Source organism: Pseudomonas frederiksbergensis (genome assembly GCF_000802155.2).
Taxonomy (GTDB): Bacteria; Pseudomonadota; Gammaproteobacteria; order Pseudomonadales; family Pseudomonadaceae; genus Aquipseudomonas; species Aquipseudomonas frederiksbergensis_A.
Genome location: NZ_JQGJ02000002.1, coordinates 114,740 through 230,082 on the forward strand (window position 1 = coordinate 114,740; position 115,343 = coordinate 230,082).

98 protein-coding genes (2 of these 98 running past the window's edge) are annotated in these 115,343 nt (G+C 60.4%); 65 read left to right on the forward strand and 33 right to left on the reverse strand.

The genetic code is table 11. From position 1 onward, the window contains the following. The 3 genes in view from JZ00_RS03615 to JZ00_RS03625 are tightly spaced (each overlapping or abutting the next) and all read right to left on the reverse strand, a layout consistent with a single transcriptional unit that may run on beyond the window. A protein-coding gene (locus JZ00_RS03615) for an ATP-binding protein (protein WP_039588407.1) crosses the window boundary here: on the reverse strand, positions 1 to 167 show its beginning. 2,146 nt of this gene lie to the left of the window's left edge; only the first 167 of its 2,313 coding nucleotides appear in the window; the start codon lies at positions 165 to 167; the stop codon falls past the left edge of the window. Further along, positions 164 to 832: a response regulator gene (locus tag JZ00_RS03620; RefSeq protein ID WP_039588408.1), complete on the reverse strand. Its 669-nt coding sequence runs from the start codon at positions 830 to 832 to the stop codon at positions 164 to 166. Before JZ00_RS03620 ends, JZ00_RS03615 begins: the two co-directional genes overlap by 4 nt. Then, complete coding sequence (locus JZ00_RS03625) at positions 829 to 2,013, reverse strand: sensor histidine kinase (RefSeq protein WP_039588409.1); 1,185 nt, start codon at positions 2,011 to 2,013, stop codon at positions 829 to 831. The genes JZ00_RS03620 and JZ00_RS03625 overlap by 4 nt, the downstream gene beginning before the upstream one ends. A 175-nt stretch (positions 2,014 to 2,188) precedes the next feature. Between JZ00_RS03625 and JZ00_RS03630 the strand changes: the two genes are divergently transcribed. The 10 genes from JZ00_RS03630 to JZ00_RS03675 all read left to right on the forward strand — a co-directional run bounded on the left by JZ00_RS03630 (position 2,189) and on the right by JZ00_RS03675 (position 12,121). Beyond that, positions 2,189 to 2,710, forward strand: coding sequence for an SgcJ/EcaC family oxidoreductase (locus tag JZ00_RS03630; protein ID WP_039588410.1), 522 nt, complete (start codon positions 2,189 to 2,191; stop codon positions 2,708 to 2,710). Between the two features lie 138 nt (positions 2,711 to 2,848). Beyond that, the gene (locus JZ00_RS03635; protein WP_039588412.1) at positions 2,849 to 3,358 is read left to right on the forward strand and encodes a sigma-70 family RNA polymerase sigma factor; all 510 of its coding nucleotides are present in this window, start codon (positions 2,849 to 2,851) and stop codon (positions 3,356 to 3,358) included. Then, positions 3,355 to 4,302, forward strand: a complete 948-nt coding sequence (locus tag JZ00_RS03640) for a FecR domain-containing protein (RefSeq protein WP_039588413.1) — start codon at positions 3,355 to 3,357, stop codon at positions 4,300 to 4,302. The genes JZ00_RS03635 and JZ00_RS03640 overlap by 4 nt, the downstream gene beginning before the upstream one ends. 67 nt (positions 4,303 to 4,369) lie before the next feature. Further along, positions 4,370 to 6,808 (forward strand): TonB-dependent receptor, encoded by a 2,439-nt coding sequence (locus JZ00_RS03645; protein ID WP_039588414.1) that lies wholly within the window; start codon positions 4,370 to 4,372, stop codon positions 6,806 to 6,808. A gap of 172 nt (positions 6,809 to 6,980) precedes the next feature. Then, the gene (locus JZ00_RS03650) at positions 6,981 to 7,241 is read left to right on the forward strand and encodes a DUF2790 domain-containing protein (RefSeq protein ID WP_039588415.1); all 261 of its coding nucleotides are present in this window, start codon (positions 6,981 to 6,983) and stop codon (positions 7,239 to 7,241) included. Between the two features lie 87 nt (positions 7,242 to 7,328). After that, positions 7,329 to 8,339 carry an oxidoreductase gene (locus tag JZ00_RS03655; protein WP_412177659.1) on the forward strand — a complete coding sequence of 337 codons (1,011 nt, stop codon included), beginning with the start codon at positions 7,329 to 7,331 and terminating at the stop codon, positions 8,337 to 8,339. Between the two features lie 69 nt (positions 8,340 to 8,408). Beyond that, complete coding sequence (locus JZ00_RS03660; protein WP_039588417.1) at positions 8,409 to 9,731, forward strand: NTP/NDP exchange transporter; 1,323 nt, start codon at positions 8,409 to 8,411, stop codon at positions 9,729 to 9,731. A 119-nt stretch (positions 9,732 to 9,850) separates the two neighbouring features. Further along, positions 9,851 to 10,543 carry a type 1 glutamine amidotransferase domain-containing protein gene (locus tag JZ00_RS03665; protein ID WP_039588418.1) on the forward strand — a complete coding sequence of 231 codons (693 nt, stop codon included), beginning with the start codon at positions 9,851 to 9,853 and terminating at the stop codon, positions 10,541 to 10,543. A gap of 55 nt (positions 10,544 to 10,598) precedes the next feature. Further along, the gene (locus tag JZ00_RS03670; RefSeq protein WP_039588419.1) at positions 10,599 to 11,030 is read left to right on the forward strand and encodes a DUF1810 domain-containing protein; all 432 of its coding nucleotides are present in this window, start codon (positions 10,599 to 10,601) and stop codon (positions 11,028 to 11,030) included. A gap of 83 nt (positions 11,031 to 11,113) precedes the next feature. Next, positions 11,114 to 12,121, forward strand: coding sequence for a hypothetical protein (locus JZ00_RS03675; protein ID WP_039588420.1), 1,008 nt, complete (start codon positions 11,114 to 11,116; stop codon positions 12,119 to 12,121). A 79-nt stretch (positions 12,122 to 12,200) separates the two neighbouring features. Here JZ00_RS03675 and JZ00_RS03680 read toward each other — a convergent pair whose 3' ends face one another. The 8 genes from JZ00_RS03680 to JZ00_RS03715 all read right to left on the reverse strand — a co-directional run bounded on the left by JZ00_RS03680 (position 12,201) and on the right by JZ00_RS03715 (position 21,068). After that, a complete protein-coding gene (locus JZ00_RS03680) occupies positions 12,201 to 13,451 on the reverse strand; it encodes a TIGR02270 family protein (RefSeq protein ID WP_039588421.1) in 1,251 nt (416 codons plus the stop codon). A gap of 30 nt (positions 13,452 to 13,481) precedes the next feature. Next, complete coding sequence (locus tag JZ00_RS03685; RefSeq protein ID WP_039588422.1) at positions 13,482 to 14,408, reverse strand: hypothetical protein; 927 nt, start codon at positions 14,406 to 14,408, stop codon at positions 13,482 to 13,484. Positions 14,409 to 14,431: 23 nt separating this feature from the next. Further along, a complete protein-coding gene (locus JZ00_RS03690; protein ID WP_039588423.1) occupies positions 14,432 to 15,619 on the reverse strand; it encodes a PAAR-like domain-containing protein in 1,188 nt (395 codons plus the stop codon). Further along, positions 15,619 to 16,656, reverse strand: coding sequence for a beta-ketoacyl synthase N-terminal-like domain-containing protein (locus tag JZ00_RS03695; RefSeq protein ID WP_039588424.1), 1,038 nt, complete (start codon positions 16,654 to 16,656; stop codon positions 15,619 to 15,621). The genes JZ00_RS03690 and JZ00_RS03695 overlap by 1 nt, the downstream gene beginning before the upstream one ends. Further along, positions 16,656 to 17,768 (reverse strand): DUF2169 family type VI secretion system accessory protein, encoded by a 1,113-nt coding sequence (locus JZ00_RS03700; protein ID WP_039588425.1) that lies wholly within the window; start codon positions 17,766 to 17,768, stop codon positions 16,656 to 16,658. Before JZ00_RS03700 ends, JZ00_RS03695 begins: the two co-directional genes overlap by 1 nt. Before the next feature lie 14 nt (positions 17,769 to 17,782). Beyond that, positions 17,783 to 18,241: a DUF6484 domain-containing protein gene (locus JZ00_RS03705; RefSeq protein ID WP_039588426.1), complete on the reverse strand. Its 459-nt coding sequence runs from the start codon at positions 18,239 to 18,241 to the stop codon at positions 17,783 to 17,785. 16 nt (positions 18,242 to 18,257) lie between these two features. Further along, positions 18,258 to 20,435, reverse strand: coding sequence for a type VI secretion system Vgr family protein (locus JZ00_RS03710; protein WP_039588427.1), 2,178 nt, complete (start codon positions 20,433 to 20,435; stop codon positions 18,258 to 18,260). A 291-nt stretch (positions 20,436 to 20,726) separates the two neighbouring features. Beyond that, entirely contained in the window at positions 20,727 to 21,068 is a 342-nt protein-coding gene (locus JZ00_RS03715; RefSeq protein ID WP_039588428.1) for a hypothetical protein, read from the reverse strand. Positions 21,069 to 21,272: 204 nt separating this feature from the next. Here JZ00_RS03715 and JZ00_RS03720 point away from each other — a divergent pair, with 204 nt between their 5' ends. Genes JZ00_RS03720 through JZ00_RS03730 form a run of 3 tightly spaced genes read left to right on the forward strand, consistent with a single transcriptional unit; the run spans position 21,273 to position 23,426 of the window. Continuing rightward, positions 21,273 to 21,905 (forward strand): STN domain-containing protein, encoded by a 633-nt coding sequence (locus tag JZ00_RS03720; RefSeq protein ID WP_039588429.1) that lies wholly within the window; start codon positions 21,273 to 21,275, stop codon positions 21,903 to 21,905. Further along, positions 21,902 to 22,447: a sigma-70 family RNA polymerase sigma factor gene (locus JZ00_RS03725; RefSeq protein WP_039588430.1), complete on the forward strand. Its 546-nt coding sequence runs from the start codon at positions 21,902 to 21,904 to the stop codon at positions 22,445 to 22,447. Before JZ00_RS03720 ends, JZ00_RS03725 begins: the two co-directional genes overlap by 4 nt. A 37-nt stretch (positions 22,448 to 22,484) precedes the next feature. Continuing rightward, positions 22,485 to 23,426: a FecR family protein gene (locus tag JZ00_RS03730; protein ID WP_039588431.1), complete on the forward strand. Its 942-nt coding sequence runs from the start codon at positions 22,485 to 22,487 to the stop codon at positions 23,424 to 23,426. Between the two features lie 63 nt (positions 23,427 to 23,489). On the opposite strand, the gene JZ00_RS03735 is transcribed toward JZ00_RS03730, so the two are convergent. Both JZ00_RS03735 and gspH read right to left on the reverse strand, forming a co-directional pair. Beyond that, entirely contained in the window at positions 23,490 to 24,101 is a 612-nt protein-coding gene (locus JZ00_RS03735) for a type II secretion system protein GspJ (protein ID WP_039588432.1), read from the reverse strand. Continuing rightward, a complete protein-coding gene (gene gspH, locus JZ00_RS03740; protein WP_039588433.1) occupies positions 24,098 to 24,547 on the reverse strand; it encodes a type II secretion system minor pseudopilin GspH in 450 nt (149 codons plus the stop codon). The genes JZ00_RS03735 and gspH overlap by 4 nt, the downstream gene beginning before the upstream one ends. Positions 24,548 to 24,669: 122 nt before the next feature. On the opposite strand from gspH, the gene JZ00_RS03745 reads away from it, so the two are divergent. Beyond that, positions 24,670 to 25,098: a type II secretion system protein N gene (locus JZ00_RS03745; RefSeq protein WP_039588434.1), complete on the forward strand. Its 429-nt coding sequence runs from the start codon at positions 24,670 to 24,672 to the stop codon at positions 25,096 to 25,098. A gap of 148 nt (positions 25,099 to 25,246) precedes the next feature. On the opposite strand, the gene gspI is transcribed toward JZ00_RS03745, so the two are convergent. Beyond that, a complete protein-coding gene (gene gspI / locus JZ00_RS03750; RefSeq protein ID WP_039588435.1) occupies positions 25,247 to 25,621 on the reverse strand; it encodes a type II secretion system minor pseudopilin GspI in 375 nt (124 codons plus the stop codon). 147 nt (positions 25,622 to 25,768) lie between these two features. On the opposite strand from gspI, the gene gspG reads away from it, so the two are divergent. The 19 genes from gspG to JZ00_RS03845 all read left to right on the forward strand — a co-directional run bounded on the left by gspG (position 25,769) and on the right by JZ00_RS03845 (position 58,830). Further along, positions 25,769 to 26,218, forward strand: coding sequence for a type II secretion system major pseudopilin GspG (gene gspG / locus JZ00_RS03755; protein WP_039588437.1), 450 nt, complete (start codon positions 25,769 to 25,771; stop codon positions 26,216 to 26,218). Positions 26,219 to 26,226: 8 nt separating this feature from the next. Beyond that, on the forward strand, positions 26,227 to 27,213 hold the full coding sequence (gene gspK / locus JZ00_RS03760) for a type II secretion system minor pseudopilin GspK (RefSeq protein ID WP_039588438.1): 987 nt from the start codon (positions 26,227 to 26,229) through the stop codon (positions 27,211 to 27,213). After that, on the forward strand, positions 27,210 to 28,388 hold the full coding sequence (gene gspL, locus JZ00_RS03765) for a type II secretion system protein GspL (RefSeq protein WP_039588439.1): 1,179 nt from the start codon (positions 27,210 to 27,212) through the stop codon (positions 28,386 to 28,388). The genes gspK and gspL overlap by 4 nt, the downstream gene beginning before the upstream one ends. Next, positions 28,381 to 28,938, forward strand: coding sequence for a type II secretion system protein GspM (gene gspM / locus JZ00_RS03770; RefSeq protein ID WP_039588440.1), 558 nt, complete (start codon positions 28,381 to 28,383; stop codon positions 28,936 to 28,938). Before gspL ends, gspM begins: the two co-directional genes overlap by 8 nt. Then, positions 28,935 to 31,289: a type II secretion system secretin GspD gene (gene gspD, locus JZ00_RS03775; RefSeq protein WP_039588441.1), complete on the forward strand. Its 2,355-nt coding sequence runs from the start codon at positions 28,935 to 28,937 to the stop codon at positions 31,287 to 31,289. Before gspM ends, gspD begins: the two co-directional genes overlap by 4 nt. 25 nt (positions 31,290 to 31,314) lie before the next feature. Continuing rightward, positions 31,315 to 32,733, forward strand: a complete 1,419-nt coding sequence (gene gspE / locus JZ00_RS03780; protein ID WP_039588442.1) for a type II secretion system ATPase GspE — start codon at positions 31,315 to 31,317, stop codon at positions 32,731 to 32,733. Continuing rightward, on the forward strand, positions 32,733 to 33,944 hold the full coding sequence (gene gspF, locus JZ00_RS03785; protein ID WP_039588443.1) for a type II secretion system inner membrane protein GspF: 1,212 nt from the start codon (positions 32,733 to 32,735) through the stop codon (positions 33,942 to 33,944). The genes gspE and gspF overlap by 1 nt, the downstream gene beginning before the upstream one ends. 374 nt (positions 33,945 to 34,318) lie before the next feature. After that, complete coding sequence (locus tag JZ00_RS03790) at positions 34,319 to 35,485, forward strand: substrate-binding domain-containing protein (protein ID WP_039588444.1); 1,167 nt, start codon at positions 34,319 to 34,321, stop codon at positions 35,483 to 35,485. 216 nt (positions 35,486 to 35,701) lie between these two features. Beyond that, positions 35,702 to 48,337: a filamentous hemagglutinin family protein gene (locus JZ00_RS03795; RefSeq protein WP_039588445.1), complete on the forward strand. Its 12,636-nt coding sequence runs from the start codon at positions 35,702 to 35,704 to the stop codon at positions 48,335 to 48,337. 379 nt (positions 48,338 to 48,716) lie between these two features. Further along, positions 48,717 to 49,319, forward strand: coding sequence for a transposase (locus JZ00_RS03800; RefSeq protein WP_039588446.1), 603 nt, complete (start codon positions 48,717 to 48,719; stop codon positions 49,317 to 49,319). Between the two features lie 26 nt (positions 49,320 to 49,345). Continuing rightward, complete coding sequence (locus JZ00_RS03805) at positions 49,346 to 50,950, forward strand: ShlB/FhaC/HecB family hemolysin secretion/activation protein (RefSeq protein WP_039588447.1); 1,605 nt, start codon at positions 49,346 to 49,348, stop codon at positions 50,948 to 50,950. A 17-nt stretch (positions 50,951 to 50,967) separates the two neighbouring features. Then, complete coding sequence (locus JZ00_RS03810; protein ID WP_039588448.1) at positions 50,968 to 52,767, forward strand: DUF2341 domain-containing protein; 1,800 nt, start codon at positions 50,968 to 50,970, stop codon at positions 52,765 to 52,767. A gap of 11 nt (positions 52,768 to 52,778) precedes the next feature. Further along, positions 52,779 to 53,204, forward strand: coding sequence for an ExbD/TolR family protein (locus JZ00_RS03815; protein ID WP_003201710.1), 426 nt, complete (start codon positions 52,779 to 52,781; stop codon positions 53,202 to 53,204). A gap of 2 nt (positions 53,205 to 53,206) precedes the next feature. Next, complete coding sequence (locus tag JZ00_RS03820; RefSeq protein ID WP_039588450.1) at positions 53,207 to 53,911, forward strand: energy transducer TonB family protein; 705 nt, start codon at positions 53,207 to 53,209, stop codon at positions 53,909 to 53,911. Between the two features lie 40 nt (positions 53,912 to 53,951). Then, entirely contained in the window at positions 53,952 to 55,643 is a 1,692-nt protein-coding gene (locus tag JZ00_RS03825; protein WP_039588451.1) for a putative porin, read from the forward strand. Positions 55,644 to 55,658: 15 nt separating this feature from the next. Continuing rightward, on the forward strand, positions 55,659 to 56,315 hold the full coding sequence (locus tag JZ00_RS03830) for a hypothetical protein (protein WP_039588452.1): 657 nt from the start codon (positions 55,659 to 55,661) through the stop codon (positions 56,313 to 56,315). Positions 56,316 to 56,335: 20 nt separating this feature from the next. Continuing rightward, complete coding sequence (locus tag JZ00_RS03835; protein ID WP_039588453.1) at positions 56,336 to 56,815, forward strand: YbjN domain-containing protein; 480 nt, start codon at positions 56,336 to 56,338, stop codon at positions 56,813 to 56,815. Continuing rightward, positions 56,812 to 57,756, forward strand: a complete 945-nt coding sequence (locus tag JZ00_RS03840) for a peptidylprolyl isomerase (protein ID WP_039588454.1) — start codon at positions 56,812 to 56,814, stop codon at positions 57,754 to 57,756. The genes JZ00_RS03835 and JZ00_RS03840 overlap by 4 nt, the downstream gene beginning before the upstream one ends. An 87-nt stretch (positions 57,757 to 57,843) precedes the next feature. Continuing rightward, entirely contained in the window at positions 57,844 to 58,830 is a 987-nt protein-coding gene (locus tag JZ00_RS03845) for a LysR family transcriptional regulator (RefSeq protein ID WP_039588456.1), read from the forward strand. Positions 58,831 to 58,860: 30 nt separating this feature from the next. Here JZ00_RS03845 and JZ00_RS03850 read toward each other — a convergent pair whose 3' ends face one another. Next, positions 58,861 to 59,619, reverse strand: coding sequence for a hypothetical protein (locus JZ00_RS03850; RefSeq protein WP_200900468.1), 759 nt, complete (start codon positions 59,617 to 59,619; stop codon positions 58,861 to 58,863). 286 nt (positions 59,620 to 59,905) lie between these two features. On the opposite strand from JZ00_RS03850, the gene arsN2 reads away from it, so the two are divergent. Next, positions 59,906 to 60,355: an arsenic resistance N-acetyltransferase ArsN2 gene (gene arsN2 / locus JZ00_RS03855; RefSeq protein ID WP_039588457.1), complete on the forward strand. Its 450-nt coding sequence runs from the start codon at positions 59,906 to 59,908 to the stop codon at positions 60,353 to 60,355. Between the two features lie 69 nt (positions 60,356 to 60,424). Here arsN2 and ppk2 read toward each other — a convergent pair whose 3' ends face one another. Then, entirely contained in the window at positions 60,425 to 61,342 is a 918-nt protein-coding gene (ppk2, locus tag JZ00_RS03860; protein ID WP_039588459.1) for a polyphosphate kinase 2, read from the reverse strand. Positions 61,343 to 61,525: 183 nt separating this feature from the next. Between ppk2 and pstS the strand changes: the two genes are divergently transcribed. The 7 genes from pstS (at position 61,526) to JZ00_RS03895 (ending at position 67,803) form a co-directional block, all read left to right on the forward strand. Further along, entirely contained in the window at positions 61,526 to 62,557 is a 1,032-nt protein-coding gene (gene pstS / locus JZ00_RS03865; protein WP_039588460.1) for a phosphate ABC transporter substrate-binding protein PstS, read from the forward strand. A 71-nt stretch (positions 62,558 to 62,628) separates the two neighbouring features. Next, positions 62,629 to 63,594: a phosphate ABC transporter permease subunit PstC gene (gene pstC, locus JZ00_RS03870; protein WP_039588461.1), complete on the forward strand. Its 966-nt coding sequence runs from the start codon at positions 62,629 to 62,631 to the stop codon at positions 63,592 to 63,594. Continuing rightward, positions 63,594 to 64,505 carry a phosphate ABC transporter permease PstA gene (pstA, locus tag JZ00_RS03875; RefSeq protein ID WP_039588462.1) on the forward strand — a complete coding sequence of 304 codons (912 nt, stop codon included), beginning with the start codon at positions 63,594 to 63,596 and terminating at the stop codon, positions 64,503 to 64,505. The genes pstC and pstA overlap by 1 nt, the downstream gene beginning before the upstream one ends. Before the next feature lie 75 nt (positions 64,506 to 64,580). Further along, the gene (pstB, locus tag JZ00_RS03880; protein ID WP_025214260.1) at positions 64,581 to 65,342 is read left to right on the forward strand and encodes a phosphate ABC transporter ATP-binding protein PstB; all 762 of its coding nucleotides are present in this window, start codon (positions 64,581 to 64,583) and stop codon (positions 65,340 to 65,342) included. Positions 65,343 to 65,436: 94 nt separating this feature from the next. Continuing rightward, positions 65,437 to 66,135, forward strand: a complete 699-nt coding sequence (locus tag JZ00_RS03885; RefSeq protein WP_039588463.1) for a hypothetical protein — start codon at positions 65,437 to 65,439, stop codon at positions 66,133 to 66,135. Positions 66,136 to 66,212: 77 nt separating this feature from the next. Beyond that, positions 66,213 to 66,761 carry a hypothetical protein gene (locus JZ00_RS03890; RefSeq protein WP_039588796.1) on the forward strand — a complete coding sequence of 183 codons (549 nt, stop codon included), beginning with the start codon at positions 66,213 to 66,215 and terminating at the stop codon, positions 66,759 to 66,761. A 118-nt stretch (positions 66,762 to 66,879) separates the two neighbouring features. After that, on the forward strand, positions 66,880 to 67,803 hold the full coding sequence (locus tag JZ00_RS03895) for an NADP-dependent oxidoreductase (RefSeq protein WP_039588464.1): 924 nt from the start codon (positions 66,880 to 66,882) through the stop codon (positions 67,801 to 67,803). A gap of 3 nt (positions 67,804 to 67,806) precedes the next feature. On the opposite strand, the gene JZ00_RS03900 is transcribed toward JZ00_RS03895, so the two are convergent. From JZ00_RS03900 to JZ00_RS03915, 4 genes are all read right to left on the reverse strand, one after another. Then, positions 67,807 to 68,736: a helix-turn-helix domain-containing protein gene (locus JZ00_RS03900; protein WP_152668398.1), complete on the reverse strand. Its 930-nt coding sequence runs from the start codon at positions 68,734 to 68,736 to the stop codon at positions 67,807 to 67,809. Beyond that, positions 68,723 to 69,646, reverse strand: coding sequence for a LysR family transcriptional regulator (locus tag JZ00_RS03905; RefSeq protein WP_039588467.1), 924 nt, complete (start codon positions 69,644 to 69,646; stop codon positions 68,723 to 68,725). The genes JZ00_RS03900 and JZ00_RS03905 overlap by 14 nt, the downstream gene beginning before the upstream one ends. Before the next feature lie 73 nt (positions 69,647 to 69,719). Then, a complete protein-coding gene (locus JZ00_RS03910; protein ID WP_080942535.1) occupies positions 69,720 to 70,493 on the reverse strand; it encodes an NADPH-dependent F420 reductase in 774 nt (257 codons plus the stop codon). Further along, on the reverse strand, positions 70,493 to 71,251 hold the full coding sequence (locus JZ00_RS03915) for an SDR family oxidoreductase (RefSeq protein WP_039588468.1): 759 nt from the start codon (positions 71,249 to 71,251) through the stop codon (positions 70,493 to 70,495). Before JZ00_RS03915 ends, JZ00_RS03910 begins: the two co-directional genes overlap by 1 nt. A 99-nt stretch (positions 71,252 to 71,350) precedes the next feature. Between JZ00_RS03915 and JZ00_RS03920 the strand changes: the two genes are divergently transcribed. From JZ00_RS03920 to JZ00_RS03940, 5 genes are all read left to right on the forward strand, one after another. Beyond that, positions 71,351 to 71,941: a TetR/AcrR family transcriptional regulator gene (locus JZ00_RS03920; protein ID WP_039588469.1), complete on the forward strand. Its 591-nt coding sequence runs from the start codon at positions 71,351 to 71,353 to the stop codon at positions 71,939 to 71,941. 124 nt (positions 71,942 to 72,065) lie between these two features. Continuing rightward, the gene (locus tag JZ00_RS03925; protein WP_039588470.1) at positions 72,066 to 72,368 is read left to right on the forward strand and encodes an ArsR/SmtB family transcription factor; all 303 of its coding nucleotides are present in this window, start codon (positions 72,066 to 72,068) and stop codon (positions 72,366 to 72,368) included. Positions 72,369 to 72,431: 63 nt separating this feature from the next. Beyond that, entirely contained in the window at positions 72,432 to 73,406 is a 975-nt protein-coding gene (locus JZ00_RS03930; protein WP_039588471.1) for a zinc-dependent alcohol dehydrogenase family protein, read from the forward strand. Between the two features lie 42 nt (positions 73,407 to 73,448). After that, positions 73,449 to 73,775 carry an antibiotic biosynthesis monooxygenase family protein gene (locus JZ00_RS03935; protein WP_039588473.1) on the forward strand — a complete coding sequence of 109 codons (327 nt, stop codon included), beginning with the start codon at positions 73,449 to 73,451 and terminating at the stop codon, positions 73,773 to 73,775. 86 nt (positions 73,776 to 73,861) lie between these two features. Then, the gene (locus JZ00_RS03940) at positions 73,862 to 75,715 is read left to right on the forward strand and encodes an ABC transporter ATP-binding protein (protein WP_039588474.1); all 1,854 of its coding nucleotides are present in this window, start codon (positions 73,862 to 73,864) and stop codon (positions 75,713 to 75,715) included. 47 nt (positions 75,716 to 75,762) lie between these two features. Here JZ00_RS03940 and JZ00_RS03945 read toward each other — a convergent pair whose 3' ends face one another. The 8 genes from JZ00_RS03945 to argH all read right to left on the reverse strand — a co-directional run bounded on the left by JZ00_RS03945 (position 75,763) and on the right by argH (position 84,289). Beyond that, positions 75,763 to 76,935 carry an MFS transporter gene (locus JZ00_RS03945; protein ID WP_039588798.1) on the reverse strand — a complete coding sequence of 391 codons (1,173 nt, stop codon included), beginning with the start codon at positions 76,933 to 76,935 and terminating at the stop codon, positions 75,763 to 75,765. A gap of 16 nt (positions 76,936 to 76,951) precedes the next feature. Beyond that, positions 76,952 to 78,328, reverse strand: a complete 1,377-nt coding sequence (locus tag JZ00_RS03950) for an MmgE/PrpD family protein (protein ID WP_039588475.1) — start codon at positions 78,326 to 78,328, stop codon at positions 76,952 to 76,954. After that, a complete protein-coding gene (locus JZ00_RS03955) occupies positions 78,325 to 79,227 on the reverse strand; it encodes a polysaccharide deacetylase family protein (RefSeq protein WP_039588476.1) in 903 nt (300 codons plus the stop codon). The genes JZ00_RS03950 and JZ00_RS03955 overlap by 4 nt, the downstream gene beginning before the upstream one ends. Continuing rightward, a complete protein-coding gene (locus JZ00_RS03960) occupies positions 79,220 to 80,062 on the reverse strand; it encodes a polysaccharide deacetylase family protein (RefSeq protein ID WP_039588477.1) in 843 nt (280 codons plus the stop codon). The genes JZ00_RS03955 and JZ00_RS03960 overlap by 8 nt, the downstream gene beginning before the upstream one ends. Before the next feature lie 145 nt (positions 80,063 to 80,207). Then, positions 80,208 to 81,032 (reverse strand): ABC transporter substrate-binding protein, encoded by an 825-nt coding sequence (locus JZ00_RS03965; RefSeq protein WP_039588478.1) that lies wholly within the window; start codon positions 81,030 to 81,032, stop codon positions 80,208 to 80,210. A gap of 39 nt (positions 81,033 to 81,071) precedes the next feature. After that, positions 81,072 to 81,836 carry an amino acid ABC transporter ATP-binding protein gene (locus JZ00_RS03970; RefSeq protein ID WP_039588479.1) on the reverse strand — a complete coding sequence of 255 codons (765 nt, stop codon included), beginning with the start codon at positions 81,834 to 81,836 and terminating at the stop codon, positions 81,072 to 81,074. A gap of 10 nt (positions 81,837 to 81,846) precedes the next feature. Next, positions 81,847 to 82,725, reverse strand: a complete 879-nt coding sequence (locus JZ00_RS03975) for an amino acid ABC transporter permease (RefSeq protein WP_030138893.1) — start codon at positions 82,723 to 82,725, stop codon at positions 81,847 to 81,849. 136 nt (positions 82,726 to 82,861) lie between these two features. Further along, entirely contained in the window at positions 82,862 to 84,289 is a 1,428-nt protein-coding gene (argH, locus tag JZ00_RS03980; RefSeq protein ID WP_039588481.1) for an argininosuccinate lyase, read from the reverse strand. A gap of 294 nt (positions 84,290 to 84,583) precedes the next feature. On the opposite strand from argH, the gene JZ00_RS03985 reads away from it, so the two are divergent. Further along, complete coding sequence (locus tag JZ00_RS03985; protein WP_039588483.1) at positions 84,584 to 85,549, forward strand: LysR family transcriptional regulator; 966 nt, start codon at positions 84,584 to 84,586, stop codon at positions 85,547 to 85,549. Positions 85,550 to 85,609: 60 nt separating this feature from the next. On the opposite strand, the gene rtcR is transcribed toward JZ00_RS03985, so the two are convergent. Continuing rightward, positions 85,610 to 87,229, reverse strand: coding sequence for an RNA repair transcriptional activator RtcR (rtcR, locus tag JZ00_RS03990; protein WP_039588484.1), 1,620 nt, complete (start codon positions 87,227 to 87,229; stop codon positions 85,610 to 85,612). A 204-nt stretch (positions 87,230 to 87,433) separates the two neighbouring features. Here rtcR and JZ00_RS03995 point away from each other — a divergent pair, with 204 nt between their 5' ends. The 5 genes from JZ00_RS03995 to JZ00_RS04015 all read left to right on the forward strand — a co-directional run bounded on the left by JZ00_RS03995 (position 87,434) and on the right by JZ00_RS04015 (position 94,028). Continuing rightward, the gene (locus JZ00_RS03995) at positions 87,434 to 88,660 is read left to right on the forward strand and encodes an RtcB family protein (RefSeq protein ID WP_039588485.1); all 1,227 of its coding nucleotides are present in this window, start codon (positions 87,434 to 87,436) and stop codon (positions 88,658 to 88,660) included. Between the two features lie 3 nt (positions 88,661 to 88,663). After that, positions 88,664 to 89,695 (forward strand): RNA 3'-terminal phosphate cyclase, encoded by a 1,032-nt coding sequence (rtcA, locus tag JZ00_RS04000; RefSeq protein ID WP_039588486.1) that lies wholly within the window; start codon positions 88,664 to 88,666, stop codon positions 89,693 to 89,695. Positions 89,696 to 89,803: 108 nt separating this feature from the next. Next, positions 89,804 to 91,177, forward strand: coding sequence for a sigma-54 interaction domain-containing protein (locus JZ00_RS04005; protein ID WP_039588487.1), 1,374 nt, complete (start codon positions 89,804 to 89,806; stop codon positions 91,175 to 91,177). Between the two features lie 182 nt (positions 91,178 to 91,359). Continuing rightward, entirely contained in the window at positions 91,360 to 92,508 is a 1,149-nt protein-coding gene (locus tag JZ00_RS04010) for an iron-containing alcohol dehydrogenase (RefSeq protein WP_039588489.1), read from the forward strand. A 74-nt stretch (positions 92,509 to 92,582) separates the two neighbouring features. Then, positions 92,583 to 94,028, forward strand: coding sequence for a hypothetical protein (locus JZ00_RS04015; protein WP_039588490.1), 1,446 nt, complete (start codon positions 92,583 to 92,585; stop codon positions 94,026 to 94,028). 52 nt (positions 94,029 to 94,080) lie between these two features. On the opposite strand, the gene JZ00_RS04020 is transcribed toward JZ00_RS04015, so the two are convergent. Beyond that, entirely contained in the window at positions 94,081 to 94,785 is a 705-nt protein-coding gene (locus tag JZ00_RS04020; protein ID WP_039588491.1) for a hypothetical protein, read from the reverse strand. Between the two features lie 863 nt (positions 94,786 to 95,648). Here JZ00_RS04020 and JZ00_RS04030 point away from each other — a divergent pair. From JZ00_RS04030 to JZ00_RS04065, 7 genes are all read left to right on the forward strand, one after another. Then, the gene (locus JZ00_RS04030; RefSeq protein ID WP_039588493.1) at positions 95,649 to 97,487 is read left to right on the forward strand and encodes an integrase; all 1,839 of its coding nucleotides are present in this window, start codon (positions 95,649 to 95,651) and stop codon (positions 97,485 to 97,487) included. Between the two features lie 65 nt (positions 97,488 to 97,552). Beyond that, positions 97,553 to 98,440: a TniB family NTP-binding protein gene (locus JZ00_RS04035; RefSeq protein ID WP_039588494.1), complete on the forward strand. Its 888-nt coding sequence runs from the start codon at positions 97,553 to 97,555 to the stop codon at positions 98,438 to 98,440. A gap of 360 nt (positions 98,441 to 98,800) precedes the next feature. Then, positions 98,801 to 100,702, forward strand: a complete 1,902-nt coding sequence (locus JZ00_RS04040) for a TniQ family protein (protein WP_039588495.1) — start codon at positions 98,801 to 98,803, stop codon at positions 100,700 to 100,702. Positions 100,703 to 102,112: 1,410 nt separating this feature from the next. Then, the gene (locus JZ00_RS04050) at positions 102,113 to 102,583 is read left to right on the forward strand and encodes a hypothetical protein (protein ID WP_039588497.1); all 471 of its coding nucleotides are present in this window, start codon (positions 102,113 to 102,115) and stop codon (positions 102,581 to 102,583) included. Continuing rightward, a complete protein-coding gene (locus JZ00_RS04055) occupies positions 102,576 to 102,833 on the forward strand; it encodes a hypothetical protein (RefSeq protein ID WP_039588498.1) in 258 nt (85 codons plus the stop codon). The genes JZ00_RS04050 and JZ00_RS04055 overlap by 8 nt, the downstream gene beginning before the upstream one ends. Before the next feature lie 230 nt (positions 102,834 to 103,063). Next, complete coding sequence (locus JZ00_RS04060; protein ID WP_039588499.1) at positions 103,064 to 103,846, forward strand: hypothetical protein; 783 nt, start codon at positions 103,064 to 103,066, stop codon at positions 103,844 to 103,846. A gap of 99 nt (positions 103,847 to 103,945) precedes the next feature. After that, positions 103,946 to 105,667: a hypothetical protein gene (locus tag JZ00_RS04065; protein WP_039588500.1), complete on the forward strand. Its 1,722-nt coding sequence runs from the start codon at positions 103,946 to 103,948 to the stop codon at positions 105,665 to 105,667. Positions 105,668 to 105,859: 192 nt separating this feature from the next. On the opposite strand, the gene JZ00_RS04070 is transcribed toward JZ00_RS04065, so the two are convergent. Next, entirely contained in the window at positions 105,860 to 106,318 is a 459-nt protein-coding gene (locus JZ00_RS04070) for a helix-turn-helix domain-containing protein (protein WP_039588501.1), read from the reverse strand. Between the two features lie 205 nt (positions 106,319 to 106,523). Here JZ00_RS04070 and JZ00_RS04075 point away from each other — a divergent pair, with 205 nt between their 5' ends. The 6 genes from JZ00_RS04075 to JZ00_RS04100 all read left to right on the forward strand — a co-directional run bounded on the left by JZ00_RS04075 (position 106,524) and on the right by JZ00_RS04100 (position 113,845). Then, positions 106,524 to 107,252 carry a metallophosphoesterase gene (locus tag JZ00_RS04075; RefSeq protein WP_039588502.1) on the forward strand — a complete coding sequence of 243 codons (729 nt, stop codon included), beginning with the start codon at positions 106,524 to 106,526 and terminating at the stop codon, positions 107,250 to 107,252. A gap of 1,023 nt (positions 107,253 to 108,275) precedes the next feature. Further along, positions 108,276 to 108,650 (forward strand): antitoxin Xre/MbcA/ParS toxin-binding domain-containing protein, encoded by a 375-nt coding sequence (locus tag JZ00_RS31875; RefSeq protein WP_160300868.1) that lies wholly within the window; start codon positions 108,276 to 108,278, stop codon positions 108,648 to 108,650. A gap of 57 nt (positions 108,651 to 108,707) precedes the next feature. Then, complete coding sequence (locus JZ00_RS04085) at positions 108,708 to 109,427, forward strand: MFS transporter (RefSeq protein ID WP_235433044.1); 720 nt, start codon at positions 108,708 to 108,710, stop codon at positions 109,425 to 109,427. A gap of 200 nt (positions 109,428 to 109,627) precedes the next feature. Further along, entirely contained in the window at positions 109,628 to 111,124 is a 1,497-nt protein-coding gene (locus JZ00_RS30710; RefSeq protein WP_152668399.1) for an ApeA N-terminal domain 1-containing protein, read from the forward strand. Between the two features lie 193 nt (positions 111,125 to 111,317). Next, positions 111,318 to 111,938 carry a hypothetical protein gene (locus JZ00_RS04095; protein WP_039588504.1) on the forward strand — a complete coding sequence of 207 codons (621 nt, stop codon included), beginning with the start codon at positions 111,318 to 111,320 and terminating at the stop codon, positions 111,936 to 111,938. After that, complete coding sequence (locus JZ00_RS04100; protein ID WP_039588505.1) at positions 111,938 to 113,845, forward strand: caspase family protein; 1,908 nt, start codon at positions 111,938 to 111,940, stop codon at positions 113,843 to 113,845. Before JZ00_RS04095 ends, JZ00_RS04100 begins: the two co-directional genes overlap by 1 nt. Positions 113,846 to 113,906: 61 nt before the next feature. Here the strand turns inward: JZ00_RS04100 and JZ00_RS29700 are convergent, their stop codons facing one another. Both JZ00_RS29700 and JZ00_RS04110 read right to left on the reverse strand, forming a co-directional pair. Beyond that, entirely contained in the window at positions 113,907 to 114,386 is a 480-nt protein-coding gene (locus JZ00_RS29700) for a hypothetical protein (protein ID WP_152668400.1), read from the reverse strand. Positions 114,387 to 114,757: 371 nt separating this feature from the next. Further along, on the reverse strand, positions 114,758 to 115,343 hold the 3' portion of the coding sequence (locus JZ00_RS04110; RefSeq protein WP_039588506.1) for a UvrD-helicase domain-containing protein. 578 nt of this gene lie beyond the right edge of the window; only the last 586 of its 1,164 coding nucleotides appear in the window; its start codon lies off the right edge, out of view; the stop codon is at positions 114,758 to 114,760.

Genomic DNA, 115,343 nt, shown 5'->3' on the forward strand with positions numbered 1-115,343 from the left:
ACCAGCAGGACACGGCGGACATCTTCCTCGGCGCGGGCGGTCTGGCGCTCAGTGATATAGATCAGCACCAAGGACAGCAACAGGACCACCAATGGCAGGGAGATCACCACCAATGCCTTGCCGCGCAAGGGCAGGTTGGCCCAACGTCGGGCGGCGAGAAACCTCATGGCCATTGTCCGGAAGGTTGCGCGACCAGCCCCAGGGCAACACCGCGCACGGCGGCCTGGGTTCGGTCGGCGGCGCCAAGCTTGCCGATGACCCGTTCCACGTGGGCCTTCGCGGTGCCGGGGGCGATGCCGAGCTTTTCGCCGATCTCACGGTTGCTGAACCCGCTCGCCACCAGACCGAGCACCTGGCGCTCGCGAGTTGTCAGCGCCTGGACCTGCGGCGCACCGCTTGCGCCGCGCTCGGCCATGCGCCGTAAGAGGCGGGCGCTGACCGCGCTGTTGAGGGCTTCTTCGCCCTGGGCGACCCGTTTCAGCGCATCGAGCATCTCGGCACGGCTGGCATCCTTGAGCAAATAACCGACGGCACCTGCCCCAATGGCGGCTTCGAGGTGGTCGGGACTGTCGTCCATGGTGAAGACCATCACCTTGATCTGTGGCTGGCGCTGCTTGAGGATGCGCGCCGCACCAAGGCCGTTGAGCACCGGCATGCGGATATCGAGGATGGCGATGTCGGGCTGCAACCGCTCACACAGATCGAGTGCCTCCTGGCCGTCGCACGCCTGGCCGACCACTTCGAACCCTTCAATGCCGGCGAGCATGGAAATGAAACCGGTACGGGTGACTTCGTGATCGTCGGCCAGCAGTAGGCGCACGGGACGGTTCATGGATGTTCTCCTTGGATTGGCAGCGGCACGCTGGCCAACAAGTGGGTGCCACCACCGGGTTCGCTGCGACAGTCCAGGTGGCCACCGAGCAGGCTTGCGCGTTCCTGCATGGCCGCCAGGCCCAGGTGGCTGGAGCCATGGCTTTCAATGGGTGGCTCGAGGGCAAATCCACGGCCATCGTCCTCGACCCGCAACGTGGCCAGCCCGTCACCCACCGTCAAGCCCAGGCACACGTGCCGGGCCTGGGCATGCTTGAGGATATTGTTGATGCCTTCCTGGGCGATGCGGAACAGGGCAATCTCGGCGTTTGCCGACAGCCGCGCGGTACTGTGCCTGGTCCAGTCCACCACCAGTCCGGCTTCGCGCAGGCGATCGGCTTCCTTGTCGATGGCGCTGTACAAGCCAAAATCATCCAGCACATGGGGGCGAAGGCCGCCAATCAATTGCCGACTCTCGCCGACGCAGCGCTGGGCCAGGTCGAGGATGGCCTGGAGTTCATTGTCCAGTGTCGACGCCATTGGCGAGCAGCGTCCGGCAAACCCTTGCAGGCGCTGGTGCAGCCCCGCGAGGTTCTGCGCCAGGCCATCATGCAGGTCATAGGCCACGCGCTTGCGTTCGTCTTCCTGGGCAGTGAACAGTCGATGGACCAGCTCGGACATCGTCCGCTCCCGTGCTTGCAACGCCTGGAGCAGTCGGCTGTTTTCCATGTGCGCCGCCAGCAGCGTCGCGAGCAATTGCAGTGACTCGATGTCTTCGTTGTCGGGGGCGCCCAAGGGCACGCTGTTGCCCAGCAGCAGGGCGCCGAACACGATGCCGTCCGCACCTCGCAACGGCATGCGCAACACCTGCGCCAGGGCTTTGCCCGGGCAGTCCAACCATTGCGGCTCCGGCGCCGAAGGCTGCGCGAGACTGGCCAGCAGGTCGAGTCCATCGCCGCTGCCGTGGCTGGCAACGGTCTGCAGCGTGGTGTCCGGCGTCCACTCCAGCAACAGGCCATGGTCCATGGCGACGAAGGCGCACGCTCGCTGCACCGCACGCTGGCGCATCTGCGCCAACGGCAGCCGGGTCAGCTCATGGCCGGTACCCAGCAAAAGACCCAGGCGTGCCGCCCGGCTTTGCGACTGGCGATATTGGCTGCGCATCGCCAGGGCGCTGCCTGGGTCATGGGGTGGGCTTTGCAATGGGGGAACTCCAGCGTGGAAGGGCATCGGCCCGTAAGTGATTGGCTTCATTAGACCTTGCGATCGGCACCCAGCCTATCTGCCGAATGGCATAGGCGATCGGCACCGGTTGGCCGATGGCGGGCACCGCGTGGACCGGCAAAGTGGGGCCATTGAAACCCAAAGGAACGCAACGATGAAAATGAAAACCTGTGCCATTGCCGCTTTTTTCCTGCTGGCCGCGCCATTTGTCCAGGCCGTGGAAACCGTGCCGTTCGTATACCGCACCGTCGCCGAGCTACCGCAAAAGCAAACCGACCGGGAAATTGCGGGGCTGTTCGACCGTTGGAACGTGGCACTGCAAACCGGCAGCGCCAGCGCCGTGACCGCCCTCTACGCCCCGGATGCGATATTGCAACCGACTGTTTCCAACAAGGTGCGCAGCACTCCAGAACAGATCCAGGACTACTTTGTGCACTTCCTGGCAGGCAAGCCGGTCGGCGTGATCAACTACCGGGAGATCCGTCACCTGGGCGCCGACGCGGCGATGGACAGTGGCGTCTACACCTTCACGCTGACCCAGGCCGACGGTTCCAAACGCGAGGTGCAGGCGCGCTACACCTTCCTTTACGAGCGACTCGACGGGCAGTGGAAGATCATCAACCATCACTCGTCGGCCATGCCCGAAGTGCCCAAGACCCTGCACGCAAGCCACTGAGACGGACGGCGCCCTTGTGGTCCAGGGCGCTGATTCATCGACCATCTTCTACTGCCTTGTATTAAAGCCTTGGAATAGCCTGCGGATATTAATTAGAATCAGTCTCATTAGCGACATTCTTGCCCAGGGCTTCTTCACATGCTTGATGCAGCAAAGCCGGCGGAGCACGCCCTCCATGCGTTATACCGCGACCACGGCGGTTGGCTGGAAGGTTGGCTGAGGCGTCGCATGGGCAACGCCTGGGATGCCGCCGACCTGCGCCAGGATACGTTTCTACGGGTGTTGTCCAGCGCCCAACCGCTGGCTGATCTGCAAGAACCGCGCGCTTATCTGCTGACGGTAGGGAAGCGGCTGTTGAGCAATTTCTATACCCGCCGCAACCTGGAACAAGCCTATCTCGACGCATTGGCGAACCTGCCTGAAGCCTGTGTACCGTCTCCCGAGCAACGCTGGTTGCTGCTGGAAACCCTCCACGCCTTGGATGAGTTGCTCGATGGCCTGCCGCCGCTGGTGCGCAGGGCATTCTTGTGGAGTCAGCTCGAAGGGCTGGGCTACCGGGAGATCGCCGAGCGCTTGCAGGTGGCCGAGCGCACCGTCAAGCGCTACATGGCCCAGGCTTATGAGCATTGCCTGTTGGTGGACTTTTGACTCGCCAGGCGCTGACGCCCGAGGCCCGCGAAGTGGCCCGGGCAGCGGCCCGGTGGCTGGCGATGATCGAGTCCGGCGAGGAGGGGGTCGACCACGCTGCGCTGCAACGCTGGCGTGACAGCCACGCCGAGCACGAAGCCGCGTGGCAGAAAGCCCAGCTGTTACGCGAGCGATTTGCCGGGGTGCCGCCTTCATTGGGCATGGCCACGCTCGATCGTCCGGCACTGTCCCGTCGCGCCGTGCTCAAGCGCGCGTTGGGCGTCGCCGCCCTCGTGCCCACGGCCTGGCTGCTCGGGCGTGAATTGCCGCTGGACGTCTGGCGCGCCGACCTGCACACCGCCACCGGCGAGCAACGCCGCTGGACGTTGGCCGATGGCAGCACCCTGCAATTGAACACCGATAGCGCCGTGGACCTGGATCTCAAGGCCCGCCGCTTGGTGCTGGTGCGCGGTGAGATATCCCTCAAGGCCGCTGGTACCGTGCCTTTGACAGTGCAAGGCCCGTACGGCGTCATCACGATCAATCGAGGCGAAGCGTGCATCCGCCTGGATGAACGCACCTGCCATGCTTCGGTGCTCAGCGGCGAGCTGCAGCTAACACCGTTGCGCGGTCCGTTGGTGACCTTGGAAGCCGGGCAGCAAATCGATCTGCACGCCACGGGCGCGGGGCCGGTCAGCGGCTTCGACGTCGCGCAATTGGGCTGGCGTGACGGCGTGCTCGTGGCACAGAACCAACGCCTGGGGGACTTCCTGCGTGAGCTGGACCGTTATCGCCCGGGCGTGTTGCGCTGGGACCCGGCACTGGAATCGCTTCGCGTCACCGGTAGCTTCCGCCTGGACAATACCGATCGCATCCTTGCGCTGCTCTCGGCCAGCCTGCCCTTGGAGGTGCAGATGCGTACTCGCTATTGGGTCACGTTGACGCCACGCAAAAATATCGCCTGAAGCCTGTCCCTTTTTTTGTCTCGCTTGTCATTCCTGGCAACTGAACAAAAAACGAGAGCGTTCTCCAATGTCCGCAGTCACACCGTTGCACCTACGCCCGGCCATCGCCGGTCGGCGTCCGCTGTTGCGCCACCCTTTGTTGAAGCTGGGCTTGCTGCTGAGCCTGAGCGCCAGTGCGTTGTTGGTAACGCCCAGCCAGGCAGAAGAAAGCGCCCGGCGCAGCTATCAAGTGCCCGCCGGCAGCCTGGGGTCGGCACTGACCCGCTTCGCTGGACAGGCGGGGGTCAATCTGTCGGTGGACCCGGCCCTGGTCAGCGGTCGCGACAGCGCCGGCCTCTCCGGTGAGTACGGTGTGCAGGACGGCTTTGCGCGGTTGCTGCAAGGGTCCGGCCTGCAATTGCAAGCCGTCGGGGAGCAGGCGTACATCCTGGTCCCGGCACCCGAAGGCAGCAGCCTGCAATTGGCCCCTACCTCGATCCTCGGCACCACCGGTTCGGCGGGTGGGGAACCCTATGCGGGTGGCCAGGTCGCCCGGCGTGGTTCCCAGGGGTTGCTCGGTTCGCGGGACTTCATGGACACCCAGTTCAGCATGACGACCTACACCGGCGAGACGGTAAAGAACCTGCAGGCACGGACCTTGGGCGACTTGATCGCCAGCGACCCTTCGGTGCGCGCCACCAACCCGGCGGGCGGTCGCTATGAACAATTCACCATCCGAGGGTTGAGCCTGTTCAACAGCGACGTTGCCTATAACGGCCTCTACGGCCTCTTGCCGACCTACACGATCGATATGGAAATGGCCGATCGCGTCGACATCCTCAAGGGGCCGACCCAGCTCATCAACGGGATTTCGCCGCGTGGCAGCGTCGGCGGGGGGATCAACGTGGTGCCCAAGCGCGCCACCGACCAGCCGATCACCTCCATCACGGGCAGCTACGCCTCCGACAGCCAACCCGGCGCTGCCGTGGATGTGGGCCGCCGTTTCGGCGAAGACAACCAGTTCGGTGTCCGTTTCAACGGGGTGAAACAGTCCGGCGACACGGATTGGGATCATCAAAGCGTGGACCGCGAGATGGCGGTGCTGGGCCTGGACTTTCGTGGCGAGCGCCTGCGCCTTTCCACCGACATCGGCCACACCGAGCGTGATACCGATGCGCCCCAGGAGCGCGTCCAGGTGGCGGCCGCGGCGCCGATTCCCCACGCCAGCGACGTGCGTCGCAACTACGCGCAGCATTGGAGCAAGGCGCGTACCGAGGACACCTTCGGCGCGGTGAACGCCGAGTACGATGTCAACGATTCCGTGATGCTTTATGGCGGGGCGGGAGCCCGCAAGAGTCATCACGATTTCCTGCGGCACAACGTTTCGGTCAGCAACGCCGCGGGCGACTTCACCGTGTCGCCCCGGGACTTCACGCGTGATGAAGATGTCCGCACCGCCAACGCCGGCGTACGCAACTGGTTCCATACCGGGCCGGTGAGCCACGAGGTCAACCTGGCCGCCAGTTATTTCTACATGGATTTCGAAAACGGCGGCGCCCGATACGCCAACGGCCGCAGCAACCTGTACGACGCGGTGCAGACACCCACGCCGAACGTGCCCACGCGCCCGGATCCGAAGGTCTACACGGAGAACCACTTCAGCGGCGTCGCCCTGTCCGACACCCTGGGATTGTTCGATGACCGGTTGCTGTTGACCCTCGGCGCCCGCTGGCAGCGCGTGGAGGTGGACGATTGGTCCGATGGCGTCAAGGGCCCCACGGCCTATGACGAAGAAAAGGTCTCGCCGTCGGGCGGCATCCTGTTCAAGGCGACCGACAGGCTGTCCCTTTATGCCAATTACATGGAGGGCTTGAGCCAGGGCAAGATCGCGCCGACATCTGCCGATAACAGTGACGAAATTTTCCCGCCGTTCATCAGTCGCCAGATCGAAGTCGGCGCCAAGTATGATGCCGGTGCGCTCGCGGTGACCGCCGCGGTGTTCCGGATCAAACAGCCGGCCTATGCCACCGATGCCACGACAAACCTGTTCGGCCCGAACGGCAAACGGGAAAATACCGGTGTGGAATTGAGCGTATTCGGTGAACCGCTCAAAGGCGTGCGCCTGCTCGGGGGCTTGATGTACATCGACAGCGAATTGACCGACACCACCAACCCCGCCTTCGACGGCAACCGGGCGCCGGCCACGCCGGAGTACAACATTAACCTCGGCGCGGAATGGGACGTGCCGACGGTGCAGGGGCTGACGCTGACCAGCCGGGGCATCTATTCCAGCTCCCAGTATCTGGATCCGTCCAATACCAAAAAGATCGATTCGTGGGAGCGCTTCGACGTTGGCGCGCGGTATGCCTTCAAGGTGGATGACAAGAACATCACGTTGCGCGCCAATATCGAGAACGTTGCGGACAAGCGTTATTGGAGCTCGGCGGGGGCTTCGGATGACAGCGAGCCGGGGTTGACCTTGGCGACCCCTCGCACCTACCTGGTTTCGGCCACTGTCGATTTCTGAGCAGGGTTTAAATACGCCCCGGCTTGGTATTCCCCTCACTCCGGCATTGCTCCGCGGGCCCACCGCGCAATGCCGGATTTTGACATGTTCCTGTCAGTCACCGGTCACCTTGACGTCAGCGTCCCCCTCCTAGAGTGCAACCACCATCCCGGTCAGGACAGTGGAGTCCACCATGAACATTCAAACCTTCTCGGTCGCCAGCCTGCTGGCAGTGATCACGTTGAGCGGTTCGCCCCTGTTCGCCAAAGAACAGACCCAAGCCCCTGCCTACGAATACGGCATGCCACTGGACATCGCCCAGGCCATTCGTATCGAGGAACCGAAATCAACCGTATGCGAAGTCGGGCAGGCAACGATGACCTACGTCGACACGCAGGGGGAGATTCGTCACGTCAGCTTCCTCCAGCAGACAGACGCCTGCTCCGTCCAGTAAGCCCGGCCGCGCCGGTTCGCCATCCAACCAAGGAACTCAATCATGTGGAATAAAACAATCACTCCCGCAGGCGGCCTTTTGCACACCATGAGCCAGCTCATGCGGCGAACCCGAACATTGACGGCCGGTATCGCGCTGCTCAGTGCGATGAGTATCGAAGCATCGGGTCGTGTCGCGCCGAAACCCGACTGGTCGACCAACGACATGCCCTCCCAGAAGGGCCGGATTGTCCTGGTGACCGGCGGCACCAGCGGCATGGGCTATGAGGATGCGCTGGCCTTGGCGCGTGCGGGGGCCGAGGTGATCATCGCTGCGCGCAATCCGGAGCGGGGCGCGGAGGCGATCAAGCGTATCCGCGAGGTCGTGCCCGACGCCAAGTTGCAGTTCGAGTCGGTGGACCTGGCCAACCTGTCATCGGTGCGCGGCCTGGCCGAGCGTCTCAACCAGAGGCTGCCGCGCCTGGACGTGCTGATCAATAATGCAGCGATCATGGCGCCGCCCGAGCGGGGCACATCCGCCGATGGCTTCGAGCTTCAGTTGGCAACCAACTACCTCGGACACTTCGCGCTGACCGGCCTGCTGGTTCCGCTGCTACGGCAAAGTGACGATCCCCGCGTGGTGAGCCTTTCCAGCATTGCGGCCACCCGCGGCGCGGTGAATTTCGATGACCTGCAAGCCGAGCAGAAGTACGACCCTTATGCGGCCTACGCGCAGTCGAAACTGGCCGTCCTGCAGTGGTCGTTCGCGCTGCAACGGCGCAGTGACGCGCAGAAATGGGGTATCCGCAGCATCGCCGCGCATCCTGGCGTGGCCGTCACCGAACTGGTCGCCCGCGGGCCCGGGGTCAACAGTGAGTTTGGCCAGCGCTGGGCGAAGGATCGCGAGGCCTACCATTCCGCGGCACAAGGGGCACTGCCCACGCTGTACGCGGCCACCGCCGAGCAGGCCGTTGGCGGTGCGTACTACGGCCCGACCGGAGATGACGAAAAACGCGGTCCGCTGGGGTTCGCCAAAACGCCACCGACCGCGACCAACGAAGCGGATGCCGAACGGCTCTGGGCCACCTCCGAGCGCCTGACCGGCGTTACCTATCGCTGATCCGACCCCCGGCGCGGGCGTTCGTCTCGCGCCTATCCTCTGGCCTGTCGCCGTCTCCCTGGAGTTTCCATGAGTACGATTTCCTACTTGCACCGGCTGAGCCTCGCCCTCAACGCCCGCGACGGTGAGCTGCGTCCGGCGCTGTGCGGGTTCTTGCTGTTCCTTTGCCTGTTTACCGGTTACTTCATGCTCCGTCCGATCCGCGAATCGATGGGCATCGCGGCGGGCGTGGAAAACCTGCAATGGCTGTTCACCGCGACCTTCCTGGTCATGCTGGCGGCTGTTCCGTTGTTCGCCTGGCTCAGTTCCCGGGTCCCGCGGCTGCGCCTGATCGATTGGGTCTATGGCTTCTTCGGCATCAATCTGCTGATGTTCGTCGAGGTCTTCCAATTTTTGCCGGACAGTGTCTGGCTGGCCCGGGTGTTTTACGTCTGGATATCGGTGTACAACCTGTTCGTCGTGTCGGTGGCCTGGAGCTTGATGGCGGACGTGTTCGACAGTGAGCAGGCCAAGCGCTTGTTTGCGTTCATCGCCGCCGGCGCCAGCGTCGGCGGCCTGCTGGGGCCGGCGCTGAGCGCGCTGTTGATCGACACCTTGGGCGCGTCGGGCTTGATGCTGCTGGCGGCTGTGTTGCTCGGCGCCACGCTGGTATTGAAACGGACCTTGATGAGTTGGCGCGGGCAAGGCGGGGCCGGTCGCCCCGGCGCAGCGCCCACGCAAAGCCCCCGGCAGCCCCTGGCCGGCAACCCGTTCAGTGGGATGCTTGCGGTGCTCCGCTCGCCGTACCTGTTGGGGATCGCCGGCTTCGTGGTGTTGTTGGCGACGGTCAGCACCTTCCTCTATTTCGAGCAGGCGCGCCTGGTGGCCGAGCACTATCCGGACCGCGCATCGCAAGTGCGCATCTTCAGCACCATCGACATTATCGTGCAGGCCGGCGCGTTGCTGTCCCAGTTATTCATCACCGGCCGGATCGCACCCAGGCTCGGCGTGCGGGCATTGCTGGCCGTCGTCCCGTTGCTGATGTGCATCGGCTTTTTGGGACTCGCCCTGGCGCCTGGCTTTGCGCTGCTGGCGACGTTGATGATTGTGCGACGGATCGGTGAGTACGCGTTCGTCCGGCCGGGCAGGGAGATGCTGTTCGCGCCGCTGGACGCTGAAAGTAAATACAAGGCCAAGAACTTCATCGACACCGTTGTCTATCGCGCCGGTGACGCCATGAGCGGCTGGGCCAAGAGCCTGCTCGACCAGCTGGGCCAAGGTGCGGGCGTGGCCGCGATAGTCGGGGCGTGCTGCGCGTTGCTCTGGGGTTACCTGGGTTGGCAACTCGGGCGGCAGGCGGATGATGCCGCTTCCAGGGAGCTGCGCTTGGCGGTCATTTCGGCCAGGGCATGAAGCGTATTCGTTTCGTCCCGGCGTTGCGCCAGCGACTTGAACGTCTGCCTCTATGCACCCTCTGACAGTAATGCAGGGCGAATGCACTTCGCCCATTTCCGCTCGGAGGATAGGTTTACATGAACATTCTAATGGTCCTTACATCCCACGATCAGTTGGGCGACACCGGCAAGAAAACCGGTTTCTGGCTGGAGGAATTCGCCGCCCCTTACTACGTATTCGTAGACGCCAACGCCGCAGTGACGCTGGCTTCGCCGAAGGGCGGACAGCCGCCCCTGGACCCCAAGAGCGATGAAGAACAGGCCCAGACCGATGCAACGCGGCGCTTCGCCACAGATACCCAGGCCCAGGCGGCGTTGGCCAACACCGTGCCGCTGGGCGAGGTCGATCCGTACGATTTCGATGCGGTGTTCTACCCAGGCGGTCACGGCCCGCTGTGGGACCTTGCCGAAAACACCGATTCCAAGACCCTCATCGAAGCCTTTTATGCCTCGAACAAACCCATCGCCGCTGTCTGCCACGCGCCCGGCGTGTTCAAGAACGTCAACGCGCCGGACGGCCAACCGGTGGTGAAGGGTAAAAAGGTGACCGGCTTCACCAACACCGAGGAAGAGGCGGTGGGCCTGACGCAGGTGGTGCCGTTTCTGGTCGAGGACATGCTCAAGGCCAAAGGGGGCGAATATTCCAAGGGCGCGGACTGGGGAAGTTATATCGTCGAGGATGGGCACCTGATCACCGGCCAGAATCCTGCTTCATCCGAAGCCGCCGCCAATGCACTGATCAAGCGGCTGCAGCAGGAACAGAGCGCTTGAGTCGGCCTTCGTGGGGGCGACCCATTGGGTCGCTCCCGGTGTAGGAGAATCAATCATGCAAGACCCTTTCAATCTGGCTCGTTTCGTCGAGGCGCAGCGGCCGATATTCAGTCGCGCCATGGACGAACTGCGTGCCGGCCGGAAGAGGAGTCACTGGATGTGGTTCATCTGTCCGCAAATGCAAGGGCTCGGCCATTCCGAAATGGCCCGTCGCTTCGCGATTTCCGGCCTTGCCGAGGCCCGCGCATACCTGCAACACGATGTGCTCGGACCCCGGCTGGAGGAAGCCGTGAAAACGGTCTTGCAACACAGCGGTATGAGCGCCGAGCGGATATTCGGCTCGCCCGATGATTTGAAGTTTCGGTCCTGTCTGACGTTGTTTATCAGCGTCCAGTCGGGATCTGCCCTGTATCAACAGGCGCTCGATCAGTTTTATTCGGGGGAGCCGGATCCTGTAACGCTCGATCTGCTTCGCCGGCAAGTGTGAAACAGCATCAGGTCGGCAAATGAAGCGGCGCCATCATCGGTCCAGGACGCCCTGTATCAATGCGGCAACAAGGAGAACAAACGATGACACTCAATCCTATCCTGTTCATGGGGGGGGCTGGCGCTATCGGCCACCACACCGCCCGGGCGCTACGCGCCGCTTATCCCGACGTACCGCTGCTGATCGGTGGGCGCGATCTTGCGAAGGCCCAACGCACTGCCGAGCAACTGGGCGGGGCGCAGGCCGTGGTGATCGATTCCAGCGCCGAAGACCTGGGCCTCGGCGATCGCGCGGTCAGCGCCGTGGTGGTCTTCTACATGGATCACGCCCTCGCCGGACTGCGTTTTGCGCAGCAGCGCGGAGTGCCGCACCTGAGCATATCCTCCGGCGTTTTCGAAATCGCCCCGGAGATAGCGATGTACATGCACACACCAGGCGCCTCGGCCGTTGTCCTCGGTTACGAGTGGATGGTCGGCGCAACGACGGTGTCGACGTTGAGCATCGCCCGGGAATTTCGCCGGATCGGTGCTATCCGGATCGACGCGCTGGTCGATGAGCAGGACACCGGTGGTCCGACCGTTGCCAGCGATTTCGAACACCTGAACAAGATGCTCCCCGCCGCGCTGACAAGACGCGACGGATTATTTGTCTGGCGCGAAGGGGAAGATTCCAAAACGCGTTTCCAGGCGCTGGATGGCACGGAAATCGAAGCCTCCGGTTTCTCCTCCATCGATGTCGCCGGCCTGGCGGCTGCGACGGGCGCACCGAATGTCCAGTTCAACATTGGCATCGGTGTGAGCTCCAGCCGGCGCCAAGGGCAACCGATGTCCACCGAGATCATCATTGAACTCGCTGGTGAAGACCTGGCCGGCAACCCGCTGCGCACCCGTCATGCCGTCGTCCACCCGGCAGGCACCGCGCCGCTGACCGGCCTCAGCGTCGCCATGAACCTTGAGCGCCTGCTCGGATTAGACGGCCAGCCTGCGATGCCGCCGGGGCTCTATTTTCCTTATCAGCTGTTGGATGCTGAAGCGTATCTTGAGCGTTTGAAAGGAGAGGGTGGCGAGTTGCGCCGGTTGCAGGTGGGGTAAGCGCGTCGTTCAGGGATACGCCTGCTTTTCAGTTTATTCATCGAGACCCAGCACTATTCCAGTGAGTGCTGACCAGGCGTTAACCGAATGGCTTGGACAGCAGCCGCTTTTGCCGCCCAGCCGGTGCACTGGTCGGGAACACCACCTCGCGCGGCCGAAACCGCGCGAGGCCGCAGGCGGCGGCGATGCGTTGGCGCTGCTGGCCATGAACCAGCGCCTGGCGAAAACTGTGTTCGTTCTGCGCCAAGCCCAGGATGTAACGAGTCCCCGCCTGGAAATGTCCGCCATTGGCCTGCCACCAGGCATCGACGGACTGCGGGTTTGGCCAGGGCAGGTTCTCATCGGGGTCCATGAGTACATGCGGGTCTTCGCGGTCATCGTTCGGGCCCCCATCGAAATCCGGCAGCACGTGTAGCTCCAGGTCGAGCAGGGCCAGGTCGGCGCCGGTAATCAAGCTGAAGGCTTCGCCAGCGACCCTGGCGTAGGGCAAATCGCCCATGTGCTGGATCAACCAAGGCACGCTCACCGGATCGCCCAACAACCCAAGGGCCTCGATGCCGATGCGCCGCTGTCCGGGATTTTGTACTAGCTGGCGTATCCAGGCGATGCTGGCCTCGCGCGGCTGCCAGGCGAGCAACACGCAGGTTGCGCGGTATTGAAATTCGCCCGATTGCTCGGCGAATGACCGCAGCGGTTCGAGGGCTTGCTGGTCGCCCATCTGTGCCGCCGCCCAGTTGGCCCAGAAACGGGTGGCGCAATCGTGATGTTGCCGGTGGACTTGGATGAGCGGCAGCAAATCCTGCCGGCGCAGCTCGCCGGCGGTGCGGGCGGCACGTGCCAGCACGCGGGGGTCGGCATCGCAGAGCGCGGTTTGCATGGCGAGGCCGGGATCATGGCGATGCATGCCGCAGGCAGCCAGGCCCAGGCGACGAAACAGTGGCTCGGGCGCGGTGAGCATGCGGTCGATCCAGGGCGATATGCGCGCCCAGTCAAGCCATCCCAAGGCCATCCGATAGCCGCGCTCCGTTTCCACCGCTCCTCGCAAATGTTCACTGAGGCGCGACAGCACTTTCGGATTGGCCGCCTCGAAGGCCAGCACGACGCTGGCGAACATCTCGCCGATGGCATGCGGGCCGAGCTGCCCCAGGAGGGCTTCCAGTCCGGCCGGCCCGGCGACGCGCAGGCCATCGAGGTGCGCTTCGATGCGCGCTTCCAACGCGTCGAGCTCATCGAGGTCGTAATGCGGTGCGCGTAGCGCATAGTCGCGCAGGACTGCAAGGAACCCGGCTTCTTCTACATGCAGGTCAAGGATGACGGGCAGCGTATTCATTGGTCAGTCCGAATGAAGGGTTTAGCCGCGTCAATCAATTTGCAGGCACCGTTTCCAGCTCGAACCATCGAACTCCATGACGTCCTTGGGCCCGATGGACCACATGATCCCGTCGGCCGCACTCAGGTGATAACAGGTGCGCGGAGCGTCATCGCCGAAATCGACAGGCTTGAGCGTGTCGTCCTCCAGCCGGTAGACGAAATGCGTGGACGATACATACAGCTGGCCGGCGAAATGCTCCATGCCCCAAAGGTCCTCCCGGGTGCTGTCGTGCTCGATCACTTCCCACTGATCGTCGCGTCCGCGCAGCAGGGTCCCGAGTTGGCCGCAAGCATAGGCATAACCGTCCTCCGCGCAGCGAACCTTGTACAGCGCCAGGTTGGTTGGGCTGTTCTGCTGAGTAAAGACCGCTCCGTCGTATTTCCAGATTTCGCCTTCCCAGCCGACGGTGTAGATTTCCTGCTCGGTGAAGCCGTCAATGGATTCGAAACTGGTGTCGGTGATGGGTATATCGCCGACCTGGGCGCTCTGGTCGATGCATCGCCATTGGTCTTCGCCGTCGCGCACGTAGGCTTGGCGGCAGGTGCCCACGGCGTAGGCACGACCTTTGGCGATGCCACGGATTTCTCGAAGGGGGCCACGTCTTGTTGGGTCGACACCGCAGCTGGCGATGGAAGCTTCTTCCTTGACAACACCGCCGCCACTGGCCTCAACCGAACCATCGGCGCCCAGCGTCAGCGAGCGCTCGGCAGGTACATGGCAGACCGTTCCGGAGCAGGCAAGCCATGGCACTGTCCCGGCATACCAAACGCCTTGGTAAAACGTATAGAGGATCGAATCAACGTAACCCTCGCTGGTCGCAGCGTCGTGCGTGGCAATCAAATAACCCAGGTCTGAGTGGCGAACGACGCCAGTGGTGAGGCTGAGGCCGCTGAATGCGGGGTTTCTGGGGTCCATTTCGATCTCCTGATAGGGGGGGGCTACGGGCCTGGCCTGTTACCTAGCATTTCAGCCGCTGCCCTGGCGCGTTGTTGAGGATCACTGGTCATTGAGGCGCGTGCATTGATCGGCTTCTCCTCGCCAGGGTCCTTCGCTTTGTCGTGGTACTTGTTCAACTGGGCTTCCAGGCACTCCTGGGAACAGTCGGAGTCCGGAAAGGTTTTTTTGGCCGCCTTGGCCCCTGTCTCCGTGGCTTTCGCTCTTGGCCATTCGCCTTTTGCATCGGCTTGCTGCAAAGCCACCACCCCACGTCGGGTATGCATCTGACCGTGGGTGGCTGTGGTCTGGTTCGGGCCCTCCACACACATGACCGGGGCCTTGTCGGTCTGGTATTTGCTCCAGCCGGCTTTTGTCGGGTGCTGGTTCCTGGGCTGGCCGGCGAAGGCCGGGCCGTCGGTGAAAGAGGCGGAATCGATAAGGTGATCTCCGGTTTGTCCCGGGCAACACCTGTTGGGTTTGTATGGCGCGAGAAAGCAGCGCAAGGCCTTTTGGCACGCGTCGGCGTTGATGGTCTTGGCCAACGATGAATATTCGTTCAGGACGTCGGTGTGTGCAGCGGTGTAGGCCGGATCAGCTGCGAACCCGTCGCCTGCCGTTTTCTTTGCAGTGTTGCGCGATTGGAGGGCTTTCTTCAGCGTGTCGGTATTGGGACAAACCACTTTCTTGCTGGTGTCACACGCGTCGTTCACCCGTTTTTTTTCGCCCTCGCACTGGGCCAGCCCTTCGGCCAGTGCCATTCGATCCGAATAAGGCCAAGGCACCGTGTTGCCGGGTTGAGAAGCATGGTTGTGGGTGGTCAGGTCCATGTGCCGGACGACATTCTTGCCCTCATATTTCACGTCCATCGACCAAGAGGTGAAATACACCTTGCCCTTGTTCCGGCTGGTGACGATGCCCTTCTTGGGCGCATTTCCGGCCTCGTCGCCGTAACTGGTCTTGAAGTAGCTCTTGTCCTTGAGCATTACCTCCTTGCCGGTGATTTTTACCGTTCGGGTGCCTTTGGTCGTGTCCTTGGCCATGCCCGTGTTGGGGTAGGGGATGGGCACGCCCAGCGGGGTGGGCGGCGCCTGGGGCGGGGTGAAGCAGACGTCCGGAAAGCAGGCGATCGACTTGCCGTCCGCCGCCTTGCAGGCGACTTCCATGTTGTTGGCGAAGACTTCGTTGGCCATCAGGCAGCCCTCACTGTCCGGTAGCTGAGCAGCGCGGCGGCGCGTTCGCCGGCATCGTTGCCCAGATGGCAGAAAACATTCGGCCCTTCGCCGTAGCCCTTGCGGCTCGCGGCCAGTGCCACGGCGAGCATCACCGGACCGATGGCCGCGCCGACTTCGCCGATACAATCGGCCGGGTGCCACAGATGGAAGAATTCCTTGCGCACCCGCAGGCTGCGACTCAGGGCCAGGGAGGCCTCCTTGAAGTAATACTGTTCGCCGGAAATATCCGCCAGGCGATAATCCATCTGTTCCAGCCCGCAACCGGCCTCGCCCAGGGCCGCGCGCACGGCTTGGGTCAGGCCTTCGGCGCGCAGCGGCAGATCCAAGGATTGCACCGTGGCCGGTTCCAGGCCGAAACCCAGGCCAATGCAGGTCAATTGCGGTGTTTCATCGCTGACGGGCGCAGCCAGCACCACAGCTGCGGCACCTTCGCCCGGAATGAAACCGTTGGAGTTCTCGCTGGTCAGCAAGCGTTCGCGTTGCTCGAACGCGGCGAGGGTGGGGCCGCAAAGCAACGAATCGACGCCGGCCACCAGCACATGGCAATGGCCGCCCTGGTGGATCAGCCTGCGTGCGTCAAGCAAGGCTACGGCGGCGCTGACCCGGCCCCTCGGGATGATGTTCGAGTCGGGGTGGAAGCGCCGGCCCAGCTCAGTTTCGATATCACGCAGCAATTCCCTGTCGAGGCCATTCAATCGCCCGGGCCGCTCGGCCTCGGCCACGCCCAGCAGCAGCGGAATCTTCTCCGGGTCAACCCCTGGGACGCTTTGCAACGCCTCGGCGATGGCGCGAGAGGCCATTTTGATCAGCTTCGTGCGACCGCGCCAGGGTTGTTCCAATGGCACGCTGGCGCCGATGATCCACTCGCCGGCGCGGTCGATGAAACGGGTTTCCTGGAAGTTGTCGATGGCACAGCGAATTGCCGCGCAGCCCGCCGGAGCGCTGAGGCCGACAGCACTGATCATCCCCGACCCGATGATGCACAGGGTTGTCATCAGTGGGTTTCCTCGGGCGCTCGCTTGGCTTTCACCAGGGCGCCCAGCGAGGGGTAATAGTCCTTGCCCAGCTCACGGGCGCGCCACCAGCCCGTGGGCATCGTGCCGACGAGCACCTGGGCGATTTCAAAGATGTTGCGTCGCAGCGGACGGGCGATGCGCCACGTCAACTGCACCTGGCGCGCCCCTGTGTCGATCAGCAAGGTGTCGATCACCGCCGAGACCGTTTCATGGCCGCCTTTTTTCTTGAAAAAGGTCACCGGCACGTCCATTTCGGGCACACGAAAGCCCGCTCTTTCCTGGGGGGTGAGGTTGAGCAACAGCACCTCTTCGCCGCCGCGCAAGTAGTCGGTTTGCTGATCTTCAGGGGCGGCCTGGAAGTAGCGGTTGTCGAAGTCCGCGGGCAAGAACGGAAAGCTGTCAGCCAACCAGGCATCGTCATAAGTCCCGGCATAGCGGGCGCGTTGCGGCCAGCTGCGGCCGATGGGACCCAGGGCCATGGGGCGGAAGTCGCCGGACGGCGAGTCGATGGGCTTGCCCAGCTCTTCGGTGTTGGGCATTGGCCTGCCGACAATGTCGATATCGTCGGTGTTGCTTGGGTACCAGCCGCAACCGCACGGGTTCTGCGGATGGCAATCAAGCATTTCGGGTACGTTCGCCATGGTGCGGGAGCCACCGAAAGCCTGGGCGTAGGTAATGGCCTGCTCGGTAAACGCCTGGGGTGAACCGGGCGTCAGGCCCATCAACCCCGGTTGCCATTGCCGAGGGCCCAGCACCGAGAAGGCCTTGCTGACCCGGCCGACCCGAATGCCGGCGGTCAATTGGGTCACGGGCCGGCCGCCGGGAGCATAGGCCTTGCCGCAGAGCAGCACATCGCAGCATGGCTTGAACGGGGCGAAGTCCATTTCCTGTTGGGGGGCGCTGAGGCCCGGTTCACCGAGGAAGGCGTCGGCCATCAGCAGTGGCTGCTGGGAATCGGCGAGGGTTGCGACGCGGCCATCCAGCGGCAGATCGAACGTGCCTTTGGCCACAACGACCAGGGATTCGCGACCATCGGGTGCCATGCCCAGGGTATAGGCCACTTGCAGTTGGCTGGCGTTGAGCAATTCCATGTGCGACTGCCTGTCTAGTTGATTTGCACCGAACCGCCCTTGATGCGGTTGACCCCGCTGGAGCGGCTGGAAAGGTAGGTGCCCCGAATGATCACCTTGCCCGCGCGAGTCAGGGTGATGCTGGCTTTGCCGCAGCGCAGGACAAGCTCCCGCTGCGCGCAAAACTCCAGGCGTTCGCCGTCCAGGTGGGCGACGGCTGGCGTTGTGGTATTCGGCAAGCGTTGGATGCGACCGATTACCAGCGGCTTGGCGAGGTCGCCGGCCTCGAACATCAGCGCGACCTGGACACCGATGTCCTCGCGGGTCAGCGGCGTGGTGGTACGGGCGGCAAGGCCCGTATCGCCGGGGCAGCCAGGAAAGGCGACCACCGGGCCCTGCGGCGTGGGCACGTCCAGCAACACGCCGATCACGACGCCATCCACGCGTGCCGAAGTGGCGGTGGTGGCTTCTGGAAGCTGATATTCAACGGTCATGACGCCGACTCCGTGGCTAGTTCTGCAGGATCTTCTGGCCTTTGACGACCACGTTCTTGTTGGCCTTGATGTTGATGGCGCCGGAGCCGTCGACGGTGATGTTCTTGCCGGTGATCACGATGCTGCCGTCTTTCTTCATGACGATGCTGGCCGCGCCCGTGGTCAGGCTGATCGAGTCGCCGGCGTTGAGGGTGAAATGCTTGCCGACGTCCAGGCTGTCGTTCTGCTTGATGCCCGTGCTGCGGTTCTGGGCGACGTCGCGGGATTCGTCCTGGCCGATCCGAGTGCCCTGGTTGCCATTGATTTGGATGCCTTCGTTGCCCTGGACCGTCTCGTTGCGGTTGCCATTGATGTCGATGGTCTCGTTGCCGCCGACGTCCTCCGTGCGGTTGCCGGCGATGCTGATTTTCTCATTGGCGCCGACTTTCTCCGTGCGGTCCGCGCCGATGCTGATGGTCTCGTTGCTGCCCACGCGCTCGGTGCGATTGACGCCTATGGTGATCTTTTCGTTGTTGCCGACATCCTCGGTACGGTCGACGCCGATGGAAATGGCTTCATTGTTATCGACCCTTTCCGTGCGGTCGTGTTTGACGCGCACGGTCTCGTCGTTGTCGATGGTCTTGCTGCGATCATGGCCGACCCAATGGGTCTCGTCGTTCTCGACCTCGATGTCTTGGTTCTTCTCGGCGTGGATGAATAACTGTTCCGCGCCTTTCTTGTCTTCCATACGGATTTCGTTGAAGTTGGCCTGGGTGCCGTCCTTGCTCGACCGGCTCTTCACCCCGCTCTGGGTGGCGTTCGCCGGCAGCTTGTAGGGCACCGTCTGTTCGGCGTTGTAGACGCGGCCGGTAATGATCGGTCGATCCGGGTCACCTTCGAGGAAGCTGACGATGACCTCCTGGCCAATCCGCGGAATCTGCACGGAGCCCCAGTTCTTGCCCGCCCACGCCTGGGACACACGGATCCAGCAGGAACTGTTTTCGTTGGACTGGTCATGGCGGTCCCAGTGGAAATGCACTTTGACCCGGCCATATTGATCGGTCCAGATCTCCTCGCCACTGGGCCCCACCACCACGGCCGTCTGCGGACCGCGGACAATCGGCATCGGCGTGAGCGGCAAAGGGCGGAAAGTCTGGCTGGCATCCATGCAGTCCAGCTCGCTGACGAACTGTTCGGCTACGTCCGACTGGCCGCTTTCATAGGCATCCTGACGAATCTGATAGCGGGCGATGACCACCAGGTATTCGCGGTTCTGGTCCGCACGGTCATAGCCCGTCAACGTGAACAAATGGCCGCAGCCCAATCCGCGTGCTCGGCCGCGCAACTGTACCCGCTCGAACTGGCTGTGAATGGCTTCGATGCGGGTGCGTGCGTAGTGATCGCCATCGTTGCTCTGGACGTATTCACCTGGATAGTCGTAGAGCGGGTATTCGCCGTTGCTGTGGTTGCGCGGCACGCTGGAACGCACCTCGAGGCTGGCGCGGGGGCGCAAAAAGTCGTAGTCGTTCAGGGCCAGCGAGCCCGGTTGCACCTCACGGGCCATTTGCCAATCGTAGAAATGATCGCGCTCGCGCATCTGTCGATCGGGCGGATAGAAGGGCACCGAGGCATAGTCCGCCACCGTGGAATGAGCGCCGTAGGCGTCGGCCAGCACCAGGACATGACGGGCCTTTTCATGGCGAAAGTAGTAATAGATACCTTCCTGCTCCATCAGCCGACTGACAAAGTCGAAGCTGGTCTCGCGGTACTGCACGCAATATTCCCACTCGCGGTAGCTGTCGCTCAGGCTGTCTTCGAAGTCCGAGAAGCCAAGGTCGCGGAAGACTTGCTTGATGATGTCCGGCACGGTCTTGTTCTGGAAAATCCGGCAGTCGGAGGTGCGCGTGAGCAGCCAGAACCACGGACGCAGGCTGACTCGGTAGCCGGCGAATTGTCCGTGGCCCGTCAGTTGCCGGCAATTACTGATGATGCCGTGAAAGTAGCGTTTGCCGCCGTCGTACAGCGCCAGGGCCAGGCCCATCGGCTTGCCGAGCAATTGATCGAACTGGATCGCCCGGTCTTCGGAGGTGAGGTCCAATTCGTAGTGGAACAGTCGGCCCAGTTCTTCGCTGCCGTCCATGCTTTGCAGCAACAGGACGTTCGCGCCGAGGGGACTCTCGACTTGCACCAAACGGGTGTCTTGGGTGATTGCCATCACGACTTCCAAACGGTGCAGAGCGAGCTGTAGAGGAACACTCTCGCTCCCGGCGGCGCGGAAGTCGTGCGGGAAACATTCAGGAATGTGGCGTTTTGCTTAGATCGAAGAACATCCACCGCACGGGTGATCTCCATATCGGCCTCGAAATCAATTCAGTCAAAGCGAACACGCAAAATTCCATTTACGTGCAGATAGCGTCTGGCGTTGGTTATAGCAGCCATTTCTGGAAAGTGCATATAGGCCGGATGTCCCAGGCGTACCGTACAACCGACACCGGTTACGAAACGCCTACCTGGGCAACGGCGAATTCGGCACTGGGGCAGGCGGGCGCTGGGGCTTGACGGAGGTGCCGAAGGTATTGCCCATGCGCACGCCGGTTGCCGCCGGGGTTGCCAGGCCGATGCTGTTCGGCGCGCGTTCGTTGACCGGCACCTCCAGCCCTTGCCGGGCCTGTTGTGCAGCGGCGGCCGCCTCAGGGTCATTGCCCATTTGCCGGCTCAGGCACTTGTAGTCGGGCGTCTTGTAGCCGCCGACGGTCACTTCGATACAGGCTGGGGCTTCGTCGCCCCGGGCGCCGTTCACGGTTATCAGCAAGCCGATAGCGGCTGCCACGCCAATCCACTGTTTCATCACCGACCTCCTGGTCCGCCACGGGGGCGCTTTGTCGTCAGGACATCAGTCTAGTGCGGCCCCAAGGATTTGTATCAGTTGTCATACGACATTCATAAACTCCCATCAGGATGACGGTTTTCAACGGATACGTCAGTCGTGCAGCAGGGCATAACCGGGGGCGGGTGCAGGCGTGGATTGGCCAGGGCGCCCTTGGGGTGGCTGATGGCGGCGTTGTGCCTGTTGGCCGGCCCGGTACAGGCCGCGGGCCTGGTGGAGCTGGACATAGCACCCCAGGAACTGGCCACGGCGCTGGAGCAGTTCAGTCGGGCGACGGGCATGGCGGTGCTGGTGGACCACTCGCTGTCGAGCCGGCGCCATACGTTGGGCGTCCAGGGCCTGTTCACGCCCGCCCAGGGGTTGAACGTGCTGCTCAGCGGCACCGGGCTCGCGGCGCACTATGCCCGGGCGGATGCGTTCACGTTGCAACCGGTGCAGGTCCGCGAGGTGCCGCTGCCGCCTGGCACGGCCCCTGGCTTGAGCGACAGCAACTATGCCGCGGCGATCCAGGCAGTCATCCAGCGCAACCTGTGCCAGTCGTCGCTGACCCGGCCCGGCGGTTATCGCGCTGTGCTGCAAGTCTGGATCGGGCGCGATGGTGTGGCGCAACATGGCCGGCTGGTCAGTTCCACGGGCGACGTGATGCGCGACAGGGCCTTGGTCAACAGTTTGCAAAACCTCAGGATCCACCGCCCTGCGCCCAGTTCGCTGCGCCAGCCGGTGACCCTGCTTTTGTTACCCGACTCATCAGGAAAAAGCATGGAATGCACAGCAGGGGAAGAGGTGCTCGGGCAATGAAAGACACTGGCCGCAGCCCGATGGTCAAGCTGTTCCTGACTTCCTACGAGGATTTCAAGGTGCGCCTGCGCAGGCGACTGGGCTCCGAGGAACTGGCCAACGACGTGTTGCACGAAACCTACCTGCGGGTCGATCGCATGGTCGACACGCAGGACATCGCGCAGCCCAACGCCTACCTCTATCGCATGGCCCTGAACATCGCCGCCGACCGTCGCCAATCCGATGCCCGGCTGCTCACCGGCAGCGAAATCGAAGAACTGCTGCAGGTTTCGGACGAAGCACAGGACCCGGCCCGCGTCGTGGGCGGACAAAAAGAACTGCAGGTCCTGCTCAAGGCCCTGTACGAGTTGCCTGCGCGACGGCGCAGGATTTTCATCGCCGCACGCCTGGAAGAGGCGCCCCACCTGGAAATTTCCCAGCGTTTCGGCATTTCCACGCGCATGGTTGAGAAGGAAATCAAGGCAGCCTTGGGGCACTGCGCGCTGCGCCTGGAAAGAAAAGTCATTCAGCGGTTCGGTCCCGGCGCGGGAAAACCGTCTTGAGAGTAGAGACCCGACCCATTCGTGAGTGTGTGTACGCTTGAATATCTTCAGCATCGCTTCCCCTGACGCCACGCCCGAGGCCCGATTGGCCAGCGAGGCCCGTGACTGGCTGATCCTGCTGACCTCGGGACGCGCCACCGTTGCCGATGCCCGCGCGTTGCGCCAGTGGTGTGGGCAAAGCCCCGAACACGCGCGGGCATTCGAGCAGGCCAAGGCGCTGTGGCACGGTTTGCAGCCAGCGGCCGAGGCATTGCAGGCCCCCCGGCATCTTGGCCGTCGCGCCTTGCTCGGTGGGGCGCTCGCGGCGTCGGCGGCGTTCCTGTTGATCCGCGCTACGGTACCGGGCGGTGTTTCCGGGCTAGGTGCGGATTACATCACCGAAGTGGGCGAACAGCGCCGGATCGAACTGGGCGATGGCGTGAGCCTCGAGCTCAACACCCAGACCCGCCTTAGCCGTCGCCCGCTGGTCGAGGGTGGGCAGGCGTTGGAATTGCTGGCCGGCGAGGTTGAAGTGTCCGGCAACAGCAGCGCGACGATCAGCGTCCAGGCCGGTGCCGGCTGGATCAGCGCCGCCCAGGCTCGGTTCAATCTCCGCTACATCGACCAGAGCGTTTGTGCGACCTGCCTGGAGGGTGTCGTGCAAGTCCAGGTGCAAGGCCGGCAGTTTCGCCTCGAACCGGGCATGCAATTGACTTACGACACCCGTCACGTCGGCAGCCCACGTACCGCCGATGTCTCGGCCGCCGTGGCCTGGCGCGAACAGGTGCTGGTGTTCAACGACGCGACCTTGGCCAGTGTGATCGATGAGATCAACCGCTACCGTCCCGGCATGTTGCTGTTGCTCAACCGCGAGCTGGGCCTGCGCAAGGTCCAGGCGCGTTTTCGTCTCGACCAATTGGCCGGCGTGGCGCTACTGATTCGCGATGCCTATGGCGCCAAGTGCACCGAGTTGCCGGGCGGGGTGGTGGTGCTCAGCTGAGTTCGGCGGCGCCTTGGCTGGTGCCTTCGCGAGCAGGCTCCGACAAGGGCGCGGTGGGCTGGGTTACTCCAGCGGGCCGAGCACCTGGCGATATTTTTCGGCCCCTTGGGGCGTCTGCCGGGTCAGGCTGATCTCGATGCCGGCCGGGTTTTCCTGGCGATTGCCACTGAGTTTGCGCCAGCCTTTTTCCTTGTCCCAATAACGCAAGCCCGCATCGCTGACTTCAGCGAGCACCGCAATGCCTGCTCCCGGCGCCGGCAAAGGATAACGGCTACGGGCCGGGCCTTGGGCGCGATAAAGCGTGTCGCCCTTGAGCCACCAGCGCACCCGTTGCAAGCTGCCTGGCTGGTCGGCCGCTTCGCGGATCACGTCCAGGCGAAAGCCCTGGCCTTCGGTGCTGCGCACGGTGAGGGCGGGTGGTGCCGTGGAGGGTATGTCATCCTCGGCGGCGCCTGTTGGTTCGCTCAATTGGATGCTGGCGCGCAAGGCCACGTCGCGATCCAGTTGGTTCAACACTCGCAACAAGGCTTCGGTCTGCTCGGTGCTGGCCTGCAAGTGGCTGTCGGCCCGTGTCACGCTGTCCAGCCCGCGCCAGGCGATCAGGCTGACCACCGCCATCAGCAAGATCGCGACCATCACCTCAAGCAAGGTGAAACCGGCCTGGCGCGCGCTCATTGCAGTTGCACCCGGCCGGCGGCACTGCGTTGCACGGTGAGGCTGTTCTGGCCGTCCGACAAGCGGATCTGCACGGGCTCGCCGATCCATTCGGCGTTCATCACCACCCGCTTCCTGGGTTCCACGCGAACCGCCATCGAGGGGCTTTGCCAGCGACGTGGATGCAGCTGCGAGTCGTTTTCGAAGCGATCGAGCCCGGCGCCTTGATCGGCGCGGCGAGTGAAACCAAAGCCCTTGGCGTCCCAGCGCCAAGTGATGGGGCGTCCGTCGCTGCGCGCTTCGGCCTGGGCCAGTTGCAACAGCTGCACCAGCCGCTCGCCATCCTCGCGCAGCATTTTCAGCGGATCCGGCTTGATGCTCAGGCTCACGGCCGCACTGGCGATGCCGACGATCACCAGCACCACCATCAATTCGATCAGGGTAAAACCGCGTTGCTTGCCAACCATCCGGGCGCGCTCCTTTGCGTCGACAATCATCCTGCACGGTGAAGATGATAAGCATGTGAAATAAAACGGTGAGAATTGACGGGTACGCTGGGCACTGGAATCAAACGAAAGGAGATCAGGCCATGGCATTCACCGAACGGGTGTCCCCGGCGCAAATCGTTCAGGCGCTGGGGTTGGCGGCGGCGTTGGCTGGCGTGGCGACCTGGTCTTCCTTGCTGCTGACCTCTGCCGAGTCGCGCACCCCGGACGTGACGCCGCAGCGCATGGCCGAGCGTTCCGATAACCCGGCGTTGCAATGGTTTTCCAGTCAGCCGGCGGCGGTGGATATCAAGGTCACTGGCGTGCTGGCCGGTGCCCGTGGGGCCGTGGCGATCCTGAGTCTCAACGACGGGCCGCCGCGCAGCTTCCTGGTCGGCGAGCGGGTAGCCCAAGGCGTACGGCTGGTCTCGATCGAAGCGCAAGCCGTGGTGATCGAACAGGGCAGCGAGCAAACCCGGCTGGCAATTGCGCGGTTGCCGGATTCGGTGAGTTTGCCTTCCCTGACCCGCTGAAAATCCTGTGGCGAGGGCGCTTGCTCCCGCTGGGTCGGTCCGACGCTTCGGGCGAAGCGGCCCCAAAATCCTGCGGTCGCTGCGCACTGGAGCGCCAGCCCGGCCGAGCGGGAGCAAGCTCCCTCGCCACATAAAACCGCGTGGCCTTCTAGGGTTCCCGGCTGATCAACGTCTCCAACCGCGCCAACGGCGGTGCCTCGCGGCTGCGGTCCGACACGCTCAGTTCAACTCGCAGCAGCCGGCCGTTTTCCGCCGGGCGAAGGTTCTGTTCGCAGCGCAGCAGCAACCGGCCCTGGTCGCATTCGAAGACTTTCAGGCCTGGCGTCGGACGACCCTCAAGGCGCAATTGCGCCAGTTGGCTGCGCGCTGCCAGCAGGGCGATGGACTTGTCCCGCAGCAACCCGTTGCCCTGGGTCATCACCGCGGCCACGCGCACCGCTGCCGACATGGCCACGGCAATGATCGCCAGGGCCACCAGCACTTCAATCAAGGTGAAACCGGCTTGTGGGGCAGGGCGTGGCATCGGTCGGCTCGATCGGCGGGGGCAGCCTCCAAGCCTGACCGCTGTTCTTGACAGAATGACGACGCAAGCTCCGGAGCAATTTCAATATCACTGACATATTTTCTTGTAACACTGCGCCTCGAATCGAATCCAGGAAGGACCGTCGAGATGCCGTTCGCCCTCTGCTACCCCCGTTCCCCAGGCCCTCGCGGGCAGCGGGGTTTCACGCTGATCGAGATCATGGTCGTGGTGGTCATCCTCGGCATCCTCGCTGCGATGGTCGTGCCCAAGGTCCTCGATCGGCCTGACCAGGCCCGGGCCACGGCGGCCAAGCAAGACATTGGCGGCTTGATGCAGGCCCTGAAGCTGTATCGCCTGGACCACGGCAGCTACCCGAGCATGAACCAGGGCCTGAAGGTGTTGGTCGAGCGGCCGGCCGATGCGAAGAACAGCACTTGGCGTTCCTACCTGGAGCGCCTGCCCAACGACCCTTGGGGCCGTCCCTACAACTACCTCAACCCCGGCGCGAACGGCGAAGTCGATATCTTTTCCCTCGGCGCCGACGGCCAGCCCGACGGCGACGGTGTGAATGCCGATATCGGCTCCTGGCAGTTATAAGGACCGTGATGCGAACGGATTCGCCCCCAGCGGCGAAGCAGCGCGGCATGGCGGTCATCAGTGCCTTGCTGATTGCTGCCGTGGTAGCCGTCATCGCCGGCGGCATGCTGACCCGCCAGACCTTGTTCACCCGCAGCCTGGAAGCGGAGCAACTGCGCAACCAGGGGACGGCGCGATTGCAAGGCGGCTTGCAAGTGAGCCGTCAGTTGTTGTGGGACGCCCGCCAGCGAGATCCCCTGACGCGCTTCGGCCAGCCCTGGGCAAAACCGATCGTGATGCCGGGCTCCAACGGTGCCGACACACCATTCGAAGGGCAACTGGAAGATGAGCAGGGCAAGTTCAACCTGCGCAACCTGGTGACCCATGACCAGCTGGACCGGGAACAGCTGCGTGCCTTCGAGCGATTGTGCGAACAACTCGGCGTCGCCGCCACGGTACGGGCGCGCATCGTCGAGCGCGTGCTGGCCGCTTACCCGCGCCAGATGAATCCTGGAGCAGCGCACCAAGCCTCGATGGGCAGCACGTTCGACAGTGGCCGCAGCACCTCACCGGATGCAGCCGGCACAGCGTCGCCGCCGACCCGTCCCATGCTCCGCACGTTGCAAGACCTGGGCAGCGTCAAGGGCGTGACCCCGGCGCTGCTGGATACATTGGCCCCCTACGTCACGATCCTGCCGGCCAATACCTGGCTCAATGGCAACACCGCCAGCGCTACGGTGCTGGCCGCCTACGTGCCGGGATTGTCCTTGCAGCGGGCCCAGGCGCTGGTCAAGGAACGCGATGGCGGCCACTGGTTCATCAACCGTGGGGATTTCGTCAATCGGCTGCGCATGCCGGAACTGGAAACCAGCGCGGTCAAGGTCGGCATCACCAGTGACTGGTTCCGCTTGCGAGGGCAGGCGCGCAGCGGCCAACGGCGGGTTGAATTGATTGCCTTGCTGCAATGCGCCCAAGACCGATTGCCCCAGGTGATCTGGACACGGGTGGGCGCATGAACCGTTTACGGATTGCCCTGGCGCCGCTGGACGGCCTGGACGCGGACACGCCGCTGGCGTTTGCCTGGCTGGATCGCCAGGGCCAGGTGCGTGATGCCGGACGCAGCAGCCTGGGGACGCTCGGCCAGGGCGCGAAGAACCAGGCCGTCGAATGTTACCTGCACCCGCGCGACAGCTTGCTGACCAGCCTGGAGATTCCGCCGCTGTCCGCCGCCAAGATCACCGCCGCGGTGACATGTGCGGCCCAGGCCTTGATGCTCGGAGCCAGCGAGTCCATGCAGGTGGCCCACGGCCCGCGCGGTACCGACGGACAGGTGCCGGTCGCCTGGCTGGACCGTGACGCGCTGAGCCATCTGGGCCGGATCCTGCATTCGGCCGGCCTGAAACTGCGCGGCCTGTACCCGGCAGCCTACGCCTTGCCGGTGTTGGCTGGGCCGGTGGCCTGCATTGAAGACGGGCACTTGCTGGTGCGCCAGGGTGTGCAGCACGCCCTGGTCCAACCGCTGCTGGACGATGCGCTGGAGGAGTGGTTGCTGGAAATGGGCGCGGGGTTGCATTGGCTGGGCGAGCCGCCCCAAGCGTCGATCGAGGGCTTGCCCGTCACGGACCGCTGGACCGGAGCGGCGCCGGGTTGGGGCCTGCATACCGGCCTGGCGCAGGGCAGGGCCGGACAGGGCGGCTGGGGGCGAGCGGCGGGAATCTGCGCGCTGGCGGTGGCGGTGTGGGTGGTCGGGCTCAATCTTTATGCAGCCCGTGAAGCCGCCCAGGGCCAGCGGCTCAAGGCGCAGATGAGCCAGCGGGTCAAGCAGGCGTTTCCTGAGCTGCCGATGGTGCTCAATCCCTTGCAGCAGGCGCGCCAGCAAATCGCCGCGCGCCAGAGCGGTTCAGTGACGGACCCGGCGCAGCGCTTCGCCAGCCTCGTGCAGCAGGCGGGCAGCGCCATGCCGTTCATGAGCGGCAACGTACAGGAGCTGCTGTTCGAGAACGGTGAGTTGCGCTTGAAAGTCGCGGCCGAATCACAAAAAAACACCCCGGCAGGCGATTGGAAAATCCCCCTGGCCGAAGCCGGCATCGAGGTGGCCGCCGTCGATCAGGGCTGGACGCTGCGTGTGGCGCCCGCCGGGCAACTGGCGGCGGAACCTTCCGGCGAAACCTCGGGGGCGGACGATGAATAAGTTCTCGACGGGACGGCTCCAGGCGCGCTGGCAAGACCTTCGCACACGCTGGCGTACAAGCTGGCAAGGCTTGGCCGCCCGGGAACGCCGCGCCGTTGCCCTGGCGGCGTTGGTGCTGGGCGGCGGGCTGACCTGGCTGACTCTGGTCGAGCCGCCGCTGAAAACCATCGCGTACTGGCAAGCCGAGACCCCGAAGCTGCGCTCGCAGACCGAAGCCCTCGAAATGCTGCTGCGGGACGTAGCCGGCCCGGCGCGTGGCCAGTCGTTGGAAATCAGCCTGCGCCAGGCCCTGGATGCCGGCGGCCTGGGCGAGCGCTACGTGTTACAGCCGCCCAGTGCCGATGCGCCGGGCACTTGGCAGCTCACCTTCACCGACGCACCGGCCGACGGTGTGATCGATTGGTTGCTCGGCAACCCACGACAGTTTTCCCTGGAAGTGATCGAGGCCCGTTTGCAGCGCACGGCCCCGGTCAGCTCCGACCCAACCCCCGGCACTCTGTCCGGAACCGTTCGCATGAATCAGGCGTCAAGCGCTAAGGAAGCTTCATGAAGGGGTGCAGATACCCGCGTCATTGGCGCAAGGCCGCGCCGCTGCTGTTGCTTGCATTGAGCGCGTGCAACAGCGCGCCGCCGGCATCTCAGCCACCCTTGCTGGTGGACAGCGAACTGGGCATGCCGCTGGGCAGTACCCAACGCAGCGGCGACGTGCTGCTGGACCGCCAGCGGGCCCAGGCGTCCCGCGAGCAGAAGCCGCCGGTGCGACATCAGGTGGACCTGACGACCCGCGCTCGCGAGCCGCGCAGCAGCCCGGCGCCCAATCCGCTGGGCGATCAACCGGTGACCTTGAATTTCGTCGAGGCCGATATCCAGGCCGTGGTGCGTGCCTTGTCCCGTTCCACCGGGCAACAGTTCCTGGTCGACCCGCGGGTCAAAGGCAACCTGACCCTGGTTTCCGAAGGCCAGGTCCCGGCGCGCCAAGCCTACGAGATGCTACTCGCCGCGTTGCGCATGCAGGGTTTCAGCGTGGTGGACGTCGGCGGCGTTGCCCAGGTAGTGCCGGAAGCCGATGCCAAGCTGCTTGGCGGGCCGATCTACAGCGCCGACAAACCGGCCGGCAACGGCATGCTCACCCGCACGTTCCGCCTGCAATACGAAAACGCGGTGAACCTGATTCCGGTGCTGCGGCCGATCGTCTCGCCGAACAACCCGATCAACGCCTATCCCGGCAACAACACCATTGTCGTCACCGACTACGCGGAAAACCTGTCCCGCGTCGCCCAGCTCATCGAGGGTATCGATACCCCGAGCGCCATCGACACCGACGTGGTGCCGATCCAGAACGGCATCGCCGTGGACATCGCGCAGATGGTTTCCGATTTGCTGGAGACCCAGGGCGGCGACCAGACTCAGAAGATCAACGTGATCGGCGACCCGCGCTCCAATTCGATCATCATCCGCGCCGGCAGCCCGGAGCGGACCGAGCTGGCGCGCAACCTGATCTACAAGCTCGACAACGCCCAGAACAACCCAAGCAACCTGCACGTGGTCTACCTGCGTAACGCCCAGGCCGGCAAGTTGGCCCAGGCCCTGCGCGGCTTGCTCACCGGGGAAAGCGAAAGCGAGGCAAGCGACAATTCGCGTTCGGTGCTCAGCGGCATGGGCGCCAGCACCAGCGGCCAGAGCAGCCAGGGCAACGAAAGCGGTACCAGCCCCGTGAGCGGTACTGCTTCGAGCAGTGGCAGCGGCTACGGCCAGGGCAGCAGCGGGCAAACATCCGCCACGACACAAAATGAACACAGCACGGCTTTCAGCGCCGGTGGCGTGACCATCCAGGCCGACGCTACCACCAACACCTTGCTGATTTCCGCGCCGGACCCGTTGTACCGCAACCTGCGGGAAGTCATCGACCTGCTGGACCAGCGCCGCGCCCAAGTGGTCATCGAAAGCCTGATCGTCGAAGTTGGCGAGGACGATGCCAGCGAGTTCGGCGTGCAATGGCAGACCGGCAACCTTGGCGGCAGCGGCGTGATTGGCGGGGTCAACCTGGGTGGCACGGGCCTTAATCTCAACGGCAAGACCAGCATCGACGTACTGCCCCAAGGCCTGAACCTGGGCTTGGTCAACGGCACCGTCGACATCCCCGGTATCGGCAAGATCCTCGACCTCAAGGTCCTGGCACGAGCGTTGAAGAGCAAGGGCGGGACCAACGTGCTGTCGACGCCGAACCTGCTGACCCTGGACAACGAAGCGGCGAGCATTTTTGTCGGCCAGACCATTCCGTTCGTCAGTGGCAGCTACGTCACCGGTGGCGGCGGCACCAGCAACAACCCGTTCCAGACCGTGACCCGCGAAGAAGTCGGCCTGAAGCTCAACGTCCGGCCGCAGATTTCCGAAGGCGGAACGGTCAAGCTCGACATTTACCAGGAGGTCAGCAGTGTCGACAACCGCGCCTCCAGCACCACGGGCATCGTTACCAACAAACGCGCCATCGACACCAGCATCCTGTTGGACGACGGGCAGATCATGGTCCTCGGCGGATTGCTGCAGGACGGCTATAGCCAGAGCAACGACGCGGTGCCGTGGCTGTCGACCATACCCGGCATCGGTGCGCTGTTTCGCAACGAGCGGCGCCAGGTCACCAAGACCAACCTGATGGTGTTCCTGCGCCCTTACATCATCCGCGACACGGCGGCGGGCCGCGGCATTACGCTGAACCGCTACGACTTCATGCGCCGCGCCCAAGGCCTGTTGCAACCGGAGCGTAGCTGGGCGCTGCCGGACGTGCAGGCGCCGCAACTGCCGGCGTCGGCCCGGGCGATTCCGGGAGCCGCGCCGATCAGCCCGCAGGCGCCACGGGCGGTGATCAAGGCGGTGCCTGCAACGGAGCCGGTCGGACGATGAAAACCGTGGCGATAGGGGGAGGCTCATGAAAACCCTCCCATACGCCTGGGCCAAGGCCCAGCGCCTGGTATTGCGTCAGTGTGAAGAAGGCGCGGTGCTGATGGTGTGCCCGTCGACGCCGGGCTGGTCCATCAGCGAGGTGCGTCGGCAATTTGGTGAGGTGCGGCTGGAGCGGGTGCGTGATGAAGAGCTCGATGGCCTGCTCAACACGGCCTACGCCGACACCGGCAGTGCCGCCGCCGTGGTGGGCGCGGCAGAGAACGAGGTGGACCTCGACCGGTTGATGCAGGACATCCCGGAAATCACCGACCTGCTGGATACCCAGGACGGCGCGCCCGTGATCCGCATGATCAACGCCTTGCTGACCCAGGCCGCGCGGGACGAGGCCAGCGATATCCACATCGAGCCCTACGAAAGCCATTCAGTGGTGCGCTACCGGGTCGACGGCACGTTGCGCGACGTGGTCTCGCCGCGCAAGGCGTTGCACGGCGCGCTGGTGTCGCGGATCAAGATCATGGCCCAGCTCGACATCGCCGAAAAACGCCTGCCCCAGGATGGGCGGATTGCCTTGCGCGTGGCCGGGCGACCGATCGACATCCGCGTTTCTACCGTGCCGACCGGCCATGGCGAGCGGGTGGTGATGCGCCTGCTGGACAAACAGGCCGGACGCCTGCAATTGGAAACCCTGGGCATGGACCCCGGCGTGCTGGGCAAGCTCGATCACCTGATCCGCCAACCCCACGGCATCGTCCTGGTCACCGGCCCCACCGGCAGCGGCAAGACCACCAGCCTCTACGCGGCCCTGGCCCGGCTGGATGCCAGCGTGCACAACATCCTCACGGTGGAAGACCCGGTGGAATACGACCTGCCGGGCATCAGCCAGATCCAGGTCAACGCCAAGATCGACATGACCTTCGCCCTGGCATTGCGGGCAATCCTGCGCCAGGACCCGGACATCATCATGATCGGTGAAATCCGTGACCTGGAGACCGCGCAAATCGCGGTTCAGGCTTCGCTCACCGGTCACCTGGTCCTGGCGACGCTGCACACCAACGACGCGGTATCGGCCATCAACCGCCTGATCGACATGGGCGTCGAACCCTTCCTCTTGGCCTCGTCGATGCTCGGCGTGCTGGCCCAGCGATTGGTGCGCCGCTTGTGTCCGCAGTGCAAACAACCCGACCCGGCCACGCCCGGCACCTGGCGGCCTGTGGGCTGCCCAAGCTGCAACCAGACCGGCTACAGCGGCCGAACCGGTATTCATGAATTGTTCTGCATCGACGATGACATCCGCACGCTGATCCACCAGGGGGCAGGGGAGCAGGCCTTGCGCGCCGCCGCCCGCCAGGCCGGTATGTTCAGCATGCGCGAGGACGGCGAACGCTGGGTGCGCAGTGGCGCCACGGCCCCTGAAGAAATCCTGCGCGTGACACGGGACGCCTGATGAATCGCTATCGCTTCGAAGCCGCCGACGCCCAGGGCAAGATCGAGTCCGGACACTTGGAAGCCGACAGCCAGGGCGCCGCTTTCAGCCAGTTGCGCAGTCGTGGGTTGACGGCGTTGCAGGTCCAGCTCGAGCGCAACACCGAGCAAGCCACGGGCGGTGGCTTGTTCAGCGCCAAGCTCTCGGACAATGACCTGGCCTGGGCCACCCGGCAACTGGCGAGCCTGCTCGGAGCGAGCCTGCCACTGGAGGCAGCGTTGAGTGCGACGGTGGAACAGGCCGAGCGCAAGCACATCGCCCACACCCTGAGCGCGGTACGCGCCGATGTGCGCAGCGGTATGCGCCTGGCCGAAGCCCTGGCGGCGCGGCCCCGGGATTTTCCGGAGATCTACCGGGCGCTGATTGCCGCCGGTGAAGAATCCGGCGACCTGGCCCAGGTGATGGAGCGGCTGGCTGACTACATCGAGGAGCGCAACAACCTGCGGGGCAAGATCCTCACGGCGTTTATCTATCCCGGCGTGGTGGGGCTGGTGTCGGTCGCCATCGTGATTTTCTTGCTCAGCTACGTGGTGCCGCAGGTGGTCAGCGCGTTTTCCCAGGCCCGTCAGGACTTGCCTGGCTTGACGTTGGCGATGCTCACCGCCAGTGACTTCATCCGGGCGTGGGGCTGGTTGTGCTTTGCCGTTCTGGCCGGTGGCTTCTGGAGTTGGCGTCTCTACCTGCGCAAGCCGGCGGCACGCTTGAATTGGCATGCACGGGTGTTGCGTCTACCGCTGATTGGGCGTTTTGTGCTGGGGCTCAACACCGCCCGTTTCGCCTCGACCCTGGCGATTCTCGGCGGCGCCGGAGTGCCCTTGTTGCGAGCGCTGGAAGCGGCACGCCAAACCCTCTCCAACGACCGCTTGAGCCTCAGCGTCAGCGATGCCACCGCCAAGGTCCGTGAAGGCGTCAACCTGGCGGCGGCGCTGCGGGTGGAAAAAGTCTTCCCGCCGGTGCTGATCCACCTGATCGCCAGCGGCGAAAAAACAGGCTGCCTGCCGCCGATGCTCGAACGCGCCGCGCAAACCCTGTCCCGCGACATCGAACGTCGCGCCATGGGCATGACCGCGCTGCTGGAGCCGCTGATGATCGTGGTCATGGGCGGGGTGGTGTTGGTGATCGTCATGGCGGTGCTGCTGCCGATCATCGAGATCAATCAGTTGGTGCAGTAGCAAGGCGCGCCACAAAAGCTGCGAATAATTTTTCCAGCGCCACAACCCTCCCGAGCCTCGCCCACCCCAAACTCGGGTTCCTCGTTCTGTCATGTTTGCTCGCCGCATGACCGCCTGCCGCCGACTTCGTTGACAACCCTTGCCATATCCCCGCAAGACCGGCCTGAAACCACAGCCCAGAGCCCTCGAACACCCGAGAAAATAACCTGAAAAACAGCCCTCAGCTCCCGAGGTTTTTTCCTTTATCTGTCACTGGAAACTGCGAATTTCTAACCCATGGCCTCACCCCATCGCCACCGGCACAGGACCGAGCGCCATGACGGCAAGCACGCGTAACCCAACCTACGTACGAACACGATGAAAGGAGATTCTTCATGTTTAAGCGCAACGTTCTCGCGGTATCCCTGACCCTCGCCGGCCTCTGCGCCGCTCAGGCCGCCATGGCTGATGTCAACGGCGGTGGTGCTACCTTGCCTCAGCCTCTGTACCAGACTTCCGGCGTACTGACTGCCGGTTTCGCCCCTTACATCGGCGTGGGCAGCGGTGCCGGCAAGGCCGCTTTCCTGAACAACGATTACACCCGTTTCGTGCCTGGTGACACCAGCAAGAACGTGCACTGGGCGGGCAGCGATTCGAAGCTCTCCCAGGCTGAACTGAATGGCTACGTTACCAACCACGGTGCCGCTTGGGGTCCACTGATCCAGGTGCCTTCGGTCGCCACTTCGGTTGCCATTCCGTTCAACAAGACCGGCACTGCCAACGTTGACCTGAGCATCAACGAACTGTGCGGTGTGTTCTCTGGCCGCTTGACCGACTGGAGCGATATTACCGGTTCGGGCCGTACCGGTCCGATCGTCGTGGTTTATCGTGCAGAGAGCAGCGGCACCACCGAGCTGTTCACGCGCTTCCTGAACGCCAAGTGCAGCGAGCCTAAAGGCACTTTTGCGATTACCACAAACTTCGCCTCCAGCCTCGGCAGTGCCCCTGCCGGTGCCTTGGCCGCCACTGGCAGTCAGGCTGTGATGGACCTGGTGAACGCAGGCGAAGGTCGCATCACCTACATGAGCCCGGATTACGCCGCTACTACCCTGGCCGGTCTGGATGACGCTACCAAGGTTGCCCGCGTCGCCGGTGTTTCCCCAGCTCCTGCCAACGTATCGGCGGCTATCGCTGCTGTTCCAGTACCAGCCGCCGCCAACCGCGCCAACCCGAACGCCTGGGTGCCAGTGTTCGCCGCAACCACCAACCCTAACGATCCAAGCGTCGTGGTTTACCCAACCACCGGTTACCCGATCCTGGGCTTCACCAACGTGATCTTCAGCCAGTGCTACACCGATTCAACCCAGACCACTCAGGTGCGCAACTTCTTCAGCCGCCACTACGGTTCGTTGGTCAACAACGATTCGGCCATCACTAACAACCGTTTCGTGCCACTGCCTTCGGCCTGGAAAACCGCCATTCGTGAATCCTTCGTCACCGCTTCCAATGGCCTGAGCATTGGCAACACCAGCGTCTGCAACAACATCGGTCGTCCGTTGTAAGCCCACGCTTGAACGACCCGCAATACCCGATCAGCAACGGCGCAAGCCGTTGCTGATTTTTTGCATCACAGCCGTACCAACACAGCCACATGAAATTTTCATGACATCCGTTCGGTCCCGAGCGGTTGTAACCGCCTATCTCCTATAACCAACGCTGGCAGCCTGACAGCACCGCGTTGCGACCCCTTAAGAAGCGAACCCGGAAGGATGAGTAGGATGCTGCGCTGCAAACCCCAGACGAACCTGAATGCACCCCGTCGCGATGGCGAATTGTCGATGTTGCGGCTCAAGCCGCTGGCCCAGGCCATTGCGTTGCTGATGGTGGCCGGCAATGCCCATGCGGCGACGGCGTTCAGTTCGGCCTGGTTTGCCGCCAAGGGCGCGTCCCAGGCCGGTGGCGCGGGGCGGCCCGCGACGGCGCAGCCCGGCATGCCGCCGCCCTTGGCACAGCAGCAACGGGCCAATGCGCAGTTGCAGCGATCGCTGACCAATTTGAATAACACCGTGGCCGCCATCGCCGCCCAGCAGGCGGCTCAGGCTGCTGGCAGGCAAGCCGCGCTCGGCCAGGTGCAGGTGGTGCCCGACGGTTTGGGCGAGGGCGGGCTCAAGGTCGATAACAGCCTGACCCAGGGTTGGCTCAACGCCAAGGGACCGCAGCAGACCCAGGCCGGCGGCAAGACCACGGTGAAGATCGAGCAGACCGCCGACAAGGCGATTCTCAACTGGGAAACCTTCAACGTCGGGCGCAATACCACGGTGGATTTCCAGCAGCAGTCGGACTGGGCCGTGCTCAACCGGGTCAATGACCCCCAGGCGCGAGCGAGCCAGATCCAGGGCCAGATCAAGGGCAACGGCACGGTGATGCTGGTCAACCGCAACGGCATCGTGTTCAGCGGCAGCAGCCAGGTCAACGTGCGCAACCTGGCGGCGGTGGCGGCGAACATCAGCGATGAGCAGTTCAGCCAGCGCGGCTTGTACGTCGATGCCACCGGCAGCCAACCGACCTTCACCGACGCGGCCGGCAAAATCCAAGTGCAGCAGGGCGCGTTGATCGAAACCCACCGCGCCGCCACTTCCACCGCCGGGGGCGGGTATGCCTTGTTGCTGGGCTCGGAAGTGGAAAACGCCGGTTCCATCATCACCGCCAAGGGCCAGACCACCCTGGCGGCCGGCGACAGCTTCTACATCCGCCGGGGCCAGGGCACCAGCGGCAACCTGCGCTCCACCACCCGTGGCAACGAAGTCGCGACCTCCCTCAAACCGGGCAGCAGCGCCGGCACGGTGATCAACAGCGGCTTGATCCAGGCCAGCACCGGCGACATCACCCTTACCGGGCATCGCGTGCAGCAGAACGGCGTGGCCGTGGCCAGCAGTTCGGTGGATACGCGCGGCACCGTGCACCTGCTCAACGCTTTCAGCGACAGCACCGGCAGCGTCACCCTGGGGCAGGGCAGCGCCACGGCGGTGCTGCTCGATGCGGCGGGCGGCAGCGCCCTGGACAGCCAACGCAATGCCGGACCGGCCGGCCTGGACGGCACGCCGAACAACCTGATCAGCGGTCGGTTCAACAACCTCAGCAGTGTGGTCGACCGCAGCGATCAGTCGCGGGTCGAGATCGTCAGTGGCGGCAGCGTCGACTTCCAGAACGGCTCCATCACCCTGGCCACCGGCGGCCAGGTCGCGGTCAGCGCGGCCGGTCGCAGCCTGGTGCGCGATGGCGCGGTGATCGATGTGTCCGGCGCCATCGGCGTCAAGGTGGCGATGGAATCCAATTCCATCAAGGTTAACGTGCAGGGCAACGAACAGCGCGACGCCTCGGTCAACCGCGAAGGCGGCAAGCTGACCAACAACGACGTCTGGGTGGACGTGCGGGATCTGGTCTACGTGCCGGCGGGCACCAATGGCTACGCCACCGACCGTTGGTACACGGCGGGTGGCTTGCTCGAAGTCGGCGGTTATCTCGGCACCCGGGGGCACAGTGTCGGCGAATGGGCTGCTCAGGGCGGCACGCTGACGTTCACCGGCAACGACGTCGTGACCCAGCAGGCGGCGCAATTGAACCTGTCCGGCGGCACCCTGGATGTGCAGAGTGGCTACCTGCGCCAATCCTGGCTCAAGGGCACCAATGGCCGTTTGTATGAGGTGTCCAGGGCGCCGGGAGACATTCTTTACACCGGCGTCTACAAGGGCTACGAAGACCACAGCCAACGCTGGGGCCAGACCGATTATTACTACAACCCGCTGATCGCTCCGCGCCAGCGGTTCGAAGCCGGCTACACCGTCGGCCGCGACGCCGGCAAGCTGGTGGTGTCGACCCGCAACGCGGTGCTGGAAGGTCAGATCGTCGGCGAGGTCTACCAGGGTGAACGCCAGACCCAGGCACCAAACCTCAACCTCGACGGCTACCAACAATCGCAAAACGCCGTGGCCCGGCGGGCGCAGTTGTGGGTCGGCAGTTACACGCCGATTTATGACAAGGCCAGCGGCGTGATCAATAGTGGCCTGAACCCCACCTTCGATCAGGTCACGGTGGGCAAGGTGGCCGACAAGATTGCCGCAGGCCTGGACCTGACCTCCGTGATCGGAACTGATCGGCAAGGCAAGTTGGTGCTGGATAACGGGTTGCTCAACGACTTCCAGCTCGGCGCGCTCAAGGTGGCAGCCCGTGAAAGCATCCAGGTCGACGGCGCGCTCAAGGTGGCCGACGGCGGCGATATCACGCTTTTCGCGCCGCAGATTGAAGTGGATGCCAACCTGACTGCCCGTGGTGGTCGTATTGCATTGGGTAACGTGCTTGAACAGGTCAGGACCGATAATTTCAAGATTGAGGACGTTACACTTTCGCCGGTCGCCGGTCAGCGGGCAAAAGTCGCATTGGCCGATGGCGTGACGCTGAACACCGCCGGCCTGTGGAGCAATCTGCTGCTGGATGGCGGCGATCGCCAAGGACTGCCGTTTATCAACGGCGGTAGGGTGTCCGTCCGCAGCGGCGGCGATATCGACTTGGGCCAGGGCAGCCTCATCGACGTCAGCTCCGGTGCCGCCGTCATGGCCGATGGCAAGACGCGGGGCGGCAAGGGCGGTGACTTGACCCTGACCGCCGGCCTCAGCGCATTGTTCGACAACGGTGCCTTGAACCTGGACGGAGAGCTGCGCGGCACCGGCGTAACGGGCGGCGGGACCTTGAAGCTGGCGGCCAATAAAGTGCTGATCGGCAACAGCGGTTCGCCACTGAAGCCCGGAACGTTACAACTGGGCGGCGATTTCTTCGACAAGGGTTTCTCCGCCTATGACATCACCGGCAACCATGGCTTGACGGTAGCCGACGGGACCCGGGTCGATGTGACGATGCCGGTGTACCGCTTCGGCGAGCAGGCGTTGAGCACCGGCAGCGATGCGGAACCGGCTGATGCGTTGCAGCGCTGGACGCCGCAGCTGTATCAGGAAGATGCGATCAAAGGCGTTCTCACCCAGCGCCGGGGTGCGAGCCTGAGCCTCAATGCCGGCACCGCGAACTCCAGCGCGGCAGACATGGCCAGCACGGTATTGAACCTGGGCAAGGGCAGCGTGATTAGCGTCGATCCGGGCCAAGGCATCGATGTGCGCAGCATCGGTCAACTGACTGCCAACGGTACGCTCAACGCCTGGGGCGGGCGGGTCAGCCTCAGCGGATTGAGCATCAATGATGTGAATGGTGAACGTGTCAATGCCCAGGGCCATGGTCGTTCCATCTGGCTGGGCGAGCAGGCGCTGATCGACGTCTCCAGTCGCGCCGTGACCGCCCAGGACGTGCGCGGCCGGACCTACGGCCTGGTGCGCGACGGCGGCCAGATTGTCATTGGTGGTCAGATTGATGTCGCGAAAGGATCGGCTTCGGCGCCGGAATTGTTCGTGGTGATGCGCGAGGGGTCACGCCTGCAAGCTGATGGCAGCCAGGCGATGCTGGATGTTCCTGGCCAGGGACGCACATCGGTGACGAGCAACGGTGGCAGTATTTCCCTGGCGTCGGCCAATGGTTTGTACTTGGACGGTGAGTTCAGCGCTCGTTCGGGTGGCGCGGGTGCGGCAGGGGGCAGTTTATCGGTAGCCCTGGAAACCCCGTATTACCGCAACGATGCCCTCAGTGAGCGGGTCATGCAGGTGCGTGAGCTGATGCTGGGGCAAAACGCCCAGGCGACCCTGCTGGGCGACACGGCCGAGACCTCGGCGGATTCACTGGTCTACGGTCATGGCCGATTGGGCGTGGATCAGGTCCAGTCGGGCGGCTTCGATAACCTGGCGTTATTGAGCAATGGCCTGTTGAGCATCGAGGGTGACGTGTCGCTGTCTCTCGATCAAAGTTTGAGCCTGTACGCTCGCGGCTTTGTAACGAGTGCTTCCGCGCCAGCTGACACCCGGGTCCAACTCAATGCCTCCCATGTGTTGTTATCGGGTCCGGCGGCCGCTCTTCTGAACAAGGACCAGTACACCCGGCCGCTAATCAACGGTGATGTTTCGCGCCTGGCGAACAAGGCAGTGTTTTCAATCGACGCAGATCTGCTGGATGTGCAGGGCAGTGTGATGTTCAGTAGCAAAGGCACGGTGCGCCAGGCTGACGGAAGCACCGTCGCGCTGGATCGCGCCGGTTTCGACCGTGTTCAGTTAAGCAGCCAGGGCGATTTGCGATTCCTGGCTGGGTTCTCAAGCGAAGGACTGCCTACCGGCTTTACCACCCAACTGGTGACTCCATCGGACATGCTGCTGCAAGCGGCGCAGGTATATCCCACGACTGGCGTTGGGGCGCGCGTCTTGGCGGGCTGGAGCATCGCCGAAGGGGGTAATCCACAATACGATTCTCTACGCAGCCTGGTCATCGGGCGGACTGGCCTAGCCACCTCTCAAGTACCTCACTCGGCATTCGGGCGCCTGCAATTGGGCAGTGCCAGGATCGAGCAGGGCGGGGTAGTGCGGGCTCCGCTAGGGTTGATTGAGATCGGTACCAGTGGTGGTCCCGGGGAAGCCATCACCGACCGGATAAACCTGTTGCCGGGCAGCTTGACCTCAGTGAGTGGTGCGGGTTTGGTCTTGCCGTATGGCGGCACCGCTGACGGCCAAAGCTATACGTACGCTGGCAAGAAGGTCGTACTGCTGGGACAAGGCGCGGTGCCTTCCGACTCTGCCGACCTCAACGTCGGCGTGATTCTTGGCGGCAGGTCGGTGGAGGGCCAGGAAGGCTCGGTGCTCGATCTATCGGGGGGAGGTGAACTGCTCGGTGCCGGTTTCATCTCAGGCCGTGGAGGTTCAACCGATGCGCGTTTCAACCCGCTGGTGCAAATCGGCGCCAACGGTGGTTTCACTTTGCCGGGGCTGTCCACTAACCCGGTCTATGCCATCGTCCCGGGCAATCAGAGCCAATACGCGCCGGTTGCCCCCGAAGGCGGCGCGGTGGACCCAAGGGTAGGCCAGCAGATCACCATTGGCGCCGGCGTGCCGGGGCTCGCCGCCGGTACCTATACGCTGATGCCTTCTACCTATGCCTTGCTGCCGGGCGCGTTCCGGGTCGAGGTCAATGGTCTGGCGGGACAAGGCTCCGCTACAGGCGCGCAACGGATGCGCAACGGTTCCTGGACCACCGTCGGCGCGCTGTCGGTGGCCAATACCGGGCAGCGCAACAGTTTATCCAGCCAAGTCATTCTGACCTCGGGTGAGGTGCTGCGCCGCTACTCGCAATACAACGAAACCAGCTACGCCCAGTACGCTGTGGCCGACGCCGCACGCTTGGGCGTTCCCAGGGCCCTGTTGCCGGTCGATGCCAAGACGTTGAAGTTGAATCTGGTAAAGGGCGCTGGAGACCAGGCCTTTTCCTTCAAGGGCATCGGCAAGTTCGCGCCGCAGACCGGAGGGTACGGTGGCACTGTCGCAGTGGTTGCCAGCAATCGCACCCCGCTGGAGGTGGTCGCCGAAGGACGCGGGGTTACGCCCGGCTTCGAGGGCGTGACGCTCAGTGCTGAAAGTCTGAACGCGTTGAATGCTTCACGCCAAGTGATCGGCGGCCAGTTTTTTGTGCGGTACGGCCAGGGCGGTAACTACATCACGCCGCAACGGGTGTCCCGCAGTGTCGCGCTACGTGAAGGTGCGACCTTGGCGGCACCGGAGGTATTCCTCTTGGCAGACGGTGGTGAGCTGTTGGTGGAGCAAGGCGCCGCCATCAATACCATCGGACGAGGCAAGGCCGCTTACGACGCGCGCGATGGTTTTATCTATAACTTCAATGTGGTGCGCCAGAACTACAGCTCGCTTGCTGCCTCCAATGGCTTGCTCAACGTATTGGCCCCGGCGTCCGGCACCACCGGCACGGTCAATATCGGCGGGTGCAGCCTCACGCCATGCAGCGGTGTGACACGGATTCACTCCGAAGGCAGTATCGTTGCCGCCTCGGGCAGCAGCCTGCAGTTGGACGACCAAGTGCGCTATGGCACCCGTCACCTGACCCTGGCCCTTAGCAACATCAACGTCGGGACCACCCAGGCATTGGGCGACGCGGCGACGCGGCTGGTCCTGCCGGCCGGCCTGAGTCTGAGCCAGACCGTGCTCGATCGCCTGCTGCGCGGAGACGCCGAATACGGTGCCCCGGCCCTGGAAAGCCTCGAACTGTCGGCCAGTCAGGCGCTTAATTTCTACGGCACCGTCAGCCTCGACACCTATGACCCGACAACCGGCAAGTCGCGGTTGGCCAACCTGATGCTCAGCACGCCGGCCATTTATGGCGCCGGCACCGCCAACGACGTGGCGAGCATCCGCACCGCCAACCTGATCTGGAACGGTGCTGTCGGCGCGCCGGGTTCGGTGATTGCCGGCGGGGCCGGCACCGGCGCCGGTCGCCTGGACATCCAGGCCCAGCGTATCGAGTTCGGCTATAGCGAGTTCGCCCAACCGAGCTCGATCACTACCCTGGATCGGCTGGCGCTGGGCTTTGCCAACGTCAACCTCAGTGCCAGCGAACGCCTGACCGCCAATCACAAGGGCAGCCTGGCGGTGTATCAGAGCCAGGGCGCCTATGACGCTAAAACGGGCTACGCCTACAGCGGTGGCAACCTGAACATTCTCACTCCGTTGCTCACCGGTGAAGCCGGTTCAATCAACCGCATCACCGCAGGCGGCGCACTCAACGTGGCAGGCACAACCGCCAAGCCGGGCACCGTGTCGGGGCTGGGCGGTGAGCTGTCGCTCAAAGGCGCGAGCCTCAACCTGGCCAGCGCGGTGGTGTTGCCCAGCGGCAAACTGACCCTGAGCGCAACGGATGAGCTGACCCTGGCCGACGGGTCGCTGATCGACGTGGCAGGTCGCGCGGTCACCTTCAACGACGTCACCCGCTACAGCGCCGGTGGCGAAGTCATCCTGAAAAGCCAGAACGGCAACATCCGCCAGGCGGGTGGCTCCAGCATTGACCTTTCGGCGCGCCACAACCAGGCCGGACGGCTCAGCGCCGTGGCCTTGGGCAGCGCGGCGGGGGTCGTTGACCTGCAAGGACGAATCCTCGCCAGCAGCACCGGCGAATACGACGCCGGTGGCACGCTCATGCCGTACCTGGCCGGTGGCGTGGAAATCCAGGCCCAGCGCCTGGGTGGCAATGGCAGCCTCAGCGAACAGTTCGCCGCGTTGAACCAACGCTTGAACGACGGCCAAGTGTTCGGCTCCCGCAGCTTCCAGCTCAAGCAGGGCGACCTGGTGATCGGCAACGAACTCAAGGCTTCGACCATCAGTGTTTCCCTGGATAACGGCAATCTCCTGGTCGCCGGCAAGGTCGACGCCAGCGGTGAGCGGGTCGGCAGCATCCGGCTCGCCGCCGGAGGATCGCTGACCCTTGGCGGTAACGCGATGCTCGACGCCCATGGCAATCGCCTGCGGGTGGACAGCTACGGCAAGATCATCGACTCACCGAACCGCGCCATGGTCGACCTGACCTCGCGGGGCGGTGTGTTGACCTTGGCCGACGGCGCGCGCATCGATCTGCGCCATGGCACCGCGGCGCGGGCCGGACAATATGACGGTCGCGCCCGGGGCACGCTGGAACTCAACGCCCGCCGCAGTGGACCGGACGCCACCTACGGCGACATTGCCATCGAGGCCAGCGCAAACCTGGATATCCAGGGCGCTCGTTCGATTGCCGTCAACGGCATGTGGCAGTACAGCGATGCCGAGTATGGCAGCGACCCGGCGGCCAGCGGGCGTCCTTATCAGATCATCGACAAGGCCTACCTGGATCGCAAGCATGGTGACAGCACGAAGTTCATCACAGCCGCACATGGCAACAGCGACCTGATGCAGCGCAAGCTCGCCGGCCTGAACAACGCCCGTTATGCCGATGCGTTCCACCTGCGGCCCGGTGTCGAGATTGTCAGTGCAACGGCCGACGGCGACCTGGTGGTGCAGGGCGACCTGGACCTGTCCGGTTATCGATATGCCAGTGTGAACCCGCACACGCAGAAAACCGCCGTGTACGGTTCCGGCGAAGTGGGAGCGCTGACCCTGCGCGCCGGTGGCGACCTGAGCATCTACGGCAGCATCAATGACGGTTTTGCGCCGCCGCCCCCTACCCGGGACGATAAAGGCTGGGTGTTGCTGCCCGGCATCGACTTCACGGGTGGCGACATCATTGTCCCCGGTGCCGGTGTAACCCTGGCCGACGGTACGGCGTTCCCGGCAGGGGCCACGTTGAACTATGACCTGCCGATCAAAGATGTGACCCTGGCGGCCGGCACCCGGTTGCCGGTGGCCGCGGTCCTCGATCAACCGTTGAACTTGCCGGCCGGCACGGTATTGGCGGCCGCGGTTCACGATGCGGCCGGTAACCTGTTGTTCGCGGCGGGCACCCTGTTGAGTCAGGCCCAGACGCTCGAAGCCGGCTCACGCCTGGGCGCCGGCAGCGTGTTGAGCGGTGCCGCGACGCTGCGCGGTTTCACCTGGCCCAAGGGTGTGGCGCTGCCCAATGTGGCAAACGCCGGCAATGCGCAAACCAACATCCTCAAGCTCGACAATAGCCTGGTCCTGAACCGCGGTTCGGTGATCCCGTCCGGCACCGATGTGAAGTTGCCCAATGGCGTTGAATCGGTGCAGTTGCGTCCGGATGTCGCCGGCAGCGATGGTCGCCTGTGGGCCATCGCCCCGATGCTCGCCGAGGGTTCGCAGTCCTGGTCGCTGCGGTTGGTGGCTGGGGCAGATACGACGGCGGCGGACAGCCGGGTCGTCCAGCCTGACCCGGTACAAGGCGACTTGCGTCTTGCCGATAGCCATTACGGTATGTTCGGCAAGCCGGTGCCGGCCAAGGGCACCTATCAGTGGACTCAACAAGGCGTGGACGAGCTGGCGGCTGCGGGGTTCACGGTGGAGCTTGGCCAAGCGGTCGGTCTGGAAGTCGTGAGCAACTTTGGTTACGACTCGGTTGACGCCTTCTGCGCGGATTTCGCCGGTATCTGCGCACTTCAGGCTTCTTACAAATGGACCAAGGCCGCGGAGGAGGAGTTGGCAGGCTCTGGCTTTGAGGTCAAGGCCGGCGAGGTCATCAGTCAGGCGGCTGCGCAGTTTTTTAATTTTGATTCGGTCCAGTCGCTCTGCGACGCGGCGGCGCATATCTGTGCCCCAGCCGAGGTGGATTATGAACCAGTTGCCGGCAGTGGCCGTCCGAGCGTCATCCGCACCGGCACCGGGGACCTGGAATTATTGAGCGGCGGCAGTCTGCGCATGGATTCGTTGTTCGGCATCTATACCGCTGGCACCTCATCAGCACCAACGTTCCCGGGCGATCCCTACAACCAGCCCAAGGCCCTGGGCCAGCCCAAGACCCCGGACGCCAACGGCAAGGTGCTCAACGACGAGGATGGCAGTAACGAAAAACTGGTTGATGGCGGCGCCGAAAGTCTCTATCGCGCCTGGTATCCGGACGCGGGCGGTAACCTGTTGCTCAAGGTCGGCGGCAACCTCAGCGGCAACCTGACCGCGCCTGCTGCAACCCCTGTCGGCCGACCGAATCCCGCCGACATCGGCCAGGATTCGGCCAATGTGGGCAATTGGCTCTGGCGCCAGGGCAATGGTGATCCAGTGAACAACCAGCCGACCGCGTGGTGGATCAACTTCGGCAGTTATACCGCGTCGACGGTAACGGGGGGCGCTGATCAAATGGCCGCCTTCAGCGGGTTCGGAACCTTGGGCGGCGGAGATCTGGAGGTGCAGGTGAAGGGCGACGCGGGGGTGTTGAACCGACTCGCCGGTAGCGACTTCAATTCAAACATCAACCCTCGTAGCCAGGGGCTGCTGTTGGCGGTGGGCAGCACCGGACGTGTGGGCGCTGATGGCAGCTTGCAACTGACCGGCGGCGGTGATTTGGATCTGCGTGTGGGCGGTGCCTTGAATCCCGATAGCGTCTTCACCAGCGGGCACCTCAATGGTGCGGTCATCAACCTGCGGGGTCATGCACAGATCGACAGCGGCGCCATCGGTCGGATCGACCTGCGCTATGGCAACGTTGCTTCGGCACAGTCTCCGGGGGAAACGCGTGCGTACGATTCCTTTAGAGCCACGCGCAGTAACCCAACAGGGGGGCTGACCCTGATGCCGGGCGATGCGACGTTTAACCTGACCACTTCGGGCGACCTGGTCGTGATGGACGTGGCAGACCCGGGCCGGGCGCCGATGATGAGCGTTTCGCCCTTCAAAATTGATGCGACCAATGGATCGGGGGTAAGTTGGTTTACGTTGTGGACCGCCAACACGGCAGTTGATCTGTGGTCATCGGGGGGGAATCTGACGCCTGTGGTGCCAGAGGTCGAGACGGATCTGGCGGTGGTCTACCCATCGATCGTGAGGGCTGTGGCGGCCAATGGCAGCCTTTACTATGGCAAGTCCTCGGTATGGGATGGAACAGGTTATGACGGCAACGATCGTCCAGCCCTGTTGCTCGCTCCCGGCATCAACAGTGAGTTGCAATTCATGGCCGGCGATTCCATCTACGGCGGCGACATGTCGGTCAGTCGTTCCGGTGCATCCTCTGCGGCCCTGGCGACACCGTTTCGGCCAGCCTTTGTCGGTATGGATGGTTTCGTCATAAAGACCAGCAATCTCTCAGCCGATGGCAACCTCGCTCGCCCTGATACCAACATATTGCCGCTGTTTGCCTTCGACACCAGCAGTACCTCGGGTGAATGGGCCCTCAATGACGACCCTGCGCGCTTCTATGCGCTGGAGGGTGATTTGCTGGCTGTCACCAGCGGACGGTCGATGACATCGGCATCCGTTGGCAGGTGGCCAGGGCGAATCGCATACGAAGGCGCCGGAGCTGTACGAATGATGGCAGGACGAGACATCGTCAGTAGCGGGATTCCATTGGGCGGCTCTTTGAGCAGCAACTCCCAGGCAGGGGCTTACACCAGCAACGGCAACCTCTTCATCCACAACAACCCCACCGACATCTCCATCGTTTCAGCCGGGCGCGACATCCTCTACAGCAGCTTCAACGTCGCCGGCCCCGGCCTGCTGGAGATCACCGCCGGACGCAACATCCTGATGGATGACAAGGTCAGCATCACCAGTATCGGCGCCGTGGTGCCGGGGGATTCGCGCTCCGGGGCGAGCCTGGTGCTGCAAGCCGGCGCGGGCCTCGACGGCGCGGATTACCAGCGCTTCGTCAAGGCGTACCTGGACCCGGCGAACCAGGCCCTGGCCGGCGTCCCGTTGGCGGACCAGGATGGCAAGGTGGCCAAGACCTACGAAGCGGAGCTGGTGAAATGGCTCAAGGCGCGCTTCGGCTTCAGCGGCGACACCGAACAGGCTCGCAGCTTCTTCGCGGCGCTGCCGGCCGAGCAGCAGCGGGTGTTCGCACGCGACGTGTACTTTGCCGAGTTGAAGGCCGGTGGTCGTGAGTACAACGAAGTTGACGGCGTCCGCCAGGGTAGCTATCTGCGCGGTCGGGAGGCCATCGACTGGTTGTTCCCAAGCAAGGATGTGGCGGGTAACGCGATCACCTACAAGGGCGACATCACGATGTTTGGAGGGGCAGGGGTGCACACCGATTTTGGTGGCGGCATTCAGATGCTCACTCCCGGTGGCGGACAGACGTTTGGCATCGAAGGCAACGCGCCGCCGTCCACCGCCGGGGTCATCACCCAGGGCGAGGGCGATATCCAGTTGTATGCGAAGAACAGCATTCTGCTGGGGCAAAGCCGGATCATGACCACCTTTGGTGGTTCGATCCTCGGCTGGTCGGCCCAGGGTGATATCAACGCCGGTCGCGGTTCGAAGACCACCGTGGTCTACACGCCGCCCAAGCGCTTGTACGACACCTGGGGCAACGTGACCCTTTCGCCATCGGTGCCGAGCACGGGGGCGGGTATCGCCACCCTCAACCCGATTCCGGAAGTGGCGCCGGGGGACATCGACCTGATCGCGCCGTTGGGCACCATCGATGCGGGCGAGGCGGGGATCCGGGTGTCGGGCAACGTCAACATCGCGGCGTTGACCGTGGTGAACGCGGCCAACATCCAGACCCAGGGCAAGTCCACCGGCGTGCCGCTGGCGGCTTCGGTGAACACCGGGGCCATCACCTCGGCCAGTTCGGCGGCGTCCTCGGCGACACAGGCGGCGGAAGATGTGGCGCGTCAGCAGCAGAACACGGCGCGGCAGAACCAGGCATCGGTGTTCACGGTGCAGGTGGTGAGTTTCGGCTCCGAGCAACTGGCGCCCACACGCGACGGCGCCAGCCGTGAAGCACCGCGCACCTATGACCCGGCCAGCCCGGTCCAGGTATTGGGCGCCGGGCCGTTGGATGAGCAGGCGCGGCAGCGGTTGACCGATGAAGAGCGGGGGCGGTTGAGCCTGTAAACCGAGTCGCGGCCTTCGCGAGCAGGCTCGCTCCCAGAGGGGGAATGGATACCCCTGTGGCGAGGGAGCTTGCTCCGCTGGGTCGGTCCGACGTCTTGGGCGCAGCAGCCCCCAGCTAGTCACCACAGTGTGTCAGGCTGATTCTCCATCAGTCTTTTTGGGGCTACTTCGCCCGAGACGTCGGACCGACCCAGCGGGAGCAAGCTCCCTCGCCACGGGCAGCGCCCAAGATCCCACCAGCATTCACGTAAATGAAGCTTTCATGACAAAAGTTCGGTAGCACATCGCCATTCCCGTCATGCCTGTGTGACGTGTTCGAGGGGACCTTTCAGGTCGTTTGGAGCCGGGGCGCGAAGCCGGGAGTGAGGCGATGGGGACTATGGAACGTTATTCGAAAGTGGGCATGCAGGAGCTTGACCAGCGGCTGTCGAAAATCGTCGAGGCGGCGCGCAAGCAGCCGGTCTCGGTGTATCGCTACGGCGCGCCGTGGGTCTGGATCGTTTCCCAGGATGACTGGCAGGGCGCGCTCAAGGAAGTGTCCAGCTACATTCCCCAGGGCCATTCCCTGGTGCTGTTGCGGCCACAGATCGACGACCTGCTGGCCGAACACCGCGACGTGCTGCAAGGCCTCAACGCCGAGGCCGGCATGCTGATCGCACCGCAAACCGCGATGCACATCCTGCTGTTGCAACTGCTCTATTCGGTGCCCAGCGAGCAGCAACTCTACGAACAACTCAATTACAACCTGCTGTTCCGCTGGTTCGTCGGCCTGGACCTGAACCAGAAGGTCTGGAGCTTCAACGTCTTGAGTAAGGACCTTGCCACGCTGCTGGGCGATGCGCGGGCGGTGAGGCTCATCCAGAAAATCATCGGTGAAGTGTTCTGTGGCGCCTTGCTGCAAATGCCGGAGTTCTCGCTGAACTTCGCGCTGCTGCACACCTGGCTGGCACGGCACGCCACGACATCGACCGCAAGCAATTGAGCCGTACTTTGAATTCAGGGGGTGGTGTGGAGCATTTCTTCAAATCGCGGCCGGCGCTGTGGGGCTGGCTGCTGTTGACGGTCGGGGGGCCGTCGGCATTCGCCGCAGAAGGAGGGCCGGAGGCCGAAGCGGCGCCGGTTCGCCTGGTGGACGTCAACGAGTACTTCGTGCGCGGCAACACCGTGCTCGATGCCCGGGCGATCGAGGAAGCGGTGTACCCGTTCCTCGGTCCGCAAAAGACTTTGGACGACATCGAAGGCGCTCGCGAAGCCCTGCAAAAGATCTATCAGGCCCGCGGCTACCAATCGGTGTTCGTCGAACTGCCCGAGCAGAAAGTCGAAGACGGCATCGTCTACCTGCAAGTCAGCGAGACCAAGATCGGCCGCGTGCGGGTCGTCGGCGCCAAGCACTATTCGCCGGTGGAAATCCGCGAAGACGTGCCGGCGCTGAAGGAAGGCGAGGTGCCGGACTTTGCCCAGGTCCAGACCGAGCTGGCGAAATTGAACAAGACCCCGGGGCGCCAGGTGATGCCGCTGGTGCGCGAAGGCCAACGCCCCGGCACCATGGATGTCGACTTGCAGGTCGAGGACCAAGACCCGTGGCAAGCCAGCCTGGGCCTGAACAACGATTACAGCGCCGACACCGAGAAGCTGCGCACCGTCGCCAGCCTGGGCTACAACAACCTCTGGCAACTGGGCCACAGCGTCTCGCTGACGTTCTTCACCGCGCCCCAGGACACCGACAACGCCAAGGTCTGGTCGGGCTCCTACACCGCGCCGCTGAGCGAACGCTGGAGCCTGCAATTTTCCGGCTACCAGTCCGACAGTAACGTGGCGACCGTCGGCGGTAGCAACGTGTTGGGCAAAGGTCATTCCTACGGCGTATCGGCGATCTACAGCCTGCCGTCCAGCGGGGCATGGGCCAACAGCTTCTCGGTCGGGGTGGACTTCAAGGACTTCGACGAAGAACTCAACCTGGGCGGCGCCAGCGACAAGGCACCGCTCAAGTACGCACCGTTCACCTTCGCCTACAACGGATTTCGCTACACCCAAGCCAGCCAGTTGGGCCTCGGGCTGAGCCTGGTGGCGGGCACCCGCAGCCTGCTCGGCTACGGCAGTACCGATGAAGAGTTCGACTACAAGCGCTATCGCGCCAGCCCCAGTTTCGCGGTGCTCAAGGGCGACGGCAATTACACCTTCACCTTCGGCAACGATTGGCAGACCGCCTCCAAGGCAGCCTTCCAATTGGCTTCCGGGCCGCTGGTTTCCAACGAGCAATTCTCCGCCGGTGGCGCCACATCGGTGCGCGGCTACCTGGCCGCCGAGCGCACCGGTGACGACGGCTACCTCTTGTCCCAAGAGCTGCGCACGCCGTCCCTCGCCAAGTTCCTCGGCAGCTATGTCCAGGAATGGCGTTTCTACGCTTTTGCCGAAGGCGCGCAGTTGTACCTGCGCGACGAACTGCCCGACCAGGATCCCGACTACAGCCTCGCCAGCGTCGGCCTCGGTACCCGCGCAAGCCTGAGCAAATGGCTGTCGGGCAGCCTCGACTGGGGCTTCCCGCTGCTCGACGGGCCGAACACCACGAAACAGGAGTCGCGCCTGCACTTCAACCTGCAAGCGACGTTTTGAACCCAGGAGTCATGTCCATGCAACGCTTATTGATACCGCTGTTGATCTGCCTGGGGCTGCTGCTTCCGGCCACCGCCAACGCCTGGTGGCAGGACGATTGGCACTACCGCAAACAGATCTCCGTAGACACCACGCCCCAAGGCGCGGCCATCGCCCAAGCGTTGGGCCGCACCGCGCTGCTGGTGCGCCTGCACACCGGCAACTTCACCTTCGACGGCGTCAAGGAAGACGGTTCGGACCTGCGCTTCGTCAGTGCCGACGACAAGACCGTGCTCAATCACCAGATCGAGAGCTTCGATCCGCTGATGGGCATGGCGCTGATCTGGGTCGACGTGCCTAACGTTGACGGCGGCCAGCGCCAGGACCTGTGGATGTACTACGGCAACCAGAAAGCCCCGGCCACGGCCAGCGGCCAGTTGACCTTCGACCCGGATTACACCGCGCTGTACCACTTCGACACTGCCACCGGCGTGCCGTCCAAGGACACCACGGCCTATGGCAACAATGCCCAGGGCGCGGTCGGCGTGAGCATCGACGGCGTGATCGGACGGGCCTTGCAATTCAATGGCCAGCCGCTGCTGCTACCCGCCAGTCCTTCGTTGCAACACGCCGCCGGGGCTGCGTTTACCTTCAGCAGCTGGCTGCGCCAGGATGACGCCAGTGGCGAGCAAATCATCCTGAGCCGTCGCGACGAAGCTGCCAGCCTATTGGTTGGCGTCAACCAGGGCGTGCCGTTCGTAGCAATCAATGACCAGCGCGCGGTCTCGACCCAACCGCTGAACCCCGGACAATGGCAGCACCTGGCGTTGACCGCCTCGGGTGACCGGGTCGTGCTGTACGTCAATGGACGTGAAACCGCGAGCCTCGCCGTGGCGATGCCGGCGTTCAATTCGCCGATTGCCTTGGGCGCAGATGTTTCCGCAGGCACCTTCGTGCCATTCAGCGGCGCCATCGACGAAGCGCGCATCTCCAAGGTTGCGCGGCCGGCACCGCAGCTCTTGGCCGATGCGAATGCCCAGGGCGCCGAATCGAAACTGGTGGCCTATGGCGTCGATGAAGAGCAGTCCGGCTTCGGTTTCGGCAGCCTCGGTTTCCTCCTCAACGCAGTGCCGCTCGACGCTTGGGTGATCATCGCCGTGCTGGTACTGATGATGTTCCAGTCGTGGGTCATCATGATCCGCAAGAACCGCATGGTGAGTCGTCTCAGCGCCGCCAACGAAGCCTTCCGCGAGCAGTTCGCCCGGGTTGGCACGCGCCTGGAAATGTTTGCCGACGATAAGGAACTGGCCCAGCGCCTGCAGCATTCGTCCCTGTGGCGGCTGTACCTGGTGGCGGTCAAGGAAATCCGCACCCGCCGCGAGCAGGGCGCCGATACCTCGTCGGTCTCGGCCGCCACGATTGAGGCGATCCGCTGCTCCATGGACGGCGTGCGCACCCGCGAAAACCAGGCATTGAGTTCGAAACTTTCCACCCTGTCCAACGCCATCGCCGGCGGCCCGTATATCGGCCTGCTCGGCACGGTGTTGGGGATCATGGTGGTGTTCCTCGGCACCGCGATGGCCGGTGACGTGAACATCAACGCCATCGCCCCGGGCATGGCCGCCGCCTTGCTTGCCACCGCCATGGGCCTGTTCGTCGCGATTCCGGCGCTGTTTGGCTACAACCGGCTGATCACCCGCAACAAGGAAGTCAGCGCCGACATGCGGGTGTTCGTCGATGAGTTCATCACGCGCCTGGCGGAGATGCATGGCGAAGGCCAATCCGGTGAAGCGGCTCATCGCCGTGACCATCACGTTCAATCGTCCGTACCGGCCTGAGGAGCATCGTCATGGCTAGCGTAAATGCGTCACACGATGACGACGATGATGCAGCGGTCGACAGCATCAACATCACGCCGCTGGTGGATGTGCTCATGGTGGTGCTGGTGATGTTCATCCTCACCGCCACGGCCCAGGTGTCGGGCATCCAGATCAACCTGCCCAAGGCCAGCGCCTCGGTGTCGTTGTCGGAAGCCAAGACCAAGGCGATCTCGGTGAATGACGGTGGGCAGGTGTTCCTCGATGCCTACCCGGTGACCCTGGCCGAGCTGGAGGAGCGCTTGCGCATCGAGAAGGCCCAGAGTCCGGACTTTCCGGTCATCGTGCGCGGCGACGCGACGGTGCAGTACCAGAAGGTCATCGAAGTGCTGGACCTGTTGCGGCGCCTGGAACTGTCCCAGGTCGGTCTGGTGACCGGCAAACCGAGCCAGGGCTGATCATGACCGCCAGACTTCCCATCGATCCGCCCCCCGTGAAGCGCTCGCCGCTGCGCCTGCTCAAGTGGGCCGCCGGCCTGGTGCTGGCGGGCCTGGCTGCCTGGCTGCTATGGCAGTGGGCCAACGACATGAGCGGTGTGCGTCGTGAAGCGCCGAAAGTGCCGACCATCATCCCGCTGCCGCCACCACCGCCGCCGCCCCCGGAAAAACCCAAGGAGCCGGAACCCAAGGTCGAGGAAAAAGTGGTCGAGCCCGAACCGACGCCGGAACCCGAAGAGGTCAAGCCCGAGGAAGAAGCGCCGCCATCCCCGGTGGATGACCTGGCCAATCCCATGCAAATGGACGGTGATGCCCAGGCCGGCAACGACGCTTTCAACATCGGTGCGGGCAAGGGCGGCGGCATGGCCGGGGCAGGGGGTGGACGCCTCGGCAATGGCACCTACAGCCAATTCCTGGCCTTCACCTTCCAGCGCTTGCTGCGGGAAAACCCCGATTTGCGCAGCCTGGCGTTTTCGCTACAGGCCGATGTCTGGCTCAGCGCCGTGGGTGAGATCACCCGTGTCGAGCTGGTCAAGTCCAGCGGCAACCCGCAGGTGGATCAGCAAGTGATCGCCGCCCTGCGTGCCGCGCCGCATTTGAGTGAACGGCCTCCGGCTTCCCTGACTTTGCCCGTGCGCCTGTCCTTGCAAGGACGGCGTCCGGGTTAACCCGAATTTTTGAAAGTTTGCCAACAGGAGTTGTGTGCAGATGATTGCCAATGTGAATCGATTGTCGTGGGCGGTCGGCCTGATTGTGTTGAGCCTGGCCGGGCACGCGTCGGCAGCCCCGGCGCCTTCGGAAAACGCCACGATCAATCTGATCCGCCTGCTGGTGCAGCAGGGCGTGTTGAAGCAGGACCAGGCCGATGGCCTGATTGCCCAGGCCGAACGCGAAGCCGTGCAGGCCCGCCAGGCTGCCACTGCGGTCGCCGCCACACCTACCGGCGCCCCGGGAGACGTGCGGGTGCAGTACGTGCCGAACATCGTGCGCGAGCAGATCCGCGATCAGGTCAAGGCCGAAGTCATGGCCACCGCCAAAAAGGAAAACTGGGCCCAGCCCAACACTTTCCCGGACTGGGTCTCGCGCATCAGCTTCGATGGCGACATCCGCCTGCGGGATGAGTCGCGCTATTACTCGGGCACCAACAGTAACCAGATCGTCGACTTCGCCCGGCTCAACGACCGCGGCCCCTACGACGTCAACCCCAACAGCAGTTCCAGCTTGCCGCCGTTGCTCAACACCCGTGAAGACCGGGAAAACCTCTTCCGCCTGCGGGCACGCCTGGGCATGAAGGCTGTCATCGCTCCAGAGTGGACGGCCGGCATTCGCATCGGCACCGGCTCGGACAACAACCCGGTGTCCACCACCCAAACCCTGGGCGGTGGTTTCGGCAAGAAGGACATCTGGCTCGACCAGGGTTACCTGACCTGGAAGCCTTCGGATGAGCTGACCCTGACCGGCGGGCGTGTCGCCAACCCGTTCTATACCACCGACTTGCTGTACTCCGGCGATCTGAACTTCGACGGCGTGGCGGCGATTTTCAATCGCAAGCTCAACCAGGACTTCGGCCTGTTCGGCACCGTCGGTGCGTTCCCGGTGGAGTACACCAACGACACCAGCTCCAGCAACGGCACCGACAAGGAAGAGAGTGACAACAAGTGGCTGTACGGTGCGCAACTGGGCGCCAGTTGGGCGATCAACGACAGCAATCGGATCAAGGGCGCCATGGCCTATTACCGCTTCGACGACATCGAGGGCAAGCGCTCCTCGCCGTGCGAGCCCTGGTCGGGTGATCCGGGCTGCGACAGTGACGGCTCGCGGGTGGCGTTCATGCAAAAGGGCAACACGGTGTTCCAACTGCGGGACATCACGCCCAACCCGCTCAACCCGGCTACCACGCCGCAACCGCAGTACGTCGGCCTTGCCTCGGAGTTCAACCTGCTGGACCTGAACCTGGCATGGGACACCGACCTGCCAGAAGACCTGAAGCTGCGCAGCCAGGCTCATTACGTGCACAACCTCGGCTACGACGAAGGCGAGATGCGCAAGCGCTCGGAAGGGCAATTCGCCAACAACCTCGATGAGAACGGCGAGATTGAAAGCGGCGCCAATGCCTGGATGCTCCAGTTCACCCTCGGCAATTCGCTGGAACTCAAGCGCGAAGGCGACTGGAACCTGTTCGCCGGCTACAAGTACATCCAACCGGATGCCTTGCCGGACGGCTTCAACGATTCCTCGTTCCACTTGGGTGGCACCAACGCCAAGGGCTACTTCCTGGGCGGCAACTACGGCCTGGCGAGCAATGTCTTTGCCACCGGTCGCTGGCTGAGTTCCGAAGCGGTGTACGGCGCGCCGTACGACATCGATGTCTTGCAGCTTGAAATCAACACGCGCTTCTAAGCGCCGGGAGGCCTCATGAAAAGGCGAGCCATCAACCCTTGTCCGGTCGCGTTGTTGCTGGGCCTGCTGCTCAGTCCGTTGTTGAGCGGCAGCGCCCATGGCGAGGGACTGGAAGAACGCTTGCGGGCGCAACTGCGCAGCACTACGGCGCAATTGCAGGCCTTGCAAAGCGAACAGGCCCAGGCCAGCGTTGCCCGCCAGGCAGCGGAAAGCCGTGCCAAGGAAGCCGAGGCGCAGGTCAAGCGCCTGACCGCCGAGCTGGGCAAGGCCCAAGGCGTGGTCGAGCAATTGGCCGGGCGCCAGGAAAGCCTGCAAAGCCAGGCCCAGGCCCAGGTCGCGGCCAGCCACGAGCAGATCGGCAAGTTCAAGAAGGCCTACGACGAACTGCTGGTGCTGGCCCGGGGCAAGGAAACCGAACGGGCCCGTCTCGAAGCTCAATTGAATGAGCGTGACACACAAGTGCAGCAATGCTCGGTCAAGAATCAGCAGATGTACCAGGTCGCCAAGGAACTGCTGCATGCCTACGAAACCATCGACATGACCGACGTCATGAAAATCCGCCAGCCGTTCGCCGGCAAGGTCCGGGTTCGCTTCGAAGAGCTGGCCCAGGGTTTTGGCGACGAACTCTACAAAAATCGTTTCGATGCGCCCCAGGCCTCGATCACTCATTGATAACGCAAGGAAGACCGACCATGACTTCATTGATCGAACACGTCACGCCCCTGTCCCTCACCGAGGTGTTGCAAACCGCCGGTTATCGGGTCAACGAAACCGAGCAGAACGGCATCGTGCAGTTGCTCAGCGCCAGCCAGGGCATCGGCTTTGCGGTGCGCTTCGGCAATCCGACGCCGACACCGGGCCAATACCTGGACTTCACCTTCAGTTGCGCGTTGCGTGTGCAAGGTGAATTGCCGGCCGGCCTGGCCGAGTTGTGGAATGCCTCGCGGCGTTTTGCCCGGTTGTCGGTGCAGGGCGAATTCCTGGTAATGGAGATGGATGTGGTGGTGGCGGCTGGCGTCAGCGCCGATCACCTGCGCAGCAACTTGGAATTGTGGGACCGTCTGCTTCAGGAATTCATCGTCTACCTGCGGGAATTCAGCCAGAACGCGGCCCGTCTGCACACAGCCGACGCGCCCGCCGAAGCCACGCAGGAGGAGGCCGCCGTATTGTGAAAAAGCCAACCTTTGTCATCAGCGCCGCTGCGCTGGGCCTGGTGGCCGTGGCCGTCTTTCTCGGCTTGCGTCCCGGCAACGATCCCGTCGCGGCAGTACAAACGGTTACCGTCGCGACAACCGATTCGCCGAGCCTGGCGCGGTTGGGCAGCCAGCAGGTCAGTCCTCAAGAGTTGAAAGACTTGCTGGCAACGCTCGCCCCCGAAGTTCGCCAGCAAATGCGTGGCAACCGGGCTGGCCTGGAAGGCTGGATTCGCGCGCGGCTGGCGGAAAAAGCCGTGCTGGAACAGGCCGATGCCCAGGGCTGGCGTCAACGCCCGGAGGTGGAGCGCCAGACCCGGGCCGCCACTGAGCAGATCGTCTTCCGGGATTATTTGCAGTCGGTCAGCCAGGTCCCGGCCGGGTACCCCGGCGAAGAGGAGCTCAAACAAGCCTACGATGCGGGGAAAGCCAACTGGGTTACGCCTGCGTTGTACCGGGTGAGCCAGATTTTCCTCGCGGCGACCGAACCACAGACGGTCGAGGCGGTGCGCCGCCAGGCGGCGGAACTGAGCAAAAAGGCCCAGGCCGCACCGGCAGATTTCGCCGCCCTGGCCAGCCGGTTTTCCCAGGACCGCGCCAGTGCCGAGCGCGGTGGCGACAGCGGCTTGCAGCCGTTGCAGCAACTGGTGCCGACAGTGCGTGAAGCGGTGGCGCGACTCAAGGTCGGCGCGGTATCGGAGCCGGTGCAGAGCGCGGCGGGTTTTCATGTGATCAAGCTCACCGAGCAGCAACCGTCGCGGGAAGCGACCCTGGACGAAGTGCGCGAGCGCCTGACCCAGGCCTTGCGCGCCCAGCGCCAGGAGCAGATTGCCAAGGCCTACCTGGATGGCATGCTCGACACCGCCACCTTGAGCATCGACGGCGCGCAGTTGAGCAAGGTGCTGGAGGACGCGCTTTAGCCGGTAGCACCGTTTTTTTCTGGCAGGGAGCTTGCTCCCTCGCCACGGGACTGGTTTACCAAAAACAAAATGACAGGGAGTCACCCCATGAGTTTCATAGAGCCCGCAGGACGCCAGGCCGACACCGAATATCGCCCCCCCTCGCGCGTCCCCGAATCCTGGCTGGCACTGGCCGCCAGCATCGAGCCCCAGGTGGCCCAGTGTTTCCTGGTCAGCGCCCGCTGTGGCTGTTTCATGCAGGCGGCCCGCAGCCTGAACGTCAAGGCGACCTGGTTGCGCAAACAATTGGCCCAACTGGAAACGCGCCTGCAACGGTCGCTGTTCAACTTCCAGGGCAACGCCCTGGCCCTGAGCCGCGAAGGTCGGCAGTTGCAGGCGCGACTGCTCGCCCTGGCCGAAGAAGACCCGCCACCACTGGCCGAACAACCGCAGATCCGTCTCGCAGTGGCCGAGTCGATCCTGCATGACATTCTCGGCCGCGACCTGATCGCGTTGTTGCGCCGCAACGCAAGCGTGCGGCTGCACATCGTCACCTTGGACAGCGACCTTGCGTTGCACGCCGTCAGCGCCGACCTCGTGCTGTGGCTCAGTGATTGCCAAGATGCGCCGCCTGGGCCGAGCTTTGCGACCCAGACGCCGGAGCGACTGGCACGGCTGGACTATCTGCCCCACATCGCCAAGCGTTACTCACGCCCGGCCGCGCGTCCCGGGCAACTGGCGGACCTGGACGACTACATGCTCGTGCAATGGCAGCCTGACCGCCATGTAGACAGCTTCGCGCCCTGGAACACCCTCGTCGAGGAACGCCGTGCCGGGGTGGCGCAAGTGCAGTCTTATGGGCTGATGCTCGAAATGATCCGCTGCTGTGCCTGTATCGGCCTCTTGCCGCATTACATGGCCCGTTTCGACCGTGGCCTGGTCGCCTTGCCGGGCTTGTTCGACCAACCGATGCAGCGCCACCTGTGGATGGCGGTCGGCATCGAGGCCCGGCACACGCCGCAGGTGCAGATGCTCGTCGAGTTGATACGCCATACGCTGGATGAACGCAGGGAGTGGTTCCAAGTGCCGAGATAGATGGATTGGGTTGCTGCGCAGGGGGCGGCGTTACACATCGCCTCCAGTGGCCATAAGGCTGTGACCGGTATTTTTTTGGTAAAACTCGCGGCGATCACCGAGGAAAATCGCATTGCACAAAGCGCGGACGACAGGTACGTAGCTCGTCTGGCTGGGCTGGCAAGCCTGGCGCGCACCCGTTGGGTTGATCAGGTGGACCGCGATGTGCCCGGGCAGCCATGAGACGAGTGGCCAACGGGGCCGCAGGGCGATTGTGGGGCACAGTTCAGTCGCCGTCGCGCCAAACTCGGAAGATGCCACGAATGCGACCCCCATCAGGCAAGCGCCTTCAAGCTGGGCGCGTAGGCGACCGGGGTTTTGCACAGCGCCCAGATCCGCGACGAACACCGTGTCATGGACGATCAAGCGGCCCTCGTCACTCAACTCGACATCGAGTACCGCCGACATATAGACCTGCGCATCGTAATGGGCGGCGATGCCCTGTGTCCGGCGACACCCCGAGGCCTTGCCCCATTGGCTTTTCCGGGCCGCTTCGATGATGACGCTCCGCATCCGCTGGATATCGAAGCCTGAACGATGCCCAACGCCGTCGTTCACCATTGATGCCGAATCGAGAAGGGAAAGCAGCAAGCCTGGTTGATCAAGCGTGCACCCATGCACCTCCGAGGCCATGAATCGTTGGTCGGTGCGCAGGCGAAGCAACAGGTCTTTGCGGTCCAGAACGCCTCCAGGCGTCAACGGCAAGGTGAAGTGATCAAGCGCGCTATCGTGCCCACCAGGATGGTTCATTTGCGTATCTCCTTGCGGTTGATGGCAAGAGGTCCGTTTAAATTCGTTGGCCCCGTCATGTGCTGTCAGAAGCGACCATGGGGTTACTTTAAGCGGGAGGAACTGACGCCAGGGTGACCAACCGCTGACAAGAACATGTCAGACGCGAGCTGGCGCGATGGCTAGGGGTGTAAAGAGTGCCGGATCGGATATGTCACTATGCATCTATTTGTGAAGTGAATAGGATCGGGCTGTACTGGCCCGCCTCTTTGAGAGGCATTACCCGCATCGATCAGGGAGCGCGCGAATGGAAGGGCAGACAACTATCCAGGCAACGTTGGCCGTCGGGGCGCAACTGGAGCGTCTTCGCAACGCTTTGGAGTCTGAAAAGCTACCAACAGCCGATATCGAGCTGCCGGATCGAACTTTCTTCGAGTTCACGCTGGGCGGAAATATCGTCGGTTGGGGAGGTTTTGAAACATATGGAGCTGACGCATTACTTCGATCTTTAGTCGTTGAGCGTGCCTACAGATCGAAAGGTGTCGGGACATCCCTGCTCAATGTACTTGAAGTGAAAGCAGCGGAGCTGGGCATCATTCGGTTGCATTTGCTCACCACAAGCGCTTCAAGTTTTTTCGAACAGATGGGTTACGAAAGTCTCCCGCGGGGCGCTGCGCCTTCTCTCATTTCGCTGACCGAGCAATTCAAGGGGCTCTGTCCTGGCTCTGCGTGCTACATGAGCAAGGCGTTACGCTGAAAGCGTTGGGCCGATTTACCGCTCAGGAAAATCTGGCCCAATGCTCGATGCGAAACCGGTCGGCTTACTTCAATAAACCTGGGGAACAATGATCTCTGGCGGCGTCGGACTGCGGAAATAGTCTTCTTGCCTGACGCGTTCCGGCAGTTCGATCGTCGGCAGCTCGACTTCTTCGTATGGCATCTGCCCGAGCAGATGATGGATGCAGTTGAGCCTGGCCTTCTTTTTATCGTCAGCCTGGACCACCCACCAGGGCGCTTCGGCAATGTGGGTGCGCTCGAGCATGATCTCCTTTGCCTTTGTGTAGGCTTCCCAGCGGCGACGGGATTCCAGGTCCATGGGGCTGAGTTTCCACTGTTTCAGCGGATCGTGGATGCGGCTGAGAAAACGCAGGTGTTGTTCCTGATCGGAAATGGAGAACCAATATTTGATCAGCTGGATGCCGGAGCGGGCGAGCATGCGTTCAAATTCCGGCACGGTGCGGAAGAACTCTTCGTACTGATCGTCGTTGCAAAAGCCCATGACCTGTTCGACGCCGGCGCGGTTGTACCAGCTGCGGTCGAAGAGGACGATCTCGCCGGCGGCCGGCAGGTGTGAAACGTAGCGTTGGAAATACCACTGGGTCCGTTCGCGGTCGTTGGGAGCGGGCAGGGCGGCGACCCGGCAGACCCGAGGGTTGAGGCGCTGGGTAATGCGCTTGATCACGCCGCCTTTACCCGCTGCATCGCGGCCTTCGAACAGGATCACCACTTTGTGGCCGGTCTTGACCACCCAGCTTTGCAGCTTCACCAGTTCCCCTTGCAGGCGGAACAGTTCGCTGAAGTAGGTTCTTCGCGCGTCACGTTCGCTGCCCGCGGGCGCGTGCGCATCGAACAGCGCATCCAGGTCGTGCCCATCTTCGGCCAATTCCAGCTCCAGCTCTTCGTCGCTGTGATCGAGCAGTTCACGGTGGATGCGCTGTATCAAGGGGTCTTGGGTCGTGAACATGGGAGGCGCTCGCGTCGGGGAGGATGGCGAAGTGTTAGTCGCCATTCATGACGAAGCCATTACACCGACGGTGTCGATAAACAAAAAAACGCGGCGGCCGGTCATTTGCCATTCGATCTTCATAAAAACGTAACAACTCTGTTGCAGAGTTCCTCAGCCCGTCATCACAAGGAGTTTCTTTTAATGAAAAGTTTGATGAAGTCTGCTGCGCTCGCCGTTACGGTTTCCCTGTGTGCCAGCTCGGCATCCTTCGCTGCGGAGAGCGTCCGCCTGACGGGCTCTGGCGCGAGCTTTCCCGCGCCGATCTACCTCACCTGGTTCAAGGATTTCAGCAAGAAGTCCGAGGGTGTCACCGTGGATTACCAATCCAAGGGCAGCGGTGCGGGTGTCCAGGACTTCCTGAACAAAACCGTCGATTTCGCCGCCAGCGACTCGGCCATGAAAGACGAAGACATCGCCAAGGTCGCCGAAGGCGTGCAGTTGCTGCCAATGACTGCGGGTGAGATCGTCCTCGCCTATAACCTGCCGGGCAATCCCAAGGGCTTGAAGCTGCCTCGGGACGTCTACTCGAACATTTTCCTGGGCAAAATCACCCGCTGGAACGACCCGAAGATTGTCGCAGCCAACCCGGACCTGAAACTGTCCGATACGCCGATCACGGTCGTTGTGCGCGCGGACTCCAGCGGTACCACTGCGGTGTTCACCAAGCATTTGGCGACCATCAACCCTGAGTTCAAGCAGGCGCTGGGCGAGGGCAACACCGTCAACTGGCCTGCCAGCGACAAGTTCATCAAGTCGCCGAAGAACGATGGTGTAACGGCTACCGTACGCCAGACGCCGGGCGCGATTGGCTACATCGAGTACGGTTTCGCCAAACTGGCCAAGGTTGACTTCGCCCAGTTGCAGAACAAGGCCGGCCAATACGTCGTGCCAAACGCCGAAAGCGGCGCCGAGGCCCTGGCGGCGGTGAAGATGCCGGAAAACCTGGTGTCGTGGTTGCCTGATCCGGACGGTGCCAAGTCCTACCCGATCACGTCCTACACCTGGATGATCTTCCGCAAGGACAACGGTAATCCGGCCAAGGCCAAGGCCATGCGTGAAATGGTCGAATACAGCCTGACCGAGGGCCAGAAGATTGCCGACTCGATGGGTTACATCCCACTGCCGGCATCGGTTGTCGACCAGGTTCGCAAAGCGTCCGCCAACATCAAGTGATGCATGAGGCCCCTCCTGGTGTGCGCTATCCGCCATGCCGGGAGGGTTTTTCCCTTGTTCGGACCTAGCCAATGAACAAACCTTTTGTCGTACCGGTTAATCCGGACTCTGCCTGCCAACCACCTTCTGCGAAGGACTTCATGGTTGATCGCACCTTCCGTGCGATTGCGCGCATAGGGGTGGTTCTGATCCTGGCGCTGGTTTTCGCGCTTGTGTTCGAGGTGGGGCGCAAGGCGCTCCCGGGCATGGAAAAGCATGGCACTGATGTGCTTTTCGGCACCGTCTGGGACGTTAACCAAGGTAAGTACGGCATCCTGCCGGCTATCTGGGGCACGCTCTACAGCGCCTTGATCGCGTTGCTCATCGCAGGTTTCTTCGGCGTCAGCATGGCGATTTTCCTGACCCAGGATTTTCTGCCCCCCAAGCTCGCCGCCATTTTTCGCACCATCGTCGAACTGCTCGCGGCCATCCCCAGCGTTGTCTATGGCCTGTGGGGCATCTACGTGGTGATCCCGGCGATCCGGCCGTTGACGACGTGGCTGAACAGCGAACTGGGCTGGATCCCGTTCTTCGGCACATCCTTGAGCGGGCCGGGGCTGCTCCCTGCGGCGCTGGTGCTGGCCATCATGATCCTGCCGACCATTGCCGCCGTTTCCCAGGATGCGCTCACGGCCGTACCGATGAAAACCAAACAGGCCGCCTACGGCATGGGCACGACCCACTGGGAAGCGATTCTCAAGGTGATGGTGCCGTCTGCCGCGACCGGTATTTTCGGCTCCCTGGTCCTTGGCTTGGGCCGCGCCCTGGGTGAAACGATGGCGCTGGCCATGCTGGTGGGCAATGCCAACACCCTTTCGCTCTCGCTGTTCGCACCGGCCAACACACTCGCCGCGCTGCTGGCGCTGAACTTCCCCGAGGCCGGGCCGAACGAGATCGAGGTGTTGATGTATGCCGCGCTGGTGCTGATGTTCATCACGCTGCTGGTGAACATCATCGGTTCGATGATCATGATGTACGCCCAACGGGGTAACAAGTAATGACTGATCTGACTGCTGCAACAGACTTGACGGCTCCAGCGGGCGCGATGCCTAGCCTGCAGCGCAGGTTCGAGGGGCGGGCCCTGCGCAGCCTTATCTTGACCACTCTAGTATGGGCGGGCGCATTGCTGGCCAGCGTGCCGCTGATTTCCGTGCTCTATATGCTGATCACCCGCGGTGGCGCTCGCCTGAACCTGGAAGTCTTCACCGAGCTGCCGCCGACCGGCTTCGAGATGGGCGGCGGCTTCGGCAACGCGATGGCGGGCACCTTCGTGATGGTGGGTATCGCGGCGGCCATCGCGGTGCCCGTCGGCATCATGGCGGCGATCTTCCTCGCCGAGCTTGGGCCGGACAGCAAGCTGGCGAACGCCGCGCGCTTCGCCGCCAAGATGCTCACCGGCCTGCCGTCGATTCTGGCCGGGGTGTTTGCCTACGCGCTGGTGGTGATGACCACCGGCACGTATTCGGCTCCGGCGGGGGGCGTGGCATTGGCAGTGCTGATGCTGCCTATCGTCGTGCTGACGGCGGAAGAGTCGATGCGGATGGTGCCCAAGATCATGAAGGACGCCGCCTATGGCATGGGCTGCACCCGCTCCCAGGTGATCTGGAAAATCATCTTGCCTACCGGCATGCCGGCGATCCTCACCGGCGTGATGCTGGCGGTGGCGCGTGCGGCGGGCGAGACCGCGCCATTGCTGTTTACTGCGCTGTTCAGCAACTACTGGATCTACCACCAGGGCAACCTGGAGGTCATGAATCCGACTGCATCGCTTGCAGTGCTGATCTACAACTTCTCCGGCATGCCTTTCGACAACCAACTCGAGCTCGCATGGGCGGCCTCGTTGGTGCTGGTGATGATCGTACTGGTCGTGAACATCATCAGCCGTATTTTCGGCAAGCCCAAGTATTAAGAACGGGAGCATCTGATTTTGAACGTATCCACTGCGCAAATAGCCGCTCCGTTTGTCACCCAGGCGCCTGTAGTCATGGACTGCAAACTGGACAAGATTTTCTACGGCAACTTCATGGCAGTACGTGACAGCCACGTGCCGATCGAGAAAAACAAGATCACCGGCTTCATCGGTCCTTCCGGCTGCGGCAAGAGTACCGTGCTGCGCAGCCTCAACCGGATGAACGATCTGGTGAAGGGCTTCCGCTTCGAGGGCCACGTGCATTTCCTTGGACAGGACGTCTATGGAAAGGGCGTTGATCCGGTGGTGGTGCGCCGTTATATCGGCATGGTGTTCCAACAGCCGAACCCGTTCTCGATGAGCATCTTCGACAACGTCGCGTTTGGCCTGCGCCTCAATCGCTACAAGGGCGACATCGGCGACCGGGTCAAGCATGCGCTGCAAGGCGCGGCGTTGTGGGACGAGGTCAAGGACAAGCTCAAGGTCAGCGGCCTGTCGCTCTCCGGTGGCCAGCAACAACGGCTGTGCATTGCCCGCGCCATCGCCACCGAGCCGGAGGTCCTGTTGTTGGATGAGCCCTGTTCGGCGCTCGATCCGATCGCGACCCGGCGGGTCGAAGAACTGATGGTCGAGTTGAAAAAGGACTACACCATCGCGCTGGTGACCCACAACATGCAGCAAGCCATCCGTGTCGCTGACACCACGGCGTTCTTCTCGGTGGATATTTCCCAGGGCACGCGCACCGGTTACCTGGTGGAGATGGGCCCGACGACGCAGATTTTCGACAACCCCCGTGAACAGATGACCGGCGATTACATCAGCGGCAAGTTCAGCTAAGCGACACCTCCGGTCAAGGCCGCATCCCTGCAGAAGCCAAATGGATTTGGCGGGCATCCGGTAGACATTTACCAAGCGTTTCCAAGGAGCACCAATGCCTGCTACGCATCGCCTTGATTTGCCTGCCATTGAACGAGCACTGCGCGAAGTGCAGGAGCGCTTCGCCGCGCTGAGCCGGCACTTCACCGAGCCGCGCGACCCGCTGACGGACGAAGTGCTGCAAAATGTGCTTGAAGGCTATGCGCTGATTGACGACTATGTTGCCCGCGGCGTCGACCTGTTCGATCTCCAGCAACTGAACCTGATGCTTGAGATCAACGCCACGGTGCTCTGTGGCCGGGACCCGGCACGTCGGTTGGAATACGCGCAACACCTGGCCGCGACCGAGGCGCATTTCTTCAACAATGTTGAGGGAGGCATCAAGGACTTGTACAACTGGTATTGCGCGTATCGCAGTGAATCCGTCTGGAAGCGTGCGGCCGGGGTCTACGTGCGGATCCTCAGCAAGCCGCAGTTGTTTATCGAGGGCAACAACCGCAGTGGGTCGCTGATCGTCAGCTACCTGCTCATGCGTGCGGGGCTTCCTCCTTTTGTGTTGTCACTGGAAAACGCCGAGGGCTACTTCAACCCGTCCTCGGTCATACGCAACTCTGCCAAGCATGGCGTCAAGGCACTGTACGAATTGCCCAAGATCAAGAAGAAATACGCAGCTTTCCTGGAAGAACAGGCACCGGACCCGATGAAGTTTTTCCTCAAGGGCAAATCGTTGCCCCTCACCCAAGGCGGTCACTGATGAGCAGGGATCCGGCGTCAGCCAGGCGCAAATCCTTCGGCAGCCGGGTTGGGCAGGCCATCCGCGGCGCCCACCCGATGGGGCTGCTCAAGCGCCAGCGTATACGCATTTCGTTTGATATCGATGACACACTCGCTTGCCAACTCCATCACTGCGACGTCGAGCACAGCCGCTTGCCGGCCTGCGTCCACCGTTGGCTGGGGGAGCCTTTGCGCATGGGAACGCGCTCGCTGATCCGCGAGCTGCGTCGCCAGGGCTGCAGCATCTGGGTCTACACATCGTCCGGTCGCACGCCGTCCTACATCCGGCGTTGGCTGTTGCTGTACGGCATCCGTGTCGACGGTGTCGTCAATAGCGTGCTGCACAACCGTGCGTTGACGGTGCATGGGATGTGCGACTCACCCTCGAAGTATCCGCCAGCGTTCGATATCGACTTGCACGTCGATGATTCCGAAGGCGTGCAGATCGAAGGGAACGACCACGGGTTTCGCGTCGTGGTGGTGCATCCGGAGGATGAGGGCTGGGCGCAAAAGGTTCTGGATGCGGTGGCCAGGGTCCAGGTGCAGCTTGATTGGCAGCAGAGACCGGTCCAGCGCGCTTCGTTGCGCCGGGTTACGCCTGTCTAGCCAGTCCGGCGGCGGGTATCTATTCTATTTTATCGAACCTAACCTTCGAAATTAGCCGTCTATTTAGATATGCGATGCGCAGGCAGAATTCTCCTCATCAACTTTCCCGAGGTGAAATATGAAAGCGATTCGCGTAGCGCAATACGGTCAGCCAGAAGGCTTGGTGTTCGAGGACATCCCATCGCCGGTTCCCGGCAAAAATGAAGTGTTGATCGAAGTCGCAGGCAGCGGCGTCAACCCGGTCGACTGGAAAGTACTTTCGGGGGCGATGAAAGCGTTTATCCCGCTCCAGTTGCCCTACACACCAGGGGTCGAAGTGGCCGGGCGCGTAGCGGCGGTTGGAGAGGGCGTCACCGCGTTCTCGGTCGGCGACGAGGTGTTCGGTTTCATCAATATCGTGGGTGGTTATGCAACCGAGGCCGTCGCCAGCGTGGATCGTCTGGCGCGTCGGCCGAGCCGGTTGCCGGCGTTGCAGGCCGCTGGGGTTTCGGCGGTCGCACTGACCGCTTGGCAGGCGCTGCATGAACACGGGCAAATCAAGGCGGGCCAGCGCGTGCTGATCCACGGAGCAGCGGGTGGGGTGGGCAGCCTTGCGGTGCAACTGGCGCGGATCGCCGGTGCGGCAGTCATCGCGACGGCTTCGGCGGGCAATCATGATTATCTGCGTGGGCTGGGCGCCACTGAGGTGGTCGACTACAACCAGGTGCGGTTCGAGGCGGTTGTCGAGCCGGTCGACGTGGTGCTCGACCTGATTGGTGGCGACACCCAGGCACGCTCATGGTCGGTGCTGAAACCAGGCGGCGTGCTGGTTTCACCGGTGAGCCCTCCCGATGCCACGAAAGCCCAAGCGGTCGCAGCTACCGGCAAACATTTCGCGACGCGCTCCGACGGTGCGCAGTTGGAGCAGATCGCGGCGCTGTTCGAGTCCGGCGAGTTGGTCATTGACGTGGACGTGTTGCCGTTGTCCCAGGCCGAGGAGGCGCTGCGCAGAAGCTTGTCGGGGCACACCCGGGGCAAGCTGGTGCTCGACGCGAGTCGGTAACGCTCACCCTTGACGGTAAGCGCTTGGCGTGACGCCCACTTCCCGCCGGAACACCTGGGAAAAATGGCTTGGGCTGGAATAGCCGACTTCCAGGCCCACGTCGATGATGCTGCGCTCTGTTTCGAGCAGCAGGTGCCGGGCGCGGCTCATCCGCTGGCGGATAAAATACTGCGAGGGCGACAGGCCCGTGGCGCGCTTGAACATGCGGCTGAAGTGGTACTCGCTCAGCTCGGCGACCTGCGCCAGATGGGCGAGGCTGAAGTCGCTGTCCAGATGTTGATTCATCGCATCGATGACTCGGCGCAGCTTGTACGCCTGGAGCGCGCTGCTGCGTCGGGCTCCGCTGGGCGCATCGAAGTAGTTGCGAACCAGATGCACCGCCAGCGCCTGCGCCAGACCGTGGGTGAACAATGCACTGGGCTGACGTTCGTCGATGAGTTCGCTGCGCAATTGATCCATCAACAAGCGCACTCGATCATCCCGGGCGCCTGAAATGTCGAGGAAGGTGACCGGGCCCGCCTGGTCGCCCAGCACGTCGCGAGCAGCCTGATCGATCAACGACAGGCCGAGATAGAGGTGCATCACCTCGAACGTGTCGCAGCCTTGGGTTTGCCAACGCATTTCGTAGGGCTGGTCGGTATTGGTGAGGAAGAAATCGCCGGCCCGAACGTCGGCGGCCTCCCATTCGCCTCGCTGGGAACGTTCCTCCACCCGAGCGGCGCCCGCGAGCACCAGGACCAGGAGTGGTTCCGCCACGGCAGGCACCAGGATCGGCTCGACGAGGCTGGGGTGGCTGAATAGCTGTACCACCACGTCCTGCATCGGCGGGTGTGATGGCAGAGCCTGCGGCTTGCCCGGCATGTAAGCGAGCATCGATTCGGCCGTGATGCGCTGATTGTCGTTCAGGGGGACCTCCGGTTCAGTCTTGTGCATCCCGGGCATCGTCGGCAGCCTGCGTCCTGAAGCGCTCGATAAGCCACTTCGCGGCAGGTCCCGGTGGGGTGTCGGTGCGGTAGATGACATCAAAGGCGTAGTCGCCGCCAATGCAGTCTGGCAATTCAAGCCGCACCAGGCGGCCGCTGGCCAGGTCTTCGCTCACTCTATCGATGGGCATGTTGCCCCAGCCAATGCCTTCGCGCAGCAACATGTGCTTGGCGCCGAGATCAGCCAGGCGCCAAGTGCGCGTACCGACGACCGCGAACTCCTGGTCCTGGGTGAGTCTGGAGCGATCGGTGAGCACCAACTGCACGTGGCCGCGACCGGCACCCGGGGCATTGGGCCCGGACGCTGCCAAAGGGTGGTCGGGCGCGGCAACCGGTATCAGCGCCACGCTGCCCACGCCAATGCGCTCGATGCCATCAAGGCTGTGGGTCAGGGGCCCGCTGACGCCCAACGACGCCCCTCGATCGAGTACCTTTTGCGCCACGGCGCCCAGGGCTTCGACATGGAGATGCAGCGATACGGTCGCAAATTCCTCCCGGAACGCCTTCAGCGCGTCGACCACACGCTCGCCGGGCATCATCACATCGAGCACCAGATGCACCTCGGCTTCCAGCCCGTGCAACAATCCACGGACCTTGGCCCGCAAACCGTCTATTCCGTTGTAAATGGTGCGCGCCTCAGCCAGAACCGTGCGCCCGGCGTCGGTCAGTTGCGGTTTGCGAGTGGTCTTGCGATCGAACAGGCTGACGCCCAATTGCATTTCCAGGTTGGCGATCGAATAACTCACCACCGAGGTGGCGCGATGCAGTTTACGTGCGGCGCCGGCGAAACTGCCGACGTCGACCACCGTGAGAAACACGCGTAACTGATCGAGGGTAGGGGTGCCCGGGTCTGGAATCATCGCTGGTCTCGTGAACGTTTCGATGCATATTATCGGTGTTTTGCCGATAAGCCAGGCCCAGCTGAGCCTGTCGTCAGGCTGTCATCGTGCGATTAAGGGCGACAATCTGCTCATGGGTAAACTGACCGCCGGGAGCCATGAACCTGGCGATCAGTGCGTCACGGTTTTGCGCTGCCCGCGCCTTGTCCGCCGTGTCCAGTGCCGGTTTCAGCTCTGGCAATGTCAACTCGGTGCAGTAAGCGGGTGTGCCTGGCTGCTGACGCCACGAGTCTTCGAGGCTGCCGGCGGCAAAAGCAGTGAAGCCTGTCTGCTCGACAAGATCCTGCGCCACTGCCACAGCGCTGGCATCATTCCCAGCCACGGGTAACGCTATGCGGGTTGAAGACCCGGCTGGCTGGCCTTTGTCGGCAAGCGTGGCGGCGAGCAAGGCGTTCCATGCCTTGACGACTGGGCGGCCAAGCTGTTCGCTCACCCAGACGCTCTCGGGCTTGCCGTCATCGACTTCCTTGATTGCCCCGTCGCGTCCCGGATAGTAATTGGATGTATCGATGACGACGGTCTTCTCAGAAGCATTGCTCAACGTCTGCCGGAGATCCGGGTATCTGGCGAAGGGGATCGACAGGATTACGGCGTCCACGCCGGACACCGCATCGTCCTTGGTCACCGCCTGTACGCCGATTTCGCTGGCAAGTTTCTGAATGGTTTGAGGCCCTTTCGAGTTCGCCAGCTTGATGTCATGGCCGCAGGCAGCGAGCTTGCGGGCAAGGGTCGCCCCAATGTTGCCTGCGCCGATAATTCCGATCTTCATTTCAGTCACCTCGCCTGTGAACAAATCTGCAAGTTTCATCATTCTTGCGGTGGTTTGTAGCCCGCCAGCATCTTGAGAATCTCATCGTGTGAGCCGTTCGCTTCGGCAAACCGTAATGGCTTGGCGCGCTCGACGACAAGTTCCTTTGGAGTCGGATTGATTTCGAGCAGTTCGAAAATCTCCTCCAGGAACTCGTCCAAGGGCATGGCGTTTTCGTCATTCTCCTGGCCAAGCAATGTGGTACGTACACCCGGCGGCGCAAGCTCGATCACTTCGACCGACGAGGCCTCCAGCTGCACCCGAAGGCTTTGGGTAAACGAATGGACGGCCGCTTTGGTTGCGCTGTAGGTCGGTGTGGCAGGTAGCGGGACGAATGCCAAGGCAGAACTGACATTTACGATCGTGGCACTGGGCTGCTTGGTCAGTTGGGGAATAAATGTATACGCCAAGCGAATGGTGCCAAGCAGGTTCGTTGTCACGATATTTTCGGCTGTGATCAGGTCATCCGGATCAGTCAGATCCTCCCAGTGCATGATGCCTGCGCTGTTGATCAGAACGTTCAAGTTCGGATGGCTGATGGCAAGCGCTTCGCTGGCGCCCAGGATGGATTGTGGATCGCGCACGTCCAGCAACACGGAATCAATGCCGGGATGTTCCGCCACGATCTTGTCGAGCAGCGCCTTTCGCCGTCCCGCAATGATGACGTTGTTGCCTGCCTCGTGAAATTTGAGCGCCAGGCCAAGGCCTATGCCTGAGGTGCCGCCAGTAACCAGAATCGTGTTGCCAGTGCTGTTCATAGTAAACTCCGGTGTGAGTGCGTAAGCGGACAGATGTCCACTTAGGCAACGTACCGGACAGCTGTCCGCTTAGCAATGCATCAAGGAAAATTCTTGCTCATGACCGACGAACCGGTGATGCGTTCTGACGCCAAGAAAAATCGCGAACGGATATTGGAAGTAGCCGTGGTCGAGCTGACAAACGATCCGGCGGTCCCGCTGAGCACCATCGCCAAGAAGGCCGGCGTAGGGCAGGGCACGTTCTATCGCCACTTCGCCACTCGGGAGAAGTTGGTCTTCGAGGTTTATCAGTTCGAAATGCAGCAGGTGGCCTCGCTGGCGGAACAGCTACTTGCCACAAGAACACCCAAGGAGGCCCTGCGAGAATGGATGGACTGCCTGGCGGAATACGCAATGACGAAGGCGGGACTTGCGACGGCGATACGCCAGGCGTCCGCTGCCTACGAGTTTCCTGGAAAATCGGGGTATGCACCGGTCCAGGAGGCCGCAGAGTTGCTTTTGAGGGCGAATGAAAAGGCCGGGACCATTCGTAGCGGGGTCACCCATGACGACTTTTTCCTGGCCATTGGTGGCATATGGCAAATGGATTGCCAAAGCGAATGGCGCCCGCGTCTTGCCAGATTGATGGACCTGGTCATGGATGGCTTATGCGCCGGCAGCCCTGAAAGCCTGAAGAAAAACGACGTTTAGCATTCAGCGCCGGGCCGTCTTTGAGAGGGGCGGCCTCCCATTACATCTCTGCCGAGCAACGCAACGTGCGTTCGATTGCTTCTTGGAAGATTGACATATCGCTAAATCTCGATATGATCGCGCCATGGACTTGATCGAAATATTCAAAGCGCTCTCAAACCCTACGCGCCTTCAAATTCTGAAGGGGTTGAAGGATCCCGCAAAGAACTTCCCTCCGCAGGATGAAGGAGACGTTCTCACGGTAGGCGTCTGCGTCAGTAGTATCCAAGAAGGCATCGGACTGTCGCAGTCAACGGTGTCTGGTTACCTTGCAACGCTGCAACGGGTGGGCTTGGTCGAAGTCAGGCGCATCGGTCAGTGGACCTACTACAAACGCAATGAAGCGAACATCAGAGCACTTGGCGACATCATAGGGAAAGAGCTGTAATTTTTTTGCCGTATGATATCGAGATATTCCGATATCCCTTTTTCTCGATACGAGGATCTACTCATGAAAGCAATGATACTTAAAGCATTTGGCGGCCCGGAATCGTTCGAACTGCGTGACGTGCCCAAGCCGGTGCCTCAGGCAGGACAGGTTCTTGTGCGGGTACATGCGACCTCCATCAACCCCTTGGACTACCAGGTTCGACGTGGCGATTATCCCGACCTGGTGCAATTGCCGACCATTACCGGACACGACGTATCGGGTGTCGTCGAAAAAGTCGGACCCGGTGTAACGAGCTTCGCTCCGGGCGACGAAGTCTGGTACACGCCGCAAATATTCGACGGTCCGGGAAGCTACGCCGAATACCACGTCGCGGCCGAAAACATCATTGCGAAGAAGCCTTCTTCACTGACTCATCTTGAGGCGGCAAGCCTGACGCTGGTTGGCGGGACGGTATGGGAAGCCCTGGTCGTACGCGCAGCGCTCAGGGTGGGCGAGAGCATTCTCATACACGGTGGGGCGGGGGGTGTCGGCCATGTGGCGATCCAGGTGGCAAAAGCCATGGGGGCGCGGGTGTACACGACCGTGCGCGAGACAAACGCCAAGTTTGCACGCAGCCTGGGTGCCGATGTGATTATCGATTATGAAAAAGAAGATTACGTCGACGCCGTTATTCGGGAAACCGGTGGCCGGGGGGTCGATGTCGTATTCGACACCATCGGCGGTAACACACTGTCACGCAGTCCGGACCTGCTCGCACAACTTGGCCGTGTTGTCACGATCGTCGACATTGCCCAGCCACAAAACGTTGTCCAGGCCTGGGGCAAGAACGCGAGCTATCACTTCGTTTTCACCCGACAGAACCGCGGCAAGCTCGACGAGTTGAGCACATTGGTAGAGCGCGGCCAGTTGCGACCACATGTTGGCGCGGTCTATTCGCTTGCCGATATCCCGCTCGCCCATGCCCGGCTGGAAAGCCCCAACAACGGTATCCGAGGAAAAATCGCGATAGCGATCGAGCCATCGCTCATTTCGTAGATTCAACCTGGATAACCGTCCAAGCCATTTTCGAGGCACATCATGATTTATGAAATCGCTCTGCTCCCGGTTCACAAAGAACGCATTGGCATGTTCCCGCGCGCATTCGCCGAGGTCGCTCCGTTGCTCACCCGCGCAAAGGGGTACCGCGGCCACTTGCTAGCGCAAGGGATTGAAACGCCCCAGCAATTCAACCTGATCGTGCGATGGCAATCACTGGAGGATCACACGCCGGGTTTCGAAGAAAGCGAGGACCATCGGATGTTCATGAAGGGCTTGGAGGAATATTTTTCGGAAGAGCCGACGGTCTACCATATCCAGGGAACACCCTTTGCTTCGGACCAATGTGATGATTCGAATAAATTCTGAGCAATCAGCCTTGCGTCTACGTCCAAACTCCTCAACGCATTCTTTAGATGCCAGAATCTCCTGACTGAATCGTTTTGGAAATCACCATGCTTCGCGTATTTGAACAGCGACTCGATCCTTTTCCGCCTGACGAACTCCCTCCACCGCCCGACGGCCTGGCTCGGTTCCTGTGGGCATGCACGCGGGGCGCCCGTGGTTATGTCCTGGCGTTCGCGCTGCTCAGCGCCGGTGTGTCGATTTACGAAGCCTGGCTGTTTTCATTTCTCGGCCAGGTCGTGGATTTGCTGTCGACCTGGCAGTCAGGCGGCGATGCGGCAGCCCAGGAGAGTCGAGTGCTGTGGGGCATCGGCATCATGCTGGTGACCAGTATTGGGCTGGTTGCGTTGCGCACGATGGTGCAGCACCAGATATTGGCGATCAACTTGCCGTTGCGCCTGCGCTGGGATTTCCATCGATTGATGCTGCGACAAAGCCTGTCGTTCTTCTCGGATGAATTCTCCGGCCGGGTCACCACCAAGGTGATGCAAACGGCGCTGTCGGTGCGCGAGGTGCTGTTCACCCTCATCGAGATCGTTCCCGGGATCGGCGTGTATTTCATTGCGATCATCGCCCTGGCCGGCGGATTTGACCTGAAGCTGATGCTGCCTTTCCTTGCCTGGGTGGTCTTGTTCGGTATTGCCATGCGGTACTTCGTGCCGCGCCTGGAGAAAGTCGGGCAGGAACAGGCCAATGCGCGATCGTCGATGACAGGGCGTGTTTCGGACGCCTACACCAACATCACCACGGTAAAGCTGTTCTCCCACTCCAAGCGCGAAGCGCATTTTGCCCGTGCTGCCATGGAGGATTTCAAGCAAACCGGCTTTCGCCAGATGCGCCTGGTCAGCCAGTTCGAAATCGTCAACCAGGCCTTGGTGGTCGGGTTGATCATGGGGTCGGGCGGGTATGCCCTGTGGCTTTGGCATCAAGGTGAAGTCGGCACCGGGGCCGTCGCGGCGATCACTGCCATGGCGTTGCGCATCAATGGCATGTCGCACTGGATCATGTGGCAAATGACCTCGCTGTTCGAGAGCATCGGTACCGTGCAGGATGGCATGGAGACCCTGACCCGTGGCCCCAAGGTGCAGGATGCGCCGAATGCCGGCGTGCTGGTAACCACCGGTGGTGCGGTAACGTTCGACAACGTGAGCTTCAATTACAACGGTGAACGCCAGGTGCTCGATGGCCTGAGCCTGAGCATTCGCCCAGGGGAAAGGATTGGTCTGGTAGGCCGCTCCGGTGCCGGGAAATCCACGCTGATCAACCTGCTGCTGCGTTTCTATGACGTGGACAGCGGCGAGATTCGAATCGATGGGCAGAACATCGCGCACGTCACCCAGGACAGCTTGCGCAGCGCCATCGGCATGGTCACCCAGGACACGTCGCTGCTGCATCGCTCCATCCGCGACAACATCGCCTATGGCCGCCCTGACGCGACGGAGGAACAGATCCGCAGCGCAGCGGCCAGCGCCCAGGCCGATGGGTTCATCAACCAACTGAGCGATAAGCAAGGTCACTCCGGCTATGACACTCTCGTGGGCGAACGTGGCATCAAGCTTTCGGGCGGCCAGCGGCAACGCATCGCCATCGCCCGGGTAATGCTCAAGAATGCCCCGATTTTGCTGCTTGACGAAGCCACCAGTGCGCTGGACTCCGAAGTCGAGGTCGCCATCCAGGAGAGCCTTGATGAAATGATGAAGGGCAAGACGGTGATCGCCATTGCGCATCGGCTGTCGACGATCGCGGCTATGGACCGGCTTATCGTGATGGATGAGGGACGGATCATCGAGCAAGGCACCCATACCGAATTGCTCGGGAAAAATGGGACCTATGCGCGGCTCTGGCATCACCAGAGTGGCGGGTTCCTGGGTGAGGATCAGGGGGTGGTTGAGGCGGTGGAGTAGGCGAGAGCTCTAACCCACTTCACTGGAGCACAACCAGCGCATCACTTCTACACAACCGCCACCCGACTTCCGCTCATGTAACACAGCAGCCCGCCGATGGCGGTCAGTGCGCTCAAGGCATAGAACATCGTCGGTGCCGGGGTATGTAGCAGCAGGTAGCCGCAGATGACCGGGCTCAGGGCGCCACCGAGGGCTGCCAGGTTTTGTGCGCCGTAGTAGCTGCCGCGCAGTTCTTCCGGGGCCAGGGTATCGACGAAAAGGAATTCGGCCGGGTAGATGATCATTTCACCGAGGGTGAATATGAACATGGCCGCGCACCAGGTCAGCATATCGTCCGCCAGGCTGAAGCCGATCAGGCCCAGGATGAACAGGCTGGTGCCTACGGCAATCCAATAGCGCAACTTCTCGCGGTCGAGGAACCGGCCGATCTGGTATTGCAACAGAATGACTGTGATTGCGTTGCAGGCGAGCAGGGCGGCCATGATTTGCAACGCGCGCTCGGAGTCGTGGGTCACCAGCAGATACTGTGACAGATAGAGAGTAAAGCGGCCGTGTACCACCGTGCTGAGTAGACAGCCGCAGGTGAACATGATCAGGGTGCGGTCATTTTTCAGGGTATTCAGCGTCGTGAGGAAACTGGGCGGCGTCGACGTGGCCGGTTTCGATGCGGGGTCCGCAGGAATGCCGGTCATCAGGAAAATGCTCGCAAACGCGATGCCCCCGGCGATCAGGAAGGGTGCGATCGGATAGACGCCGGCAATCACCACGCCGAGCATGGGGCCTGTGGCATAGCCGATGTTGGTCAGGGTGTAGCGCAGAGAAAACGCCTTGGCCCGCTGGCCGATCGGCAGGTTTTCGCTGAGGATCGCCTTGGAGCCGATCAGGAACAACGCGGACGCGGTCTCGGTGATGACGACGGTCAGGGTGGTCAGGTAAAGGTTTTCGGCAAAGGTCAGCAGCACGAAGCCGATGGCGCTGGAGAGCATCGCCAGGATCAGCAACCGACGTTTTTCCAGGCGATCGATGACGTAGCCGCCGTACAGGGCCAACAGGGTGGCGGTGAACACCGCGATGCCGAGCAGCAAGCCAACGTCCTGTTGGTCGAGGCCCAACTTATTGCTCAGGAACAGCGTGAGCAAGGGGCTGGTGATGGCGCGGCTGACCACGATGGTCAGTGAGACGATCATCAAGCGTCGTATGACGAGCGAGTAAGTGGCCACGGTGATGCAAATGTCCTTATTCAGATATCGGTTTGCGCCACGACGACCCAAGCCAGCGTTCCAGTGTGCGGACGGATTCCATTTCTTCAATGCACTGCAGTTGTTCCATCAGTCCAGCCGCCTGTTCGGGTGGCATCACCCGCGTCGCCAAGTCGAGAAACTTCTCTTCCAGGGCCACATCAGTCAGTGGATTACCCGGCGCCCCCGATGGCACGTCTACGCACAGGCTCGCCTGCCGACCCTCCACGGTCCGCAGCGTCACCACCGGCTCGCCATCCTCGGACAGGCGTGGGTCTACTTCAAGATGGATGCGCGACATCCACTGGCCCATGCGTGGATCACTGCGCTGCAGATCGCCATAAGCCTGCAATCGACAATGCCCCTGCACCAGTTGCGCCGCCAAGGCGTACGGCAGGCTCATTTGTGCGCCGGCAAGGGTGGTGACGTCCCGACCGCCACACATGCGGTGGAGAAACCCGCTTAGCGAAACGTGTACGTCTTCGACCTTGTCGAGCCGTACGTTCAATTGATCCAGCAGCAGGCCCAGGGCGTCGATGGCCGAATGCGTGCCTCGGCAGGACGCGTAGGGTTTGATCGAGCAGCGGGCGAGCTTCCAGGCCATGCCGAGGTCGGCATCCAGCGCTTCGGGCGTTGAAGTTGCCGGAGCCAGGGTTTTCAGGAAGCCACCCCAGACGTCGTCGAATAACTGCGTCGGGCCACTGATGCCTTGCTGGGCAAATCGCGCCGCCGACAGGCCACCTTCCGCGGCGCGTCCGCTGTGCAGTTTCTTGCTTTGCGAGCCGTCGTGAATAAAGGCCCATAAGCCGCCACTGAAGCTGCCGGCGATGCCCAGGGCCGAAAGGGTCTGGCGCGCATCCAGGCCGAGGACACGTGCGCAGGCGGCGGCTGCTCCGAACACGCCACAGGTCGCGGTGGAATGCCAGCCGGCGCCGTTGTGGGCGGAATAACCGCCGCAGGATTCGAGCACCCGACGGCCAACTTCGTAGCCGATCACGACCGCGTTGACGAATTCGCGACCGGTTATTGGCTGTGAGATCAACGTCATTGCCGCCATCACTGCTGGCAGGACGACGGCGCCGGAATGATCGCAACCACCGGTATCATCCAGCTCCAGGGCATGGGCAGCCACGCCGTTGAGCATCGCCGCCTGAGACGCGCAAACCTTCGCGCCAGTGCCCCAGACCGGTACGTTTCCTGCCTCCCCTGCGAAGACCGTGCGTGCCTGCTCGGCGACACCGCTGTCGGCGCCGGCCAGCGCTGCGCCGAACGTATCGAGGATGTGCCGCTTGGCTTGTGCCACCAATGCATGTGGTAGATCTTCGAATCGCAGGTCAACACACCATCGCGCCAGGCGTTGCAAGCGTTCGCTCATGAAATAGAGCCCCATGAAACAGAGCCCCGATAATGTCGCTCATAGACCGACGCCGGATGGTCTTCAGCAACCGGCCCTGCGGTTGCGGCCCACCACTGCGCGACCTTAGCGCCGGTGGCGATCCACACGTCATCGTGTTGTTGGATGCCCTTGATCAACTCACGCAGCACGCCTATCCGTCCCGGCGTGGCGATGATTTCCGGGTGCAGGCGAAGCACGTAGCAAAGGCCAAACCGGTGAAACCCTGCGAAGTCCATTTGCAGGTTGCCCAGGGTGTGGCTGTAGGAGGCGATTCGTGATTGTGCGGGTGGCACCGCCGGGCTCAGGTTGAAGGCGAAGTAAGGCTCATCCTCCAGTTCATAGTGCAGCGGCACTTCAATCACGCTGGGAGCAGTCGGGTGAGCGAATGGCAAGTCATCGCCGCGCCACGATGAAGACCAGCGAATACCCTGGTCTTTCAAGGCCTCTATGAACCCCGGCGCGCCATTGCCCGCCGGGATTCGGAAACCGACCGGGCGCTGGCCGGTCAGCCTGGCCAGGGTTTCGCAGCCCTTGGCGATGTCGTCGCTTTGCGCCACCAGGTCCAGCGTGTCGTAGTCCTGATGACGGTAGCCGGCGCAGGCAACTTCATGACCATCGGCCAGGATCGCCTGGATGTGCCCAGGGTTTTGCTCGGCAACGATACCGGGGACAAACCAACTGCTGGGCACGCCAAGTTCCCTGAACAGGCCGAGCAAACGCTCCACGCCGCGCTGGGTACCGTAGCGCCATACCGACAGGGTCTTTTCGCGCCCGGCGACTTCCGAGGCCTGCGTGAGAATACCGTGGATATCGTTGTAGTCGACGGTCAGTACCACGGCGCAGCGATAGCCGTTCGGCCAGATTGGAATGTCAACCATGATGATGCTCCTTGAGCCACCACCGGGCGACGTCACGGCAGGTGGCGAACCACACGTCGTCACGGGTGCGCATGTATTCGAAGAGTTTTTCCAGCAGCAGGATGCGGCCCGGCTTACCGGTAATCTTGGGGTGGAAGAGGGTGGTCAGGCATAACCCTTCATCCATGGCGCCGTCGTATTCGCGGCACCAGTTATCCAGGGTCAGCGCGTAACTGGCGGTGCGATCCAGCCCGGAAGGGAAGTTCGGTGCGCGGGTGTAGGCGAGGGAGGCGTAATCGTCCATTTCCCAGCGACCAGGAATTTCCACCAGTGGCGTACCGAACCCCGGCACGTTCACCAGGTACGGCCGGTCATCGCCGCGCATGCTGCTGGAGTAGGTAACACCGGCCTCCACCAGCATGGCCGGGGTTTCGGCGCGCCAGTCGCCGGACGGCGTACGAAAGCCTTCGGCGCGAATATTCAGGTGTTTCCAGAACACCTCGCGAGAGATGTTCATCACGTCCTTCTGCTGTTCCAGCGTCAGGGCGTAAAAAGATTCGTGTTTGTAACCGTGATAAGCCACTTCATGGCCGCGCTCGACAATCGCCTGGCATTGTCTCGGCCAGTTCTCCACGACCCAGGCCGGGACGAAGAACGTCGTTGGGATACGGAACTCATCCAGTAGGTCCAGCAGGCGTGGCAGCGCCCGGTAAGGACCGTAGCCGCCGAACCCGAAGTACTCGGGCTTGCGCCAGATCGATCCGTTGAGCATGGCATCACCGGTCGGGCCATCGAGGTCGAAGGCCAGGGCGAGGCAGGCCTTGTGCGGGGTGGGCCAGGTGGGTAAGGAGGACATCGCTAGCACTCCAATAATCTACAGATAAACCACAATCCCCATGGGAGCGAGCCTGCTCGCCAATGCGGCGGTTCAGCCAACACTGATGTTGAATGAATACTGCTTTCACGAGTAGGCTCGTTCGCATTGGCTTGGGGAAATCAGCTCATTTCCCAGCGTTGATCGTCACGGTCTTGATCGCTCCCAGTTCCAGGTCCCACTTCTTGAGGATCGCCTGGTAGCTGCCATCATCGATCATGCTTTGCAGCGCAACCTTCACCGCCTCGCTGAGCTCAGGTTTCTTCTTGCTCACGCCCATCCCGCTGTACTGCTCGGAGATCGGCAGACCCACGGTCTTGTACATGTCCTTTTCCTGAGTCTTGAGGTACGGCAGGGTTTCACTGCCTTGCATGGCTGCATCGATGCGGCTCTGGCGCAGTTGCGCACGGGCATCGGCCGAGCCTTCGGTGCCGATCACATTGATCGCGGGCTTGCCGGCGGCTTCACAGTTGGCTTTGCTCCAGTCGGCGATTTCCGCCGGAAAGTTGGTGCGGCGGCTGGTGCCGACTTTCTTGCCGCACAGGTCGATGATTTCGTTGATGTCCTTGTTTTTCTGCAAGGTGTAGAACTGCGGACCGCTGGTGAAATAGTCGACAAAGGTCACGCTGGCCTGACGCTCGGCGGTGTCGGTCATGCCCGACAGCACCATGTCCACGCGGTCGGTGGTCAGGGCGTTGATCATTTGTTCGAAGCCGGTTTCCTGCCATTTGACCTTCACCCCAAGACGCTCACCCAGGGCGTTGCCCAAGTCATAGTCAAAGCCGGTGAGGGTGTTGGTGGCCGGATCCTTGAAATCCATTGGCGGGTAGTTCGGCATGATTGCTACGACGATTTCGCCCTTGGCCTTGATGCTGGCCGGCAATTGGGCCGCGAAAGTGAAGCCGGAGGCCATGACGCCTGCGAGTACTGCTGGAATAATGAAGTTCTTCATGGTCGTTCTCTTATGAGTGTTGTGAGCGCCAACCGGCGCTTAGGTTCGAACGGCAGAAATGAAGCTCTGGGTGCGGGGATTTTGCGGACTTATTAGTATTTCTTCGGGGCTTCCAGCCTCCACGATCTGCCCGTCGTCCATGAACACCATGCGGTTGGAAACCTCGCGAGCGAAGCCCAGTTCATGGGTGACGACGATCATGGTCATGCCGGTCTGCGCAAGATCGCGCATTACCGACAGCACCTCACCGACCAGTTCCGGGTCGAGTGCCGAAGTGGGTTCATCGAACAGCATCAGCTTGGGGCGCATGGCCAGTGCGCGGGCGATGGCGACGCGTTGCTGCTGGCCGCCCGAAAGCTCGATCGGATAGCTGTTGCGCTTGTCGGCCAGGCCGACGCGGGCGAGCAACTCCAGCGCTTCTTCATTCGCCTCTTTCGGGGAGCGCTTGAGCACCTGGCACGGGCCTTCGATGATGTTCTGCAGCACGGTCATGTGCGGGAACAGGTTGAAACGCTGGAACACCATGCCGGTGGACAGGCGCTGGCGAGCGACCTGCGTTTCGTTTAGCTCGTGCAGCTTGTTGCCGACGATCCGGTAACCCACCAGTTCGCCATCAACCCACAAGCCGCCCTTGTCTATTTTTTCCAGTTGGTTGACGCAGCGCAGCAAGGTGCTCTTGCCCGAACCGGAAGGGCCGATGATGCACAACACTTCGCCTTGTTCGACTTCGATGTCGATGTCTTTCAGCGCATGGAATTGGTCGTAATATTTGTTCAGGCCCACGGCCTTGACGATGCTTCTCATGTAGGGCTCCTCAAGAACGCTTGCCGGCGCCGCGGGCGAAACGACGCTCCAGGCGGCTTTGGCCAAAGGACAGGACCGTGACGGTGGCCAGGTACCAGATACCGGCAACGATCAGCAGCTCCATCACGCGGGCGTTGGCGTAGTAGATGTTCTGGGCGTTGTAGAGCAACTCCGAGTACTGGATAACGCTCGCCAGCGATGTCATCTTCACCATGCTGATGAACTCGTTGCCCACCGGCGGGATGATGATGCGCATGGCCTGGGGCAGGATGATCCGGCGCAGCGCTTGCAGGCGCGGCATGCCGATGGACTTGGCGGCTTCATATTGCCCGGTGTCCACCGATAGCAGCCCGGCGCGCACCACTTCGGCGGTGTAGGCGCCCTGGTTGATGCTCAAGCCGAACAGTGCAGCCACGAACGGCGTCATCAGGCTCACGGTGTCCATCTCGAACAGGCCGGGGATGCCGATGGTGGGGAAGATCAGCGCCAGGTTGAACCACAACAGCAGTTGCAGGATCAGCGGCGTACCGCGAAACAGCCAGGTATAGGTCAACGCCACGTACCGCAGGATCGGGTTGGCCGACATGCGCATGATCGCGGTGATCACGCCGAACACGATGCCCAGCGCCATTGCCAGCACCGCCATGACGATGGTGTTGAGCAAGCCCCACATGATCGCCTGGGAGGTCAGGAACTGGCCGATGTAGGACCATTCGATCTTGCCTTCGGCGAACGCACGTACCAGCCCGATGAGTGCGATGACGATCACCGTGGCGAAGAAGATCCGTCCGTAGTAGCGCCGGGGCACATGATCGTATTGGGTAATGTCGAACTGGTTTTCCGCCAGCTTGCGCTCCGCCTGGAGTCGTTCTGCCTGTGTCTGGCTCATGTTGGTTCTCCGTACTTGGCTTCGGCGCTATCGCTGTGCGAGCTTGCTCGCGATAGCGGTGGATCAGTCCAAGCTGATGTTGATGGTGAAACCGTAATCGCGAGCAAGCTCGCTCCCATAGGTTCTGCGTCATGACCTAAAGGCGAAATCCTTGATAGTCCTCGGTCCATTGCTGCTGGGCGGCGAGGGCGGTTTTCAGGCGCCCGATCTGTTCACGCACCCGTTGTGGAGCGGTTCCACCCCAGCCGTTGCGCGCAGCGATGGCGGCTTCGAGGGTCAGGCTTTCACGTACTTCCGGGGTGAGGCGCGGGTCGATTTCAGCCAGCAGCGCTGAAGAGGCTTCCCACAATTCAATGTCGTGTTTCTCGCACGCCTTGACCAATGCCCCGGTGATTTCATGCGCTTCCTTGAACGGAACGCCGCGCACCGCCAGCCAGTCGGCCACTTCAGTGGCGAGGGTAAAGCCCAGCGGTGCCTGGCGCCGTAACTCCTCGACGTTGACCTGCATGGTCGCAACCATTCCGGCCATGGCCGGCAGCACCAGCAGCAGGGTGTCGACGCTGTCGAGTACGCCGTGCTTGTCTTCGCTCAAGTCACGGTTGTAAGACAGCGGCAGCGATTTGAGGGTGGACAACAGGCCGGTCAGGTTACCGATCAGCCGACCCGCCTTGCCCCGCGCCAATTCGGCGATGTCCGGATTCTTCTTCTGCGGCATGATCGAACTGCCGGTGGCGTAGGCATCGTCCAATTCGACCCAGCGAAACTGCCGTGACGACCACAGGCATAACTCTTCGGCGAGGCGCGAGATATTGATGCCGAGCATGCTGGCGATGAACAGGAATTCGGCGACGTGATCACGACTGGCCACGGCATCGATCGAGTTTTCGCAAACCCCGCTGTAACCCATTTCCTTTGCCGACTGCTGAGGTAAACGAGCGATGGCCGAGCCCGCCATGGCCGCGGCACCCAGCGGTGACAGCGACGTGCGTGCGTCCCAGTCCACCAGGCGCTGCACGTCGCGCAGCATCGATTGGGCGTGGGCGAGCAAGTGATGAGCAAACACGATCGGCTGCGCCTGCTGCAGGTGGGTAAAACCGGGGCAGATGCTCTCGACGTGCTGCTCGGCCTGGTCCACCAGCGCCTGTTGCAGGCCCAGGACCTCAACGGCCAGGGTGCGCACATGGTCACGCAGGAACAGCCGCAGGTCGTTGGCGGTCTGGTCATTTCGCGAGCGACCGGCGCGCAGCTTGCCACCCAGGGCACCCAAGCGTTCGGTCAACAGCCGCTCGATGAAGGTGTGTACGTCTTCGTCATCCAACGTCGGGGCAATGCTGCCGGTGCGGTAGTCCGCGCCGATACGCTCCAGCGCGTCGAGCATCGCCAGGGTTTCTTGCTCACTTAGCAGTCCGGCGCGCTGCAACTCCCGGGCATGGGCCTTGGATCCGGCAAGGTCGTACGGAGTGAGCCGGAAGTAACGCTCAGGGCAACGGGACAGGGCCGCCAAGGCTTCGGAAGGACCGCTTTGGAAGCGGGCACCCCAGAGACGATCGGTGGTTTGGGACATTGTCGTTTTCCTCGTCTGTAACGCGAACTGGAACGGGTACCCTGGGCGATGACGTCGCTGCAGAATCAGCGAACGAAGTCAGGCCAGAGCAGTTATCAAGAGGGCAGTTGCATCGGTGCGAGAGCTGATCGAAGTGTCAGCTTTTAATGTTTCGATATCAGCGGTTTGGTGCTGATGTTCCGGATTTATTGGCGGTTGCCAAGCCTGGTTTTCTGTGTTCATTATTATTAGGCCAGCGTGTTTTTGTTGTTGGGCACAGGTTGTTGAATAGGGCGCCAGAGGTAAATAAGCATTATGGAAACCCCACTTTCCAATTCCGGAAACCTGCCGCCTAAAGCGCCGCACAGGGCGCCGCTGACCCTCAGCGGGCTCGACTTCAAATTGCTCAAAGTTTTCAAGGCCGTGGTTGAGGCGGGCGGCTTCAGTGCCGCGCAGAATGAGTTGAACGTGGGGTTGGCAGCGATCAGCAAACAGATTTCCGACCTGGAAATCCGTATCGGCATGCGCCTTTGCACGCGGGGGCGAGAGGGTTTTCATCTGACCGAAGAAGGGCGTCTGGTGTATCAGGCGTCAATCGATCTATTTGCTTCGGTTGACAACTTTCGAGATCGCCTTAGTTCAGCGCAAAATGAACTTGTCGGTGACCTTGGAGTGGGTGTTATTGACAACACAATCTCGGATGCAAATTCCCCGTTAGTTTCCGCGCTTAGACGGATCAATGAACAGTCGCCCAAGGTCAGGTTTCAACTCCAGGCCACGCAACTTGATGAGGTTGAAAGAGGGGTTGTCGAGGGGCGGCTGGTGGCGGGCATCGTGCCGATTTATCAGAAACGCGAAGAGTTCGATTATTACGCACTTTACGAAGAACGCTCGGAGGTATATTGCGCCCTTGGCCATCCACTATTCTCGATGGCGGATGCAGACATGGATGAAGATGTGCTGAAGGAGCATGAGTGCATCAACCATCGCTACGCGGTGCATCGCGACAAACTGAAATTCGCCCGCTACGACAGCTTTTCCGCCTCGGCCACCCAAGTGGAGGCCGTTGCGCTGCTGATCAAGACCGGCCGTTTTCTTGGCTTCCTTCCCCAGCATTACGCGGCGCCATTGGTGGCGCGGGGAGAGTTTCGCGCGGTGCGCCCGGACCTGATCAACATCGTCACGCCGTTCAGTCTCATACTGCGGCATAACATCGTGCGCAGTCCTTTGGTCAAGGCATTTGCCCAGGCACTGGGCGTGGATTTGAAAGTTACGGTCTGATGGTCTGCGCACCTTGCTTCGTGTATTCAACGCGGGGTATGGGCCCAAGCTTCCAGGCGCTCAGTGACGCGGCGCTGAAAGCTCGTACACCTGGCTCCAGGCGATATTGAATCGAGCGAGGAATTTTCGGATTCGATCGGAGTCGTTGGGCGATGCCTTGGCTGTCCGGCTGCACGCGAAGAGCTTTCGCCCGGCATCCGCTTGGCTTGCTGAGGTTCGGCATACCGTCAAGACCGACTCCAGTTGAAGGCGATCGAACAAGTCAATCTCAAGCCCTGAGTCAGCCAAGTGCTCGGACAATGGGTCAGAGGTTGCCGGCAGCCGCCAGTCTTGGCGAAGTCGCTCCAACTCACCCTCCACAAGCGCAACGTCGATGCGACCGCTGTCCGCCAGGGTCGCCATCCGTGTGATCGACGCGCAGAGCTGCCTGAAGTTTCCGGACCAGCTGGCACCCCGGCTGGTCGCGAAAGACAAATACCGACGCCGAGCTTCGGCATTGAAGCGAACCATATGGCCGTTGTCCCTGGCATATCGCTGCAGTTCGAAATCGATGTTCGGTTCGATGTCCTCGCTCCGGTTGGCGAGGCCCGGCAGCACAAAAGTCCAGATATTGATCCTGGCGAGCAAATCCTCGCGGAACTGGCCGTCGATGACGCGCGCCTGCAGATCCTGATTGGTACCGGCGATCAAGGTAAAGTCCGACTCGACTTCTTTGTCGGAGCCCATCGGCAAAAATCTTTTTTCTTCAATTGCCTTGAGGAGCAGCGCTTGTTCATCGAGCGCAAGCTCGCCGATTTCATCGAGGAACAACACGCCTTTGTGAGCCGAGCGCAACAAACCATGTCGCGCCTGTTGAGCACCCGTGAATGCGCCTTTGGTATGACCGAACAGCGTCGACATTGCGCTATCGCCGCGCAAGGTGGCGCAGTTGACCTCGACGAATGCGCCATCAATCTGGTGGCGGCTACGTTTGAGCTCGTAGATCTGGCGCGCAAGGAATGATTTGCCCGCCCCCGTGGGGCCACTGATCAAGATCGGAGCCCGAGATCGAGCGGCGACCCGCTCGATCTGTTCGATGGTCCGGTTGAATGCAGCGTTGCGCGTCGCAATGCCGGACTTGAGCAGCTCCGTGCCTTCCAGGCGTTCAGCCTGGAATCGCTTCGCGATTTGGTCGTAGCGCTGCAGGTCGAGGTCGGTGACAACATACTTGCCTGTCGGGGCCGAGTCATCAGCCCGTACGCCATTAGGCTGCGTCTGTATCAGTTTGGCGGGAATGTGCCGAGACTCGGCCAGCAGGAACCAGACGATCTGCTGGACGTGAGTGCCTGTCGTAATGTGGACAAGGTAATCCTCACCAGCGGTGTCAAACGGATAGTCTGCCGCGAAGTCATGCAGCGAGGCATAGACCTCTTCGAAATCCCAGGCGTTCTGCATCGCCATGGGATGCAGGCGAATCTCGGTCTCAGGCGACACCTGGGCGATATCTGTCGCGACTTTCAGGGCAAGATCGGTATCCCAGGGCGCGTCCCCATGAATCAGTTCAAGGCGATCGATGAGCAGGTCGGGTTGTTGGCACAGCGAGAGGGTTGGGCGCCATTTGCTCCAGCGCTGCGAACCTTTTCCCACACGGTCTAGCTTCGATCCTAGGATTCCGATGGCGACTGTCTTTTTTGCGATCATGCAACCTATCCTGAAAGATATGCACCGATAGAAAAGTATAGTTTCCTGACGGTTCATTTGGATAGCAATGCGGCGTTGCGTGTCTGCTAAAGGTGAATAAGGCCTTAAAAATCAATAATCTAATGGTTTCATGGGCCGCCCAAGAAGGAAGTTGGCATGCTGCTCGCTATGGAGCTCCCACACAAAATACCAAGGAGCGAAACAATGACCACTCAAACCTACCAGTTGCTTGAGGTCGAAAACGGCAAGCCCATCAAAATGTGGACCCGAGGCGTCCCGGTTGAGCCGGAGGCTAAGCAACAACTGATGAACACTGCGCAGATGCCGTTCGTGTTCAAGCACATGGCTGTCATGCCCGATGTTCACTTGGGGAAGGGTTCGACCATCGGCAGCGTGATCCCGACCAAGGGTGCAGTCATCCCTGCAGCCGTCGGGGTCGACCTTGGGTGCGGGATGTCGGCAGTGCGCACTTCACTTCACGCCACCGACCTTCCCGACAACCTGTTCGGCCTACGTACGGCCATCGAGAAAGCTGTTCCGCATGGACGCACCTCCGGGCGCAACGGCCGTGACAAAGGTGCCTGGGAAACGACTCCGGAGGTTGTCGATCAGGCTTGGTCGGCGCTTGAAGGCCGGTTCGACCTCATCATCGACAAGCACCCGCGCCTGAAAAAAACCAACAACCACAAACATCTCGGGACGTTGGGTACCGGCAACCATTTCGTCGAGGTGTGCCTGGACGAAGCCGACCATGTCTGGGTGATGCTCCACACCGGTTCCCGTGGCGTAGGGAACATGATCGGCACCTACTTCATCGAGAAGGCCCGCGAGGAAATGCGCGAGCACATGGTGAACCTGCCTGACCGGGACCTGGCCTACCTGCGTGAAGGCACGTCCAGCTTCGATGACTACGTCGAGGCGGTTGAATGGGCCCAGGACTTCGCCAAGCAGAACCGCGCGGTAATGATGCTTGCGGTGCTCGACGCCGTACGATCGATTATCACCAAGCCTTTCGAATCCCGGCTGATCGCCGTTGACTGCCACCATAACTATGTGGAGCAGGGCACCTACTTTGGAGAAGACATCCTCCTTACTCGTAAAGGCGCCGTCTCGGCGCAGAAGGGGCAGATGGGGATCATCCCTGGGTCGATGGGCGCCAAGAGCTTCATCGTGCGCGGGCTGGGGAACGAGGAGGCGTTCTGCAGTTGCTCGCATGGTGCAGGTCGGGTGATGAGCCGTACCAAGGCCAAGGCGGTGTTTACTGTCGAGGATCAAGTCCGGGCGACCGCCCATGTCGAGTGCCGTAAGGATGAGGCCGTCATCGACGAGATCCCGATGGCCTACAAGGACATCGACGCGGTAATGGCCGCCCAGCGCGACTTGGTGGAAGTGGTCCATACCTTGCGCCAAGTCGTCTGCGTGAAGGGCTGATTAATGAGCCAGGATCTGATTCTGATCGACGGCGCCCATGGAGGAGGGCAGGTGCTGCGCACCGCCCTCAGCCTTTCCATCATTACCGGTCGACCGTTTCGAATGACGGAGATACGCGGTAAGCGCTCCCGTCCCGGATTGTTGCGCCAGCACCTCACTGCCGTGCGAGCTGCGGCTGAGATTTGTGGCGCAAGGATCCACGGGGTGGAACTCAACTCGACGGCCATCGAATTCCGGCCTGCAAGCGTAAGGGCAGGGGACTATTCATTTGCAATCGGAACTGCCGGCAGCACGATGTTGGTGTTGCAGACCCTGTTGCCTGCGCTCCTGCAAGCGGATGGACCCAGTACCGTCCGGATTAGCGGGGGGACGCATAACCCGGCCGCGCCGCCCTTCGATTTCATCCAGAAGGCGTGGCTGCCCTTGATCCAGCGCATGGGAGCGCGGGTGGAATTGGCGCTGCTCAGGCATGGATTCGTACCGGGTGGAGGCGGCTTGGTAGAGGCCACCGTACGACCTTCGGCCCTCAAGCCGCTGACGTTGGATGGGGAAATGGAACCTATCACCATTGTCTCGGCTGGCGCGCTGGTTTCGGCCCTTCCTGCCTCGATTGGCAACCGGGAGCTTGATCGGCTCGCGGCAAGTCTCGGGCTGGAGCGGCGCCATCTGTCCGTTACCGACCTGGGGGATCAGGCGGGACCAGGCAATGTCGTATCGATCACAGCCATGAAGGCCGGGATTACCGAGGTGTTCTCCAGCATCGGGCAAGAACGCATGCGTGCGGAGCAGGTCGCTGACGAGGCGATCGACGAATTCACAGCGTGGGCTCAATCGAATTCAGCGGTAGGCAATCACTTGGCGGATCAACTGATGCTGCCGATGGCCATTGCCGGTGCGGGCAAACTCACCACGGTGCGCCTGAGCAATCACATCCGAACGAATGCCGCTGTTATCCAGCAGTTCATCGATCTGGATGTGCGGCTGACGGAAGGTGGCAATCAGGCCAGCATTGCTGTTGGGCTGCATCCTCGCTAGACGGTTTCCAGTCAGCCCGTTGAGTCAGCGCCAATCGTTTGTGTCGCCTCAAACCGTGGCCCTACGTTTACACTTGACGGCCACACTCCCTGGAAGGACCGTCCCCCGGTGAACCTCAACGACGCCAGCTTCGAAGAACTGCTCAACGCTCTCCACGACGGCGTCTATATCACCGATGGCGACGGCAAGACGCTAAAGGTCAATCAAGCCTACGAACGCCTGACCGGGCTCAGCGGTGCGGATCTCCTCGGCCGATCCATGGAGGAGCTGGTGAAGGAGGGCGTTATCTCGCAATCGGCCACGCTGCGTGTATTGCACGGTGGCCGGCCTGTGTCGGTGATGCAGAGCCTGAGCCACGGCAAGAAATTGCTCGTCAGCGCCACGCCGATCCTCGACGCTGGAAAGCGGATTTCATACGTGGTCAGTACCGTGCGCGACATGACTGAACTGCTGCGCATGAAACACGAGCGCGATGAGTTGCAACAGCTCAAGCAACTGCGCAACAGCACCGCCAAGCTCCATGCCGGTCAACAAGACAATCTGCTGCGTTCGCCGCTCATGGCCGACCAGGAGGTTTCCGGCCGAGTCCTTTCATTGGCCCGGCAGGTCGCCAGCAGTTCGGTAAAGGTGCTGCTTCAAGGCGAAACCGGCGTCGGAAAGACCCTCGTCGCGCAATTCATCCATAACGCCAGCCCGCGTGCCAGCGAACCATTCCTTGCGCTCAACTGCGGTGCGCTGCCCGAGAATCTGATCGAAGCCGAGCTGTTTGGCTACGCGCCGGGAGCGTTCACCGGCGCAGGTCCCAAAGGCAAGCGTGGCCTGCTGGAACTGGCGCATCACGGCACGTTGTTTCTCGATGAGATCGGTGATCTGCCGCTGCCGGTGCAAGTCAAGCTGCTCAAGGTCATCGAAGAAAATCGCTTCATTCCCGTCGGAGGCCTGGAGCTGAAGGAGGTCGATGTACGCATCATCAGCGCCACCCACCATGATCTCAAGCAACGCGTGGCGCAGGGGAGTTTTCGGGCTGATCTGTATTACCGGCTCAACGTGGTGCCGATCCACATTCCGGCACTGCGCGAACGCAGGGAGGAGATTGCGCCGCTGCTGCATTACTACCTTGATCGATTTAATACCCGTTATGAGCGCCAGGTCCGATGGAGTCTGGAAGCCCTCGATTTGATGTGCGAATACGCCTGGCCCGGCAACATTCGCGAATTGATCAACGTGGTTGAACGGCTGGTGGTGACCAATCAGACCGGGACTGTCGAGGCGCTCGATATGCCTGAAGAGATCCTCGACCTCAACCCGCCTGATACCAATGGCACGGGCTTGCCGTTGCGCAAGGTAGTGGAAAACGCCGAGCGGACTGCAATTCGCGCCGCGCTGCGCGAGCACAAGACCACGCGCCTCGCGGCCAAGGCTCTGGGCGTGAGCCAGGCGACGGTGGTGCAGAAAATGAAACGCTGGGAACAGTCTGATTAGTTTTCTGATCAACACCGTGGAAATCGATCAGAAAACTGATCGCCGCTGACCGGCGATACGCCTCCCTGGCTTGATATAAATCGCGCAAAGCCCCCCATCACGGGGCTTTGCGGGCATTGGCACGGCTTTCGCTATTCCGTTTGGCACGTCTTCCATAAAACAACATCAACTGGACGAGCCCGATGAATATCGCTTCTTTCAAAATCGCCAACAAATTGATCACTGGACCCGGCGCAATCGAGCAGCTTTGCGCTGAGCTGACGCGCCTGGAGGTCAACAATCCGCTGATCGTCACAGACACCGTCCTGGTGAACTCCGGCACCGTTGACCTGGCGCTGGCGCAGCTCGGTGATCGTCGCTACGGCATTTTCGACCAGGTCAAACCGGAGCCCGAAGTGATCATCGTCGAGGAGTGCACCCGCGCCTATACCCAGGGTGGCCACGACGGATTGATTGCGGTGGGCGGCGGCAGTGCCATCGATATCGCCAAGGGGGTCGCGGCCTATGCCGGTCATTCAGGTGCGCTGACGGAGCTGTTCGGTGTCGATCTGGTGAAACGCAAGGGCCCGCCCTTGATTGCCATCCCGACGACCGCCGGTACAGGTTCGGAAGTGACCAACGTCGCGATTTTCTCCGACAAGCAAGCGCAGCTGAAGAAAGGCATCGTCAGTGATTACCTGCTGCCCGACGTGGCGCTGGTCAGTCCGACCATGACGTTGACCTGTCCACGCAGTGTTACGGCGGCCAGTGGCGTCGACGCGCTGGTACATGCGGTCGAGTCCTATCTCTCAGTCAACGCTTCGCCAATCACCGATGCTATCGCACTGGGTGCGATCAAGCTGATCACCAAGGCACTGCCGAAGGCTTATGCCAACCCGACCAACTTGAAAGCAAGAGAAGACATGGCCACCGGCAGCCTGATGGCCGGCATGGCATTCGGCAATGCAGGGGTAGGGGCGGTGCATGCGCTGGCGTACCCATTGGGCGGACGGTTCAATATCGCCCACGGTGTCAGCAACGCCTTGCTGCTGCCGTACGTAATGGAGTGGAACAAGACGGCTTGCGTCGAGCGTTTCCGTGATATCGCCGAAGCCATGGGCGTGCGCGTCGCAAACCTCAACGACAAGGATGCGGCGGATCAGGCGGTGAAGGCGATGGCGGATCTATGTGCCGCAGTCGATATCCCCTCGGGCCTGCGCAGCTTCAACGTGCCGGAGGAGGCCATTCCAGCAATGGCGGAGGAGGCCAGCAAGATCGACCGATTGATGCGCAACAACCCGCGCAAGCTGACGGCAGCCGATATCGAGAAGATTTACCGCGCGGCCTACTGATTTTTAAGCCACGTCTCGGTTTATTTCCGGAGCCTGCGCTCGCCATGACAAGACCAATAACTCAGGTGAACCCAATGTCCGACACTCCTGCGCAGCGGAGCGAAAGCCCGTACATCCCGCTCGGCCCCTTCAAGGTCCGGCTGCCGTTTCTGCATTACAAAATCGAACTTCCAGACTATCTCCAGGGCTTGCTGATGTGTGCCGTGGACCTGGCCGCCATTCCGCTGATGACCGAACTGCTCGGCATGCCATTCGAAGTCGCGCTTGCCGTCGTGATGCTCAACGGCTTGCTGTACCTCGCGCACCATTTGCTCGGCGATCCGACCGTACCGGGCTGGATCACCCCGGCGGTGCCCCTGTTGATGGCTTACTGTGCGCAGTTCCCGATGGGCCCGGAGCGTGTCCACGCGTTGATTGCCTTCCAGTTGATGCTGGGGGTTTTCTCGATCGCCTTGGGGGCGACCGGAATGGCGAAAAAGGTGGTGGAATTCGTGCCCTCGGCGATCAAGTCCGGGATCATCGTCGGTGCTGGCTTGAGTGCGGTAATCGCGGTGTTCCAGGTAGGCGGAAAATTCAATGTGCTGCCCTGGACCATTTCCATTGCAGTCGGCATCGCCTTCTATCTGATCTTTTCCCAGCACTTCAACGAGCTCAAGCAGCGCAACCGCTTCTGGTGGAACTTCGCCAAGCTCGGCATCCTGCCGATCATTCTGCTGGCAGTGGTGATTGCCCCGTTGTTTGGTGAAGCACCATGGCCAACCCTTCAGTGGGGTATCAGCCAACCGGACTTTACAGGCTTGTGGAACGACTACACCGTGTTCGGATTGGGCATGCCGCCACTGTCCATGTTCATCTCCGCGCTGCCGACCATGCTAGCGGCCTACATCATCGTGTTCGGCGACGTGCTCAGCGCAAAATCGCTTCTCGATGAGGCAGAAACTGTCCGCTCCGACGAAGTTGTCGACTACAACCCCGATCGCGCGCACCTGATCTTCGGCGCGCGTAATGCGTTCATGAGCATCTTCGGCCCGGATGTCGCCATGTGCGGGCCCAAGTGGGCGGCGATGCTGGTGGTGGTGATCGAGCGCTTCAAAGGTGGGCCGAAGGCGATGAAGTCGATCATCGGCGGCGTCGGGTCGTTCCGTTGGGGGACCAACAGCGGTCTGTTGCTGTTGCCGGTCGTGACGTTGGTACAGCCGATTCTCGGTGTCGCGTTGTCTCTGACGCTGCTGATCCAGGGTTACGTGAGCGTGCGCCTTGGCATTCTTGAAGCCAGAAGCCAGCGCGACCTGGGCATCGCCGGCGTGATCGGCGCGGTACTGGCGATCAAAGGCGCGAGCTGGGCATTCGGCATTGGCGTTGTGTTGTGCCTGCTGATTTATGGCAAGAATTTTTTCAAGGGGGAGGTGGATGGGACGTTTGCCAAGGATTTGAAGGGAATGGGTAACACCAAGCCAATCGGCGATGATGAGTCCGCGACGGAGATCAAGCGAATGGAGGGCAGGGCTGTGACAGAGTGAACGGGATTGGGGCGGTCATCCTCGATATTAGAGGAGGGTGCGCCTCACCCCTCTATTTGTTTGGTGTGAGTTCTTGGACGACCTCACGCATCATGTCCTCGGAAACTTCAATTTCTTGCCGGAATTTACTGGGGCGCAGGACATGGTCCTCATTGTACTTGGCGTCTATCCCGGTACCGAACGCTTCGTCTCTCTGAATCATTTTATTTAAAGCTTCAACGACGCTGCTATCACTGGTGGCAATCTTGTGCGCGCCTACGTAGCCATCCACGAGCGTTTCGGCGTAACCGTGTATTTCGCAATTATGATAAAGATACAGCTTCATAATGCAGGCAAATGAGTGGGCGAAAGATCTTTTGGTGCCGCTTGGCAGTGCGGAGTTACAACCATAGATTTTTATCTTGCCGGCAAAAGACCGGTTCAATAAAACGTCTTTTTTCAACGTTCTGGCCAGAACCAATGCAGAAATGGACTCGCTGTCGGCAGAGGCCTCCTTGGATATGATGGTACTTCCGGGAGCGCAATGTCCAAAAATATAGATGACCTCGTTAGGGCCTATACAGCTCTGCAAACGTTCTGCGAGACGTTTTTTCGAAGGTCCATCGAAGGTGAAGAATTCGTAATCGGCCAGGTCCGTCCTTTCTGTGTTGGCTTCAATTTTTGAGCGTCTGGCCTTCCGCCAGTTTTCCCTGGTATTGACCCATTGCTTGGATTGTGCAGAAAAGGGAAATATCACGATGCGTGAATGTTTGCACATAGCGCTTCCTCCGAGCGAAAAATCTCCATCCTGAAGAAATTCTAGCCAAGCCTGGCGGTTTAGCTATCGACGCTGAAGCGTTCGGCTTTTACGAATTGACCTGGATGGGGGTGGAGGCCTCATTGTCCAAATTCACATACCTCCGTTCACCACTCAGCTCCTTGAAAGCGCGGCATTTTTTTAAATTTCATCACTAACATCCGTTTTTTTGACACAAGAAAACGAAGTTTAGTGAAGTGAGATTCATATAAATCAGTAGCTTACAAACCTTCGTTTTTTTGGATAAGCGGTACGATCATGCTTCTGAAGGCGTCCTATGCTTAGGCTTCAGGTGCACGATTGGAGCATGAATGGATGGTCTCTGTCGGCGATTTTTGCTCAGTGGGTACGGCGTCCGATCTGCTGGTCGTAGAAGCTGTGTGGAAGCAGCGCGGTGGGGTCGTACGTCTCTGCAAACTGTCTAATGGACTCCACTTGGCTCTGCCCGAGGAGCGGCTGACCCTATCAACGGATCCCGTCGGGGCCTTCCGAAAGCATATGGACAAAATCGTCCGAGCCTCTCGCAAAAAGTCCAGAGCCTCCGCTGAGCCCGTGCACGAATCGAATCCTGCTTGCGAGTTTGCAGAGTACCTTGCCATTACTAAGGACGAGGGGGCCACGTATCGGATCAAGTCAATCACTTACTTTCTCATACTGCTGGAATCACAGTACCTGATCCCTAACTACTCTCTGAAAGCTCTATGGCGAGACGTCTGCGCCAAATGTGACCTGCTGGACATCGATGCGCCAACACTCGGGTTTGTAAGAGACCGGTTGCATAACCAGCATCGCTCATTGCTCCTCGAAATGATCGGGCGATAGCTATGGAGTTTTCAATAGGTGAAGCAGTTTTTGTGGATGGTAAGGAGGGCATCTACCTAATAGACGGCGATGTTCCGGAGCGGGGCTGTTACCGGGTCAAACTCTCCGGATTACCTGTGCCTTCAATTGAGGTACCTAAGAGCAAGGTTCACAAGATCAGTACCAAGGCTGTTGAGCAAATCCGCGCTGCAAGTGACGTTGGTGTCGAAAACGTCGAGCCGGACAATGAGGTCAGGCCTGTTTCCCCGTATACCCCTGAACAAACTATTGTGGGGACTGCACGGGAGGACGTGATCAAACCACTGTACCTGGGACAGATCACCAAAGAGCAGGCTGAGCAAAAACTGAGCCTCGGGCGAACGGTTGTGAATGATCTGCTGCGCCGCTATCGAGAATGGCAATCATGGGAAGCGCTGGTGCCCGGTGTTTCTGGACGAAGAAAGGGCGATACTCGGCTAGAGGATGAGGTTGAAGAGATTCTGGCGAAAGCGATCGAGGACGACTACAAGGGGCCGGGTGCATCTGTAGTCGCTGTACTCAACCGTGTCCGATGGGAGTGCAACGCAATTTCGAAGAATCCGCCTTCAGCCTCAACGGTTGAAAGACGGTGTGCCCAAGCGTCCATGCGCAAAGCAGTTGCTAATACCCAAGGCCCCGTTGCGGCGCGGGATAAATTCGACTCCTTTCCCTTTGGTACAGTCACGCAGCATGCCCTCCAGCTTGGACAGGCTGATAACAGTCCACTCGACTGCCAAGCGGTCGATCCTGATACTGGAAAAGTACTGGGGCGACCGAACCTGACCATCATCAGTGATGACCATACCGAATCCTATTTAGGATTCTGGTTATCGTACGCTGCGCCATCAAGAAACACACTAGCGAATGCTTTCTTCATGGCACTTCAGCCTAAAGATGAACTGCTGGCGGAGTTCGGGCTTTCTGCACGGTTTAAATGGATGCAGTACGGAAAGTTGTCCAGATTGAGGACAGATGGAGGGGGAGATCTCAATGCCAAAACTGTGCTTGCAACGCTCGCAAAAAATGACATACGTCACGAACGTAGAATGCGGCCACAGAGCGGCGGCAAGGTAGAGCGTAAGATTGGTGTGGTGAACCGTTATTTCATTCAGACGCTGAACGGAGCGATAGCATCGAGTAGGAAAATCGCAAGGGGGGAGAATCCAGAAAAACTTGCTGAATACTCCATAAAAGATCTTTTCATTCTTATTATTACCCAGATATGTATTCTGCACGAGCGGCCTGGCGAGGATGGTTTAACGCCCAATCAGCGTTGGATGCGAGACTTCGGTGAAAAAGACGGTGTAATACGAACACCCCCAGTAGTCAAAGACGCAACCCAGTTCAAGATCGACATGCTCCATCAGAGGAACATACATGTAAGGCGTGAGGGGCATCTGACACTGGGGTTGTTGTATGAGCCCGGCCCGTACTGGAACAGAGTCGGAGAGCCAGTCACTCTTAAACTCGATTACGGCAACTTGCATAGGGCGTGGGTGATGGACAAAGGGCTATGGGTTCCTGTCAAACTTATCAACGCAGATAGTTATCCGAAAACGATGCTGGAGTGGAATGTCGAGCGCAAATCCGGACTTCCAGTAGGCCAGCATACCCCTGAAGGACTTCAAGCTATGCAGGAGCAGCATCACCTCAAGCAGTCCCTTCTGACTCAACAGCAGGAGCGTCGGCTGCAGGAAAGTCGGGATCTTGAGGACAAGATGTGCAAGATCAATCAGCCTGCATCCAGCTCAGTGCTGGAGCCCAAAGCGCCTGCAAAGCTTCACCAAGGCCCTATACCAGTCATGATGGGGGATGATCTGTGACCCACTTAAGCCCCCGGGCATTGGGGCTACTGGAGCTTCCTCGTGAGGAGCGGGCGCTCGCGTGCATGCGTGACGTATTCCTTAACTACCCTACAGCGATGGCTGTGGAGCACAGTGCCAAGCGGCTACTCGCATCCCCCAGAAATACGTCAAACGCCGGGATGTCGCTCATCGCTCTTCCTGGCTTAGGCAAGTCGACGATTGGAGTGAGCTGGGAGAAGCGAAGCTTTGATCCTGCGTCAGATTGGCCGGGCAAGATCATTTATCTCGACCTGGTTAAAAACAGTGCAAACCTCAGCGTGATGAAGCTGTTCCTAGCTGCAATCGGGGAACGGTTTCATACGCGCCCATTGAACCTCAGCTATCGAGATGTTGGCTTAGCTAAGACTTTGGTTCGTGAGCATAACGTACGCGGGGTTTTTGTTGACGAGGCTCCGATGTTAAGGCTCGCTTTAACTGGGGCGCCTGTGAATCGTGAGCTGGGCTCAATAAAGGGGCTGGCCGGTCACGAATGGCAGCTTAATGTTTTCTTGGCTGGAACACCAGACGAAATGTATGCTTTGTTCGATAATGATGAAACACTAAAATCAAGATTCAACATTCGAGTGGGTTCTCTAAGCTATTGGAAGAATGATGACGAGGGCAAGTCTTTTATTAAAGGGTACTTGTCGTTGATGCCACTAGAGCAGCCCTCCGTGCTCAATGATGATTTCTTTAAAATACTTGAAAACAATACGCTCACCACTACCACTGTTCGAAAGAAATTGATTATTTATAACTCTCGCCGTGCGGTAACTGACCTGACTCGTGAAGCTTGTCGTGCGGCAGTTGAAACCGGGCAAGAATATGTCAATTCGGATTTATTGGTTAGCACTGTGCGCGCAATGAAGAACGTCATCGAAGAGATAAATCTCAATGACTATGCTCGACCGGACATAGGCCCTTATGCGTGAGCGCCGTTATCGTCAGTACAACTGAATGTTGTCTGCTCGAAAACCACGTTACAGGGCTGGCGGGAGGCGAAGCTGCACGCGCAGCAGCGGTGACTCTACTGTTCTGTCTCGAAAATAAGCTGTTCACTTTCGGCGGAGTCTTGGGCGTCCGGCCGGCGTTGCCACTCCTCGCCATAACCCTGCTAAGGCTCGTCGCGATGCCTTGGCCGAACACCAAAGCCTCTCGCCGAAAGAGAACGTTTTTCGGAGACAGGACTCTAGCCGAGGTGGTACGCGTAAAGCTCGGCCTCCCCTGAGAACACAGAATTTGAAAAATTAGCATTTCAGGATTAATGGCTACAGGATTGAGAACCAGGCTCAATGACGATCAAGTCGAATAAATGGTCAGATGCCTCAGGCAACCAAAGGGTCTTGGAGCAGTGCCTTAAGCACTTTCGTACAGTCACTAAGCCAGCCGGCTCACAGACCGCTTCACAGGCAACCCCCTGCGCACCTGAACAAGAGGTACTGCTGCTGGCTGCGCCGGCAGGAACTGGAGCCACCGCATTGCTGCTCCATCTGGCTTCTCTCCTAAGTCTAGACGGCCAAAACGTCCTCTCGGTACTGGGAGGCACGACGCTAGAGCCGACTGATTTCAGGCACGCGCTGAGTATTGCGGTTGGCATGCCAGGCGAGCTCGCAACCAAGGTTGACACGGCCGTGACCGAGCTGGGCCAAGTACAGCATGCTGTGCTGAGCGCCCGAAACTACGAGACGTCTATAATTCATGATGCTCAGACTTATCTAAAGGGAAGCAAGGACGCAAACACCAACTTCTGGATCATGTGTCATTGGATAAGGAGTTTCAGGCAGAAGGGTTTTTTGTTCTGCGGTCTGCCACAGGCCATTTCCACGCTGGGCGCGAGCTTCAAAACCGCATCGATCAAGCATCGCATTTTCACGCTTGAACCTATGGCGGAAGGCGCGGCTTTTGACCAGTTTGTTGCGGATGTAAAAGCTGGGTTAGTGGACAGATACGCCGCTGACGTTGTAGTTGCTGTGGATACGACTATCGTTCATGAGCGCTCCGGCGGTCGCATCGGCGCTGCTATAGATGTCCTGGAGCACCTTCTCACGGAGATGACTGCTCCGGTTGACACTGTTGCGGAGCCGAACTGGTACTACCTGGATGCACACGAGGTGAGCCAGGAAAGGAAATACGAGCCAGATCACAATCAGGTACCTATCCAGGAACCAGTGACTCCCGTACTGGATGAGACGTTTTCGTCTTGGGCTGCGAGACGTAGCTTGGTGCCCCGGAATTCTGCTGACAGCCTATTTGCGGAAAACTTCATGCTGCTATGCAGCAAAGGTAGCGTCGACCCTGATCGGCAGTACGCGAATCTGGAGCTTCTTAGCCATTTCTCTCCCCGCGAGCGATTGCTGATTTCAAAGCAGTTCAAGGAAACGGATGATGCCTTAGTAGCCTATCCAAACGCCTTGAACTATTGCCCACAGTGCTTTCACGCAGACCTCAGTGCGGGCTTAAATCCTGCGTGGCGGCTGGCGTGGCAAAAGTCGCGAAGCTGCGTATGCGTGAATCATGAAGGCGGGGTGATGCTGCAGCGGCTTGAAACGGGGAATTTCACGGTCTTAAACAAGGCCTGGGTCGCTTTCAAAGAGCATGTGCAAAGCCCGGCAGCTCGGTTGACGTCCAGCTTTCCGCTTCAGCACTCGAATCCGGAATTCGTCAGCGCTGATAACTCGTGCCTCGTCCATCTAACAGAGCGGGTTCAGACCTGGTTCTACTCGCTGTCAGAAACATCCACCCCGACCAGGCGCGCAGCAGAGTTCCTGCTGGCGTTTTGGCTACAGGATTCAGATGAGAGCAAGACCCAGGGTTTTGCTCGCTCATATTTTTTCTATCGTTTGACCAAACCTCATGCCGGGCTCAAGAAAAAACTACATGGCGAGGTTCGGGATCGCCTCAGGCCAGACTCTGCTAAGCCTCGTGATCTCGCGGTTGCGTATTGGATGCTTGGGGTGAGTTTCGAGCTGATCTCCGATGTGGAGGCTGTTTTTATCAGGGACACGACTCGGGCCTATTCGACACCATTTCCCGTGAACAGATCGGAGATTGCTACCTTGGGCACACTGGCGTTCAGCTGGTCACAAATCGCTGCATACTTGAGGTATGCGCAGATCATCTTCAAAGAGAAAGACCTGGAGGCAGTTGTCTGGGCCATTGATGAGACCATTTTCCCCGCGAGTCGTCGAAAGTAATGTAGAAGAACAGGGCAGCGACCGTATTAGGGTCAACCTGCTTCGGACTGTCTCGGGGTGCTCAAAGGCAATGGATGGCGGCCTCAAAGCCGTATGGAGATCAGGTCTCTACACTTTTGACTGGGACTTACGATAAATAACTCAAAGGATACTACTGATGAACAAGTTGACAATTAGGGTGAAGGCAGAGAGTGCCTCTGGCATATCCAGCCTGCTCGATCTCGCACTGACGGAATTGAGGCGAAAAAGCCAAAGGTTGGTTGAATTCGACACTAGCATGGTCGGGAGTCAGGAAGGGACATTTGGCATTATGTCGTGGAATATGCAGTATCGGAACCATCACAAGATGCCTTAGACCCTGATGATCCGTTTGGCTTCGCTGATGTAGGTAAACCTCGAACGCCAAGGAAAGTTTCAGGCTACGAGCACCCGGAAGGTTGGTTCGAAGACTCGATCTTACTCATAAATGACCCGAGTCAACCCAAGTTGAAGGAAGGGCAGCTGCTGAGCTTACATGCGAGAGGTTCGGGGACTTCACATCTACGTACTACTTACTGATCAGGGCGTTGCAACGGTCGCCCGAGACTATCTCCAGCTCAAGTTGAGAACTGGGGGTGCGTAGCCCAACACCCTGGCCCTTCAGGCGACGATACCAGTGGCCAAAAATGCCTGCGCACCGCGCGGCTCCAATGATGAGCTGCGCGTCTTGACGAGAAGATCGAATGGATGCACTGCCTAGGCAGGACTCACTGGTGCCGCCTTTGAGCCACTAGCAATGGCCAGTGTCATCAGGATGAAGCAGGTGGCCTAGTCAGTTGAACCTTCTAAATTGAAGCCGGAATGGAAGATCGGAAATTTCATAAATGCGCTCGGGCCGGGCTCAAGCGGTGCGTTCAATAACGGTTTTCAATTAAATTGAGCGGCGCTTGAGTTAGGAATCGATAAAAAATCGATTTGATTCAACGAGATAGAGTGAAGATCGATACTTCTCGGCATTTTTTCGACATAGATGTTCTGCTGACGGGGACTGGCTGGCTGAGGCTTTCTGAGCAACGCCGCCAGCCAGTCAAAGCCAAACTTATTTGATAAATTGACAGGAAGCGATCCAGAGCTGGGTTACAGCGTCACGAACGGCATTGTTGCGTAAGGGCAAATAGTCTGCTGAATGGGTTCTAGCGGTCTTGAAACTCCTTCATGTTGAATTTTATGATCGTCATCCCTCCCAGTCGGGTACCCGACCAATGGTAGCGGCGTGCAGCCGTTTCACTCCTAACTTATTGAATAATATACATTAATACTGTTTAGAACGGTTCTCCTACAAGGGTGTTGCTTAGCTCTTAACACCACTATAATGAGTGAGGAGCCTAGCGAGTCGCCCATGGGTAGGAGCACAGATAGCCGGAGCCATGCATGGTCAGAACACACACGCTCGTTGAATTTAGACGCAAGCAGCACGAGCTTGAATTGGCCTTGCGCGGGCTGGAAAAACAGCAGGAAGAGGCTGATTACAAGCTCGACGTCGAGTTTTACCTTCGGCTGGAGGCGCTAGCCAAGGAGCATGGCTACTCGTTCGCTCAGGTCTTTGATCTCCTTGAGTCCAGGTACAAGAGCTCCGCTGATAGTGCGAGCGGTAATGTGGCTGGTAGTAGAGGAGCTGAACCTTTATGCCTGAAGACGCGCACGACCACTGGCTTGCTGGACTTGATCGACCGGCTGCAGCCAAATGGCGGGAATGGCGTGAAGAGAGAGTCCGTGCTCGACAGTGATGCCATGCTCACTGTTGGCTTACCCCCTAAACCGGTCATAGATTCACCAGTGCCGGCACTAGCGGTCGAGGCAGATAGTGATGAGCCTGCCAATGAGGAGAAAACAAATGACTAGTGTTCAAGAGTTCTTTGAATTGAGCAATCGAATTACATTGGAGTATGAAGCGATAGTACCCCTTCTTCGAGATCCGGAAGTCGTAAAGGCTGCACGCTTTCTAGCGGAACTCGACGCTCTTGCGAGTCAGTATGATTTTAAACCAGTTGACATAATGACATTGCTTGATCCAGGCCGCGCCGCAGGACTCCCAGCAGCCATTGGACAAAAAATCAAAGGCCCCTCTAATAGGCGCAGCAACGCCAAATGAATTTAGGGTCTACGTATTTACGCTTGTAGAAGTCGACACTAAGAACGGAGTCTATGACTGATTTTCTGGCCGCTTTCATAGGGGCTGCTGATTCTGCACCATGTAGTCAGTGAATATCTTCGGGAGTGAGTTTCAAAGATATAGCCTCAATCCATGTATAGGAATGCGTTACTTATTTAATTACTGCTTAGTCGCTTGTGACTCTCTTAATGTAAAGATGGAGTTGGATTGTGAACCAAGGACGCTATTTGCTTTTTCTTGATATCTTGGGTTTCAGTGAGCTTGTGGAAACAAAATCCGTCAAGGAGGTGTACGCCGTCGTCGACAATGCTCTTCAGGCTTTTGGACGATGGGAAGAACTCAATGCCTTATTTAAAACCATCTATTTCTCGGACACCTTTGTGTTCTACCAAGATCCAAAAGGTTATGGAAACTGGGCTTTCTTGGATGTCTATGCCATTGGCGGAATGGTCTTGTCCGCGTTGCTAGCGGCTGGTGTTCCCGCAAGAGGCGCGATTTCATTCGGTGAGTTCGAGGTCGAAATCGACTCCTCTGGCCGACATCAGGTCTATTTCGGTAAAGCCCTGATCGAAGCCTACCAAGCGGAACAGAAGGAAAAATGGATCGGGATCACGATCCTTCGCTCAGCCTGGCAACCCTATGACGCTGCGAATCCAGGGATGATCGATGCGTTTGCCCGCGAGAACGCGTGGCGGCGTCGGGACGACGGGGTTCTACTTCTAAACCCATTGATAAAGCTGCGTGCGTGGTATGACTTGGCTAGGATGGGGGAGGTAGACAAACCTTATTCGAAATGGGATGCCCCCGAGTTTCCTAACGACATTCTTGCGCTCAAATTCATCCGCGACAAAGCCAATTCATACGCCGCTATCAACGATTTCACCAGCCCAGTCGCCGTCAAGTTTCACACATCTCATGATTTTCTGAAGAGCATGCTTGGTGATGAATGCTACGTGTGGGCGCAGATGGCGGCGTTGCCAGGAAATTTTTAAAACTCACCGGTGGTCTCGCCTACCATGGAAGGCCGTTACGTCCCCGGCGCGTCACGATGCACCGTTCGAACACAGGAATTCATTAGACAGGGAGTGCCCATGCTGCAAGCTGCGACAGGAAAGCTGTTCACGAACCGTGAAAATCCACGAACAACGCTTCTCAAGGGTGTTGTCTACTCCAACCTTGATCTCGCAGTCGTAGACCAGGTCACGACCAAAGTGGGTAGGTTGAGCAGCATGGACACCTCGCATCCCCCGACAGCGCTGGGGTATGAGATGACTGAGTACATGGAAGCTGCGGAACCGGCCGCCGGCATTCTTCACTCCAGGACGATGGGCGCCTACATCGATGACTTTGCCGACGTTGCCTCGTTTAGCTTACAGGTCATTTGCTCCCCCGATGTCCACATTGTCGAGCGATTGCTAAATAAAAAACGCCGGCCTGGTGAACCGCACCCGCGTGAGCGCTTGATGCGTTACTACGACACTTCAGTGCGCGCCAACCTTGTAGAAATTAAAGCGTTTGAAGATTTTACTGAGCAATTGATCGGGCTGCGGCGCGAGACTTATCTCGCCGTCATTCAGTCGATCAGAACCTATGTTGCTGCTGTCCACAGGATGAGTGACGACCTCAATCTGGCCTACACGCTCCTGGTCATGTGTATCGAATCTCTGGTGCAGAAATTTGATGGGCATGAGCCTAAATGGCCAGACGTTCCTGAAGACAAGCGGCGCGGGGTGGACAAGGCACTGGCGGGTATCGATGAAGAGCCTTCGCAAGCGGTGAAGGATGCGGTTCTGGACGTCATTTATCCGCGCTTGGGCCATCGCTTTGTGCAGTTCATCTTGGCGCACCTGCCAGCGGAATACTTCACTGCTCAGGCTGACGCCCAAAAGCACCCGATTGGCCGGCGCGACTTGGAAGCGGCACTGCAAAACCTGTATGGCGTGCGCTCCGACTACGTCCACACCCTCAAACCGCTAACCAAAGAGTTTCTGCATTTCACAAGCCACGGCGAAACCTACGAAGATGCTGACAAGCTGACTTTCACTTTCCAGGGGTTGTTTCGCCTGGTACGCGCGGTGATCATCGAGTACGTGCACAAGGCGGACAAGGTGGAGCACGAGCCATATCCCTACGAATGGGACAATCCGCACCTTTTGACGCTCAGGATTGATCCCGCGCACTGGCTTTATGATCCCGAAGGTCTGAATGTCCAGACTCCCCGACGGTACTTAGAGGGGCTTGTACGCCTCCTTGATCAATGCTTGGTCGAATTTCCCAACCGCAAGCTTCGCTATCCAACGCCTGTCATAGACAAAGGATCCAGACTGCAGGCACAAATGCCCGCGCCCATGAGGGTGTCGTTTTTGGCATTCGCCTATTTGGCTAACTATTTTCTTCGAACAGAGCGCGACCGAGGTGAGTTTTTACAACCTGAGGTCGACCTTCTGAATCAACCAGGTGTCGACTCATTGATTGCTCAGGCCCTGATGGGAAGTGATACCGGCTGGACACCTTCCGAGCACAAGAAGCAGTTCGATCAATACTACAAAAAACGGCATACAAACGCCGGCATCAAGGTACCGCCTAACGTGGAAGCCTGCATGGCGTTAGCGCTGGCAGAGCGATACCGCCTTTCCGGCGAAGCCACTGAGGCATCGGCGGCGCTAGGTACGGCGGCAAGGGACTTTCCGCACCTCAAGCAATTGCGGAGCATGGAACAAGATTTCGATCCGAACGCGCCGATCGACTGGCTATCAACCATCTATCCCAAGCTGGCCGTGCCGAGAGCCACGCTGGAATGCTACGGTCTGTAGTCGCTTTGTAGACAACTGTCTACAAACTGCTAGACGACTGGCCACGGGCCGAATAAGTCTCACCCCTTGATGCCGGCAAGATCAGATGATCTTACGCCACCGTTCGAGTTTCCCTTGGGTAGGCGCAATGTCTGTCCGGCCCGGGAGGGGCGACTAATGGTCGTGTGTGGTCAGGTGCGGATTCAGACATCATCAGGTTCCTGACTTTCGAACGTGACGGCTCACGGCCTGCCTAGATATTCCAAGACGCCGTGCCACCTCGGCCTGGTTCAAGCCCTCAGCCATCAATTCCAGGATCTTAGTTTTTGTCGCGGCCGCGCTGACGTCGACAGGATGGGGAACAGCTCCTGGCTGGGTGGGGACATCTGCGTCGAGGAGGCCTTGGCTTTCAAGAGCTTGCTTCAAGTCGATGAGCAACTGGCGGGGGGATTTTCCTCGATCCGATGCATAGACCAAGGTCAGGAACGCCAGTGGGTCGAGGTTCATCGCATGCGCCAGATCCTCTGCCACCTCAAGCGTAACCGCTCGGCTTCCCGCCTCAAGCTTGCTGACGTACGACTGCTCAAGCGACCTGGCGATGTCCCGTTGGGAAACCGCCAGGTGGCCACGAAGGAATTTAAGAGCTGCCGCAAAGGCTACACGCACGGACATTCATTGCGTTCCGGTAAACACAACGGTATCCATGATTTGCAATGTCACACGCAAATTCCTATAGTACTCACTTGTTGACGTTCTGGGCTGGGCCTTGGTTGGCTTCTGCTTTGGGGCCAGGTTTGCAATATAGCCCTAAACCGAGATCAGGCACTTTCCCAGGCATGATCGTCAAAGACCCCTACGATTTTATTGAAAATGCCCAATGAAAATTCAGATTTACTCAGATCTCCATCTTGAGTTTTCCGCTTTCGAGCCGCCCGCCACCGACGCGGACTTGGTGGTGTTGGCTGGAGACATTGGGGTACTGGCCCGAGGCGTGAAATGGGCGAACGCTACCTTTGCTCGACCCGTCATTTATTGCAGTGGGAATCACGAATTTTACAAGGGCAACCTTGATCGCACGTTGGCAAAAATGAGCGACCTGGCGGCACCACACGTCCATGTCATGGAGAACCAGGTGCGGGTCTTTGGCAGCACTCGTTTCTTGGTCGCCACTGGCTGGACAGATTTCACAAGTACAGGCGATCTTGTGGCGGCCACGATGACGTGCGCACGCGAGATGAATGACTTTCGCATGATCCGGACTACCGCAGCTTACCGGCGCATCCGGCCAGCAGATTTGATCGAGAAAAACCGAGCCACTTATGCATGGCTAGATGAGCAGCTGTCTCAGCCGTTTCCAGGGGCGACGGTGGTCGTCACTCATCATGCGCCGATCGAAGAGGTAGCGGGCGAGAAGCAAGACGGCCATGTGAGCGCCGCATATTTCAATCGTTGGTACGACTTGATCCCGAAAGCCAACGTCTGGATTTTCGGGCATACCCACCGCGCTATCGACATCAACCTTGGTGGGTGCCGATTTGTTTCCAACCCGAGAGGCTATCCGCAGGAAGCGACAGGCTTTATCAGTGACTTCACGATCACCGTTTGACGATGGCAGGTGTCAAGAGACCCGCCCGAATCGACGAGGTGATCAATCATCAGGTGTGACTAAATTGTGTGACGAAAATCTGCCCCAGACTTTGGTACAGGCCACTCGTATGAAGTTCGATGTCCCTGTCACGGGGTACCTCCTTGATGCGCGGCCCAGAGAAGGAGGGTACCGAGCTGCCATTTTCTTTGATTCGCTAGGGCGCTATGAGAACGGCGATACCTTCACCACGAGCAAGCTATCCAGCGTAAGTGAGAGCCAAGGGTACACGTTGATCACCACAGCGAACGGCAGTCAGTACGTGGTTGTGAGTCAGCTTTTGTTCACCGAAGAGAAGGTTGAGGGGACTACTCAGACTGTGATTTATAGGTTCGGCCATGACCCAGTAGAGCGCATTTTCGCTGAGGTCATCCCTCAAGCAGCCAAGAGCGAGTGAGCGAATGACTGATGACCCTGCAGTCGATGGAAGGATGCTACTGGTCTGGGTTTACAAGGGAGATCCTTTCAGCCCTCGGCACGCTCAACTCTTTGGTGCAGCGCTGTTATGAATAGTGAGACGAGAAATATTCCGGATGCCGTAGCGGACGCCACTACCCACTGCTTCACAAAAGGTGCTACTGCATTTATACACCGACCACAGGTAGAAGGCTTCTCCCTGGTCGGTTTGGTCTATCAGGATTGGAAGGACAGGTTTAAAAATGGCCGACTGATTCGCACGTCAATCGTGCGCGATTTCGATCATGAGCATGGGTATCTGATCGCAGTGACGCTTACTGGCAGCCGATATGTGCTCATTGAGCCAGATCACGCCATTGGAAGCATCCCACAGCTTAGCCACTGACGAGTTAGCTCTCCTTACGATGATCGTCAGCTCCTAGTGAGTCACGCTGAATGTTTCAAACGCGACCCCATCAATAGGGCGGATGACCAGTGAATGAGCCTAGACGTATCGTTGTAACGTGCCGAGCCGCCGAAGGTAGCGGCGATCTCATCGTCGATCTTCCTGTAGAAGTTTTGCGAAGCATGAATGTCAGTGACGGGGCGTCGTTTGGAGTAGAGGTGGTAGACGGGGTGATAGTGCTCACGCCAATACGTGCTCTCGAAATTCCGCCTCCGCCGTATAGATATGATCCAAACAATCCAATATTTCTCCCGCTTTCGACCAACGTTCGCGTTCAGTGTTGGAGCAAGGCGTATCTTGGATTTCAGCTCCGAAGTGAGGGCGTTCTGGAGTTGGCTGCTGATGTGCTGGGTACAAAAAAACGCGCATACCGTTGGTTCATTGCTCCGGTTCGAGGGTTGGGCGGGTGTGAACCCTGCGCCTTGGTGATGTGTGTCTCGGGTTATCTCCAAGTGTGGAATTTCTTGACACGCTTGGCCCACGGGATAGTCGCCTAAACGGGCGGTCGGTTTTGCTTTGCACCAGGCGCATGGTTGACGGTGGCCGCTGCGGCCATGTCCAAGCCTGAGGCTAAAAGCCTTGCAGTCTCCAGAGTGCTCATCGGTGCTTCGATCGCATCAGTGGTAGGCGTTCCGCTGGGTGAGGCCGTGAGTGAGGGCTGGCGTTGGGAAGATGCGTTGCTGCTGATGGCGGTGCTCAGCGCTCTAGCTTTGGCAATGGTCATTCGCTGGATTCACGTGCCTGAGATCGAAGGGTCTCAACTCCAATCTACATTGTCAGACCGACTCCGGGCGGTGTGCCGCCCCGACATTGTCCGGGCACTGCTCAGCTACTTGTTGATTTTCGGTGGGATAATGGCGGTGTTCAGCTATCTGGCTACCTTCCTCGTCCGCTACACACAACTCCCGACAGCCTACATCACACCGGTGTTAGCGTTGTATGGCGTTGCTGACATCGTGGGTAACCTGATTTTGTCCCGGCGCATTCCGAGTCAGCTTGAGGGAATGTTCAAGCGGCTCCTGATCGTGCTTGCGATCTCCTTGACGGCCATCTCTTTACTCGGCGCCTCAGTCTGGATGATTATCTTCGTGATCGCAGTTGTGGGCAGTTGCCACGCCGCTGCAGGCCTGATGACGGGATTGATGTACTACGCCGGGCGGGGGCCAACGCTCAACTCGTGGGCGCTTTCAATGTCAGTGCGATCAATGTCGGAATCATGCCGGGCGCTATCACCGGAGGATTGCTCATCGACCATATTGGATTGGCATTCATAAGCTGCCTGGGGGGAGGGTTCGTACTGCTTGCGTTGCTGGCCAGGACTCGCCTAGCGCCGGCCTAGCCTACAGAGCGACTTGATTCTCGCGGCGCGATCAAGTATCAAGAGGCTATAGAGTCAGGATACATTTGCTGTAAGCCAACATGAAATTTTAAGTAGATATACATCAAACTTTAGGGAGTTTAAGGGGCTGCGCGCATGGATATTCATGATCATGGATTTTTTTGGTGGGCTAATAAAGGGCCCGAAGAGGGAAGCGCTGCTGGCCTGTTAAGTATCGATTCAAGTGGTTTGATTCAGTTGGAGCTGCATCAGACTCTGCCTGGGCGAAGTGGTATGGGTGGCGCTCTCGGACAAAGGCTTGATGACTCCATCGTTTTGTTTGGCTGTTTAAAGTCAAATGGGCACTACGTTTTGCTCCGAGGCTTGACTGCTTCCAAGGGGCGTACGGGTATAATTTCATATGAGGTTTTTGTCGCTCGCGAGTGTTTTATCTCCCAAAAGCTCCCAAGGGCTGAAGGACTTTTCAGGCTACGTATCTCATTGGATGGCTTACAGCAATGGATTCGGCCAGGTCGCATTGGTTTTGTTGGGCCTTCAAATGGTGATGGCGATGACAGTAGTAAAATATCTACGAATTTTGAGCTAAATTCAGATGATGCGTGGAATATCGAGTCAGGCGTAGTCGAAATTGCTCATGATTTTACCGGGTACGAGCCGGGATTGTGGGCGCATTCGATTAACATTGGCATGAGTTCTCATCTTGTTTATACGCCTACTTCGACTACAACGAGCGAAGAAATGCTCGCCTGGTATCGAGCGGCTCAAGACTTGTTGATGATATTGGCCAATTCAAATTTAACCCTCAAGTGGCCGAGAGTGTTGTGGAAGGAGGAGGGTAAGGATGTTGGCGCTGACTTCTATTTTCGCCGCAACACGCCCTCTCGTGAGGAGGTGCGATGGGATGAGACGCTGCTACCTTATGCGAGAATCCGAAGCGTCTTTGGCAAAATGATAGAAACTTGGATTGATAAAAGGAAGAGCTTAGGGCCTGGCATAAATCTCTATTTGGGGACTCGCCGAAATAAGTCTCTTTATGCAGAACATTATTTCGTGAACCTGGTGTGGGGATTGGAAGCGCTGGATCGCCGTGTAGGCTCGTCCCCGTGCGAAGACCCAAACTTAAAAAATAAAATCCAGAAATTGCAGGAATTTGTTAGTGATGCGAAGGATTTAAATCGCAGCGATCGTAAGTGGTTGCGGGGCTTGCTGGACTCGCGAAGCTCCGAAAGACCACTATCAGATAGACTTTATGAACTGTTAAAGCCGGTGGCCCTTGGCATCGATGATGCAAAACTTAAAGCCTTTACCAAGGCTTGCGCGGACTTGAGGAATGACCTGTCTCACCATGGAGGGGAAAGGGAGGTTGGAGATTATGAGCGCTTTATCACAGGAGTAATTAAAAATAGTGATGCACTGTCTAAGCTATATCTATTGCTCATCATAAATCTTCTTGGTGTGGATGAGGCTGAGTTAAGAAATATCGTGTATCGAGACCCTGGCTCGATTGTATTCAAAGAATCATTTATCAAGGCAGACCTACTTCCGGATGTCGATCTAGATGCGATATTTGAGCGGTATTTTGCAGAACCTCGCGCTCCACAGCCGGAGGCAGAAGGTGACATTCTCTCGTGAGATGCGGCCTGGCTAATTCAAGCGCCTGGCGGCTTCTGCTCAACTGCCGTCGACAGAAGCCGCCAGGCGCGTTGTTGCCGACAGATTCAGTTAGAGTCGATTGGCAGTTACACCTATAAGGCATGCGCCCTGTGGATGGCTCCTTAGGACGTGCTGCCCTATGATCGCTCAAGGGTTTTGCGAGGAGTGAAACATGCGGGATAAAGTCCATCCGTTCCCATTTGATGCGCAAGCAGAGCTTGTAATGAAAGCATTTATGCAAGCCACAGGGGAAAAACTCAACCGGGCACAACGACAGGTAGGTGGGGGCGATGACGTCCAGCGATTCAGTCATGGCGGATCGTGGCAATCGCACCACAGTTACGACCCTGATCGCGTTGACCAGATGCAGACGATCGAACACGAAACAAGATTGCGCTTCGAGGAGATCATGGAGGGCAGGCTCGACGTCATCGAGCGCACGGTTGATGAGATATCCAATAGCATGGCGGACAGCTATGCGAAAGCATTTTACAGAATGCTCTCCGATACCTGCGAAGAACATGGCAATGTCATTGATGGATCCGCAGGTACCCTGGGTGAACAGATGCTCAAGGCAATCGAGACAGTCGAGTACTCGGTCGACCGAGATGGCCAGGTATCGCTGCCAGAATTTCGCATGCATCCCAGCCTCGCGAAGCGCCTCCACTCAGATCCCTCGCTGCACGAGCCACAACTGCTCGCCAGGGTCGAGGAGGTCAAGAAGATCAAAATCACACAGGCCTTGGCAGCGGAAGCTGCGCGAAAAGCTAAATTTCGTACTAGGGAACAGTGATGGCCGGTAAAGTTTTACTGAGCATCGGATGTGACAACTACCACTTTCCTCCGCTCGACCCATTATCTGGCGCGGAGCGTGACGCGCTCTCGATTTTTTCTGCGCTGTCGACAGGATCATTGAGCAGTATCGCTCCAGAGGATGCTTACTTGCTCCGTTCTCCGGGTCGAGGTGAGCTGGATGCGACCCTACTTCAGATACAAGACAGGTACGATGAAATCGAGAGCTTCACGCTATTCTTTGCTGGCCATGGCGGCGAAGCGAACGACAGCTATTTCCTCTGCCTAAGCGATACCCGCGCTGATCGTCTTTCCACGACGGGTTTTGCTCTCAGTCGACTTTTTGAGTACTTCAACGAACTAAAAGCGGCCCACTGCAATGTCATCATCGATGCGTGCCAGGCCGGTGGAATGGTTTCCAATTTGGGTATCCTGCTCAAGCCAGAAGTCATTGGGAAGGCCAAAACATTCGGCGTCTCATTCTTCGTATCGTCAGCGGCAGATCAGTACGCCGGCGAGACCAATCGAGGTGGCTATGGAACCCTCGCGTTGCTCAAGGTGCTAGACGGGGAGATCGACACGGGGTCGCGAGCACCCATGCTTGATTTGCTGGACATAGGCCGTCCAGCCGCTCAGTTCGTCTCAGATCAAACCCAGGGAAGACAAATGCCATCCGTATGGGGCGTCAACCTGTACGGCTCCATGCCTCTGTTCGGTAATCCGCATGCCTCCGACAATTCAGTGTCCTCGCTGCTGGGGATAACTGGTATTTCACCCGCTTCACCTGCCGGGCAGGCTATCAGCAGCCACTCTGCCGAACTCTACAAGTTGATGTTTGCCCCTGAGCATGAGTTGACGCCTAAACGCCTTTTCCCCGTCCTTTCCAAGTTCATTGATCGTCTGGCCGAGATACCCAACGCAGCTGGCTCGTTCATTGGCGGTATCTGGCAATCATTGGAGAAAGTGGCACGGCGCCACACCAATAGCTTTTCCCGGGTCGAACTGAGCGCGACCTGCGCTGCACTGCTTCTTCAGTCCTCCCAGAAAGACAGCGCCTCCCACGAATGTATGGGAGGGCTCGCCCATGAGATCGTGGCAGAGATTGAGTACCTGCTTTGGGACATCGTGAAAGAGCTCCAGCAGAACCCCAGTTCGTTATGCAGGCATGGAATTCCCGACCTGTTTTACCTTCCGCAACGTATTTCCCGGATATTGGGTTGGGCAGGCGCAGCTGTGCATCTGGCTCGGGAGCTTGGCCTTAGCGATGCTAATCTCAGAAAGGCTCTGGAGCAAATGAGTGGCCTGATAATCAAGCATTACGCTAGCGCCTGTGCGGGCATGAGCGAAGATGAGGCTCCTTACTGGGCGGCATTCCTTACAGCCGCCAATACTGATGAATTCAACGGCCTCGGCGAATTGGTGGTCAGTACATTGATTAACGCGCTGATTGAGCATGGCGGGCGACTTGCTCGGCCGCTGCTGTCGGCAGAGGATGTGTACGACTATCTCAAGGCGCGCGCAGACAAAGACCTTGCGCAATTAAAACGCTTGAGCAGTTCACCTTCGGAAACATTGGCGCTCGTTCTACTCCTCAGTCGCCGTCACTCCCTCGAAGAAGAGCTGGACTACAACCTGGCAAGTCTTGATCACGCCCACCTCAAAATCTTCCTTCCGCAAAGCTACCTGGAATTCAGCCAGCCATTTGTTCACAACGGTATAAACCACGTATTCCAGATTGGCCAAAAGGTTTGGACGGTGGCGGATGTCGTTCAGCGCTGGGAGGAAGTGTGCAAGCCGCAGATGGTTCATGACGCCTCGCGTCAGAATCCCGCGACGAGGATAGGAGCAATCTGCGCGTCACTGATTTTCCCGGATCGGGTGCCATGGTTTTTGCTCGGCGACCAATGACCTTGAGCGCAGCGAGGGCTTCTGAGTTAGGCCAGGTGGGGGCTGAGAAGTAATAGCCTATTCAGTCCCCCAGATCGGGCCGCACGATCTTCCGTATGGCGTACAGCTGCAGAGTTAACTCGTACAGGCGCGAACTGAAGCTGTCCAGAAATACATCCGTCACCTCGAAGTATTTGCCTTGACTGTCATTGCGGCGATGGAGGATCTGTTCCCCCTCAGGATTGGTTATGGGATAGGCATGGATGATGTCCGAGCGTTCTGCGTTCATCGCCTGAAACAGGTCAACCGCCAAACTGCCAGGTACGCTGACATCAGGGTTGGACAGAGCCCCTTTCTCCACAGCATGTCGAAAGGCGTTGAGCAATCCTCCACCCATCAGCCCTATGGTGCAGTCGTAAGAAACCTGTTCCCCAACCTTGATGTTTACGCATACAGCTATCAACTGGGCATCCTCAAGCCCGAGCCTCAAATGTACAAGTGGGCGTGTGATCAACTGAGTGTTACCCCGAGTGGCGCATTCGGATCCGACGACGAGGTGCACATGATCGGTGACTCCATCCGATGTGATCGTGATGGCCCAACGGCCTTGGGCATCACAGGCCACCATCTCAATCGTAGGGGAGGCGGGCAGATGACGAGCTTGCTACAGTTCGCCCAGTTGATCACGAAGACCAGCCGCACTTAACTCCTGGAATATCGGGCGCCCCGGGCTTCAAATATTCATTACTGGGCTAGAGTACAGGTTGACTGCCGATGAACCTGCAAAGCATTGTGAATAGGCCGGACTCCCAGCCAATTTTCAGGTTATAGTTTTTTCATCAGGAATACGGTAGGGGCAGGCGAGAATATTTCCCTTCTGCAGTATCTACCTAGGCAGTCGAATTAAGTCGATATACTGGCGTCTCTTCAGCTTTAGACACCTACCGCTGCCTTCACCCAGAGCGGAAATCTTAAACCTTCCGCTTTATTGTCGGGTACGACGAAACCTAAGCTATATCTAGCCCGCGTAATCGCCACATAGAGCTTGTTCTGTGCCGTTTCTGCCTTTATAGGGAATGGTGTATTGCCGTCCAGAACGAAATGCATTTGGCTGTCCGTCGGGACGACTAATGCGCGATCGAAACCCAATCCTTTGCTAGCGCCAAAGTTGTAGCAACGTGCATGCACAGGAATGAATTGCTTACCCGATGCCATGTTCCAACGCAGTACCATAGGGTCATAGGCAGCAACGTAGTCTGTGACGTCCGATTGCTTGACGATGAAGGCGCCATGGTGGGGAATGAACGCGGGCGGGATTTCTACGACTGCAGACTTGGTTGCCTGGTAGGCTCCCTTATGCACTTCATCAGCGATGTCGCAGATAGATTGCAGGCTTCGCCAATTGAGGACGAGTGCTTCCTCGGTGAAGCCCATGGCTTTGAAGGCTGCAATTTTTTCAGCCGAGGTCTGAGGTGCCTTATGACCAAATGTAGTCTCATAGACAGTCTGACGAAAGTCT

Bases quoted from the DNA above. Each gene is read 5' to 3' on its own strand.
- JZ00_RS03620 (WP_039588408.1), bottom strand. From the start codon at position 832: ATGAACCGTCCCGTGCGCCTACTGCTGGCCGACGATCACGAAGTCACC.
- JZ00_RS03630 (WP_039588410.1), top strand. From the start codon at position 2,189: ATGAAAATGAAAACCTGTGCCATTGCCGCTTTTTTCCTGCTGGCCGCG.
- JZ00_RS03635 (WP_039588412.1), top strand. From the start codon at position 2,849: ATGCTTGATGCAGCAAAGCCGGCGGAGCACGCCCTCCATGCGTTATAC.
- JZ00_RS03645 (WP_039588414.1), top strand. From the start codon at position 4,370: ATGTCCGCAGTCACACCGTTGCACCTACGCCCGGCCATCGCCGGTCGG.
- JZ00_RS03650 (WP_039588415.1), top strand. From the start codon at position 6,981: ATGAACATTCAAACCTTCTCGGTCGCCAGCCTGCTGGCAGTGATCACG.
- JZ00_RS03655 (WP_412177659.1), top strand. From the start codon at position 7,329: ATGAGCCAGCTCATGCGGCGAACCCGAACATTGACGGCCGGTATCGCG.
- JZ00_RS03660 (WP_039588417.1), top strand. From the start codon at position 8,409: ATGAGTACGATTTCCTACTTGCACCGGCTGAGCCTCGCCCTCAACGCC.
- JZ00_RS03665 (WP_039588418.1), top strand. From the start codon at position 9,851: ATGAACATTCTAATGGTCCTTACATCCCACGATCAGTTGGGCGACACC.
- JZ00_RS03670 (WP_039588419.1), top strand. From the start codon at position 10,599: ATGCAAGACCCTTTCAATCTGGCTCGTTTCGTCGAGGCGCAGCGGCCG.
- JZ00_RS03675 (WP_039588420.1), top strand. From the start codon at position 11,114: ATGACACTCAATCCTATCCTGTTCATGGGGGGGGCTGGCGCTATCGGC.
- JZ00_RS03680 (WP_039588421.1), bottom strand. From the start codon at position 13,451: ATGAATACGCTGCCCGTCATCCTTGACCTGCATGTAGAAGAAGCCGGG.
- JZ00_RS03685 (WP_039588422.1), bottom strand. From the start codon at position 14,408: ATGGACCCCAGAAACCCCGCATTCAGCGGCCTCAGCCTCACCACTGGC.
- JZ00_RS03690 (WP_039588423.1), bottom strand. From the start codon at position 15,619: ATGGCCAACGAAGTCTTCGCCAACAACATGGAAGTCGCCTGCAAGGCG.
- JZ00_RS03695 (WP_039588424.1), bottom strand. From the start codon at position 16,656: ATGACAACCCTGTGCATCATCGGGTCGGGGATGATCAGTGCTGTCGGC.
- JZ00_RS03700 (WP_039588425.1), bottom strand. From the start codon at position 17,768: ATGGAATTGCTCAACGCCAGCCAACTGCAAGTGGCCTATACCCTGGGC.
- JZ00_RS03705 (WP_039588426.1), bottom strand. From the start codon at position 18,241: ATGACCGTTGAATATCAGCTTCCAGAAGCCACCACCGCCACTTCGGCA.
- JZ00_RS03710 (WP_039588427.1), bottom strand. From the start codon at position 20,435: ATGGCAATCACCCAAGACACCCGTTTGGTGCAAGTCGAGAGTCCCCTC.
- JZ00_RS03715 (WP_039588428.1), bottom strand. From the start codon at position 21,068: ATGAAACAGTGGATTGGCGTGGCAGCCGCTATCGGCTTGCTGATAACC.
- JZ00_RS03720 (WP_039588429.1), top strand. From the start codon at position 21,273: ATGGCGGCGTTGTGCCTGTTGGCCGGCCCGGTACAGGCCGCGGGCCTG.
- JZ00_RS03725 (WP_039588430.1), top strand. From the start codon at position 21,902: ATGAAAGACACTGGCCGCAGCCCGATGGTCAAGCTGTTCCTGACTTCC.
- JZ00_RS03735 (WP_039588432.1), bottom strand. From the start codon at position 24,101: ATGAGCGCGCGCCAGGCCGGTTTCACCTTGCTTGAGGTGATGGTCGCG.
- gspH (WP_039588433.1), bottom strand. From the start codon at position 24,547: ATGGTTGGCAAGCAACGCGGTTTTACCCTGATCGAATTGATGGTGGTG.
- JZ00_RS03745 (WP_039588434.1), top strand. From the start codon at position 24,670: ATGGCATTCACCGAACGGGTGTCCCCGGCGCAAATCGTTCAGGCGCTG.
- gspI (WP_039588435.1), bottom strand. From the start codon at position 25,621: ATGCCACGCCCTGCCCCACAAGCCGGTTTCACCTTGATTGAAGTGCTG.
- gspG (WP_039588437.1), top strand. From the start codon at position 25,769: ATGCCGTTCGCCCTCTGCTACCCCCGTTCCCCAGGCCCTCGCGGGCAG.
- gspK (WP_039588438.1), top strand. From the start codon at position 26,227: ATGCGAACGGATTCGCCCCCAGCGGCGAAGCAGCGCGGCATGGCGGTC.
- gspL (WP_039588439.1), top strand. From the start codon at position 27,210: ATGAACCGTTTACGGATTGCCCTGGCGCCGCTGGACGGCCTGGACGCG.
- gspM (WP_039588440.1), top strand. From the start codon at position 28,381: ATGAATAAGTTCTCGACGGGACGGCTCCAGGCGCGCTGGCAAGACCTT.
- gspD (WP_039588441.1), top strand. From the start codon at position 28,935: ATGAAGGGGTGCAGATACCCGCGTCATTGGCGCAAGGCCGCGCCGCTG.
- gspE (WP_039588442.1), top strand. From the start codon at position 31,315: ATGAAAACCCTCCCATACGCCTGGGCCAAGGCCCAGCGCCTGGTATTG.
- gspF (WP_039588443.1), top strand. From the start codon at position 32,733: ATGAATCGCTATCGCTTCGAAGCCGCCGACGCCCAGGGCAAGATCGAG.
- JZ00_RS03790 (WP_039588444.1), top strand. From the start codon at position 34,319: ATGTTTAAGCGCAACGTTCTCGCGGTATCCCTGACCCTCGCCGGCCTC.
- JZ00_RS03795 (WP_039588445.1), top strand. From the start codon at position 35,702: ATGCTGCGCTGCAAACCCCAGACGAACCTGAATGCACCCCGTCGCGAT.
- JZ00_RS03800 (WP_039588446.1), top strand. From the start codon at position 48,717: ATGGAACGTTATTCGAAAGTGGGCATGCAGGAGCTTGACCAGCGGCTG.
- JZ00_RS03810 (WP_039588448.1), top strand. From the start codon at position 50,968: ATGCAACGCTTATTGATACCGCTGTTGATCTGCCTGGGGCTGCTGCTT.
- JZ00_RS03815 (WP_003201710.1), top strand. From the start codon at position 52,779: ATGGCTAGCGTAAATGCGTCACACGATGACGACGATGATGCAGCGGTC.
- JZ00_RS03820 (WP_039588450.1), top strand. From the start codon at position 53,207: ATGACCGCCAGACTTCCCATCGATCCGCCCCCCGTGAAGCGCTCGCCG.
- JZ00_RS03825 (WP_039588451.1), top strand. From the start codon at position 53,952: ATGATTGCCAATGTGAATCGATTGTCGTGGGCGGTCGGCCTGATTGTG.
- JZ00_RS03830 (WP_039588452.1), top strand. From the start codon at position 55,659: ATGAAAAGGCGAGCCATCAACCCTTGTCCGGTCGCGTTGTTGCTGGGC.
- JZ00_RS03835 (WP_039588453.1), top strand. From the start codon at position 56,336: ATGACTTCATTGATCGAACACGTCACGCCCCTGTCCCTCACCGAGGTG.
- JZ00_RS03845 (WP_039588456.1), top strand. From the start codon at position 57,844: ATGAGTTTCATAGAGCCCGCAGGACGCCAGGCCGACACCGAATATCGC.
- JZ00_RS03850 (WP_200900468.1), bottom strand. From the start codon at position 59,619: ATGAACCATCCTGGTGGGCACGATAGCGCGCTTGATCACTTCACCTTG.
- arsN2 (WP_039588457.1), top strand. From the start codon at position 59,906: ATGGAAGGGCAGACAACTATCCAGGCAACGTTGGCCGTCGGGGCGCAA.
- ppk2 (WP_039588459.1), bottom strand. From the start codon at position 61,342: ATGTTCACGACCCAAGACCCCTTGATACAGCGCATCCACCGTGAACTG.
- pstS (WP_039588460.1), top strand. From the start codon at position 61,526: ATGAAAAGTTTGATGAAGTCTGCTGCGCTCGCCGTTACGGTTTCCCTG.
- pstC (WP_039588461.1), top strand. From the start codon at position 62,629: ATGAACAAACCTTTTGTCGTACCGGTTAATCCGGACTCTGCCTGCCAA.
- pstA (WP_039588462.1), top strand. From the start codon at position 63,594: ATGACTGATCTGACTGCTGCAACAGACTTGACGGCTCCAGCGGGCGCG.
- pstB (WP_025214260.1), top strand. From the start codon at position 64,581: ATGGACTGCAAACTGGACAAGATTTTCTACGGCAACTTCATGGCAGTA.
- JZ00_RS03885 (WP_039588463.1), top strand. From the start codon at position 65,437: ATGCCTGCTACGCATCGCCTTGATTTGCCTGCCATTGAACGAGCACTG.
- JZ00_RS03890 (WP_039588796.1), top strand. From the start codon at position 66,213: ATGGGGCTGCTCAAGCGCCAGCGTATACGCATTTCGTTTGATATCGAT.
- JZ00_RS03895 (WP_039588464.1), top strand. From the start codon at position 66,880: ATGAAAGCGATTCGCGTAGCGCAATACGGTCAGCCAGAAGGCTTGGTG.
- JZ00_RS03900 (WP_152668398.1), bottom strand. From the start codon at position 68,736: ATGCACAAGACTGAACCGGAGGTCCCCCTGAACGACAATCAGCGCATC.
- JZ00_RS03905 (WP_039588467.1), bottom strand. From the start codon at position 69,646: ATGATTCCAGACCCGGGCACCCCTACCCTCGATCAGTTACGCGTGTTT.
- JZ00_RS03910 (WP_080942535.1), bottom strand. From the start codon at position 70,493: ATGAAACTTGCAGATTTGTTCACAGGCGAGGTGACTGAAATGAAGATC.
- JZ00_RS03915 (WP_039588468.1), bottom strand. From the start codon at position 71,251: ATGAACAGCACTGGCAACACGATTCTGGTTACTGGCGGCACCTCAGGC.
- JZ00_RS03920 (WP_039588469.1), top strand. From the start codon at position 71,351: ATGACCGACGAACCGGTGATGCGTTCTGACGCCAAGAAAAATCGCGAA.
- JZ00_RS03925 (WP_039588470.1), top strand. From the start codon at position 72,066: ATGGACTTGATCGAAATATTCAAAGCGCTCTCAAACCCTACGCGCCTT.
- JZ00_RS03930 (WP_039588471.1), top strand. From the start codon at position 72,432: ATGAAAGCAATGATACTTAAAGCATTTGGCGGCCCGGAATCGTTCGAA.
- JZ00_RS03935 (WP_039588473.1), top strand. From the start codon at position 73,449: ATGATTTATGAAATCGCTCTGCTCCCGGTTCACAAAGAACGCATTGGC.
- JZ00_RS03940 (WP_039588474.1), top strand. From the start codon at position 73,862: ATGCTTCGCGTATTTGAACAGCGACTCGATCCTTTTCCGCCTGACGAA.
- JZ00_RS03950 (WP_039588475.1), bottom strand. From the start codon at position 78,328: ATGAGCGAACGCTTGCAACGCCTGGCGCGATGGTGTGTTGACCTGCGA.
- JZ00_RS03955 (WP_039588476.1), bottom strand. From the start codon at position 79,227: ATGGTTGACATTCCAATCTGGCCGAACGGCTATCGCTGCGCCGTGGTA.
- JZ00_RS03960 (WP_039588477.1), bottom strand. From the start codon at position 80,062: ATGTCCTCCTTACCCACCTGGCCCACCCCGCACAAGGCCTGCCTCGCC.
- JZ00_RS03965 (WP_039588478.1), bottom strand. From the start codon at position 81,032: ATGAAGAACTTCATTATTCCAGCAGTACTCGCAGGCGTCATGGCCTCC.
- JZ00_RS03970 (WP_039588479.1), bottom strand. From the start codon at position 81,836: ATGAGAAGCATCGTCAAGGCCGTGGGCCTGAACAAATATTACGACCAA.
- JZ00_RS03975 (WP_030138893.1), bottom strand. From the start codon at position 82,725: ATGAGCCAGACACAGGCAGAACGACTCCAGGCGGAGCGCAAGCTGGCG.
- argH (WP_039588481.1), bottom strand. From the start codon at position 84,289: ATGTCCCAAACCACCGATCGTCTCTGGGGTGCCCGCTTCCAAAGCGGT.
- JZ00_RS03985 (WP_039588483.1), top strand. From the start codon at position 84,584: ATGGAAACCCCACTTTCCAATTCCGGAAACCTGCCGCCTAAAGCGCCG.
- rtcR (WP_039588484.1), bottom strand. From the start codon at position 87,229: ATGATCGCAAAAAAGACAGTCGCCATCGGAATCCTAGGATCGAAGCTA.
- JZ00_RS03995 (WP_039588485.1), top strand. From the start codon at position 87,434: ATGACCACTCAAACCTACCAGTTGCTTGAGGTCGAAAACGGCAAGCCC.
- rtcA (WP_039588486.1), top strand. From the start codon at position 88,664: ATGAGCCAGGATCTGATTCTGATCGACGGCGCCCATGGAGGAGGGCAG.
- JZ00_RS04010 (WP_039588489.1), top strand. From the start codon at position 91,360: ATGAATATCGCTTCTTTCAAAATCGCCAACAAATTGATCACTGGACCC.
- JZ00_RS04015 (WP_039588490.1), top strand. From the start codon at position 92,583: ATGTCCGACACTCCTGCGCAGCGGAGCGAAAGCCCGTACATCCCGCTC.
- JZ00_RS04020 (WP_039588491.1), bottom strand. From the start codon at position 94,785: ATGTGCAAACATTCACGCATCGTGATATTTCCCTTTTCTGCACAATCC.
- JZ00_RS04030 (WP_039588493.1), top strand. From the start codon at position 95,649: ATGGAGTTTTCAATAGGTGAAGCAGTTTTTGTGGATGGTAAGGAGGGC.
- JZ00_RS04035 (WP_039588494.1), top strand. From the start codon at position 97,553: ATGCGTGACGTATTCCTTAACTACCCTACAGCGATGGCTGTGGAGCAC.
- JZ00_RS04040 (WP_039588495.1), top strand. From the start codon at position 98,801: ATGACGATCAAGTCGAATAAATGGTCAGATGCCTCAGGCAACCAAAGG.
- JZ00_RS04050 (WP_039588497.1), top strand. From the start codon at position 102,113: ATGGTCAGAACACACACGCTCGTTGAATTTAGACGCAAGCAGCACGAG.
- JZ00_RS04055 (WP_039588498.1), top strand. From the start codon at position 102,576: ATGACTAGTGTTCAAGAGTTCTTTGAATTGAGCAATCGAATTACATTG.
- JZ00_RS04065 (WP_039588500.1), top strand. From the start codon at position 103,946: ATGCTGCAAGCTGCGACAGGAAAGCTGTTCACGAACCGTGAAAATCCA.
- JZ00_RS04070 (WP_039588501.1), bottom strand. From the start codon at position 106,318: ATGTCCGTGCGTGTAGCCTTTGCGGCAGCTCTTAAATTCCTTCGTGGC.
- JZ00_RS04075 (WP_039588502.1), top strand. From the start codon at position 106,524: ATGAAAATTCAGATTTACTCAGATCTCCATCTTGAGTTTTCCGCTTTC.
- JZ00_RS31875 (WP_160300868.1), top strand. From the start codon at position 108,276: ATGAATGTCAGTGACGGGGCGTCGTTTGGAGTAGAGGTGGTAGACGGG.
- JZ00_RS04085 (WP_235433044.1), top strand. From the start codon at position 108,708: ATGTCCAAGCCTGAGGCTAAAAGCCTTGCAGTCTCCAGAGTGCTCATC.
- JZ00_RS30710 (WP_152668399.1), top strand. From the start codon at position 109,628: ATGGATATTCATGATCATGGATTTTTTTGGTGGGCTAATAAAGGGCCC.
- JZ00_RS04095 (WP_039588504.1), top strand. From the start codon at position 111,318: ATGCGGGATAAAGTCCATCCGTTCCCATTTGATGCGCAAGCAGAGCTT.
- JZ00_RS04100 (WP_039588505.1), top strand. From the start codon at position 111,938: ATGGCCGGTAAAGTTTTACTGAGCATCGGATGTGACAACTACCACTTT.